The 115,343-nt window shown below is 35.4% G+C and carries 112 protein-coding genes, 2 tRNA genes, 3 rRNA genes and 1 other RNA gene (2 of these 118 cut by a window edge); 69 read left to right on the forward strand and 49 right to left on the reverse strand.

Features of this window, described 5'->3' with window-relative positions; all coding sequences use genetic code 11:
• The 4 genes in view from AC5P2S_RS01930 to AC5P2S_RS01945 are tightly spaced (at most 23 nt apart) and all read right to left on the reverse strand, a layout consistent with a single transcriptional unit that may run on beyond the window.
• A protein-coding gene (locus AC5P2S_RS01930) for a response regulator transcription factor (RefSeq protein ID WP_494556040.1) crosses the window boundary here: on the reverse strand, positions 1-464 show its 5' portion. 217 nt of this gene lie to the left of the window's left edge; only the first 464 of its 681 coding nucleotides appear in the window; its start codon is at positions 462-464; its stop codon lies off the left edge, out of view.
• Between the two features lie 7 nt (positions 465-471).
• A complete protein-coding gene (locus AC5P2S_RS01935; RefSeq protein WP_494556041.1) occupies positions 472-1,194 on the reverse strand; it encodes a sensor histidine kinase in 723 nt (240 codons plus the stop codon).
• Positions 1,195-1,217: 23 nt separating this feature from the next.
• On the reverse strand, positions 1,218-1,844 hold the full coding sequence (locus AC5P2S_RS01940) for a hypothetical protein (RefSeq protein WP_494556042.1): 627 nt from the start codon (positions 1,842-1,844) through the stop codon (positions 1,218-1,220).
• Between the two features lie 3 nt (positions 1,845-1,847).
• Positions 1,848-2,606, reverse strand: a complete 759-nt coding sequence (locus AC5P2S_RS01945; RefSeq protein WP_494556043.1) for a hypothetical protein — start codon at positions 2,604-2,606, stop codon at positions 1,848-1,850.
• 261 nt (positions 2,607-2,867) lie between these two features.
• Between AC5P2S_RS01945 and AC5P2S_RS01950 the strand changes: the two genes are divergently transcribed.
• The 10 genes from AC5P2S_RS01950 to rrf all read left to right on the forward strand — a co-directional run bounded on the left by AC5P2S_RS01950 (position 2,868) and on the right by rrf (position 13,288).
• Positions 2,868-3,119, forward strand: coding sequence for a type B 50S ribosomal protein L31 (locus tag AC5P2S_RS01950; protein WP_283415536.1), 252 nt, complete (start codon positions 2,868-2,870; stop codon positions 3,117-3,119).
• A gap of 117 nt (positions 3,120-3,236) precedes the next feature.
• Positions 3,237-4,397 carry a GlmU family protein gene (locus AC5P2S_RS01955; RefSeq protein ID WP_494556044.1) on the forward strand — a complete coding sequence of 387 codons (1,161 nt, stop codon included), beginning with the start codon at positions 3,237-3,239 and terminating at the stop codon, positions 4,395-4,397.
• Between the two features lie 139 nt (positions 4,398-4,536).
• Positions 4,537-6,189, forward strand: coding sequence for an Ig-like domain-containing domain (locus AC5P2S_RS01960; RefSeq protein WP_494556045.1), 1,653 nt, complete (start codon positions 4,537-4,539; stop codon positions 6,187-6,189).
• Positions 6,186-6,626, forward strand: a complete 441-nt coding sequence (locus tag AC5P2S_RS01965) for a heme-binding domain-containing protein (RefSeq protein ID WP_494556046.1) — start codon at positions 6,186-6,188, stop codon at positions 6,624-6,626. Before AC5P2S_RS01960 ends, AC5P2S_RS01965 begins: the two co-directional genes overlap by 4 nt.
• A gap of 61 nt (positions 6,627-6,687) precedes the next feature.
• Positions 6,688-7,434, forward strand: a complete 747-nt coding sequence (locus AC5P2S_RS01970; RefSeq protein WP_494556047.1) for a DUF3575 domain-containing protein — start codon at positions 6,688-6,690, stop codon at positions 7,432-7,434.
• 710 nt (positions 7,435-8,144) lie between these two features.
• A 16S ribosomal RNA gene (locus AC5P2S_RS01975) occupies positions 8,145-9,661 on the forward strand.
• A gap of 196 nt (positions 9,662-9,857) precedes the next feature.
• Positions 9,858-9,931, forward strand: a tRNA-Ile gene (locus AC5P2S_RS01980).
• Between the two features lie 99 nt (positions 9,932-10,030).
• Positions 10,031-10,104, forward strand: a tRNA-Ala gene (locus tag AC5P2S_RS01985).
• A 156-nt stretch (positions 10,105-10,260) separates the two neighbouring features.
• Positions 10,261-13,013 (forward strand): 23S ribosomal RNA (locus tag AC5P2S_RS01990).
• A gap of 166 nt (positions 13,014-13,179) precedes the next feature.
• A 5S ribosomal RNA gene (gene rrf / locus AC5P2S_RS01995) occupies positions 13,180-13,288 on the forward strand.
• The 16S, 23S and 5S rRNA genes sit together here with 2 tRNA genes alongside, the layout of an rRNA operon.
• Positions 13,289-13,612: 324 nt before the next feature.
• Here rrf and rnpB read toward each other — a convergent pair.
• The 3 genes from rnpB to AC5P2S_RS02010 form a co-directional block, all read right to left on the reverse strand.
• Positions 13,613-13,909, reverse strand: an RNA gene (rnpB, locus tag AC5P2S_RS02000) — RNase P RNA component class A.
• A gap of 24 nt (positions 13,910-13,933) precedes the next feature.
• On the reverse strand, positions 13,934-15,295 hold the full coding sequence (locus AC5P2S_RS02005) for a T9SS type A sorting domain-containing protein (protein ID WP_494556048.1): 1,362 nt from the start codon (positions 15,293-15,295) through the stop codon (positions 13,934-13,936).
• A gap of 2 nt (positions 15,296-15,297) precedes the next feature.
• On the reverse strand, positions 15,298-15,789 hold the full coding sequence (locus tag AC5P2S_RS02010) for a hypothetical protein (RefSeq protein ID WP_494556049.1): 492 nt from the start codon (positions 15,787-15,789) through the stop codon (positions 15,298-15,300).
• Positions 15,790-15,899: 110 nt separating this feature from the next.
• Between AC5P2S_RS02010 and AC5P2S_RS02015 the strand changes: the two genes are divergently transcribed.
• The 5 genes from AC5P2S_RS02015 (at position 15,900) to yajC (ending at position 18,995) form a co-directional block, all read left to right on the forward strand.
• The gene (locus AC5P2S_RS02015; RefSeq protein WP_120213278.1) at positions 15,900-16,394 is read left to right on the forward strand and encodes an RNA polymerase sigma factor; all 495 of its coding nucleotides are present in this window, start codon (positions 15,900-15,902) and stop codon (positions 16,392-16,394) included.
• Positions 16,387-17,070 carry a DUF8845 family protein gene (locus AC5P2S_RS02020; protein ID WP_494556050.1) on the forward strand — a complete coding sequence of 228 codons (684 nt, stop codon included), beginning with the start codon at positions 16,387-16,389 and terminating at the stop codon, positions 17,068-17,070. The genes AC5P2S_RS02015 and AC5P2S_RS02020 overlap by 8 nt, the downstream gene beginning before the upstream one ends.
• Before the next feature lie 125 nt (positions 17,071-17,195).
• On the forward strand, positions 17,196-18,101 hold the full coding sequence (locus AC5P2S_RS02025) for a transcription antitermination protein NusB (RefSeq protein WP_283416074.1): 906 nt from the start codon (positions 17,196-17,198) through the stop codon (positions 18,099-18,101).
• A gap of 59 nt (positions 18,102-18,160) precedes the next feature.
• The gene (locus AC5P2S_RS02030) at positions 18,161-18,661 is read left to right on the forward strand and encodes a DUF1573 domain-containing protein (protein WP_283416075.1); all 501 of its coding nucleotides are present in this window, start codon (positions 18,161-18,163) and stop codon (positions 18,659-18,661) included.
• A gap of 4 nt (positions 18,662-18,665) precedes the next feature.
• Positions 18,666-18,995: a preprotein translocase subunit YajC gene (yajC, locus tag AC5P2S_RS02035; protein ID WP_283416076.1), complete on the forward strand. Its 330-nt coding sequence runs from the start codon at positions 18,666-18,668 to the stop codon at positions 18,993-18,995.
• Between the two features lie 96 nt (positions 18,996-19,091).
• On the opposite strand, the gene AC5P2S_RS02040 is transcribed toward yajC, so the two are convergent.
• From AC5P2S_RS02040 to aroC, 3 genes are read right to left on the reverse strand one after another with little or no spacing between them, the layout of a single operon-like run.
• Positions 19,092-19,649 (reverse strand): TlpA family protein disulfide reductase, encoded by a 558-nt coding sequence (locus AC5P2S_RS02040; RefSeq protein WP_283416077.1) that lies wholly within the window; start codon positions 19,647-19,649, stop codon positions 19,092-19,094.
• 11 nt (positions 19,650-19,660) lie between these two features.
• Positions 19,661-20,227, reverse strand: coding sequence for a thioredoxin family protein (locus AC5P2S_RS02045; RefSeq protein WP_283416078.1), 567 nt, complete (start codon positions 20,225-20,227; stop codon positions 19,661-19,663).
• Positions 20,227-21,288, reverse strand: coding sequence for a chorismate synthase (gene aroC, locus AC5P2S_RS02050; protein WP_283416079.1), 1,062 nt, complete (start codon positions 21,286-21,288; stop codon positions 20,227-20,229). The genes AC5P2S_RS02045 and aroC overlap by 1 nt, the downstream gene beginning before the upstream one ends.
• 144 nt (positions 21,289-21,432) lie before the next feature.
• Here aroC and AC5P2S_RS02055 point away from each other — a divergent pair, with 144 nt between their 5' ends.
• From AC5P2S_RS02055 to AC5P2S_RS02065, 3 genes are all read left to right on the forward strand, one after another.
• On the forward strand, positions 21,433-22,161 hold the full coding sequence (locus AC5P2S_RS02055) for an SDR family NAD(P)-dependent oxidoreductase (RefSeq protein WP_494556051.1): 729 nt from the start codon (positions 21,433-21,435) through the stop codon (positions 22,159-22,161).
• 78 nt (positions 22,162-22,239) lie between these two features.
• Positions 22,240-22,530, forward strand: a complete 291-nt coding sequence (locus AC5P2S_RS02060; RefSeq protein WP_494556052.1) for a hypothetical protein — start codon at positions 22,240-22,242, stop codon at positions 22,528-22,530.
• A complete protein-coding gene (locus AC5P2S_RS02065; protein WP_494556053.1) occupies positions 22,481-23,140 on the forward strand; it encodes a cupin-like domain-containing protein in 660 nt (219 codons plus the stop codon). The genes AC5P2S_RS02060 and AC5P2S_RS02065 overlap by 50 nt, the downstream gene beginning before the upstream one ends.
• 37 nt (positions 23,141-23,177) lie before the next feature.
• On the opposite strand, the gene aspS is transcribed toward AC5P2S_RS02065, so the two are convergent.
• Positions 23,178-24,932 carry an aspartate--tRNA ligase gene (gene aspS, locus AC5P2S_RS02070; RefSeq protein ID WP_494556054.1) on the reverse strand — a complete coding sequence of 585 codons (1,755 nt, stop codon included), beginning with the start codon at positions 24,930-24,932 and terminating at the stop codon, positions 23,178-23,180.
• A 310-nt stretch (positions 24,933-25,242) separates the two neighbouring features.
• Here aspS and AC5P2S_RS02075 point away from each other — a divergent pair, with 310 nt between their 5' ends.
• Entirely contained in the window at positions 25,243-25,461 is a 219-nt protein-coding gene (locus AC5P2S_RS02075) for a 30S ribosomal protein THX (RefSeq protein ID WP_346772092.1), read from the forward strand.
• Positions 25,462-25,489: 28 nt separating this feature from the next.
• Here AC5P2S_RS02075 and AC5P2S_RS02080 read toward each other — a convergent pair whose 3' ends face one another.
• The 3 genes from AC5P2S_RS02080 to AC5P2S_RS02090 form a co-directional block, all read right to left on the reverse strand.
• Positions 25,490-26,140, reverse strand: coding sequence for a DUF937 domain-containing protein (locus AC5P2S_RS02080; protein ID WP_283416085.1), 651 nt, complete (start codon positions 26,138-26,140; stop codon positions 25,490-25,492).
• 73 nt (positions 26,141-26,213) lie between these two features.
• Positions 26,214-27,473: a protein O-mannosyl-transferase family gene (locus AC5P2S_RS02085; protein WP_494556055.1), complete on the reverse strand. Its 1,260-nt coding sequence runs from the start codon at positions 27,471-27,473 to the stop codon at positions 26,214-26,216.
• 6 nt (positions 27,474-27,479) lie between these two features.
• The gene (locus tag AC5P2S_RS02090) at positions 27,480-27,980 is read right to left on the reverse strand and encodes a DUF2480 family protein (protein WP_283416087.1); all 501 of its coding nucleotides are present in this window, start codon (positions 27,978-27,980) and stop codon (positions 27,480-27,482) included.
• Between the two features lie 255 nt (positions 27,981-28,235).
• Here AC5P2S_RS02090 and lpxB point away from each other — a divergent pair, with 255 nt between their 5' ends.
• From lpxB to AC5P2S_RS02120, 6 genes are all read left to right on the forward strand, one after another.
• Positions 28,236-29,342 carry a lipid-A-disaccharide synthase gene (gene lpxB / locus AC5P2S_RS02095; RefSeq protein WP_494556056.1) on the forward strand — a complete coding sequence of 369 codons (1,107 nt, stop codon included), beginning with the start codon at positions 28,236-28,238 and terminating at the stop codon, positions 29,340-29,342.
• Complete coding sequence (locus AC5P2S_RS02100) at positions 29,342-29,815, forward strand: DUF1569 domain-containing protein (protein WP_494556057.1); 474 nt, start codon at positions 29,342-29,344, stop codon at positions 29,813-29,815. Before lpxB ends, AC5P2S_RS02100 begins: the two co-directional genes overlap by 1 nt.
• A gap of 339 nt (positions 29,816-30,154) precedes the next feature.
• Entirely contained in the window at positions 30,155-31,879 is a 1,725-nt protein-coding gene (locus AC5P2S_RS02105; RefSeq protein ID WP_494556993.1) for a ComEC/Rec2 family competence protein, read from the forward strand.
• Between the two features lie 69 nt (positions 31,880-31,948).
• Positions 31,949-32,515, forward strand: a complete 567-nt coding sequence (locus AC5P2S_RS02110) for an NfeD family protein (RefSeq protein WP_494556058.1) — start codon at positions 31,949-31,951, stop codon at positions 32,513-32,515.
• 12 nt (positions 32,516-32,527) lie between these two features.
• Complete coding sequence (locus tag AC5P2S_RS02115) at positions 32,528-34,075, forward strand: flotillin family protein (RefSeq protein ID WP_283416153.1); 1,548 nt, start codon at positions 32,528-32,530, stop codon at positions 34,073-34,075.
• A gap of 15 nt (positions 34,076-34,090) precedes the next feature.
• Complete coding sequence (locus tag AC5P2S_RS02120) at positions 34,091-34,399, forward strand: hypothetical protein (protein WP_494556059.1); 309 nt, start codon at positions 34,091-34,093, stop codon at positions 34,397-34,399.
• 396 nt (positions 34,400-34,795) lie between these two features.
• Here the strand turns inward: AC5P2S_RS02120 and AC5P2S_RS02125 are convergent, their stop codons facing one another.
• From AC5P2S_RS02125 to ppk1, 4 genes are all read right to left on the reverse strand, one after another.
• Positions 34,796-35,815 carry an LLM class flavin-dependent oxidoreductase gene (locus AC5P2S_RS02125; RefSeq protein WP_283416155.1) on the reverse strand — a complete coding sequence of 340 codons (1,020 nt, stop codon included), beginning with the start codon at positions 35,813-35,815 and terminating at the stop codon, positions 34,796-34,798.
• Positions 35,816-35,895: 80 nt separating this feature from the next.
• Entirely contained in the window at positions 35,896-36,972 is a 1,077-nt protein-coding gene (locus AC5P2S_RS02130) for an acyltransferase family protein (protein ID WP_494556060.1), read from the reverse strand.
• A complete protein-coding gene (locus AC5P2S_RS02135) occupies positions 36,969-37,856 on the reverse strand; it encodes a Ppx/GppA phosphatase family protein (protein WP_494556061.1) in 888 nt (295 codons plus the stop codon). The genes AC5P2S_RS02130 and AC5P2S_RS02135 overlap by 4 nt, the downstream gene beginning before the upstream one ends.
• A 40-nt stretch (positions 37,857-37,896) precedes the next feature.
• Positions 37,897-39,966, reverse strand: coding sequence for a polyphosphate kinase 1 (gene ppk1 / locus AC5P2S_RS02140; protein ID WP_494556994.1), 2,070 nt, complete (start codon positions 39,964-39,966; stop codon positions 37,897-37,899).
• Positions 39,967-40,202: 236 nt separating this feature from the next.
• On the opposite strand from ppk1, the gene AC5P2S_RS02145 reads away from it, so the two are divergent.
• The 17 genes from AC5P2S_RS02145 to AC5P2S_RS02225 all read left to right on the forward strand — a co-directional run bounded on the left by AC5P2S_RS02145 (position 40,203) and on the right by AC5P2S_RS02225 (position 59,772).
• Positions 40,203-41,453: a T9SS type A sorting domain-containing protein gene (locus AC5P2S_RS02145; RefSeq protein ID WP_494556062.1), complete on the forward strand. Its 1,251-nt coding sequence runs from the start codon at positions 40,203-40,205 to the stop codon at positions 41,451-41,453.
• A 142-nt stretch (positions 41,454-41,595) separates the two neighbouring features.
• On the forward strand, positions 41,596-43,488 hold the full coding sequence (gene dnaK / locus AC5P2S_RS02150; protein ID WP_494556063.1) for a molecular chaperone DnaK: 1,893 nt from the start codon (positions 41,596-41,598) through the stop codon (positions 43,486-43,488).
• A 227-nt stretch (positions 43,489-43,715) separates the two neighbouring features.
• Positions 43,716-44,282, forward strand: a complete 567-nt coding sequence (locus AC5P2S_RS02155; RefSeq protein WP_076783604.1) for a helix-turn-helix domain-containing protein — start codon at positions 43,716-43,718, stop codon at positions 44,280-44,282.
• Positions 44,279-45,535, forward strand: coding sequence for a tyrosine-type recombinase/integrase (locus AC5P2S_RS02160; protein ID WP_494556064.1), 1,257 nt, complete (start codon positions 44,279-44,281; stop codon positions 45,533-45,535). The genes AC5P2S_RS02155 and AC5P2S_RS02160 overlap by 4 nt, the downstream gene beginning before the upstream one ends.
• Positions 45,532-46,359: a hypothetical protein gene (locus tag AC5P2S_RS02165; protein WP_078704778.1), complete on the forward strand. Its 828-nt coding sequence runs from the start codon at positions 45,532-45,534 to the stop codon at positions 46,357-46,359. Before AC5P2S_RS02160 ends, AC5P2S_RS02165 begins: the two co-directional genes overlap by 4 nt.
• A gap of 130 nt (positions 46,360-46,489) precedes the next feature.
• A complete protein-coding gene (locus AC5P2S_RS02170) occupies positions 46,490-46,828 on the forward strand; it encodes a helix-turn-helix domain-containing protein (protein ID WP_078704777.1) in 339 nt (112 codons plus the stop codon).
• A 5-nt stretch (positions 46,829-46,833) separates the two neighbouring features.
• A complete protein-coding gene (locus AC5P2S_RS02175) occupies positions 46,834-48,003 on the forward strand; it encodes a VapE domain-containing protein (protein ID WP_494556065.1) in 1,170 nt (389 codons plus the stop codon).
• A gap of 249 nt (positions 48,004-48,252) precedes the next feature.
• The gene (locus AC5P2S_RS02180) at positions 48,253-49,140 is read left to right on the forward strand and encodes a DUF8464 domain-containing protein (RefSeq protein WP_494556066.1); all 888 of its coding nucleotides are present in this window, start codon (positions 48,253-48,255) and stop codon (positions 49,138-49,140) included.
• Between the two features lie 122 nt (positions 49,141-49,262).
• Positions 49,263-49,709, forward strand: coding sequence for a plasmid mobilization protein (locus AC5P2S_RS02185; protein ID WP_078704774.1), 447 nt, complete (start codon positions 49,263-49,265; stop codon positions 49,707-49,709).
• Entirely contained in the window at positions 49,706-50,623 is a 918-nt protein-coding gene (locus tag AC5P2S_RS02190) for a relaxase/mobilization nuclease domain-containing protein (protein WP_078704773.1), read from the forward strand. The genes AC5P2S_RS02185 and AC5P2S_RS02190 overlap by 4 nt, the downstream gene beginning before the upstream one ends.
• A gap of 5 nt (positions 50,624-50,628) precedes the next feature.
• Positions 50,629-51,225: a hypothetical protein gene (locus AC5P2S_RS02195; RefSeq protein ID WP_078704772.1), complete on the forward strand. Its 597-nt coding sequence runs from the start codon at positions 50,629-50,631 to the stop codon at positions 51,223-51,225.
• 260 nt (positions 51,226-51,485) lie between these two features.
• On the forward strand, positions 51,486-54,458 hold the full coding sequence (locus AC5P2S_RS02200) for a type I restriction endonuclease subunit R (protein ID WP_260258220.1): 2,973 nt from the start codon (positions 51,486-51,488) through the stop codon (positions 54,456-54,458).
• A 28-nt stretch (positions 54,459-54,486) separates the two neighbouring features.
• On the forward strand, positions 54,487-55,575 hold the full coding sequence (locus tag AC5P2S_RS02205) for an AAA family ATPase (RefSeq protein WP_494556067.1): 1,089 nt from the start codon (positions 54,487-54,489) through the stop codon (positions 55,573-55,575).
• A gap of 2 nt (positions 55,576-55,577) precedes the next feature.
• The gene (locus AC5P2S_RS02210; protein WP_076783594.1) at positions 55,578-57,203 is read left to right on the forward strand and encodes a type I restriction-modification system subunit M; all 1,626 of its coding nucleotides are present in this window, start codon (positions 55,578-55,580) and stop codon (positions 57,201-57,203) included.
• 12 nt (positions 57,204-57,215) lie between these two features.
• Positions 57,216-57,962, forward strand: a complete 747-nt coding sequence (locus AC5P2S_RS02215; protein ID WP_076783593.1) for a DUF3800 domain-containing protein — start codon at positions 57,216-57,218, stop codon at positions 57,960-57,962.
• Complete coding sequence (locus tag AC5P2S_RS02220; RefSeq protein WP_076783592.1) at positions 57,959-58,444, forward strand: hypothetical protein; 486 nt, start codon at positions 57,959-57,961, stop codon at positions 58,442-58,444. The genes AC5P2S_RS02215 and AC5P2S_RS02220 overlap by 4 nt, the downstream gene beginning before the upstream one ends.
• Before the next feature lie 137 nt (positions 58,445-58,581).
• Complete coding sequence (locus AC5P2S_RS02225; RefSeq protein WP_494556068.1) at positions 58,582-59,772, forward strand: restriction endonuclease subunit S; 1,191 nt, start codon at positions 58,582-58,584, stop codon at positions 59,770-59,772.
• Here the strand turns inward: AC5P2S_RS02225 and AC5P2S_RS02230 are convergent.
• Complete coding sequence (locus AC5P2S_RS02230) at positions 59,765-60,382, reverse strand: restriction endonuclease subunit S (protein ID WP_494556995.1); 618 nt, start codon at positions 60,380-60,382, stop codon at positions 59,765-59,767. The two genes, AC5P2S_RS02225 and AC5P2S_RS02230, sit on opposite strands and share 8 nt — an antisense overlap.
• A gap of 7 nt (positions 60,383-60,389) precedes the next feature.
• On the opposite strand from AC5P2S_RS02230, the gene AC5P2S_RS02235 reads away from it, so the two are divergent.
• Positions 60,390-60,944 (forward strand): restriction endonuclease subunit S, encoded by a 555-nt coding sequence (locus AC5P2S_RS02235; protein WP_076783590.1) that lies wholly within the window; start codon positions 60,390-60,392, stop codon positions 60,942-60,944.
• On the opposite strand, the gene AC5P2S_RS02240 is transcribed toward AC5P2S_RS02235, so the two are convergent.
• Positions 60,937-61,986, reverse strand: coding sequence for a restriction endonuclease subunit S (locus AC5P2S_RS02240; RefSeq protein ID WP_494556069.1), 1,050 nt, complete (start codon positions 61,984-61,986; stop codon positions 60,937-60,939). The genes AC5P2S_RS02235 and AC5P2S_RS02240 overlap by 8 nt on opposite strands.
• 209 nt (positions 61,987-62,195) lie before the next feature.
• Between AC5P2S_RS02240 and AC5P2S_RS02245 the strand changes: the two genes are divergently transcribed.
• The 3 genes from AC5P2S_RS02245 (at position 62,196) to AC5P2S_RS02255 (ending at position 64,802) form a co-directional block, all read left to right on the forward strand.
• Positions 62,196-63,119, forward strand: coding sequence for a tyrosine-type recombinase/integrase (locus tag AC5P2S_RS02245; protein WP_076783587.1), 924 nt, complete (start codon positions 62,196-62,198; stop codon positions 63,117-63,119).
• A gap of 146 nt (positions 63,120-63,265) precedes the next feature.
• Positions 63,266-63,547 carry a helix-turn-helix domain-containing protein gene (locus AC5P2S_RS02250; protein WP_076783586.1) on the forward strand — a complete coding sequence of 94 codons (282 nt, stop codon included), beginning with the start codon at positions 63,266-63,268 and terminating at the stop codon, positions 63,545-63,547.
• Between the two features lies 1 nt (position 63,548).
• Positions 63,549-64,802 (forward strand): type II toxin-antitoxin system HipA family toxin, encoded by a 1,254-nt coding sequence (locus tag AC5P2S_RS02255; protein ID WP_076783585.1) that lies wholly within the window; start codon positions 63,549-63,551, stop codon positions 64,800-64,802.
• Positions 64,803-65,180: 378 nt separating this feature from the next.
• Here the strand turns inward: AC5P2S_RS02255 and AC5P2S_RS02260 are convergent, their stop codons facing one another.
• The gene (locus tag AC5P2S_RS02260) at positions 65,181-65,492 is read right to left on the reverse strand and encodes a hypothetical protein (protein WP_283416159.1); all 312 of its coding nucleotides are present in this window, start codon (positions 65,490-65,492) and stop codon (positions 65,181-65,183) included.
• A 508-nt stretch (positions 65,493-66,000) separates the two neighbouring features.
• Here AC5P2S_RS02260 and AC5P2S_RS02265 point away from each other — a divergent pair.
• From AC5P2S_RS02265 to AC5P2S_RS02305, 9 genes are all read left to right on the forward strand, one after another.
• On the forward strand, positions 66,001-66,681 hold the full coding sequence (locus AC5P2S_RS02265) for a hypothetical protein (protein ID WP_494556070.1): 681 nt from the start codon (positions 66,001-66,003) through the stop codon (positions 66,679-66,681).
• 379 nt (positions 66,682-67,060) lie between these two features.
• Positions 67,061-67,321, forward strand: a complete 261-nt coding sequence (locus tag AC5P2S_RS02270) for a hypothetical protein (protein WP_494556071.1) — start codon at positions 67,061-67,063, stop codon at positions 67,319-67,321.
• Positions 67,322-67,344: 23 nt separating this feature from the next.
• Entirely contained in the window at positions 67,345-67,629 is a 285-nt protein-coding gene (locus AC5P2S_RS02275) for a helix-turn-helix domain-containing protein (RefSeq protein ID WP_494556072.1), read from the forward strand.
• The gene (locus tag AC5P2S_RS02280; protein WP_494556073.1) at positions 67,626-68,444 is read left to right on the forward strand and encodes a reverse transcriptase family protein; all 819 of its coding nucleotides are present in this window, start codon (positions 67,626-67,628) and stop codon (positions 68,442-68,444) included. The genes AC5P2S_RS02275 and AC5P2S_RS02280 overlap by 4 nt, the downstream gene beginning before the upstream one ends.
• 52 nt (positions 68,445-68,496) lie before the next feature.
• Positions 68,497-69,525: a nucleoid-associated protein gene (locus AC5P2S_RS02285; protein WP_283416161.1), complete on the forward strand. Its 1,029-nt coding sequence runs from the start codon at positions 68,497-68,499 to the stop codon at positions 69,523-69,525.
• A gap of 180 nt (positions 69,526-69,705) precedes the next feature.
• On the forward strand, positions 69,706-70,065 hold the full coding sequence (locus AC5P2S_RS02290) for a hypothetical protein (protein WP_494556074.1): 360 nt from the start codon (positions 69,706-69,708) through the stop codon (positions 70,063-70,065).
• Positions 70,066-70,370: 305 nt separating this feature from the next.
• The gene (locus AC5P2S_RS02295; RefSeq protein WP_494556075.1) at positions 70,371-72,755 is read left to right on the forward strand and encodes a TonB-dependent receptor; all 2,385 of its coding nucleotides are present in this window, start codon (positions 70,371-70,373) and stop codon (positions 72,753-72,755) included.
• A 43-nt stretch (positions 72,756-72,798) separates the two neighbouring features.
• Positions 72,799-73,365 carry a hypothetical protein gene (locus AC5P2S_RS02300; RefSeq protein ID WP_494556076.1) on the forward strand — a complete coding sequence of 189 codons (567 nt, stop codon included), beginning with the start codon at positions 72,799-72,801 and terminating at the stop codon, positions 73,363-73,365.
• 148 nt (positions 73,366-73,513) lie between these two features.
• Positions 73,514-74,848 (forward strand): trigger factor, encoded by a 1,335-nt coding sequence (locus AC5P2S_RS02305; RefSeq protein ID WP_283416165.1) that lies wholly within the window; start codon positions 73,514-73,516, stop codon positions 74,846-74,848.
• 100 nt (positions 74,849-74,948) lie between these two features.
• On the opposite strand, the gene AC5P2S_RS02310 is transcribed toward AC5P2S_RS02305, so the two are convergent.
• Positions 74,949-75,830 (reverse strand): M23 family metallopeptidase, encoded by an 882-nt coding sequence (locus AC5P2S_RS02310; protein ID WP_283416166.1) that lies wholly within the window; start codon positions 75,828-75,830, stop codon positions 74,949-74,951.
• 183 nt (positions 75,831-76,013) lie between these two features.
• Here AC5P2S_RS02310 and AC5P2S_RS02315 point away from each other — a divergent pair, with 183 nt between their 5' ends.
• Positions 76,014-77,030 (forward strand): NAD(P)H-dependent glycerol-3-phosphate dehydrogenase, encoded by a 1,017-nt coding sequence (locus AC5P2S_RS02315; RefSeq protein ID WP_283416167.1) that lies wholly within the window; start codon positions 76,014-76,016, stop codon positions 77,028-77,030.
• Positions 77,031-77,108: 78 nt separating this feature from the next.
• Entirely contained in the window at positions 77,109-77,462 is a 354-nt protein-coding gene (locus tag AC5P2S_RS02320) for a YkvA family protein (protein WP_494556077.1), read from the forward strand.
• Between the two features lie 50 nt (positions 77,463-77,512).
• On the opposite strand, the gene AC5P2S_RS02325 is transcribed toward AC5P2S_RS02320, so the two are convergent.
• The 4 genes from AC5P2S_RS02325 to AC5P2S_RS02340 all read right to left on the reverse strand — a co-directional run bounded on the left by AC5P2S_RS02325 (position 77,513) and on the right by AC5P2S_RS02340 (position 82,189).
• Positions 77,513-77,764, reverse strand: coding sequence for a NifU family protein (locus AC5P2S_RS02325; RefSeq protein ID WP_283416169.1), 252 nt, complete (start codon positions 77,762-77,764; stop codon positions 77,513-77,515).
• A 4-nt stretch (positions 77,765-77,768) separates the two neighbouring features.
• Entirely contained in the window at positions 77,769-78,878 is a 1,110-nt protein-coding gene (locus tag AC5P2S_RS02330; protein WP_283416170.1) for an Mrp/NBP35 family ATP-binding protein, read from the reverse strand.
• A gap of 479 nt (positions 78,879-79,357) precedes the next feature.
• Positions 79,358-80,806: a serine hydrolase gene (locus AC5P2S_RS02335; protein ID WP_494556078.1), complete on the reverse strand. Its 1,449-nt coding sequence runs from the start codon at positions 80,804-80,806 to the stop codon at positions 79,358-79,360.
• Between the two features lie 147 nt (positions 80,807-80,953).
• Positions 80,954-82,189 (reverse strand): dicarboxylate/amino acid:cation symporter, encoded by a 1,236-nt coding sequence (locus AC5P2S_RS02340; protein ID WP_283416172.1) that lies wholly within the window; start codon positions 82,187-82,189, stop codon positions 80,954-80,956.
• Positions 82,190-82,560: 371 nt separating this feature from the next.
• Here AC5P2S_RS02340 and AC5P2S_RS02345 point away from each other — a divergent pair, with 371 nt between their 5' ends.
• Entirely contained in the window at positions 82,561-83,385 is an 825-nt protein-coding gene (locus AC5P2S_RS02345) for a UDP-2,3-diacylglucosamine diphosphatase (protein WP_494556079.1), read from the forward strand.
• Between the two features lie 152 nt (positions 83,386-83,537).
• On the forward strand, positions 83,538-84,506 hold the full coding sequence (locus AC5P2S_RS02350) for a glycosyltransferase family protein (RefSeq protein ID WP_283416174.1): 969 nt from the start codon (positions 83,538-83,540) through the stop codon (positions 84,504-84,506).
• Positions 84,507-84,549: 43 nt separating this feature from the next.
• Here the strand turns inward: AC5P2S_RS02350 and AC5P2S_RS02355 are convergent, their stop codons facing one another.
• From AC5P2S_RS02355 to pncB, 4 genes are all read right to left on the reverse strand, one after another.
• A complete protein-coding gene (locus tag AC5P2S_RS02355; RefSeq protein WP_494556080.1) occupies positions 84,550-87,204 on the reverse strand; it encodes an outer membrane beta-barrel protein in 2,655 nt (884 codons plus the stop codon).
• Positions 87,205-87,283: 79 nt separating this feature from the next.
• Positions 87,284-87,700 (reverse strand): SH3 domain-containing protein, encoded by a 417-nt coding sequence (locus tag AC5P2S_RS02360; RefSeq protein ID WP_283416176.1) that lies wholly within the window; start codon positions 87,698-87,700, stop codon positions 87,284-87,286.
• Positions 87,701-87,706: 6 nt separating this feature from the next.
• Positions 87,707-88,186: a BON domain-containing protein gene (locus AC5P2S_RS02365; RefSeq protein WP_283416177.1), complete on the reverse strand. Its 480-nt coding sequence runs from the start codon at positions 88,184-88,186 to the stop codon at positions 87,707-87,709.
• Between the two features lie 189 nt (positions 88,187-88,375).
• Positions 88,376-89,551, reverse strand: coding sequence for a nicotinate phosphoribosyltransferase (gene pncB / locus AC5P2S_RS02370; RefSeq protein WP_283416178.1), 1,176 nt, complete (start codon positions 89,549-89,551; stop codon positions 88,376-88,378).
• Between the two features lie 257 nt (positions 89,552-89,808).
• Between pncB and AC5P2S_RS02375 the strand changes: the two genes are divergently transcribed.
• Positions 89,809-90,141, forward strand: coding sequence for a hypothetical protein (locus AC5P2S_RS02375; protein WP_494556081.1), 333 nt, complete (start codon positions 89,809-89,811; stop codon positions 90,139-90,141).
• A gap of 54 nt (positions 90,142-90,195) precedes the next feature.
• On the opposite strand, the gene AC5P2S_RS02380 is transcribed toward AC5P2S_RS02375, so the two are convergent.
• A complete protein-coding gene (locus AC5P2S_RS02380; protein WP_494556082.1) occupies positions 90,196-91,293 on the reverse strand; it encodes a DUF3667 domain-containing protein in 1,098 nt (365 codons plus the stop codon).
• A 217-nt stretch (positions 91,294-91,510) separates the two neighbouring features.
• On the opposite strand from AC5P2S_RS02380, the gene rplM reads away from it, so the two are divergent.
• From rplM to rpsB, 3 genes are all read left to right on the forward strand, one after another.
• Complete coding sequence (rplM, locus tag AC5P2S_RS02385; protein ID WP_089768885.1) at positions 91,511-91,966, forward strand: 50S ribosomal protein L13; 456 nt, start codon at positions 91,511-91,513, stop codon at positions 91,964-91,966.
• A gap of 6 nt (positions 91,967-91,972) precedes the next feature.
• Positions 91,973-92,359 (forward strand): 30S ribosomal protein S9, encoded by a 387-nt coding sequence (gene rpsI, locus AC5P2S_RS02390; RefSeq protein WP_283416181.1) that lies wholly within the window; start codon positions 91,973-91,975, stop codon positions 92,357-92,359.
• 182 nt (positions 92,360-92,541) lie between these two features.
• On the forward strand, positions 92,542-93,303 hold the full coding sequence (gene rpsB, locus AC5P2S_RS02395; RefSeq protein WP_283416182.1) for a 30S ribosomal protein S2: 762 nt from the start codon (positions 92,542-92,544) through the stop codon (positions 93,301-93,303).
• 281 nt (positions 93,304-93,584) lie between these two features.
• On the opposite strand, the gene AC5P2S_RS02400 is transcribed toward rpsB, so the two are convergent.
• Positions 93,585-94,541: an acetyl-CoA carboxylase carboxyltransferase subunit alpha gene (locus AC5P2S_RS02400; protein ID WP_494556083.1), complete on the reverse strand. Its 957-nt coding sequence runs from the start codon at positions 94,539-94,541 to the stop codon at positions 93,585-93,587.
• Between the two features lie 66 nt (positions 94,542-94,607).
• Complete coding sequence (gene gltX / locus AC5P2S_RS02405) at positions 94,608-96,116, reverse strand: glutamate--tRNA ligase (RefSeq protein WP_494556084.1); 1,509 nt, start codon at positions 96,114-96,116, stop codon at positions 94,608-94,610.
• Between the two features lie 140 nt (positions 96,117-96,256).
• On the opposite strand from gltX, the gene AC5P2S_RS02410 reads away from it, so the two are divergent.
• Positions 96,257-96,601 (forward strand): phosphomannose isomerase type II C-terminal cupin domain, encoded by a 345-nt coding sequence (locus AC5P2S_RS02410; RefSeq protein WP_494556085.1) that lies wholly within the window; start codon positions 96,257-96,259, stop codon positions 96,599-96,601.
• A gap of 24 nt (positions 96,602-96,625) precedes the next feature.
• Here AC5P2S_RS02410 and AC5P2S_RS02415 read toward each other — a convergent pair whose 3' ends face one another.
• From AC5P2S_RS02415 to pdxA, 13 genes are all read right to left on the reverse strand, one after another.
• Positions 96,626-97,420 carry a DUF4422 domain-containing protein gene (locus AC5P2S_RS02415; protein WP_494556086.1) on the reverse strand — a complete coding sequence of 265 codons (795 nt, stop codon included), beginning with the start codon at positions 97,418-97,420 and terminating at the stop codon, positions 96,626-96,628.
• Positions 97,410-98,516 (reverse strand): UDP-galactopyranose mutase, encoded by a 1,107-nt coding sequence (glf, locus tag AC5P2S_RS02420; protein ID WP_494556087.1) that lies wholly within the window; start codon positions 98,514-98,516, stop codon positions 97,410-97,412. The genes AC5P2S_RS02415 and glf overlap by 11 nt, the downstream gene beginning before the upstream one ends.
• Positions 98,513-99,532, reverse strand: coding sequence for a hypothetical protein (locus AC5P2S_RS02425; RefSeq protein WP_494556088.1), 1,020 nt, complete (start codon positions 99,530-99,532; stop codon positions 98,513-98,515). The genes glf and AC5P2S_RS02425 overlap by 4 nt, the downstream gene beginning before the upstream one ends.
• A gap of 9 nt (positions 99,533-99,541) precedes the next feature.
• Positions 99,542-100,585, reverse strand: coding sequence for a glycosyltransferase family 4 protein (locus AC5P2S_RS02430; protein WP_494556089.1), 1,044 nt, complete (start codon positions 100,583-100,585; stop codon positions 99,542-99,544).
• A complete protein-coding gene (locus AC5P2S_RS02435; protein WP_494556090.1) occupies positions 100,578-101,552 on the reverse strand; it encodes a WaaS/CpsH family glycosyltransferase in 975 nt (324 codons plus the stop codon). Before AC5P2S_RS02435 ends, AC5P2S_RS02430 begins: the two co-directional genes overlap by 8 nt.
• Positions 101,553-101,555: 3 nt before the next feature.
• On the reverse strand, positions 101,556-102,530 hold the full coding sequence (locus AC5P2S_RS02440) for a WaaS/CpsH family glycosyltransferase (protein WP_494556091.1): 975 nt from the start codon (positions 102,528-102,530) through the stop codon (positions 101,556-101,558).
• 4 nt (positions 102,531-102,534) lie between these two features.
• Entirely contained in the window at positions 102,535-103,296 is a 762-nt protein-coding gene (locus tag AC5P2S_RS02445; protein WP_494556092.1) for a glycosyltransferase family 2 protein, read from the reverse strand.
• Between the two features lie 2 nt (positions 103,297-103,298).
• On the reverse strand, positions 103,299-104,549 hold the full coding sequence (rocD, locus tag AC5P2S_RS02450; RefSeq protein ID WP_494556093.1) for an ornithine--oxo-acid transaminase: 1,251 nt from the start codon (positions 104,547-104,549) through the stop codon (positions 103,299-103,301).
• A 213-nt stretch (positions 104,550-104,762) separates the two neighbouring features.
• Positions 104,763-106,118, reverse strand: coding sequence for an acetyl-CoA carboxylase biotin carboxylase subunit (gene accC, locus AC5P2S_RS02455; RefSeq protein ID WP_283416192.1), 1,356 nt, complete (start codon positions 106,116-106,118; stop codon positions 104,763-104,765).
• Between the two features lie 96 nt (positions 106,119-106,214).
• Complete coding sequence (gene accB, locus AC5P2S_RS02460; RefSeq protein ID WP_283416193.1) at positions 106,215-106,688, reverse strand: acetyl-CoA carboxylase biotin carboxyl carrier protein; 474 nt, start codon at positions 106,686-106,688, stop codon at positions 106,215-106,217.
• A gap of 106 nt (positions 106,689-106,794) precedes the next feature.
• Entirely contained in the window at positions 106,795-106,998 is a 204-nt protein-coding gene (gene rpmF / locus AC5P2S_RS02465) for a 50S ribosomal protein L32 (protein WP_076781964.1), read from the reverse strand.
• Positions 106,999-107,038: 40 nt separating this feature from the next.
• Positions 107,039-107,569 (reverse strand): YceD family protein, encoded by a 531-nt coding sequence (locus AC5P2S_RS02470; RefSeq protein WP_283416194.1) that lies wholly within the window; start codon positions 107,567-107,569, stop codon positions 107,039-107,041.
• A 95-nt stretch (positions 107,570-107,664) separates the two neighbouring features.
• Complete coding sequence (gene pdxA / locus AC5P2S_RS02475) at positions 107,665-108,753, reverse strand: 4-hydroxythreonine-4-phosphate dehydrogenase PdxA (protein ID WP_283416195.1); 1,089 nt, start codon at positions 108,751-108,753, stop codon at positions 107,665-107,667.
• Positions 108,754-108,959: 206 nt separating this feature from the next.
• Between pdxA and AC5P2S_RS02480 the strand changes: the two genes are divergently transcribed.
• Genes AC5P2S_RS02480 through AC5P2S_RS02490 form a run of 3 tightly spaced genes read left to right on the forward strand, consistent with a single transcriptional unit; the run spans position 108,960 to position 111,705 of the window.
• Positions 108,960-109,559, forward strand: a complete 600-nt coding sequence (locus AC5P2S_RS02480; protein ID WP_283416471.1) for a riboflavin synthase — start codon at positions 108,960-108,962, stop codon at positions 109,557-109,559.
• A complete protein-coding gene (locus AC5P2S_RS02485) occupies positions 109,546-111,000 on the forward strand; it encodes a sensor histidine kinase (protein WP_494556094.1) in 1,455 nt (484 codons plus the stop codon). The genes AC5P2S_RS02480 and AC5P2S_RS02485 overlap by 14 nt, the downstream gene beginning before the upstream one ends.
• Positions 111,001-111,705, forward strand: coding sequence for a tRNA1(Val) (adenine(37)-N6)-methyltransferase (locus AC5P2S_RS02490; protein WP_494556095.1), 705 nt, complete (start codon positions 111,001-111,003; stop codon positions 111,703-111,705).
• Positions 111,706-111,746: 41 nt separating this feature from the next.
• Here the strand turns inward: AC5P2S_RS02490 and AC5P2S_RS02495 are convergent, their stop codons facing one another.
• Positions 111,747-112,457: a cell division ATP-binding protein FtsE gene (locus tag AC5P2S_RS02495; protein WP_120213870.1), complete on the reverse strand. Its 711-nt coding sequence runs from the start codon at positions 112,455-112,457 to the stop codon at positions 111,747-111,749.
• A gap of 136 nt (positions 112,458-112,593) precedes the next feature.
• Complete coding sequence (gene rpmH / locus AC5P2S_RS02500; RefSeq protein ID WP_007843334.1) at positions 112,594-112,752, reverse strand: 50S ribosomal protein L34; 159 nt, start codon at positions 112,750-112,752, stop codon at positions 112,594-112,596.
• A 374-nt stretch (positions 112,753-113,126) separates the two neighbouring features.
• On the opposite strand from rpmH, the gene AC5P2S_RS02505 reads away from it, so the two are divergent.
• Entirely contained in the window at positions 113,127-113,471 is a 345-nt protein-coding gene (locus AC5P2S_RS02505; protein WP_494556096.1) for a cupin domain-containing protein, read from the forward strand.
• Between the two features lie 3 nt (positions 113,472-113,474).
• Positions 113,475-114,746 carry a 3-deoxy-D-manno-octulosonic acid transferase gene (locus tag AC5P2S_RS02510; protein WP_494556097.1) on the forward strand — a complete coding sequence of 424 codons (1,272 nt, stop codon included), beginning with the start codon at positions 113,475-113,477 and terminating at the stop codon, positions 114,744-114,746.
• 97 nt (positions 114,747-114,843) lie between these two features.
• On the opposite strand, the gene AC5P2S_RS02515 is transcribed toward AC5P2S_RS02510, so the two are convergent.
• Positions 114,844-115,343, reverse strand: the 3' portion of a protein-coding gene (locus AC5P2S_RS02515; RefSeq protein WP_494556098.1) for a deoxyuridine 5'-triphosphate nucleotidohydrolase. The gene runs 127 nt beyond the window's last position; the window shows 500 of its 627 coding nt (coding positions 128-627); its start codon lies off the right edge, out of view; its stop codon occupies positions 114,844-114,846.

Genomic DNA, 115,343 nt, shown 5'->3' on the forward strand with positions numbered 1-115,343 from the left:
TCGAAAAGCGATTTCTTTCTTGCCGGGGAATTCAGATAAGTACTTAGCATCTGATGATCCTCTTTTGTAAAATACATTCCGTTTTTGTAAACAGCTTCAATAGCCTCTATGAATATAGCTTTGCTGGAGTTTTTTGGTAGAAAGGCAGAGACGCCTAACTTTACCATATAACCAAGAACACTGCTTTTGTAATGAGATGAAAGAATAATAATCTTAAGCTCTGGATAACGTTTTTTCAGGATCTCTACCAATTCGAAACCGTCCATTGGCTGCATTTGTACATCAATCATGGCAATATCCGGAAAATTATCGGATGTGGTATTTTCCAGATGAGACAATATTTCTGCACCTCCGGTTGCCATAAAATCTACCGAGATATTATCTTTTGCTGAGAGCAGCATTTTAATTCCTTCCAAAATCAGTTGCTCATCATCAACCAAAATAATTTTAATTTTTTCACTCATCATTTATTTAATTAGGAATATTAATAATTAAACGGCTTCCAAAACCTATCCTGTTTTTCCATTTGTAGAAGCCTTTCACAGAAACAATTCTGGATTCGATGTTTTTAAGACCCATTCCTTTGCTGGCTTTTTGATAATCGAATCCTTGTCCGTTATCAGAAAGGATTATTGTAAGGTTTTTTTTGTGCTTTCTTATATAAACAATCACTTCATTAGCATTAGAATGTTTGAGCACATTGGTTGTAAACTCCTGAATCACTCTATAGATCTGTACCTCTGTAAAAATGTCCTTTTTCTCATATTTCGAATCTATATTAAGGATAAGATTGAGGTTATTGGAAAGACTGGTCACCAATTCCTGCAAATATAGGATTAATCCCAGTTTTTCAAGATTAACGGGATAAAGAGAATGTGAAATATTTCTGGTTGAATCTATCAGTTCTGTAATTTGTGAGGTAATCACTTTTTTAGAAGCTTCCTGGTTTTCTGGTTCAAGATTATTCAGCCAAAGCGAAAGAATGTTCAGCCGGTTTCCGATATCATCGTGGACAGAAATGGCGATTCTTTTTCTTTCGTCTTCCTGTCCTTTTATATTTTCCAAAGTTAATTCTTTCTGATGTTCGATCTCTGCCTGAAACTGTAGATCCTTTTCCTGGATAATCCTTTGTATGAAACTTTTGTAAGCGAGTAATATAAAGGATATGATGATGATTAAAACAATAATCAACACAACCAGAAAAATGATATTAAGTTTTACTTCTTTAATTGTAGAAATGTTTTAATTAATAAAGCATAAACGATACAGACCAGTAAGTTATTGATCACCCAAACTGTTGCGAATTGATCTTTTGACAAAAAAATAAGCTGGTTCTGGATCAGAAACATAAATATGCTCACTGTAAAATATAAAAAGAACATTTTATCGTTCAGTTGGAACGGACTTTTTGTTTTCACATTCTTAATATCTTGGATCAAAGAATAGCTAATCAAACTAATCATTATTATATTGGAAATGGCTTTGGAATAATCATTATTATATTGATGCTGAGCCAGGATCCTGTCCGCTGTCAGAAAAAATAAACTTAACAGCCCGGTTACTATAAAAGATTTTTTACTGAGATTTAATTTTGTAATAAATATTCCTGTGACGGTGAAAAATTCCCCTGCAATATAGACTGGATATAGGAAAATATTGCTTTTAATCCCAAACAAAGGAATGAAAATATACGAATTGGACTCAATAAAAGCAATGAAAATGATATAATAGATATACCATTTTTCATTCTTTGTAAAGACTCCGAATTTAACAATCCCAATGATAAGTGCTATAAATAATAGGACAACTGACAGCTGTCCTAAAATATCATACAATGTTCCCATAAATTATCCACCTGGTGAAGTAGTGTACGGAGGATATGGTTTTGTCCAGTCGTAAGTGTTCGACGGGTCTGGTTGTACAGCATAAACACCTCCGGGAGCATTGATTCTTGGGTCATTTTCATTGGCAACAAAAATTAAAGTCGCTAATAATCTCTGATAAACTAAAGAATATTTGAAACCAAAAACACATACAATGTCGTGTATACTTTCTTTGTTGTGTATAAGATCAGCTTTAGGAATATAGAAACTTTGGAAGAGTCTTTGTCCTTTGAACTCCAAAGATTCTCTTTGCAGATAATCCATTGCATTTTCTTTCCAGGACTCTATTTCTTCCACAGCTTTTAACTGCCCTGTAATTGGTTTATCCATAATTGGAAAATCAATATCAGAATCTTCTTTGCCTTTGCTCAGGTCTTTTGTCAGGGTATAAGTGCTCGTTAAAGTGTAAGTTTTGGTTTGCTTTAACGTAAGGTCACTTTCCAGATATTGCAAAGGAGAAAACTCATAATTGTCTAATTTTATCACATCGCCGGCGCTTGTCCTTGGTGTTAAAATCAGAACCAGTTGATTTTCCCAGACACCAATATCTGCACGGAAATAAGTTTCTTCTTGATTTTCTTTATCAAACCACTCTATCTGTTCGCGGGATAAGATAAAGACCTGTTCAGGTGAGATTACTTTTTGTATTTCGGAATAGTTCGACTTAACTTCTGCCCATCTTTGAACAGCAGTTGTGTAATCCTCAAGAGTTAAGATTGCCATAAGTTATTATATAATTTTAGTTTGGGGATAAAAATATACAAACAATTTTAAAGAGGCAATATCAATAAGTGATTATTAATAAATATGAGATATGAATTATGTCAATTGTTCAATGAATTTTAAAATCAGAGTAAATTCTTATTTTATTAAACTAAAAATTTGCATAATGAAAAATAATTCCTATTTTTGCATCCTCAAAACCAGAGTTAGGATCCATTACATCCGATGCTCATATTATAACAAATTTTAAAACTTCTGAAAATGAAACAAGGCATACACCCAGAAAATTATAGATTGGTAGTTTTCAAAGATATGAGCAACGACGAAATGTTCCTTTGCAAATCTACTGCTGAAACTAAAGATACTATCGAGTTCGAAGGTCAGGAATATCCTTTGATCAAAATGGAAATCTCTTCTACTTCTCACCCTTTCTACACAGGTAAAACTAAATTGGTTGACACTGCAGGTAGAGTTGATAAGTTTATGAACAAATACAAAAAATTCGCTAAGTAATCTTAGTTAATTTGTACAAATATCAAAGCCTTTCGGAGTTCCGAGAGGCTTTTTTTATTATTTTTGTACCAAGTTAGGTAAAACCAACAACTATCAACTAACAACGATAAACCAAAGATGCAACTCGTATTTTCAGACGCACAATATTGGGAAGATTTTCTTCCGCTTACTTTCACAAGACCAGTTGCAGAAATGCGAATGGGAATCCTGACTTTCTCAGAAAGATGGAAAAAACTGCTTGAGATTGATGATGTTTTCTACATCACAGAAAATTACCTTCAGAACAAATATAAAAAACCGGAGCCTAAACAAAGCTTGTTCATTGTTCCGAATTTCTTTCCTTCAGATGAGGTTTTGAAACAGATTAAAGAACTTCAGCCCGGCGAAGCTTTGGTTTATGAGAACGAAGTGTTGGTGGCCAATATCAATATGGACAATTTCTCTTTGAATCAAATCTCCAAAATGACCGACATCCACGAGAAATTATTTTTCATTGAGAAGCCTACCGATATTTTTTCTTATAATGACAAAGCGATTGACTTCGATTTTAAATTGTTGACGGAAGGAAGAAAATCTCAGGAATTATCTTCTACCAACGGATTCATTGGAGAAAAAGAAAACCTTTTCATAGAAGAAGGAGCAACGGTAGAATTCTCAACGTTGAATTGCAAAACCGGGAAAATCTACATCGGGAAAAATGCCGAGATTATGGAAGGCTCCAATATCCGTGGATCATTAGCACTTTGTGAGGATTCTAAGATCAATCTCGGAACCAAACTTTATGGCGGAACGACAATTGGACCGCATTCCAAAGTGGGCGGCGAAGTCAATAATATTGTAATTTTTGGTTATTCTAATAAAGGTCATGACGGTTTTGTAGGGAATTCGGTGATTGGTGAATGGTGTAATCTTGGCGCAGATACCAATTCATCCAACCTTAAAAACAATTATGCATCGGTAAAACTTTGGAATTACAGGAAGAAAAGATTTCTGGACACAGGTTTGCAATTTTGTGGACTGATAATGGGTGACCATTCTAAAACAGCAATCAACACGCAGTTGAATACAGGAACTGTTGTCGGAGTTGCAGCTAATATTTTTAAATCAGGATTTCCACCAAACTTAATTGATAACTTCTCCTGGGGCGGAATGAAAGGCGATGAAAAATTCAAACTGGAAAAATCTTACGAAGTCGCAGAAAAAGCAATGGAACGCAGAAAAATTGCTATTACCGAGACCGATAAAGAGATTTTGAAGCATATCTATAATGAGTTTTAGTTTAAAACTCATTTTTTGTTTTCAATTTAACTTACTTTATAATCGGTAAAACAGTTTTATCTCAAAGTTTCCTTATTTTTGCGGTTAAGTAAAATTGATTTTATTCTTAATGACTAAAATCTAAAATCTAAATCTTATAATGAAGCAGTTTCTTCTTTGGCTTTTTGCAGCATTGTTTTTGGTGAGTTGTGCCAGAGTTGGTTCCCCTGTGGGAGGAAATAAGGATACGATTCCGCCAAAAATGATTGGATCGAATATTGACTCGGCAAGAATCAATGTGCCAAGAGATATCAAAAAGCTCAGAATTGATTTCGATGAATATATTACGTTGAAGGATATCAGCAAAAACCTGATTGTTTCTCCACCAATTAAATATACCAAGATTATCCCTTCATCTACAGGTAACAAATACCTGCAGATCGAATGGAAAGATTCCCTTCAGGCTAATACAACTTATAATTTTAATTTTGGAAATTCGGTTGTTGACCTTAATGAGAGTAATGCTCTGCCTTATTTTAATTTTGCCTTTTCGACGGGTGAAAAGATCGACGATTTGTACATCAGCGGAACTATTTCGGACGCTTTAGGAGATAACAAAAATTCCGAGGGCAAAGAAAAAAATCTTGTGATTGGCCTTTATCAGGTAAAAGACACAATGAACTACCGTCAGAAGCCGTATTACATTACCAAAGCTGACCCTGACGGCTATTTTGAATTGAATTATCTGACTCCGGGAAAGTACAGAATTATTGGTTTTGATGACGAGAATAACAACTCGATTTACGATTCAGGAAAAGAAGGTATAGCCTTTCAAAAAGAAGAAATTAATCTTGAAAATAGTATCTCGGGTCTCAAGCTTAAAACTTTTCCTTCTCAAAAAACGGTTAAGTATAAAGAGATGTCGGTTTCTACTGGTGGGGTTTTGATGACCTTCGAAGGCAATCCGGAAAAAGTAGTGGTGAAAACCGTTGGTGACAAACCTGCTGATTACAAAGTGACGCACAAAGCCAAATCGGATTCTGTAAGAATTTGGTTTGATGCGGCGAAAGAAAATATCGGCGCGACAGTCAGTGAAAATCTGAAATTCTCTTACGATGCAGGTTCCAAACAAGATACAATGTCTGTATTTTATAAAAAACCGGCAAAAGAAGATATGACGATTGCCAATCCTTTTTCTAATAAATTGGCTCCAGAAACGGATTTCAGATTCTCATCCAATTATATCATTAATAAAATTCAGCCTGAAAACTGGAAATTAGAAGCTGACAGCACCGCTCAGGATTTTACTGCAAGAATTTCAGAATTGGATTCTACACAAGTTATTATTAAATCTAATTTTGTTTCAGGGAAAAAATACAAATTAACGGTTCCGAAAAATACAGTCATATCTTTTTATAATAGACTCAGTGAAAGTGTCCGGTTTGATTTCGAAGCTGCGAAGCCGGAAGAATTTGGAAGTTTTACCGCCAATGTCATCAATCCACCGACTCAGAAATTTTGGATTCAGTTGCTTAATGAAAAGAACGAACCAGCTTACCAGCAATACACCAACCAGTCTGTTGTGAAATTCATTAATTTAAAACCGGGCTCATACAGACTCAGGATGTTGGTTGATAATAATAATAACGGCTATTGGAATAGTGCAGATTTTGCAACAGGTACTTTGCCGGAAGATGCCTACTTATTTAAAAAAGCAGGAGATAAAGAGGTAATGAGTAAGATTAATGTCCGCCCAATGTGGGAGATTAATGAGAATTGGGATATTACTAAAGAAGAGCAACCTGTCAATTGAAAAAAATAATATTTTGGATCGCCGTAGTTTTTGTGGCAATACAGTTCATTCCTGTTGATAGGGAAAACAAATCTATCGATAGTAAAAATAACTTTGTTGACATCTACAAAACGCCGCAACATATCAAAGTCATTCTTAAGAATGCTTGCTATGATTGCCACTCAAACGAAACGATATATCCTAATTACGCTTACGTTGCTCCAATTTCCTGGACGATAAAAGATCATATTAATGAAGGTCGTGAGCATCTCAACTTTTCTGAATGGGGGATTTATAATAAAGAACTTAAGGAAAACGCTATCGAAAAAACGGTAAGTTCAGTCCGTGATCTTCAAATGCCATTACCTTCTTATATTGGTTATCATCCTTCAGCAAATCTTACCTCAAAACAAAGAATGGTTTTGGAAAATTATTTTTCCAGTTTAAAATCAAAGTAGTCTTAATGTGATTTTTATTAATAAAGCAAATATTTTATATATTTGGCAAAAAATAGAAGTTATGGATAAGCTATTAATTGCAATGGCTCTAATTTGTTCATTTGTCGCAAAATCTCAACAGCATGATGTTGATAATCAGGATGAGAAGAGAAATCTTATAAAAGTAAATCTTACTTCCATTGCTTTTCGTAATTTCCAGTTTGCTTATGAGCGAACTATTACCAAAAGATTTGGTGTACAGGTTTCTTATGGATTTATTCCAACTGGGCAGGTTCCGTTAGTCGACGAATATATCAAAGATGAGAATATCAACAATATAAAAATGAGTAGTAGTAATTTTACCTTAGAACCAAGGATTTATCTTGGTCGGGGCTACGGACACGGTTTTTATTTAGCACCTTATTATAGATACTCCCATTTTAATATAGATAATCTAACCTATAATTACAGATCGGAAGACCCTGAACATTTGGGTGAAAAGATTCCGATTGCATTTACCGGAAAAACCAATTCGAATAATGTTGGTTTAATGATTGGAGCGCAGTGGTTATTAGGAAGAAAAGATAACTGGGTTTTAGATGTTTGGTTTATCGGCGGTCATTATGGAGGTGCTACGGGTACTATCACAGGTAGATCCGGAAGGCCTTTAAGTCTATATGAGCAGAATCAGTTAAGGAAGGACATTGAAGATTTGGATGTCAGTTTGTTTGATTATAAAGTGACTACAAATTCGAGTGGTGCGGTAATAGATTTGGATTCTAAATGGCTTGGGGTTAGGTCTGGAATTTCTTTCGGCTATAGGTTTTAAAATAATGGATATAAAATAAAAATGGCAATTCTTAAAGTGTTGCCATTTTTTTATTTCCCATGTAATCTATAACAACAAGGAATTGTCTGAAAAAAATCTATTTGGGACTTTAATATTTCTACAAATCTGAATCTTTATCAATTGTTGATAATAAAGATAAAATTGGTGTTAATAATAATAACTCAAATTAAATTCGCCATTAATTAAAAAATAATTAGGTTGATAGTCAGTGTAGTTATCAAATACCTGTTTAATTTTTGCGGATATAATTTGCGGATTAAATAAATAGCTCTACTTTTGCAACCGCAAATCAGAAGTGATGAGCAGCGCAGGAGAGCAGTAATATAGTGGTGGTTTGGTTAAAATGTTTTTAGGAGCAGGTTAAAAAAAACATTTCAAAAAATTTGCTGTAATAAAAAGTTTGTCTATCTTTGCAGTCCCGAATCGAGAGATGTTGGGAGCGCAGGAGATGATAAGAAAAACATAACGGAAACGGATTCGAGGTTACGAAAAAAACTTCAAAAAAGTTTTGGTAGTTTGGAAAAAACTTTTTACTTTTGCACTCGCAAATCAGGAACAAGATGACAGATTAAGATTCCTGAGGAAGCGAAAAGAACAAAGTTCATTGACATAAGATATAACAACCAAGTAAGGAAAAAAACCAAAGCGTCAATTTTAAATTGAGTTTGAGTATAAGGACAAACAAACATACAATGGAGAGTTTGATCCTGGCTCAGGATGAACGCTAGCGGGAGGCCTAACACATGCAAGCCGAGCGGTAGATTGCTTTCGGGCAATTGAGAGCGGCGCACGGGTGCGGAACACGTGTGCAACCTGCCTTTATCTGGGGGATAGCCTTTCGAAAGGAAGATTAATACCCCATAATATATTAAGTGGCATCACTTGATATTGAAAGCTCCGGCGGATAGAGATGGGCACGCGCAAGATTAGATAGTTGGTGAGGTAACGGCTCACCAAGTCAATGATCTTTAGGGGGCCTGAGAGGGTGATCCCCCACACTGGTACTGAGACACGGACCAGACTCCTACGGGAGGCAGCAGTGAGGAATATTGGACAATGGGTGAGAGCCTGATCCAGCCATCCCGCGTGAAGGACGACGGCCCTATGGGTTGTAAACTTCTTTTGTACAGGGATAAACCTTTCCACGTGTGGAAAGCTGAAGGTACTGTACGAATAAGCACCGGCTAACTCCGTGCCAGCAGCCGCGGTAATACGGAGGGTGCAAGCGTTATCCGGATTTATTGGGTTTAAAGGGTCCGTAGGCGGATCTGTAAGTCAGTGGTGAAATCTCACAGCTTAACTGTGAAACTGCCATTGATACTGCAGGTCTTGAGTAAATTTGAAGTGGCTGGAATAAGTAGTGTAGCGGTGAAATGCATAGATATTACTTAGAACACCAATTGCGAAGGCAGGTCACTAAGATTTAACTGACGCTGAGGGACGAAAGCGTGGGGAGCGAACAGGATTAGATACCCTGGTAGTCCACGCCGTAAACGATGCTAACTCGTTTTTGGGTTTTCGGATTCAGAGACTAAGCGAAAGTGATAAGTTAGCCACCTGGGGAGTACGTTCGCAAGAATGAAACTCAAAGGAATTGACGGGGGCCCGCACAAGCGGTGGATTATGTGGTTTAATTCGATGATACGCGAGGAACCTTACCAAGACTTAAATGGGAATTGACAGATTTAGAAATAGATCCTCCTTCGGGCAATTTTCAAGGTGCTGCATGGTTGTCGTCAGCTCGTGCCGTGAGGTGTTAGGTTAAGTCCTGCAACGAGCGCAACCCCTGTCACTAGTTGCTACCATTCAGTTGAGGACTCTAGTGAGACTGCCTACGCAAGTAGAGAGGAAGGTGGGGATGACGTCAAATCATCACGGCCCTTACGTCTTGGGCCACACACGTAATACAATGGCCGGTACAGAGGGCAGCTACACAGCGATGTGATGCAAATCTCGAAAGCCGGTCTCAGTTCGGATTGGAGTCTGCAACTCGACTCTATGAAGCTGGAATCGCTAGTAATCGCGCATCAGCCATGGCGCGGTGAATACGTTCCCGGGCCTTGTACACACCGCCCGTCAAGCCATGGAAGTCTGGGGTACCTGAAGTCGGTGACCGTAAAAGGAGCTGCCTAGGGTAAAACAGGTAACTAGGGCTAAGTCGTAACAAGGTAGCCGTACCGGAAGGTGCGGCTGGAACATCTCATTTTAGAGACTATACGTCAAAAAATATTAAAAGAGCCTTATACAAAGAATAAAGCTTTGGTTTTTTACTCGGTTGATTATATAAAAAAATAAACCCACTAGAAATTAGTAAAGGGATAGAGAGATTTTAGATTATAAATTATAGATTTTAGATTTAAAAGTATTTAAAATTTTCGATTTAACATTTAAAATTATAATGAAGTCTCGTAGCTCAGCTGGTTAGAGCGCTACACTGATAATGTAGAGGTCGGCAGTTCGAGCCTGCCCGAGACTACTAATTGAAGGGAATTATAGATTAAAAATTATAGATTTTAGATTATAACATATGTTTCATTTAAAATTTATAATCTAGAATTTAAAATTTCTACTAGAGGGGGAATTAGCTCAGCTGGCTAGAGCGCCTGCCTTGCACGCAGGAGGTCAAGGGTTCGACTCCCTTATTCTCCACTGTTTTATGAGTCTGGTTTAAAAGTTACGGATAGAGCCAAAAACAATATTCGTTCATCAGACAAATAGAAAGAAATAAGATCATTGACATTAACGGTAAAGACATCACAAAGAGAAAACCGAGCGCAATAAGCGCTTGAGTAACCTAAAAATAGGAAAGAAATCGTTAAGGGCGTATGGCGGATGCCTAGGCTTTCAGAGGCGACGAAGGACGTGGTAAGCTGCGAAAAGCTGCGGGGATCGGCACACACGAATTGATCCGCAGATGTCCGAATGGGGCAACCCAATACATTGAAGATGTATTACCTCGTAAGAGGAGCAAACCCGGAGAACTGAAACATCTAAGTACCCGGAGGAAAAGAAATCGAAGAGATTCCGTAAGTAGTGGCGAGCGAAAGCGGATTAGCCCAAAAGTCTTTATATGTTTAGAAGAATGTTCTGGAAAGAACAGCCATAGACGGTGATAGCCCGGTATTCGAAAGGCATACATAGATGATAAATGAGTAGGGCGGGACACGTGAAATCCTGTCTGAATATGGGGGGACCATCCTCCAAGGCTAAATACTCCTGAAAGACCGATAGTGAACAAGTACTGTGAAGGAAAGGTGAAAAGCACTTCGAATAGAAGGGTGAAATAGAACCTGAAACCGTACGCCTACAAGCGGTCGGAGCACCTATATGGTGTGACGGCGTGCCTTTTGCATAATGAGCCTACGAGTTAATTTTACTAGCGAGGTTAAGGACTTCAGGTCCGGAGCCGGAGCGAAAGCGAGTCTGAATAGGGCGATGAGTTAGTAGGATTAGACGCGAAACCTTGTGATCTACCCATGGGCAGGTTGAAGCTTTGGTAACACAAAGTGGAGGACCGAACCGGTTGACGTTGAAAAGTCTTCGGATGACCTGTGGGTAGGGGTGAAAGGCCAATCAAACTGGGAGATAGCTCGTACTCCCCGAAATGCATTTAGGTGCAGCGTCGTGATAAGTTTATTAGAGGTAGAGCTACTGATTGGATGCGGGGGAGTCAAATCCTACCAATTCCTGACAAACTCCGAATGCTAATAAATGTTCCACGGCAGTGAGGGCATGGGTGCTAAGGTCCATGTCCGAGAGGGAAAGAACCCAGACCAACAGCTAAGGTCCCTAAATATATGCTAAGTTGAAACAACGCGGTTGGACTGCATTGACAGCTAGGATGTTGGCTTGGAAGCAGCCATTCATTTAAAGAGTGCGTAACAGCTCACTAGTCGAGCGGTCCGGCATGGATAATAATCGGGCATAAGCATATTACCGAAGCTATGGATTTATAATTTATTATATCTGGTAGGGGAGCATTCTATTTGCGCCGAAGCAGTATCGCGAGGTATTGTGGAGCGGATAGAAAAGAAAATGTAGGCATAAGTAACGATAAAGGGGGCGAGAAACCCCCTCACCGAAAGACTAAGGTTTCCTCAGCCATGCTAATCAGCTGAGGGTTAGTCGGGACCTAACGCGAACCCGAAAGGGGTAGTGGATGGACAATGGGTTAATATTCCCATACTTGCTCACACTAAAAAGGGGACGGAGTGACGTAGCTGCTGAAGACTGACGGAATAGTCAAGGCCTAGCCTTCGGGCGAAGCTGCTGTAGTGAACTCGCTTCCAAGAAAAGCCGAAGTGAAGCAACCCGTACCAAAACCGACACAGGTAGTCGAGGAGAGAATCCTAAGGTGCTCGAGTGAGTCGTGGCTAAGGAACTAGGCAAAATAGTCTCGTAACTTCGGAAGAAGAGACGCCAACAGCAATGTTGGCCGCAGTGAAGAGGCCCAGGCGACTGTTTATCAAAAACACAGGACTCTGCTAAATCGAAAGATGCTGTATAGGGTCTGACACCTGCCCGGTGCTGGAAGGTTAAGGAAGGGCGTTAGCGTAAGCGAAGCGTTTGACTGAAGCCCCAGTAAACGGCGGCCGTAACTATAACGGTCCTAAGGTAGCGAAATTCCTTGTCGGGTAAGTTCCGACCTGCACGAATGGTGTAACGATCTGGGCACTGTCTCAGCCACGAGCTCGGTGAAATTGTAGTATCGGTGAAGATGCCGATTACCCGCAATGGGACGAAAAGACCCTGTGAACCTTTACTATAACTTCGTATTGACTTTGAGTAAACAATGTGTAGGATAGGTGGGAGGCTGTGAAGCTGGCACGCTAGTGTTGGTGGAGCCAACGTTGAAATACCACCCTTTGTTTACTTGGAGCCTAACTTCGAAAGAAGGACATTGCGTGGTGGGTAGTTTGACTGGGGTGGTCGCCTCCAAAAGAGTAACGGAGGCTTTCAAAGGTACCCTCAGCACGCTTGGTAACCGTGCGTAGAGTGTAATGGCATAAGGGTGCTTGACTGTGAGACCAACAAGTCGATCAGGTGCGAAAGCAGGACATAGTGATCCGGTGGTTCCGTATGGAAGGGCCATCGCTCATAGGATAAAAGGTACTCCGGGGATAACAGGCTAGTCTCCCCCAAGAGCTCACATCGACGGGGAGGTTCGGCACCTCGATGTCGGCTCGTCACATCCTGGGGCTGGAGAAGGTCCCAAGGGTTGGGCTGTTCGCCCATTAAAGTGGCACGCGAGCTGGGTTCAGAACGTCGTGAGACAGTTCGGTCTCTATCTATTGCGGGCGTTAGATGTTTGAGAGGACTTGATTCTAGTACGAGAGGACCGAATTGAACAAACCTCTGGTGTATCAGTTGTACCGCCAGGTGCACCGCTGAGTAGCTATGTTTGGAAGAGATAAGCACTGAAAGCATATAAGTGCGAAACTCGCCTCAAGATGAGACATCTTTTAAGGGTCGTTGGAGATGACGACGTTGATAGGCTACAGGTGTAAAGACAGTAATGTCATAGCCGAGTAGTACTAATTACCCGTAGATTTATAGCCTATTGGTTACATTAAACCAAGCGGTTATTGCGCAACCAAGGTTTGCTCTTTGTGAAAGTTTTTATCGATTAAAACAGGTATCAGATGATAGATACAAGGTAGCAGGTAGCAGTGAAGCTATTACCTGAGACCTATAATCTGCAACCTGAACCTTATATACAACCTTTAGGGTGGTTTTAGCAGAGGGGCTCACCTGTTCCCATTCCGAACACAGAAGTTAAGCCCTCTAGCGCCGATGGTACTGCGATAAGCGGGAGAGTAGGTCGCCGCCAGTTTTTTTTTAACCTTCATTCTTTTTTGAGTGAAGGTTTTTTTTATGCCTTATATATAGCCAAAACTGTATCTTTATACCAATAACTGATAACATTTTATTATCCTATTCGATTATATTTGGAAGCCTAAAACAATCTTATTCATTGCTTACAATCTTTGCATTTTAGTTAAATCTAACTTATCATTATAAACTTTAATCAATTTTATAAATGATAAAGTAATTAGAACTAATGATTTTAAATTCTAGTTTTATTAATAGAAAAACATTTAGAAGTAATGGAAAATAGTTTTAAAAATTAATTCTGATGGTAGTGAATTAAATCAAAGAAAAGAGAAGCGCTATAAGCCGGATTCTGTTAAAGCTTGTTATTTATCTACGTTTTACATTACTACAAAACTTGAGCTGCTTACCCCTCATCAACGGACGGGCCGCCCTTGGCTGATGATATACTTAGCATTGCACCGCATAGAGTTTACCTGGTTTCACTACAGCCGAACTGTACATACTTTCTGTTGCACTTGTCCTATTCTCTCAAATGACGGATGTTATCCGCTATGCTGCCCTACGGTGTCCGGACTTTCCTACCCAAATTGAAATTTGAATCAACAAGCCACGCTTCTCACTTGCAAAAATAATTAATAACTTTTTAATTCTTGATCATTTTTCTGGATAATATCATTTCACCTTTATTATATACATTAATGAAATAAATTTGAGAAGTTAATTTTGAAACATCTATTTTTTCTCGTTTATTCAGATCGATAGTTTGTTTTTTGATAAGTTTACCAGAGTTGTCAGTTATTCTCACTTCTGTTTTCTCTGTAAAGCCTGATTTACTTTCTATAATTATGAAATCTTCCGCCGGATTTGGATATAAAGTAAAATCATATTGTTTTGACCTTAAATCTGAAATACCTAACTCAGTTTTATTAATAGTCCAGGAAATTGTAGAAAGATGCATTGTACTATGATTGTTGGTTCTTACCATTGTCGTATTATCATAAACGCTGAAGAGAACCGTATTATTTCCAATATTCAATTGACTTGGCAGAATTGTAATATTGTTGACATCATTTTGAAAAGTAGTTCCATTGATTTTCCATTCAGATTTTAAAGTATTAGGAACTGGTAAAATTAAGTTTACTGATAAATCAACATTTGAGTTCGTATTAATTGTAGCAGAATTAGAAGGTGTGAAACTATCGATAGGATTTTTTACAGTATGTATTTTTTCGATTAATGTTTCTCTGCAGACATTACAAAATTGTCTATTCAGGTAGCGCATTTCACAATTTTGATGTGGACGATACCAAGCTGTATTCTCTGTAAATTGATAGATCCCGATATTTCCTGTATTGAGCCAGTTTTTCCAACGAACCGTTTCCGGGTCTGATGTTTTTGTTTTATTCGGAGACTCGCCGGAGCCGGAGAACCAATATTCATCCGCTAATTTGCCGAATGAATGCCCTAACTCGTGATATGCCACATCAGGAGCTTGATCATTTCTGGAAAGAAAAGCATAAGTCCCACCACAACCACCATATTCGGTATCATTTCCTAAAATTAGAGCAATGTCAAATTCAGGAATGTTTGCGGCCAAAGTTTGAGTCACTTTAGTCGTGTTTCCGTAGATGCAGCGATGTGTTCCGGAAGTATCATAAGAAGTATTAAAATAATTGGTTGGGTTTGAGACGGGAATAACAGGTTCTGTAACGTCAGAAGCAGTTCCAGGATGTTTTACACCACTTTCTTGAGAAATCACTTTCAGGGCGTAGACATTGAAATAATTTTTATAGTTGGAATAAGGCGGTTTATTCATTAAATAATTCGAAACAAAAGTTGCATCTTGCATAAAGGCAGCCTGCCTACTGGCTGTATAGCCATCTCCTAAGATTACCAGATTGATTCTTTTGTCCTTTGTGCCGTTTTCTAATAAAGGAACCAAATCAAATATCTGGCTGTATGATAAATTGAAGATCAGAAAGCATAATAAGTAGAAATTTTTCATAATTATAGTTTTAGAGTGAAAAGTAGGGTAGAGCGATCATTTTCTGTTTTATGGATTTCCAGTTTTGAGATATTGCCATAGTCATTGTAACGGTAAAAAAACTCAGCTTTATTAAGTTGTCCAATTTGTTTTTCCATAGATTCTTGTCCATAAGATTCAAAGACCGGTGAGAAAGGATTATCAATATTAGCGGTTTTATATACCTGATTATTCCTGTCGAAAAGGACTATTTTATAAAATGTATTGGTGATGTCTTTTGCTGTTCCAAATTCTTCATTTTTAAAAAAGCCATCAGATACTTTTTTATCAATTAGTGTTATGATTTCTTTCCCGTCAGCCGTTTTTTCTCCTTCAAAGAAAAGGTAAACCATTTTGGATTGTGGCTTTTCATTCTTTTTATCCATTTCCGGATCTGACCGTACAATTGATTGATTGGTACAACTCATAATCAGAATGAAAAGAAAAAAGAAATTGGCAACTTTATTGTTAATCATAAGTCAAATATAATCAATAATATATAATGAAATTAACATTTGTTTAACAAAATAATTTAAATCTCAATAAATATCTCCCAAACGAATAAATTCTTATCTTCGTTTCCGGAATGGAAAACAAACAGAAAGAATTTTCTAAGTTAATTAAAGATAATCAGGGACTTATCATAAAAGTCTCGCGTCTTTATACCCATTCTTTGGAAGATCAGGAGGATCTTTTTCAGGAGATTGTGTTACAACTCTGGAAATCTTACGACTCATTCCAGGGCAATTCGAAGATATCCACTTGGATGTATCGTGTGGCGCTGAATACTGCTATCACTTTGTTCAGAAAAAAAACAAAACAACCACAGACAGATGAATTGCAGGATTTTCACAGCAAAAACTATTTAGAAGATTCGGACGAAAAGCAACAGCAAATCTCTTTGTTATATAAAGTGATCAAAATGCTGCCAGATGTTGAGCGGGCTATTGTAATGATGTATCTGGATGATGAACCTTATAAAGAAATTGCGGAAACGCTTGGTATCACAGAAGTGAATGCAAGGGTGAAAATGAACCGATTAAAAAAAACATTAAAAGAACTAATGATAAAGCATGCCTAATCAAGACTTTGATATAGATTCTCTGAAAAAATCTTGGCAAGACCAGGTGATTTCTGATGATTATAATCAGGAGGAAATCGAAGTGATGCTGAATAAAAAATCCAGAAATTATGTAAAATACATTCTGTGGATCAGTGTTACAGAATTTGTAATTTTCGGAATCATCAATTTTATAGCCTTGTTCTCGAATAGCTTCCATACAGATTTTACCAATATTCTTAATAAACTGCAAATCAGAAATCAAAATGAGGTGGAGTTTTCTTTGGACAAAATTTATAATGTAATGAAGATTGCCAGTCTTGTGATAACAGGTGTCTTTGTTGTTATTTTTTATTCTAATTATAAAAAAATCAATGTAGAATCGAATCTCAAAAAATTCATTATTCACATTATCAAATTTAAAAAAACAGTTAATTTGTTTATTTTCAGTAATATATTGTTGCTGTTTTTATTTATTGGAAGCTTTACAGCTTTTATTATCTTCACCATTAAAAAGCAAAATATTCAGATTGATAATCCAACATTCTGGGGATTAATAACAGGTGTGATATTCAGTCTTTTGGTGTGTATTGTTCTCATCTTGCTTTATTACAAAATTGCCTACGGAATTATATTGAAGCGACTTTCTAAGAATTTGAAGCAGTTAGAAACCATAGATTCTCAAAAAGACTATTAATTAAAATACCTCGATGTATGGCTCGCGCAGTTTGATCTATCAGATTGTTTCAAGTATAATTAGTTTTCAATTATGACGTTGCGACATTTTTCCCTATCTTTGCACCCATTAAAAGTTCTTTGAAAATGCTGGGAAGAAGACAAATCCGCGAAAAAGTTGTAGAAACGCTCTATTCTTATTATCAAAACCCCATCAAGTATGATGTTCTGGAGAAAAATATGTTCTCAGAAATCAACAAAATCTATCATCTTTACATTTACGAACTTAATTTTCTGGTAGGTCTGAAGCGTTTAGCAGAAGATCAGATCGAAATCGGGAAAAACAAATTCCTCAAAACGAATGAAGATGAAAATCCTAATCAAAAATTTGTTCGAAATCAAATCTTAATTCAGTTAGAAGATAACGAAGAAAGAAGAAGTTTCTCCGAGAAACACAAAGAACTGATCTGGGATCCGAATGATGAAATTTTGGTAAAAACTTTTCAAAGAATCAAAGCTGGAAAACGTTATCAGGATTATATGGCTGATAGCGAAATTTCTTTCGAAGATGACCAAAAATTCATTGGTAAGTTGTTCCTGAGATATGTTGCGGAAAATACAGATCTGCATGACAGATTTGAAGAGAAAGAGATGTCTTGGGCGGATGATTTCCATATTGCCAATTCAATGATTCAGAAAACGATTGGTTTTATGAAGGAATCAGAAGCTTCTCACACATTAATCAAAATGCTGAAAGATGATGAAGATGAAGATTTTGCAAGAAAACTAGTGAGACAGGCGCTTAATAACTGGGACGAAACCGAAAAAAAATTGGAGTCGAAACTATTAAACTGGGATCTGGAAAGGATTTCTTTAATTGACAGAATTATTCTGGTTGCGGCAATTACGGAATTGGACAGTTTCCCATTGACAGCTTCAAGAATTATCATTAATGAGTATATTGATGTTTCCAAAGTGTACGGAACAGACAAGTCCAATGTTTTTATCAATGGGATTCTAGACAAATACACAAAAGATATTAATCGGATATAGCCCAATATATTAGAAATCACAAAAGCGATAATATAAGATAACTAAAAATATTATTACATATGAAATCAATCAAAATATTAGCAGTAGCTGCACTTTGCACATTGGCTTTTTCTTGTAACAAAAAAGAAGAAACAGCTTCTTCTGCAGAAAACTTAGATTCTGCCCAGGCAAAAACTGTGGTTGACGCACTTTCCCAACATGAAACGCCGGAAGAATCTGAGATGTTGAAAGAAGCCCAAAGCAAGCCATTGACAACGATCGCTTTCAGCGAAACTGACCACAACTTTGGCGACATCAAAAAAGGCGAAAAAGTAGAGCATGTTTACGAAGTAACCAACACAGGAACTAATCCGTTGATTATCTCTAATGTTAAACCAGGTTGCGGATGCACAGTTCCAGATTATACAAAAGAGCCGATCTTACCAGGGAAAAAAGGTAAAATCACTTTACACTTCGATTCTACAAACTTCGACGGATCAGTTAATAAAATAGCTGATGTTTTCCTGAATGTAGAAAAAGCACCGGTTCGTTTAACATTCTCAGCTAACATTTTACCATAAGATTATGCTAACAATATTTTTACAGGCAGCCCCGGCGCAGTCTATGACACCAACACTTTTGATGATCGGATTGATGTTCGTCGGATTTTATTTTCTGATGATCCGCCCGCAGATGAGAAAACAGAAACAGGAGAAATCTTTCCAGGAAGCATTGAAGCCGGGCGCAAAAGTAGTTACTACTTCCGGAATGCATGGAACGATCTTTTCGGTTAATGAAGACGGTGTGGTTTTAGAAACTTTAAGCGGAAAACTAAAATTCGAAAAAGCGGCAATCTCCAGAGATTTTACAATGGCCAGATTCCCGGAAACTTTTGGAGTAGATAAAAAGAAATAATATATAATTATTATCTAAATATTAATTGCCCGAAATCGAAGATTTCGGGCGATTATTTTATCATCAAATCAACGGTTTTCAAAAATTAACAAATCATCATTTCGTCACTTGATCAATAAACTCCAATACCGAATCCTTGCTCCAATCCATAGAACTATCTTCTTTTTTCAGGATTCTCCCATCTTTTCCAATCAGATAAGTTGTAGGAAAAGCAACAGGTAAAATCTTCGGATCCAAAGGACTTTCCGCTATGTAAACAGGCACTGTATAATTATTTTCTTTTAAAAATTTTTTCACATCTTCCTCTTGATCTTGCATGGCAATCAGGGCAAATTCAAGCTTATCTTTTTTCAATTGATAGAGCTTCTCAATCGTCGGCCATTCCGTTCTGCAAGGCGGACACCAGGTTCCCCAAAAATTCAGGAAAAGCACCTTTCCTCTTAAGCTTTTCAGATTGGTACTGCTTGTGTTAATTCCTTTCAGATCAATATTCAAAACATCTTCAGAAAGCATCGTTTCATTATTGATTTTCGCTACAGTTGGGCTCATCGCGATCTGTTCCGACACAAAATCACGAAGCGGTTTTATCAAGGCAAATGCTGACAAAATAAAGATGATGATTATATAAATCAGATTTTTCTTCAGAAATTTCATCCGGATTAAATTTAAAGTAATTCCAAAAGTTCCTCAATCGTATCGAAGCCTCTGTTTTTAGCATAATAAGTCTGCAATTCCACATAGAACTGGTCTTTCGTGAATTCTTCCGGATTCGCTTTATGTTTGTTCAAAAGCTCAGTCCCGTGTTTTGGTCTCGGTCCCCAATGGGCGATTTCATTAAAATCTTCATCCAGGAAAATAACAATCGGAATCGATTTGCCACCATTGGTCAAGTAATTATCAATCAAACTTGGTTCCTGGTCACGGTAAGTTATCCTGACTTCGAATTGCTCAAAAAACTTTACCACAACAGGAATCACCTGGCTTGCATCACCACACCAGGATTCAGAAATAATCAGGATTTTTCCCCGAAAGTTTTTTTGTGCAAACTTTTCAACCTGTTCAGAATTCGGAAGGTATTTCTCCCACATTCTGTTCATTCTTTGGATACCTAATCTGTAATATTCTGCATAATCAGCTTCTTGTGTGTCTTTTGGATTGCCTAATCTCTCTCCGGCATCACGAAGATATTCTGTGTAAGAAACAGCATTGTCCCAATATTGTTTGATGTTCATTATATTTTTCTGGTTTTATTAATTAAATACATATCTGCTAAAACAAAAGCGGCTAAACTTTCTACAATAGGAACAGCTCTTGGAACTACACAAGGGTCGTGTCTTCCTTTGCCTTCAATGGTTACGGTTTCGCCATCTTTATTGATGCTTTCCTGCGGGCGGAGAATCGTTGCCACCGGTTTGAATGCTGCGCGGAAATAAATGTCCATTCCGTTAGAGATTCCACCTTGGATTCCTCCGGAAAGATTGGATTGAGTTGTTCCGTCTTGGTTGAAAAGGTCATTGTGTTCCTTTCCTGTCATTTTTGCACCACAAAAACCGCTTCCGTATTCAAAACCTTTGCAGGCATTGATGTTCAGCATTGCTTTTCCCAATTCGGCGTGTAGTTTGTTGAAAATTGGTTCACCCAAACCAGTCGGAGCATTTTTGATAACACAAGTTACCGTTCCGCCAATCGTGTTGCCTTCTTTTTTGATTTCCTTGATTTTTTCAATCATCTTTTCAGCGGTTTCCTCATCCGGACAACGAACAATATTACTTTCGGTTTTAGAAAAATCCAAAGCCTGATAGGGTTTCTCACAGAAGATCTCACCGACCGAAGAAACATACGCATTAATTTCAATTTCCGGGAGAAGTTGTTTGGCTAAAGCTCCGGCAACGACCCAATTCAAAGTTTCACGGGCAGACGATTTTCCGCCGCCGCGATAATCCCGGATTCCGAATTTTTGGTCGTAAGTATAATCGGCGTGACTAGGGCGATAAGCCTGTGCGATGTGATCGTAATCTTTGGAACGCTGGTTTTCATTCTCAACAATGAAGCCGATTGGCGTTCCGGTCGTTTTTCCATCAAAAATCCCTGACAGAAAACGAACTTTATCGCCCTCTTTTCTTTGTGTAACAATAGCAGATTGTCCTGGTTTTCTGCGATCCAGTTCTTGTTGAACTTTCTCAATATCGATTTCCAGACCAGCGGGAAAATTGGTAATAATTCCGCCATAAGCTTCTCCGTGACTTTCGCCAAAGGAAGAAAGCGTCAAAAAGTTTCCTAAAACATTAAACATAAACAGAAGTTAGATAATAGACGAATAGATGATAGATTTTAATCTGCGTCTAACGTTACAAATTTACTGATTAAAAACTTATTTTTAAATAAATTGACAGTCTATTATCCATCAGTCTATTATCTGAAAATCTATCTTTGCAAAATGAATTCTAGTAAAACTGTTCTGATTCTCGGCGCTAATTCGGATGTTGCAAAACAAGCCATCAAACTTTACATCAATAAAGGCTATTCTGTAGTTGCCGCTTCCAGAAATCTAAAATCTCTGGAAAAATTTGCTGATGAACATCATCTGGATAAATCTAAAATCGAAATTAAATACTTCGATGCCACAGATTTTTCTTCGCATCAGGATTTCTATGATGGATTATCTGTAAAACCCAATATCGTTGTTTACGCCGCAGGATTCCTAGTGGAAAATCAGGAAGCTTTAAAAAATTTCGTAGGCACTTTCGAAATGATGAAAACTAATTACATCGGCGCAGTTTCTATTCTTAATATCATTGCGATGGATAATTCGAACAAAAATCTGGAAAGGATTATCGGGTTGTCATCGTTGTCAGGCGTTCGTGGGCGAAAAAGTAATTTCGTTTATGGAAGTACAAAATCTGCTTTTACACAATATTTGGCCGGACTTCGACAAGAATTAGCTTCAAGAGAAATTGTTGTAAATGTTTTGGTTATCGGTTATATCAATACCAAAATCAATGCTGGATTAGAGCTTAGCAAAAAACTAATAATGGAACCTGATTATGTTGCTAAATTTATTATTAATGCCGGAAACTCATTTGAAATTGTTCCCAACTGGAAATGGAAAATCATCTATTGGATTCTAAAATTATCTCCGGAGTTTCTGGTGGCGAAATTGCCTTAAGATATGAAAATTTAATTCATACTTTTTTAGTATGAATTAAAAATTATTTTATAGTTTTGTCCTATAAAATAATTTTTGATGGAACTGAAATCATTAGATAAAGTCAGTAATCTTACTCCGGACCAGTTTGTTTCTCAATATATGAAACAGAATATTCCGATTATTTTAGAAGATTTTGTTGATTCAGAGAGTGTTGCATTCCAAAAATGGAATTATGATTATTTCAAGGAAATTGCCGGGGAAAAAGAAGTGGATGTTTATGGTGGAGAAATCCATTCTCTCAACAGAGCAGCCAGCAAACCGATTGCAAAAATGACTTTTGCAGAATATCTCGATCTCATCACCAGAATATCGATTGTTTCTTTTTAATCTGCTCACCATAAAACCTGAACTTAAAAAGGATATTCAGTATAAAGATATCACGAAAGGTAAAGTTCTTCATTGGCTTCCATTTATGTTTTTCGGAGGCGAAGGTTCCAATACCAGAAATCACGTTGATATCGATATGTCACACGTTTTTCTGACACAATATCAGGGAATTAAAAGAGTTTGGTTATTTCCACTCAACCAATCTGATTTACTTTACAAGTTGCCTTACAATTTTCATAGCATTGCCAATCTTAAAACTTCAACCCAAGAAGAATTTCCAGGATTGAAATATCTTAAAGGCTATGAAGCAGTTCTAAAACCGGGACAAACGCTTTACATGCCTTCTGGCTGGTGGCATTTTATCCAATATGAAACGGAAGGTTATTCTATTTCAGTAAGAGCTTTGCCATCAAAATTGATTGAAAAGTGGCGAGGATTTAGAAATCTGGTATTTACGAGACATTTCGATAACCTGATGAGAGAGCTATTCAAGGAAAAATGGTTCGATTATAAAGTTTCTGTCGCAAAAAAAAGAGCTCAAAAAGCAATCGATAAAATCGAAGGAAAACACATTTTGGATGATATTCCGGATATCCCGGTACATTTTTGATAATAAAAAAGCGAGAAAAATTTTCCTCGCTTCTAATTTATGATTTTAAATCCAATTTAAGCTCCAACTCGGTAAGTTGTTCCTGATGAATTGGTGCTGGCGCATCAATCATTACATCTCTTCCTGAATTGTTTTTCGGGAAAGCAATGTAGTCTCTGATGACTTCGTTTCCGTCTAAAATAGCTACCAAACGGTCAAATCCGAAAGCTAAACCTCCGTGAGGCGGCGCTCCATATTTGAAAGCATTCATCAAGAATCCGAATTGTGCTTCTGCTTCTTCTTTTGAGAATCCTAACAAATCAAACATTCTTGACTGTAAATCTTTATCAAAAATTCTGATAGAACCACCACCGATTTCGTTTCCGTTTAAAACTAAATCATATGCGTTGGCTCTGGCTTTTCCTGGGTCAGTTTCCAATAAACCAAAGTCTTCGGTTTTCGGAGAGGTGAATGGGTGATGCATTGCGTGGTATCTTCCGCTTTCTTCATCAAATTCCAGTAATGGGAAATCTACAACCCAAAGTGGTGCAAATTCGTTCCCTTTTCTGAGTCCAAGACGATTTCCTAATTCCATTCTCAAAGCTGAAAGTTGAGTTCTTACTTTATCAGCATTTCCACTCATTAAGAACATCAAATCTCCGGCTTTTGCTCCAAATTTCTCAGCGATTTTCTTTAAGTCTTCTTCAGAATAGAATTTGTTAACGGATGAAGTTATAACACCGTCGTTCTGGAATTTGATCCAAACCATTCCGGTTGCTCCGATTTGCGGGCGTTTTACCCAATCAATCAATTCATCGATTTGTTTTCTGGTGTAATCCGCAATGCCTTCAACATTAATCCCAACAATCAATTCCGAATCATCGAATATTTTGAAATCTTTTCCTTTTACCAACTCATTCAGTTCCACGAATTCCAATCCGAAACGGATGTCCGGTTTGTCGTTACCATATTTCTGCATCGCATCAGCAAATGTCATTCTTGGGAAATTGTCGAAATCTTTTCCTGTGATGTCTTTCAATAAAGTTTTGGTCATGCCTTCGAAAACATTCATAATGTCTTCTTGCTCTACGAACGCCATTTCGCAATCGATTTGAGTGAATTCCGGCTGTCTGTCGGCACGCAAATCCTCGTCACGGAAACATTTCACGATTTGGAAATATCTGTCCATTCCGCCAACCATCAACAATTGTTTGAAAGTTTGTGGTGATTGAGGAAGCGCATAAAACTGTCCGGGATTCATTCTACTTGGAACTACGAAATCTCTCGCACCTTCTGGAGTTGACTTAATCAAAACAGGTGTTTCAACTTCGATGAAGCCGTTATCAGAAAGATAATTTCTCACTTTCTGCGCCATTTTGTGACGGAAAATCAGTTTGTCTTTCACAGGATTTCTTCTGATATCCAGATATCTGTATTTCATTCTCAACTCTTCTCCACCATCAGTTTCGTCTTCGATAGTGAATGGCGGAAGTTCAGAAGCATTTAATATTTTTAAATCGGAAACCAAAATTTCGATATCGCCGGTTGGGATTTTCGGATTTTTTGAAGCACGTTCTATAACAGTTCCTTCTACTTGGATCACAAATTCGCGGCCTAATTTCTTAGCCGATTCCAACAATTCTTTTGAGCTTCTTTCCTCGTCTAAAACCAATTGTGTAATGCCGTAACGATCCCGCAAATCGACCCAAATCATAAAACCTTTGTCACGGATGGTTTGTACCCAACCGGAAAGTGTTACTTTTTCATTCAGATTTGCCAGCGTCAGTTCGCCGTTTGTGTGTGTACGGAACATTTTTTTTAGATGTTAGTTGTTAGACTTTAGATATTAGACTTTTAGTAGGCTAATTTCCGAGTGCAAAGATAAGGTTTTGCGAGAAATAATTTTGATTGATGTTTAAAGGTTTTTTGATGTCAGAGGTTGAATCTTGGCACAGCGCGTAAGGGATAGTAGTGGATATCCTTTTTCTGTTCTCTGAACAGGAAAAGATAGGAACGGATAGCCCGACCCGGGCTGAGGGACATGCGCTGGCGAGGGATACGCCTAAGTATTGGTTAATTAAAAATTAATTCATAAATTCGTAATAATCAAATACTTAATTATTATGGGAAAAGGTGACCAAAAATCCACCAAAGGAAAAAGAGTACGCGGAAGTTATGGAAAAACGAGACCGAAAAAATCTTCCAAATCTGTAGTAGTTGCTGAAAAACCAGCAAAAGTAAAGGCCGAACCAAAACCAAAAGCAGTAAAACCGAAAGCAGAAAAAGCTGAAGAAACTGAAGAAAAACCAAAAGCAAAACGAACAAAAAAAGCCGAAGAATAATCTTCGGCTTCATTTTTTTATAAGGAATTTATTTTCCAAAAATGCTTCCCAACAATCCGCCAAGTCCACCTTGTTGAGATTGTTGTTGATTTCCGCCACCAAGAACACTTCCCAAAATATCGCCCAAACCACCACTAGAAGATTGTTGAGCGCCACCAAGAACGCTTCCGAGGATGTTACTTAAAGGATTGTCCGATGCCTGCGCTTGCTGGGAAGAACTTCCAAGTATTCCGCCTAGCAAATCTCCTAAGCCTCCACCGGAAGTTACATTGTTTGCCTGCTTTTGCTGACCGATATAACCCATAATTACAGGAGCTAAAGTTGCCAAAACCGGCCCGATTTTGTCCATAGAAATCCCTGTATTTTGTGATAATTGATTTTCTACGTTGGCTTTTTCTCCTCCAAAGATATGACTTAAAATAGAATCGCCTTCTTGTTCTCTGTCAAGTGCCTGAGCAGGATTGTTGAGGATACTTCCGTCATGGTCTCTGTCGAGAGCAGCATTCAGTTTGTCTGCTTCTTCTGCATTTTCCGATTTTTTCTTAAGGTAACTGATCACCAAAGGTGCAGCTACAACCAATAAGGCAATGATTTGATTTTTGCTGATCCCGAATTTGTTTTCAGCCTGTTCAGCGACTTGATTACCGGCGCTTCCAGTGATAAGGTCTAATAGACTCATAATTTATGTTTTTAAAATGTGTAAATCCAAAGATGATAAATTTATCTCAATAAAAAAACAAAAATTGTATTTTTTATAGATCGCGGATTTCCTCTATGGTCTGATACTTTTTTCTGAGCTCTATAAACTCTTTGGATGCCAGCTTCAAAGCAATGACATTATCTCTTGTCTGCCCGTTGTTCAACGTAAACTCGATGCAGCCAATGTTGTTATTAAGCCAAGGAAGCATATAATAGCAGAGCCCGTCTTTATATAATTTTTCTTGATGAAATTTTTTCCCCTGTGGTGTTAATGAGACTATATAAAGACTGAAAATATAAAATAAAGGAATCAGTAATGGAGTAAGCATTAGTCTTTTCAAAGCATATTTGGAACTAAGTTTCTTGATTCCTAAAGCAATAAATGCCGTAAAAATTATATAAAAAGGAATAAAAAAAACATAATTGTCAGAAACCGCATAGAAAGTTGCAAAACCCAGCGTGAAAAGACAAGCTGTAAAAAGAAAGAAAGATTCGGTTTTGAAGTTTTTATACAGATAAATAATTCCCGCAAAGCTGAACAAAATGAACACGTTAAAATTATAAATTAAAAAAGCAAAAGCTTTTGCAATGTCTTTTAACAGATCTTTAATACCTTGATTAAATGTATCTTCTACCCAAGGTCCTTTTTTGGAGAAGAAAGCATATTTTATGTCAATTCCCTGCAGATAGTTGACCCAAAACATAAAGAAAAGAGGAACAAGAAAAACAATGAAAGAGATTATTACTTTTTTGTGATCAGACTTTAACAAATAAAGCAAAACCATGTAGGCAGGGATCAACATAATATTCTGAATATGAACCCAAAGACTTAAGCCCAATACAAAGCCGGCTATAATAAGATAGTTTTTAGATCGGTTCTTCAATGACTTGACAGAATATATTAAAAAAAGAATGATCCAAAAGGCATTAAACGTATAAACTTCTATAGTTTCCGCACTTCGCCAAAAAGTAAAACAAAACCCAAAAACGGATGTTGACATCAGGGCTATCCAGTTTTCTTCAACAAATTCCTTAATCAAAACAAAAACCAGGCTTACGGTTATTGCAGCGGGAACAACAGACATCAAACGCATTACCAGCACACTGTCCATTGCCAGGTATTTTGAAAAAAAGATTGCCGTGTTCATATAAAGAAAATGAGTAAGCGGCATAAAATCAAGCAAAAATTCCCTTTTTTCTACATCCAGAACAAAACCGATGCAATCCCCAAAAGAAATTTTGGAAAAACTACCGGCATAATAGATAACTAAAAAGACAAGAAAAATGAGAAAGGTTATCGTTTTTTTATTCATTAAGGATTAGTTTTTAAAAATCGGAACATTGCTGCATGCTTCCCCAAACATCAGAGATTTAACAAGTGGTTTGAGCTGTTCCACCAATTCCACATAAGCGTTGTTCGGAATCAGTTCATCGCTACAGCCTTTCACCAGGACACGCTTGTCTTTCAGTTCAGAAAAATCATAGGTCTGGATGGCGTTGTGCATTAGCAAAACTTCCAAATCTTCCCGGTTTCCGAAAACAATTTTCTTCGCAGCATCCGTAATTTTTGAAGTAATGAGAAAATATGCCCAAAGTGGAATGATCACATCTTCAGAACAATAGATGTAAACATAAGCGTCTCTATAGATTTCTTCATCAATGTTTTTGATTTTTTCACGGAAATCTTTTTCTCTCAAAATCTGTCCCTCCCAAAGAAAATCCTTGATGTCAATTCCCAAACGTTTCCCTTTCGGAACCAGGTCGGAAATATCAAAATTCACCAATCCGCTTCCTGCAACTTTATTTACGATTTCTTCCATTTTGTAATTTTATATTCTTTAGGAGCTTAATCCCGCTATCCGCTATATCTTTTTCTTTTTTAGCAAAAAAGAAAAAGGATGCCGCTACTATCGGGGCTAGGGATTGGTGTGTAAAACAAATTTCCCCATATCAGAACTTTCACAATCCTAATCGCTCAAAAAACTTTAATTTTGCTCAAAGTTAATTATTTTGAACGGAAAACTTCTTTAGATTTATCTATCGGGCAGACTATCAAAATCTAAAATCCATAAACCTTGAGATATTATATAATAGCAGGTGAAGCTTCCGGCGATTTGCACGCTTCCAACCTAATGAAAGCCATCAGACAGAAAGACCAAAATGCCGAATTCCGGTTTTGGGGCGGCGACTTGATGCAGAAACAAGGAGGAACTTTGGTCAAACACTATCGCGATCTGGCTTTTATGGGTTTCCTGGAAGTGGTTCAGAATCTGAGAACCATTCTCAACAATATCAAATTCTGTAAAAAAGATATCCTGGAAAATAAACCTGATGTTTTGATTTTAGTGGATTATCCGGGATTTAATTTGAGGATTGCGAAATTTGCTAAAGAATTGGGAATTAAAGTTGTATATTATATTTCTCCTCAGCTTTGGGCTTGGAAAGAAGGTAGAGTTGAAACCATCAAAAAATATGTCGATGAGATGCTGGTGATTCTTCCGTTCGAAAAGGATTTTTATAAAAAACATCAGGTTGAAGCGCATTTTGTCGGACATCCATTATTGGATGCAATAGAAGGTTTGCCACCCATTGACATTCAGGAATTCAAAAAAGAAAACCGGCTTAACGATAAAGATATCATTGCATTGTTGCCCGGCTCCAGAAAACAAGAAGTTTCAAAAATGCTGCAAACCATGTTGTCTGTGAGAAATGATTTCCCGGATTACCAGTTTGTGATTGCCGGTGCACCAAGTCTTGACAAAGATTTTTATGAACAATTTGTAGATGACGATGTCCATTTCGTTTCCAACAGAACTTACGATTTGCTGAGATGTTCCAAAGCTGCTTTGGTAACTTCCGGAACAGCAACTCTGGAAACCGCTTTGCTCAATATCCCGGAAGTTGTTTGCTACAAAGGAAGCCGAATTTCCTACGAAATCGGGAAAAGACTGGTGAAAAATATTAAGTATATTTCTTTGGTCAACTTGATTATGGACAAAGAAGTAGTGACCGAACTCATTCAAAACGAACTGAATACTAAAAACCTCGTTGATGAACTTAATAAAATCCTCAATACTAATAAAAGAGACGAAGTTCTGAATAATTACGAAGTTTTGAGAACAAAATTAGGAGGAAGTGGCGCCAGTCAGAACGCAGCAGAACTTATTGTAAATCTGAAATAATGACATTAGAAAAATTATTACAAAAAATAGAATCATTGCTTCCTGAAATTAATAAGGAAAACCCATCAGTTTCCAAAGCCTCTGTCGGCTGGCATTTGGAACATTCCCTTTTAATCATCAATGGAAGTCTGAAAGGATTGACAATGACCAATCCGGAAAATTATAATCCGAAATTCAGCATCAAAAAGTTTGTGTTTCTCAATTTTGGGTTGATTCCGAGAGGGAAAATCAAGTCTCCAAAACAATTTGTTCCACTGGAAACACCAACTAAAGAAAGTATCGAAAAGCTTTTGAATCTGGCGAAAGAAAGACTGGAAGCCGTAAAAAATCTACCTGAGAAAGCATTCATCACGCATCCTTTTCTCGGTGACCTCGATAAAAAAACAACACTCAAATTTTTAGGTCTTCATACGAAGCATCATCTTAAAATTATTGATGATATTTTTGAAGGCATAGAAATGATAAAGGTATAGATACTCCGAAGCTCATTCAAAAGGCTTTGTAGCATTTTTGTCATTCCGGAGGAATCTAAACATTTTATCGATTCTTACAGAGATTCCTCCGGAATGACAAACTTTCTTTTTTATTTATTATCTTTATCATCAGATACTTCTGACTACGCTCAGTGTGACAGCTCTAATAATAACCGCTGTTATATTGAACTTGTAGAATGTCAAAATGTCAGGCTGATCGGAGTCAAAGCCTTTCATAAAACAAATTAAAAACACAAATGAACTTCAATGAAAAAACAGCCATTACTTATATTGCTGCTATGTTTCATTTTCGGGATTCTATTTCAAGAACACCTGATTATGTGCCAGGTGATCGTCTTTTCATTTCTAATAATCTCGGCAGTTTCACTAATTTCCTTATTAATCAAAAATCATTTTTTTCAACGCATCAAATATTATTGTTTAGGATTTTTCTTTTTCTCGATTGGGATATTTGTTCATTTTCAGAATTCTCAACAACCCAAGTTTCCAACTTTAAAAGAAAAAGAAACTATTGTTTTTCAAGTGGATAAGAAGCTCAATTCCAATGAAAAGAACAGGAAATATTATGTTGATATTCTTGACGTTTCGGATTTAAAACAAAAAGAGAGTTTCCCTTTCAAAACAGTTATCAGCATTCCGAAAGATGTTGAAGCGTTAGATTTTGAACATTATTATAAAGCTGAAGTTTACATCCACACACCGGAAGAGGTCAGGAACGATTTTCAGTTTGATTATAAAAAATATCTAGCAAGACAAGGTGTTTATTTCCAGGCTTATCTTCCAAATGACATTGTGAAAACCAAAAAACACTCGATTGATTTTGAAGATAAAATCAAACAAAAGCGATTGGATATTCTGAATCAAATCAATCATTCGTCTCTATCTCCGAAGATCCAGGAGTTTTTGAAAGGCATTATTCTCGCGGACCGAACGGAAATGGATGCTGAGACCGTTAAGGATTTTAATCAAACCGGTTTGGTGCATCTCTTGGCGATTTCAGGTTCGCACATGGTGATTATCTTCTGGCTCACACTTTTGTTTTTTAATCAAATTCTCCCAGTAAAATTTAGAAAAGTTTCAATCGTTCTGAGTATTCTCCTGATTTGGAAATTCGCCATTTTTATCGATTACGGGAGCTCTGTGATGCGGAGCTGTCTGATGATTACGTGTTATTATATTATGGTTTTGTTACAGAGAAAATCCGACTTGCTGCATTCTTTGGCGTTATCGGCTTTTATTCTTTTGATTATCGATTCAAATCAATTATTTGATGTCGGATTTCAATTGAGTTATGGAGCGGTTTTGGGCATTTGGTGGTTGACGAATCCCATTAAAAAACTGTTCAGAAAACCAAGATTCAAAGCGGAAAAATTCTTTTACGAAATCTCAGCAATGACTTTTGCGGCGCAGATTGCAACCTTACCCTTAGCAATTTATTATTTTCATCAGTTTTCTTTTATATCAATTGTTGCGAATCTTTTGATTATTCCCTTGTCCGAGATTATCATTGTTTCTTCTTTATTGATGGTGATTTTGATTGCTTTTGGATTCAATAATATTCCGTATTTGTATTCTATTTTTGATGGTTTCGTTGACTATGTTCTAAAACTCATTCATTGGTTTTCCGATTTTGAATCATTGATGAGCCGTAATATCTCAGTTAATTTGATAGAATTAAGCATTTTACTTTTAATAATTTACTTTTTAAAATTCGTAATAAAAGATTGTTTCAATCCGAAGAATCTGTTGAGGTTTGGGTTTTGTCTAATGCTATTTTTCGCACTTAGAATTGCATTTAATTTTCATCAATACAATAAAGAAGAAATGCTGGTTCACAGCTTTTACAAAGAAAAAATCGTGAGCGTCAAAGACAAAGACCAAGTTACATTTTGGATGAAATCAAATAAAAACGAAGACAAGATTTTAGATTTTGTTATCAAGCCTTATATGACTTCAAGACGAATTAAGGATTTTAAAATCAATTATATTCCTGCGGATTCGGGAGCTTTCGTTTATCAGGGAAAACAATATGATTTTAAGTAATTATAGTTTTTATAAATAAAGTCTTGTCTTTTTCATAAGAAATATGTATTTTTAGGAAAAACAAAAACTATGATGGATTTCTTTATCGGGATGAGTACTTTAGAGCAGGCCTTTTGGTGGGTAGCTATTATTGCCAGTCTCATTTTCCTTATTCAATTGATTTTTACGATTGTTGGTACCGATTTTACCGACGGTTTGCACGCTGACTTTAATGGTGATTTTGATGCCGTTCATGGGCCATTCCAACTATTCTCGTTCCGGAATTTGATCAATTTTCTGATGGGATTTGGATGGACAGGTGTGGCTTTTTATAACAGTTTTCAAAACCAAACATTTCTAATTATTCTCGCTGCAATTGTCGGTTGTCTGTTTGTGATTATCTTTTTTATTGTTATCAAACAGATTTTGAAATTGACAGAAGACAATACCTTCAATATCGATAAACTGATTGGCAAAACAGCGGAAGTTTACTTAAGAATTCCTGCAAACAAATCAGGTAAAGGCAAAGTCCAGGTGTCACTGAATGGTACCAATCACGAACTATTGGCGATAACCGAAACTGAAGAAATCCCTTCCGGAAACATGGTTAAGATTGTCCGCATCGAAGAAAAAATACTAATTGTTGAAAAAATTTAAAAATTCATAACTATGATTAATGGAACTTTTATTCTGATTTTGGTCGGAGTATTCGTATTATTTGTAACATTCTTGGCGCTGATTTCGCGCTACAAGCGTTGTCCGTCCGACAAGATTTTGGTCATCTACGGAAAGACCGGCGGCAGCTCTGCCAAGTGTATCCACGGTGGTGGTGCGTTTGTCTGGCCGGTGATTCAGGATTTTGCTTATCTGGATTTGAAACCGATTTCAATTGAAGCTAATTTAACTAATGCCTTATCCAGACAGAATATCCGTGTGGATGTGCCTTGCCGATTCACGATTGCGATTTCTACCGAGCCGGACTCTATGGGCAACGCTGCAGAAAGGTTATTGGGATTATCTCCGGAGCAGATTCAGGAGTTGTCAAAAGATATTTTGTTTGGTCAGTTACGTTTAGTCATTGCAACGATGACGATTGAGGAAATCAACTCAGACAGAGATAAATTCCTAGACAATATTTCTAAAAACGTTGATACGGAATTAAAGAAAATTGGTCTTAAATTAATCAACGTCAACGTTACCGATATCAGAGACGAGTCCGGTTACATCGAGGCTCTTGGAAAAGAAGCAGCAGCTAAAGCAATTAACGAAGCGATTATTTCCGTAGCAGAACAAACTAAAATCGGGGAAACAGGAAAAGCAATTGCCGACCGGGAAAAAGATACGCAGATCGCCGAAACGCAAAGAGACAGAGACGTTAAGATTGCGATTACTCAAAAAGATAGGGAGATCAGCATTGCATCAGCCGGGAAAGATGAATCCATTGGTAAAGCCGAAGCTGAAAGGGATGCGCGTATCGCTACGTCTCAAGCCAATTCACTGGCGGTAAAAGGGGAGAACGAAGCAAAAATTACAATAGCCAATTCCGATGCGGAAAGAAGAGAGAAAGAAGCAGAAGCTTTGAGAATTGCAACAGCCGCCGAGAAAGTGCAGGCAGCGAAAGCTTTGGAAGAATCCTATGTGGCTGAACAAAAAGCGGAAACTGCCAGAGCTGAAAGAGAACGTTCCACTCAACAGGCTAACATTGTAGTTCCTGCGGAAATTGCAAAACAAAAAGCAATCATCGATGCGCAAGCCGAAGCTGAAAAAATCAGATTGCAGGCAAAGGGTGAAGCTGATGCGATCTTTGCTAAAATGGAAGCTGAAGCAAAAGGTTTATTCGAAATCCTGACGAAACAAGCAGAAGGTTACGACAAAGTGGTTCAGGCTGCAGGTGGCGATACCAACAGCGCCTTCCAGTTATTGTTGATTGAGAAATTGCCGGAGTTAGTTAAAACTCAGGTTGAAGCGGTGAAGAATATCAAGATTGATAAAGTAACCGTTTGGGACAGCGGCAACAATCCGGATGGCAATACCTCAACTGCCAACTTCGTTTCGGGAATGATGAAAACTGTTCCGCCACTCAATGATCTGTTCAATATGGCTGGATTAGAGCTACCAGCTTACCTTAAAGGTAAAGATGGAAAGCAAGTCGTTGAGGTGAAAGAATTGAAAACTGAAACACCTCCGAAAGCGGAAGATGGCGCAGGGCATTCTTAATTTTTATATTAAAAAATGAAAGGCTATTTATATATTGATGAAAAGCAAATAGGAGAAGTTTTCTTTACTATTATAGATGAAAGTATGGGAGTGATTGGAGGAGATTTGATTAAAAATGATAATTATCAAAAGTACCAGACAGTTATCCAAAAGCATTATGAAGAAAAAGGAGTTTCTAATATGGAAGACTTTAATGTTAGAATTTTTCTTGATAATAATGTAGAATTGAAACCGCAAGGTGGAATTGGTATATTGGATTCGGTAGATTTTGATGAAATTTATGTAGAGTCTGCAGGAAACAATTTATTAAATCTTACTGATTGAAAGTAATTATTAATATAAAACTTCATCAATTATAACAAACGTCCGTATCCTTCTCTGAAAAGGTACGGACGTTTTAGTAAAAACACACGTGTGTTTTAATGAAAAGACACGTGTGTTTTTGACTACCTTTACAAATGTCTGCCCATCGGACTTACAGAGAGAGTAATTTTCGTCCTTATGAATATCAAAAAGTCAAGACGTTTTAACGAAAACATCAAGACCTTTTTACCAAAACATCAAGTTGTTTTAGTGAAAACATCAAGACGTTTTTGACCACCTCTTCAAACGTCCTGTTCATCGGACTAATCAAAGTCAAAAAATCATTTAAAAAAAGAATAAAAAACCCTTTTAGAGTTTCAAACTCTGAAAGGGTTGAATTGAAAAAATCTTATTGACTTATCTTACTATTGGCGCTACTTTTTCCCCGAATAATTCGATAGAATTCATCATCACGTCGTGTGCCGGATCCCCAACATCCATATGCCCGATAAATCTTGTCAATCCAAACAGTTCTTTCACCTCATTGATTTTTTCTGCCACTTCATCTGCACTTCCAATGAATAATGCACCGTCTTTGCTTCTTCCGCCATCATACTGCTCTTTGGTGTAAGGTGCCCATCCTCGGGTTCTGCCAATTCTGTCCATCTGGGATTTGTAATTGAAAAAGTATTGATCAATATCTTTCTGATCATCACTTACGAAGGTATGCGAGTGGATGGCAATCTGCATTTTGCTCTCGTCGTGTCCTGCTCTCAGATATTCCTGCTTGTAAAACTCGATGAGGTTTTTGAACTGTCTCGGCATTCCGCCAATGATTGCGACAATTAATGGTAATCCTAATTTAGCAGCTCTCAAAACAGATTCCGGAGTTCCGCCAACAGCAATCCAAATTGGTAGCACGCCGTTGTTGAAAGCTCTTGGGTAAACCGTTTGGTTTTCCATCGGTCTTCTCAGGATGCCGCTCCAGCTGACATTTTCTTCATTATTGATCTTCAGTAAAAGATCTAATTTCTCTTCAAATAACTGATTGTAATCCGACAGATCATAACCATATAATGGAAAAGACTCAATAAAGCTTCCTCTTCCCACAAAAATCTCTGCTCTACCTTTTGAAATCAGATCAATCATTGAGAAATCCTCATAGACTTTTACAGGTTCCGATGAGCTTAGAACTGTTACGCCACTTGCTAGTTTTATATTATTCGTGATGCTTGCAGCGGCAGCCAGAAGAATCTCGGGAGAAGAAACTGCATAATCTGCACGGTGATGCTCGCCCATCGCAAAAACGTCCAGACCAACCTGGTCCATCAATTTTACCTGTTCAAGGATCTCGTTAAGTTTTACGCTGGCATCTCTATATTTTCCGGTTTTGTTGTCCAAAGAAACATCTCCGAACATCCCTATTCCTAATTCCATAATAATCTCATTTTTATAGATACAAATTTAGACTTTTGGATTTTGCCCGGCATTGATGTAGGGTAATTTGAACCGCTAAACTATATCGTTTTTTTAAGTTTTAGAAATTGTTTTTCAAAAATGTGATACGATAAGTATGACAAGATTACACTGGATCCGAAGGACAAAAGAATAATAATAATCCAGTTCAGATTAAGGCTGATTCCTATTTTATTGAAAAAATGGATGCATATGATGTGTATGAGATATAGTCCATAAGTATATTTCCCTAGCCAGGCGAGAATACTCTGATCTGAAATCTTGAAAACATTTTTCTCACCCAGTGTTGATAAGATTAAAACAGAAAATAATAACCCCAAAATAATAGGAATAAACTTTTTATCCTGAATAAGATTAGTATTGCTTATCAGTGCGATAAAAGCAAGAACAGCGATAGCAAAAATGTATTTATAAACCGCAGGGATTTTTTCGATGCTTCTGATTATTTCTTTATGAAAGGTAAAAATATATGCAGGTATAGCTCCAAAAGCAAAATAATGTATATTGGTCAGTATATCCGCACAAGCTATACCGTAACTGTTATATATTGTTCTAAAAACAAAGGAAATTATAATGCAGGTAATAATTAATTTAGGAATATTTTTGAGTGATATGAAATAAAAGATCAGCCCCCAGATAACGTAAAAATGTTCTTCTACACAAAGTGACCACATCACACTTATAGGCGACACATTAGGAAGCATATTTTTATACATCATGACGTAATTCTCCATAAAGGTAAGGGTGAAAAACCAATTCGGATAATAACCTTCATCTGAATAAGGAAGCTTCAGCATAGAAATTATAAAAGGCGTACAAAATGCAAATAGTACCATCAAATAATATAGCGGCCAGATGCGTAATATTCTTCGTATAAAAAATTTCTTTAAGGGAACCTTGTTCTGATGGTTAATTTTTTCTAGGATCAATATGTAAGTAATCAGGAAGCCACTCAAAACAAAAAAGAACGATACTCCGATTCCGCCAGCCTTCGAAAAATAGTGTAGAAAATTATTTTCAGGAATTGCAGAATGGTATAGGAATACCAATAAAAATGATAAGAATCTTAATGAGTCGAATGTATGAAAGTGTATCCTGCTTACTTTTGGGAAACTCATTTATTTTTTTTCTTCAGATTGTAATAGATGCTTTTCACCAACCCGTCTGCCACAGAAATCTTCGGAACATAGATGTGTTTGATTTCTGCCCAGGTCATCACATTGTTAAAGATTTGTAATGCTGGTACAATAACATCGGCACGGTCTTCGCGAAATTGATAGCAATGCATTCTTTCTTCCACCGAAAGATTTTGCATCTCTTTGAGGTATTTTTTGATGACGGAAACAGGCATTGGTTTGCCATCTTTGGTTTTGCTCAGAGAGAAAATCTTATTGATGTTTCCCCCGGAACCAATAGCTACGACAGGCTTTTTGCTCTTGATTTTGTCTTTGATCTCATTCTTCATCTCTTCCCACATCTCTTGGGAAACTAATCCGTTGAGCAATCTGATGGTTCCGATGTTAAAAGAGTGCTCATACTTCATTTTGTTGTTCTCATAGAACGTGAGCTCTGTAGAACCGCCTCCTACGTCAACATACAGGTAAGCAAAATCTTTATCTAATCCTTCTGCTACGTGGTTCTCATAAATCAAAGTTGCTTCTTCATCACCAGAAATGATTTCTATATTGATATCGGCCTCTTGTTTTACAATGTCGATGATTTCCTGTCCGTTTTTGGCGTCGCGCATTGCGCTGGTAGCACAGGCGCGGTAATGGTCCACTTTGTACATAGTCATCAGTTGGCTAAAGATCTTCATCGTGTTGATGACCATTTGCTTTCGTTCGGCGCCGATTTCACCGTTGCTGAACACGTCAAAACCTAGTCTCAAAGGGATTCTCAGGAGATTCAGCTTAGTGAATTCTGCTTTTCCGTTGGATGGCTTTACTTCATTGATCAGCAGTCTGGCGGCATTACTTCCGATATCTATAGCAGCAATTATCATTTCTTGAGGGGAATTTAAAGCATAAATTTAAAGTAAATTCTTAATATTTCTGGCTTTTGAGATAATTATAGGTTTCTATCTGCGACCTGATTTTTTGTTTCTTGTCAGATTCTACATACTCATTTCTCATATTTTTATCAAGAATTCTGGCTTTCACATTATCCTGTAGCTGGATTTCGAGGAGTTCCTTCAGTTCCTTTTTCAGGTTTTTCTGCAAAATGGGTGTTGCTGCTTCGATACGGTAATCCAGGTTTCTTGTCATCCAGTCGGCTGAAGAGATGTACATATTTTCTGCACCTTTGTTGTAAAAATACATCACTCTGGCGTGCTCCAGATACTCGTCCACAATACTGATGGCGTAGATTTTTTTCTTGAAATATTTCTGATTAACGGCGCAGTAGATTCCACGGACAATCATTTTGGTGTCAACACCAGCTTCAGCAGCTTCATAAAGTTTCAAAATCAAAGTTTTATCACTCAGGGAATTAACTTTGATAATCATTTCTGCTTTGCGTCCGGCTTTGGCTTCTTCAATTTCTTTATCAATGTGAGCAATGATTTTTTCTCTCATAAACTGTGGGCAGACTAACAGGCTTTTGCAGGTTTTGAGAGCCGGAGTTGGGTCGGCTTTCGGTTTGCTGAGAACATTGAACACTTTATTGATGTCTGCCATTATTACCCTGTTGGAAGTCATCAGCAAATGATCTCCATAGATTTTGGCTGTTTTTTCATTAAAGTTGCCGGTACTCACAAAGCCATATTGAATGGTCCTGTTGTTTACTCTTTTCTTGATGACACATAGTTTGGCGTGTACTTTTTTATTAGGAATCCCGAGAAGTACTTTGACGCCTTCCAGTTCCAGTCTCTCTTTCCATTCAAGATTATTTTCTTCATCAAATCTTGCCCGCAGTTCCAGCATTACTGTCACTTCTTTGCCATTTCGGACCGCATTAATCAGTGCATTCACGATTTTCGAACTTGAGGCTAATCTATAAGCTGTGATTTGGATCGATTTTACATCCGGATCCATTGCGGATTCTCTCAACAGATCGATAACCGAATCATATGAATGGTAAGGGAAAGTCAGCAAAACATCTTTCTTGATGATAACGTCTGTCACTCTCTGTTTGTTGGCAAACTCCGGATGGATGAAAGAAGATCTTTCAACAGGTTTTTGGTAAGCTTTGAATACATCCGGAAAATCCATAAAATGCCTGAAGTTGTGAATCTTCTGCCCCGGAATGATACTGTCCCTTTTGGTGAGATTTAATTTCTTGATAAGAAATTCCAAGAGCGCTTTATCCATTTCTTTGTCGAAAACAAAACGTGTAGGTTTTCCTTTTCGCCGGCTTTTGACACCTTTTTCGATTTTGTCTGCCAAGGTTGTTTTGATGTCATTGTCGAGGTCAAATTCTGCATCCTTGGTCACTTTAAAACAATGTGCTGTGAATTCATCATATCCGAAATAGGAAAAAATGTGCGGAAGATTGTAAATAATCACATCTTCCAGAAGCATTACATCTTTCTGCTCTTTGTCATCTGTTGGCAGCAGGACAAATCTTCCGTTGGCCGTTACCGGAACTTCTATGATGGCATATTGGCTTTCGTACTGCCATTCTTTTCTTCGCATGGCGACACCTATAAAAAGACTTTTTTCCCTCAGATAAGGCATCGGCTTATTGTCATGAAGCAATATCGGAATCACATTAGATTCTACTTCTTCATCGAAGTATTTTATGACAAATTCCTTCTGGTTAGTAGTCAGATGCTTATAATCTTTAATGAAAACTTTCTCCTTAGCCATTTCGCGCTGAACATCTTTCCATGTCCTGTCAAAATCTTCCTGCTGATTAATTACAAGTTTATTGATTTTTTGAAGGATTTTTGAAGGCGCATCATAAAAAGATTCTGCAAGAACCTTTTGTTTGAAGTCCATTGCACGTTTCAATCCGGCAACTCTAACACGGAAAAACTCATCCAGGTTGTTGGAGAAAATTCCAAGAAAACGAATTCTGAGATGTATCGGAACGCTTTTATCCATTGCTTCCTGAAGAACTCTGGCATTGAAGCCCAGCCAGGTGACATCGCGCGGATTGAATTGTTGTGGCATTGATGAGGTTTTGATGATCTCAAAATTAATAAAATCCATTGGAATAATTTGTGGGACGCAAACTACAATGTTTTGACAATTTTGTATGTTTCTTAAATGTCAATTAATTTTTAAATAGACTGTAAATGCTTCGGAATCAATAAAAATGGAAATTGTTTTAAGTTTTAATTAAAATTCTATTGCGGTTTTAAAAAAAATAATACATTTGCTTCCCTTTTATTGGAAATTTAAAAATTATGAAGAAAATTCTATTAACATTGGTAAGTGCTCTTTTTCTAAACGCTTATGGACAGAGAACTTGCGGGACAGATAAAAAAATGGCAGAATTTTTTGCTGCCAATCCGGAAGCTGCGGCTAACAGATCATCTTTAAAATATTTTTTAGTCAACAATAAATCTCAGGTCAACAGAAAGGCTGGGGTTATTACCATTCCTGTTGTAGTACACGTAATTTATAAAAACTCTACTCAAAACGTTTCTGATGCTCAGATTGCCTCTCAGTTAAAAGTATTGAATGATGATTTTAGAAAAATGAATGCAGATTTCGGTACGGTGGTGCCATCTTATTTCCAAGGTAATGCAGCCGATATGGAATTGGTGTTCTGTATGGCAACTAAAGACCCTAATGGAAATGCTACAACCGGAATAGAGAGAAAATCTGTTGCTTCGGGTTTTGACTTTGATACTAAGTATTATACAACATCAGGGTTAAAAGCCTGGGATACTACAAAATATCTTAATATATGGGTAGGTCCTTTCACTGATACTGATTTATTAGGCTGGGCTTATTTGCCAGACGCTGCTGGACAAGCATATGATGGACTGTGTATTGGATACTACTGTTTCGGAACAAACGGTACAGCTGCTTCTCCTTATAATAAAGGAAGAACTGCAACTCACGAGATTGGACATTATTTTGGATTAGAACATCCTTGGGGATCTGTTGAAGATTACGGAACAACTCCAAATAAAAATAATTGTGGAAAAACAGGCTGGGATGACTTCTGTGCTGATACACCAGCAACGTATTATCCTCATTTTGATAAGCCTAGTAATGTTAATAAATATACTTGCGTAAGTACATCTAATGGAGCAATGTTTATGAATTATATGGATTATGTTCAGGATAGTCAGATGGCGTTTTTTACCAATGGTCAAAAAACAATTGCCCAAAACACAATGGCGGGTCCAAGAGCTAGCCTACTGAATTCTAATGCTTGCTCTCTTTTGGCCGTTGGTGAAGTAGAAAAATCAAACTCAATCAATATTTTCCCAAATCCTGCGGTCAATTATATATCCATTGCCTCACCATTGGTTAAGATTTCAGAAGTTGAGATTTTTGGCAATGATGGAAAACTAGTAAAAAAAGCTTTTGTTAAAAATGAAACAGATAAAATTGATGTGAAAAATCTTCCTGCAGGAACTTATTTTGTAAGAACTTATGATAATGGAGCTTTCATAAAATCAATGAAATTTATCAAAAATTAGTTACAGTAAAACCAACTCCTATTATAACAACTCCGCTATTGCGGAGTTTTTTTATTGATGACAATTTGTCACAATTACTGCCGTGGTATAAATGTTGAGATTTCGTGATTATAAATTTTAATAACAAAAAATAACATATAAAATGAGTAAAATAATTGGAATCGACTTAGGAACAACCAACTCTTGTGTTGCTGTAATGGAGGGTAAAGACCCTGTTGTAATTCCTAACGCAGAAGGTAAAAGAACAACACCGTCTATTGTAGCATTTACAGAAGATGGCGAAAGAAAAGTGGGAGATCCTGCAAAAAGACAGGCGGTAACGAACCCTACAAAAACTGTTTATTCTATCAAAAGATTTATCGGAACACACTTTAAAGATGATGCTTCTGAGATCTCAAGAGTGCCTTATAAAGTAGTATCAGGACCAAACGATACGGTAAAAGTAAAAATCGACGACAGAGAATACACTCCACAGGAAATTTCTGCAATGATCCTTCAGAAAATGAAGAAAACTGCTGAAGATTATCTTGGTCAGGAAGTAACAAGAGCGGTAATCACTGTTCCTGCATACTTCAACGATGCACAGAGACAGGCTACTAAAGAAGCGGGTGAAATTGCTGGTCTTAAAGTAGAAAGAATTATCAACGAACCTACTGCTGCAGCATTAGCTTACGGTCTTGATAAAAATCATAAAGATCAGAAAATCGCTGTGTATGACCTTGGTGGTGGTACTTTCGATATTTCTATCCTTGATCTAGGAGATGGTGTATTCGAAGTATTGTCTACAAACGGAGATACTCACTTAGGAGGGGATGACTTTGATGATGTGATCATCAACTGGATGGCTGACGAATTCAAAGCTGAAGAAGGAGTAGATTTAAAAGCTGATGCGATTGCTCTTCAAAGATTGAAAGAAGCTGCTGAAAAAGCTAAGATTGAATTGTCTTCTTCTCCACAAACGGAAATCAACCTTCCATACATCACAGCTACAGCTACAGGTCCTAAACACTTGGTGAAGACTTTAACTAAAGCTAAATTCGAGCAATTATCTGCAGATTTGGTAAGAAGATCTATGGAGCCGGTTGCTAAAGCTTTGAAAGATGCAGGTTTATCAACTTCAGATATCGACGAAGTAATCTTGGTAGGTGGTTCTACAAGAATCCCGATCATCCAGGAAGAAGTAGAAAAATTCTTCGGTAAAAAACCTTCAAAAGGAGTTAACCCGGATGAGGTTGTAGCAATTGGTGCAGCTATCCAAGGAGGAGTTTTAACAGGTGATGTAAAAGATGTATTGCTTCTTGACGTTACTCCGCTTTCTTTAGGTATCGAAACGATGGGTTCTGTTTTCACGAAATTAATTGAAGCGAACACTACGATTCCAACTAAAAAATCTGAAGTATTCTCTACAGCTTCTGACAACCAGCCGGCTGTAAGCATCAGAGTAGGACAGGGTGAAAGACCAATGTTCAACGATAACAAAGAGATTGGTAGATTTGATCTTACAGATATTCCACCAGCGCCAAGAGGAGTTCCTCAAATCGAAGTAACGTTCGATATTGATGCGAATGGTATCCTAAGTGTATCTGCTAAAGATAAAGGAACCGGTAAAGAGCAGTCTATCAAAATCCAGGCTTCTTCAGGTCTTTCTGATGAAGAAATCGAAAGAATGAAAAAAGAAGCTCAGGAAAACTCTGCAGCAGATGCTAAGAGAAAAGAAGAAGTTGAGATTTTCAACAAAGCTGACGGATTGATCTTCCAGACTGAAAAACAATTGAAAGAGTTTGGTGAGAAATTATCTGCGGACAAAAAAGCAGCTATCGAAGCAGCTCACGGAGAATTGAAAACCGCTTTCGAAGCTAAAAATGCAGACGACGTAAAAGCTAAAACAGAAGCTTTAGATGCAGCTTGGATGGCAGCTTCAGAAGAGTTGTATGCAGCGGGACAAGGTGCTCAAGGTGCAGATGCAGGAGCTCAGAATGCTGGAAATGCAGGAGGTGAAGATGTACAGGATGCAGACTTCGAAGAAGTCAAGTAATGATTGATTAACATTAATTATTTATAATCACTAAACCGCTGTAAACGTAATGTTTGCAGCGGTTTTTGTTTTTTGATCATTTTTTATTTTGCTTGTTTTTGATTGATTTTTATCCTATTTTTGTATCATATTTGTACCGAGCGTTATTTGGATGTAATGTGCGTCTTATGCGTCTTATTTTATTTCAGAACTCAAAAAACTGACAATGTTCAGGATGTTATTTCAGAATGGGATTTAGTAAATTAAAAATACCGAGAGTATGTGAGCATTGCTCAAAATCATTTGAAGCAAAGACAGTTACAACTCGTTTTTGTAGTGTTTCTTGTGCTAATAAAGCAGGAAAAGAACGCAAAAAATTGGAAAAAAAACAAAAAGAGAAGGAAACTCTTCTTAAAAAATACTCAAATAAAATTGCTGAAGTTCAAACAAGGGAATTTATTTCCGTAGCTGAAGCAACAATAATGTTTGGAATTTCAAAAGATACTTTGCATAGATTAATAAAAAGAGGAATGATAACGAGTGTCAATTTAGGTGTAAGGTTGACTAGAATTAGAAGGTCAGATTTGGAAGCTTTATTTACTTCGGTAGAACTTCCACCGAAAAAAGAAGAGAAATCAAAACCTAATTTTGAAGTTGGGAATTGCTACACGATTACGGAAATCAGTGAGAAATTTCATGCTGATCCTGGAACTGTAAACAATGTAATTAGGAGAAACAAAATTCCGACAAAAAAAGTGGGCAGTTTTGTTTACGTTCCAAAAGATGAAATCGATAAAATATTCGCAAACAGATGAAAGAATTAACCAAAACAAAGGTCACAGTTCGCCTTCGAAAAGCAGAAGATAGAAAGGAATGGTATATTTACTTGGAAAGTTATCCGGTTCAGGTTATCGGAAAGAAGTCGCCTCAGCGAATTAGAGAATATCTCAACAGAAGCGTAACAACCGTTGATTTTGATAAAAAAAGAGTAGCAAGAACTACAGAAACTTCTGTTTCTTACAAACCAAAAAGAAATGATAATGGAATCATTATTTGTAAGAGTGATCATGATATTGAAACGATGTTGTATGCCGATGCAATAAGGAAATTACGGCAAAAAGAATACGACAACGCTGAACTTTATAGTGAATTAGATACTATTCAAGCGGAACAGAAAGAAAAGTCTCAGGAAAATTTTATCAAGTATTTTGAAGCTGTAGTAAAGAAGCGACATAAAAACAGTTCAACTTCAATTATTATAAATTGGGAAAGATCAATCGAATTTTTGAAAGATTTTGCTGGAGAAACGATAGTGTTTTCTCAAATTGACTTTAAATTTTGTGAGGATTTTAAATCGTTTCTATTGACCGCTAAAAGAGGAGGAAACAAAGATGGAATACTTTCGCAAAATACAGCCTCCACGTATTTTTCTGTTTTCAAAGCCGCATTAAAACAAGCTTTTATTGATGGCTATTTTACCACAGATATTTCTGCAAAAATCAAAAGCATTCCTTCTCAGGAAACAAGAAGAGAATATTTAACTATCGAAGAACTAAATTCTTTAGTGGAAACACCTTGCGAAAATGATGTTTTGAAACGTGCCGCTCTTTTTTCTGCATTGACAGGTTTACGTCATTCCGATATTCAGAAATTGAAGTGGAATGAAATAAGTTTTGAAGGTAATCAGCCACGAATCAACTTCACGCAAAAAAAGACAAAAGGAGTAGAATATATGCCGATTTCTCAGCAAGCTTTAGAGATTTGTGGAGAACCGAAATCTCCCAATGATCTAGTTTTTGAGAATTTAACGAATCCGTCTTGGATTAATCGTCCATTGAAAAATTGGGTAGCAAAGGCAGGAATCAATAAAAATATTACGTTCCATTGTTTTCGTCACACGTTTGCCACTTTGCAATTATCCAATGGAACGGACATATATACCGTTAGTAAAATGCTTGGTCACACGAATGTTAAAACGACTCAAGTTTATGCAAAAGTGATAGATGAAAAGAAAAACAAAGCAGCTGAAGCTATTCAATTAAAAACACTCTCAAAAAATAGAAAATGAAACAGGATTATCGAGATATTTTAATTCAAAATCTTGCTATTATTATTGGTGGAGTAATTACAGGTTTAGGAGTAAGGTTGATAGTGCTTGAAAAAGGAGCTGATGAATTTACTGCAAATAGTATTTTTTGGGTTATCAATTTCGTATTTATTTTATTGTATTTGGCTTTTGTTACTTTTGGGATTTCTCTTATAGAAATATTCAAACAAATAAAAAAGAAATTTTATAATAAGAATAATGTTGAAAAACAAGAAGCTGTTCCAAATGATGTTAGTATAGATAATTTTGAGAAATTAGAATTGAATGAAGAACCTTTACAAAATCTCCCAACTATTATTGAAGAAGAAAAACTAACTTCTGAAGTTGAAAATGAAATTTCAAATACATTATTGGAAGCTGAAAAGCCAGTTGAACTTTCTGATATTGAAAAAATAAGAATTCAAGCGAAATCTGACAACGAAAAGATCCTTCAGGGAAAGTTAGATTTTATTGTCCAATACACAAAACAAAAATTTGCACCGTACGCTTCTGATGAAGAAATTCTTAGATTTTGCACGTATCTTGTAAATTTCCTTAAGGATGGTAAAATTGAGAATGTAAATCCAATTAAGGTAGAAGTTCTTGGTACTATTGATTTAAAGCATTTCGGATGGAATGTCTGGAATCATTACAAGGGAAAAAATGAAAGAAAAGATGTTGCGAAGTTTTTAAAGACAGTATTCCCCTATACTTTTAATGATACGGTGCTGCCAACAATAGAAAAACAACTTACTTCAAGAAAAAATGAAGGATTAATAAAAATTGAAGATAACCTGCTTCAATAAAGGAAAATACAATTAATATTGATTAATAAACCTCCTATGATATCAGTATGATTTAAACATTCTTTATCATACAAAAAACATACACAGAACATAAATTATCATTGCACCATAACAATCATAAACGATACTTATGGATGCGCACGAAATCAACTTTGAAAACCTGCCAAGAGCAGTCGCACATTTGGCAAATGAAATTGCCGAAATCAAATCAATTGTAGAGCAAAAACAAGTTTCTACAGTTCCTACCAAAAAAATTCCTATTGACATTTCCGAAGCTTGTAAAATAATAGGTAAAGCAAAACCGACTATTTATACGCTTGTTCGGGAAAGAAAAATCCCTTGTTACAAAAACGGAAAGAAACTCTATTTTTTTGAAGAGGAACTTTTAGATTGGATTTCTAAAGGTAAAAAGAAAACCATTCAAGAGATAGAAGCCGAAGCGAGAGCGAATTATAAGAATCTAAAATAATTCTGATGCATTCGCCACAAAAACGGTATCAAACCGAAACAGGTTCTGTTACGGTATTTGATAAAGTGATTAAATATCTGAATCACAAATATCAAGTCCGATACAACGAAATTGCTTTGGAATTTGAAATCCGAACGGAAAACGAAGATTGGGACGAATTGAATATCAATTCCCTGTTTATTGAATTGATTCAATCCGGGATTAATATTACGTTGAATAAGTTGGAAATTTTACTGAAAAGTCATTGGATAGAGAAATACAATCCGATTCAAAATTACTTTGAAAATCTACCAAAATGGAACGGCGAAAATCACATTCAAAAATTAGCGAATCACATAACAACGACTGACGATGAATCATTTCAAAAGCATTTTGAAAAATGGCTGACAAGAGCAGTTTTATGCTCATTGAAGAAAGGCTACGTCAACAAACAATGCTTGGTTTTGTTCAATACCAAACAAAATTCTGGAAAAACCAGCTTTTTGAGATTCCTGATTCCAACCGAACTAGAAAAATATTACACCGAAGATATTGGAATTGATAAAGACGGATTGATTTCGCTTTGTAAATCACTAATAATTAACATAGATGAACTATCCGTCATGTCAAAAATAGATGTGAATACGCTGAAATCTTTCATTTCCAAAAATACCATTAATGCAAGACTACCTTATGACAGAAAATCGTCATTAATGCACAGAACCGCTTCGTTTTGTGGTTCAACCAACCGTTCTGATTTTCTGACGGATGAAACAGGAAGCGTTCGCTGGCAAATTTTTGAAGTGTTGGAAATCAATTTCAATTACTCAAAGGAAATCAATATCAATCAAGTTTGGGCTCAAGCATATTTCAATGCTTTTGAAAGGAAAAATTACAATCCGGAACTCACTGCCGAAGATATTTTGGAAAACGAGAAACGGAATGAAAAATACAAGCAGGTCGGTTTAGAGCAGGAAATTATTATCACCCATTTCGAAAAATCGGAAAATAAAAATGATTTCCTAACCGCTACAGATATTATGTTGGCGATGAACAACGCTTTGGGAGTTCGATTAAACATTATAAAAATAGGAAAAGCTTTGACGATATTAAATTACGAACGGATAAAACATTCCAAAAGACAAGTCTATGGCTACTTAATCAAACGAAAAATCGAAGAATCAAAAAACGAATAGTAAAAACACGACTTACCTCAATTACCAACTTACCTAAAATCTTTGAAAACTACTATCAATAAAGGTTTTTCAATAAGGTAATGTTAAAAATACAACTTACCTAAGTTACCTAAATAATTAACCATTAAAAGGTAATAAGGTAAAGAAAGGTAATTGCTAAAATTCAGCCGAAACTGCTTTTAACAAAGACTTTGGTAAACAGGTAAGAAGATTCTGAAAAAAATTACAAAACTTTAAAACAATAAAAAAATGAACTGTAAAACCGCAAACGAAAATATCAACATTCGGGAAATTTTGGATAATTTTTCTCTTTTCCCAAGCAAAGAAAATTTGAAATCAGCATTTTATTTTGCTTTTGACCGAAAAGAACGGACACCAAGTGTAATCGTCAATTTTGGAAAAAATACCGCTTTCGATTTTGGAACTGGGAAGCAATACGATAATGTTTCTTTGGTCCAAGAAATCAAAAAATGCAGTGTTTCCGAAGCATTGGAGTATCTAAAGCAATTTAAATTTTCAAGTTTTGAAAAGAATCAAAATAAGAAAAATGAACAAAATTCTGATAAAAAATCAAAACCCAATTATGAGATTTTGGAAATAAAAAATGTAGAAAATTCTCCACTTTTAAGCTATTTAAAATCCCGAAATCTGGAAAGTCAAATATCAGAACTCAAGGAAATTCATTATTTACTGAATGACAAAAAATATTTTGGACTGGCTTTTCAAAATGATTCTGAAGGATATGAAATTAGAAATCCATTCATTAAAATTTGTCTTGGAAAAAAAGATATTTCCACGATTAAAAACGGAAGTGAAACCCTGAGGATTTTTGAAGGATTCACCGATTACTTATCATTCAAAATTTTGGAAAAATTGCTCGAAAAAGAACCTACGGATTATCTGATTTTAAACTCCGTTTCTATGCTTTTCAAAGCCAAAACTGAACTCGAAAACTATCCAAAAATTGAACTCTATTTTGATAATGATAAAGCAGGAAATTTGGCAACAGAACAATTAATGAGTTTTCATAAAAACATCACAGACGAACGTTTGCTCTACAAAAATCACAAGGATTTGAATGCATTTTTGATGAACAATGAAATTAAAGAAGAACATCGTCCAAAATTCGGCAGATAGTGAGTGCAAAAAGTACCCAAAGTTTACAATAAGCGTATCCGCTGATTGAAACCTTTCGGCTTTTTGGTTTTTTCCTATCGTCAAAAACAGATTTTAAAACCAATAATTAAAGACAAAAAAAAATGGAAAATGGTTTTTTGAAAACGTTTGTTCAGCAGGTTTCCAAAGTGGAAGAACAAAAAAATGCTGAACAAAAAAAGCGAAAATACTTCCAAGAATTGGGCAGAAAAGGGGGACTAAAAAAGAAAACTTCGGAACAATTTTCTAAGGTGATTTCGGTACGGTTTACAGAGAAAGAATTTGAAGAAATTAGAAAAGAATCGGAAAAATATAAGCTCACTTTTTCAAAATACTTGAGGTTGATTTTTACAGAAAAAGAGTTAAAAATTAATGAATTTCAAACGGACGAAATTTTGCTAAAATATGGCGACAATTTTATAAAAATCCGAAATCTTTTGAGAAATGCAGAATGGACTGCTTTTGAAAATAAAAAAGAAATCTTGACCGAAATAGAATTGGTTTTGAGGTTAATCAAAAACTATCTCTATCAAAAAAACATTCAAAAATGAATAATTCTGCAACCACAAGAAGAATCTCAAAAATCGCTTTGGAATATAATGGAAACGACAAAGGAAAAGCAGAAATGGTTTTCAGTCAAAATCTGCTCAATGAAAATCCTGAAAAACAATTTTTGGAAATGAAAACGATTGCTGACAGAAATTCTAATGTGAAGAAATGGGCGTTCACAGGATATATTTCGCCCGAAAAATCAATTGGAGATCAATTGTCAAATGAAGAATTGGTGAAGTTAACTTTAAAAGCATTGAAAAAAGTTGGTGTAACCCAACAAAACCAAATTCGACTGGATATTCATTCTTCTACGAAGCAAAAACACATTCATTTTGTAGTAAACAGAATTGATATTCACGGAAACAATACTATAAAAGCCCATAAAATAGGCGAAAATTTCGGTAAAGCTGTCCGTGAAGTTTGCAAAGAAATGAACCTGAAAACAGATGTTGAAATTGGCATTGAAAAGAAAAAACAAATGCTAAGCGATTTGAAATTCTGCCTCAAATCAGCAAAGAATTTTGATGAACTCACCGTAAAAATGGATGAATTGGGTTACAGAATTACACTTTCAGAGAATGTAAAGGTTGGAGTTTCAGGAATGCGAATTGTTTGTCATGAAGACATCAATCTCGATACACCTCGCCAATACTTCCCCGGTTATAAATTATCTGAAATCACGAATAAGTTGAAAATTGCGGATATTAAAAATATTCTCAATACTAATCAGGAAAAGGAAATTTCAAAAAGCGAGTTATCTCAAAATTCGGATTCGCAATCGTTTGAAAATGATACAAAAAGTAATGCAACATCATTTTTGAATGAAATCGGAAATCTTTCAAAAGAATTTTTAAAACCCACTTTCACAACACCAGACGAAGAATTATTTAGAAAAAAGAAACGTAAACTTTAAACAAAATGGAAAACAAAGAAAACAATCAGGACAACGGTTTGGAATTACTAAATAAAGTAATTGAAACTAACGAAAGAAACATTGAACAAGGAATAAAAATAGAGTTTCTCTACGAAGATTTATTGTTTATAAAAGGAGAAACAGAATCTACGATGCGAGGCTTGAACACAACAAATCTGAAATTAGTAGGATTGCTAGAAAAGGAAACTCAAGAAAGAGAGAAGTTTTTAGAAAGAATACCAAAAGCTATTGAAGCCGAGCTTTCTGAAGATTCATTAAATTTTTTGAAAGATTTTCAAAAGAAATCCAAAGGAGTAAAATATTTAATTTTTGGTAGCCTTGGTATTTTGTTGCTTTCAATTATTGTAATTTTCTCAATTGGAAAACTCGCTAAGAACTGGTATTCCGAAAGCATAAAAACCAAAACCGAAATTAGGGAAGAACTCTTTACCGAAATCAAAAACCAAGGAAAAAATGTCTACAAAACTGCCGATTTTGAACTACTCAAACACAACACGATTATAATGAATAAATGGATACAGAAAAACCCAAAAGATTCCGAGAATTTTCTTAGGTTCAAAGAGGGGTTTGAAAGTAGATGATTATTTGTAATTTGTCGTTGATTTTCATATTTCTACTTTTTTCGAGCTGTTGTAATTTAAATGTCTTTGTATGTTATGAAGGAGTTTTTCTCTATGAAAGAGAGAACGAAAACAAGAAGGATAAAGATTACCAAGAATTCAAACAAATAGAAGAACTAATTCAAAGGCAGATAGAAAAATCATTGAGTATCCAAACTCTTTTATACATAAATATTGGTATCTTTGATAACTATTGTAAAAACTAATTTTCGCTAAGAAATATGATGACCAAAGAAGCACAAATTGAGGATCTCTTTATAAAAAAATTAGAAGATCTTAAATATACATATCGGAAAGACATACACGATAAAAATACCTTAGAGAAAAATTTTCGGGAAAAATTTGAAACTCTTAACAGAGTGAAATTAACAGATAGTGAATTTGAACGTTTGAAAAGTGATATTATAAATCCTGATGTTTTCAATGCTTCCAAATTGCTACGTGCAAGAAACTATTTTCAACGTGAAGACGGAACTCCTTTGCATTACACTTTGGTAAATATTAAAGATTGGTGTAAAAATGAATATGAGGTCATCAACCAGTTGAGGATAAATACGCAAAACAGTAATCACCGATATGATGTAATTGTTCTCATTAATGGGATACCCATAGTTCAGGTTGAATTGAAAACATTGGAAATTTCGCCACGTAAAGCCATGCAACAGATCGTAGATTATAAAAATGATTCAGGTAATGGATACACTAATTCTCTGCTTTGTTTTGTGCAATTATTCATTGTAAGTAATAAAACAAATACCTATTATTTTGCAAATAATAGAAATCAACATTTTAGTTTTAATGCTGATGAGCAATTTTTGCCTGTCTATCAGTATGCAGATGAACAAAATAAGAAAATTACCCACATAGATTCTTTTGCTGAAAAGTTCCTTCCTAAATGTACCCTGGGAGAATTAATCAGCAAGTATATGGTTCTTGTAGAGAGTGAGCAGAAAATGCTAATTATGCGTCCATATCAAATTTATGCAGTAAAAGCCATTGTTGACTGTATTCAGCAAAATCGTGGAAACGGGTATATTTGGCATACAACAGGAAGTGGAAAAACATTGACATCTTTCAAGGCTTCCACATTATTGAAAGACAATCCTGATATTGAAAAATGTTTATTTGTAGTCGATCGTAAAGATTTGGACAGACAAACTAGAGAAGAATTTAATAAATTTCAAGAAGGAAGTGTTGAAGAAAATACCAATACCGAAACTCTTGTGAATAGATTGCTTTCTACCGATTATGCGGATAAAGTAATTGTTACCACTATACAGAAATTAGGTTTGGCATTAGACGATAGTAATCGTAAAAATTATAAAGAACGTTTGCTGCCTTTGAGTAAAAAACGTGTGGTTTTCATTTTTGATGAATGTCACCGATCACAATTTGGAGAGAATCATAAGGCTATAAAAGAGTTTTTCCCAAATGCACAGCTCTTCGGATTTACCGGAACGCCTATTTTTCCTGATAATTCCAGTTATACCATTCGAGAAGGAGATCAGGCTTTCAATAAAACAACCGATGATATTTTTGAAAAACAACTACACGCATATACAATTACTCACGCTATTGATGATAGAAATGTACTGCGTTTTCATATCGATTATTTTAAAGGACAAGGAAATGTACAGCTTAAACCTGGCGAAACCTTAGCCCAACAAGCCGTGGCAGAGGCTATTATAGAAAAACACGATGTAGCAACAAATAACAGGAGATTCAATGCGGTTCTTGCAACTGCATCTATCAATAATGCTATAGAATATTATCGCCTTTTCAAAGAAATACAGCAAAAGAAGAAAGCAGAGAATGAGGATTATGAACCGCTTAATATTACTTGTGTATTTTCTCCGCCGGCAGAAGGAAATAAGGATATTCAGCAAATTCAGGAAGATTTAGAACAGGAAAAAGAAGATAATAAACAAAATCCTGACGAAAAGAAAGCGGCATTGAAAATAATCATTGACGACTACAATCTTCAATATGGTACAAATCACAATATCAACGAATTTGATTCATATTATCAAAATGTACAAACACGCATAAAGGATCATAAGTATAGCAACAAGGACTATCCACACAAAAATAAGATTGACATTACCATTGTGGTAGATATGTTACTTACAGGATTTGATTCAAAATACCTTAACACTTTGTACGTGGATAAGAATCTGAAATATCACGGATTGATTCAGGCATTTTCCCGAACCAATCGTGTGCTTAATGACACTAAACCCTATGGGAATATTTTGGATTTTCGTCATCAGCAAGATGCTGTAAATGCTGCTATAACATTGTTTTCTGGTGAGAAATCTGACGAAGAAGCCAAAGAAATCTGGTTAGTTGAGCCAGCTCCTGTGGTGATTGAAAAATATAAAGAGGCAGTTGCACAATTAGGTGATTTTATGGCGAAAAACAATTTGGTTTGTGAACCCCAAGAAGTATATAATTTGAGAGGAGATGCTGCTAAAATTGCCTTTGTGAAAAATTTTAAAGAAGTACAAAGGTTAAAAACTCAGCTCGACCAATATACAGATTTAGACATTGAGCAGAAAGAAATCATTGAAACCATTTTGCCTGAAGATACTTTGCGTTCCTTCAAAAGTTCATATATAGAAACAGCTAAACAGTTCAAAAAAATACAGCAAGACGAAGGTAGTAATGCTCCCGATGATATACAGCAACTTGATTTTGAATTTGTTCTTTTTGCTTCAACATTGATTGATTATGACTACATAATGTCATTGATTGCTGATAATATGCAGAAAAAACCAACTAAGCAAAAAATGACAAAATTACAAGTCATCAACCTGCTTACTTCAAGCTCTAATATGATGGAAGAACAAGAGGATTTGACTGAATATATTAATGGCTTGGACTGGAATAGCGGACAAGACGAACAAACACTGAAAAATGGTTATGAGATTTTTAAAATAGAAAAAAACAACAAAGAATTATTATCCATTGCAGATAAGCATAGTGTCCCTGTAACAACATTAAAGGATTTTATAGACCAAGTACTGAATCGGATGATTTTTGATGGAGAGAAATTGACCGACCTTTTAGCTCCGTTGGAATTAAGTTGGAAAGAACGTAGAACAAAAGAGCTTTCATTGATGGAAGATTTGGTTCCTCTTCTAAAGAAACAAGCACAAGGTCTCGAAATATCCGGATTAGCAGCTTATGAGTAATAAACCGAAAATATATAAATACAAAACAATGTCAGGTCTGGTAACAAGATTACGAGATGATTTAAACAATGTAGACTTTGTATTGCTATATGCTTATAATGGTACGGGAAAAACTCGCATTTCGATGGAATTTAAGGATAAAGGAAAGCTAAAAGGAACTGCTGATACACTTTATTTTAATGCTTTTACCGAGGATCTTTTTTATTGGGATAATGACTTGGATAATGATAAAGAGCGAACTCTTAAAATAAATTCGAAGTCAAATTTTTTTAATGGATTCAGAGAATTGGCTTTAGAAGAAAAAATTTTCGTCTATTTAGAACGGTATGTTGATTTTGATTTTAAAATTGATTATGAAAAATGGCAAGTAGTATTCAGTAAAAACATTAAAAATCCAAAATATAAAACAAACACAGAAGAACCAGAATATATTATTCAGGATAATATTAAAATATCTCGTGGAGAGGAAAATATTTTCATTTGGTGTATTTTCCTGGTAATTTGTGAATTGACTATAGATGGTGACGAAGCTTACAATTGGGTTAAATATATTTATATTGATGACCCCATTTCTTCTTTAGATGATAATAATACAATTGCTGTAGCAAGTGATTTAGTTAAGATATTGAAAAAAGGAGTTGGTAAAGTTAAAATGATTCTGTCTTCTCATCATAATCTTTTTTTTAATGTGATGTGTAATGAATTGAAAAAGAATAATCATAAACGATATTTTCTACACAAAAATGGAACAGAAGGACATACGTTGAGAGCAACTGATGACACTCCATTTTTTCACCATGTAGCTCTTTTGAGTGAGTTGAAGCGTGTTGCAGAATCAAATAAAATCAGCACTTATCATTTTAATATGTTAAGGAGTACTTTGGAAAAGACAGCAACTTTTTTTGGGTTTGACGATTTTTCTAAGTGTATACATGGTATAAATGATGAAGTATTATATGCACGTGCCCTCAATCTTTTGAGCCATGGCAAATATTCTATTTATGAACCAGTAGAGATGGGTGTTGATAATAAAGAACTTTTCAAAAATATATTAAACGAGTTTCTTGTAAAATATGAATTTTATTTACCGGAAGTACTCGATGAAGAAATAAAATAATCATGACATTAAAGCAACAACAGCAATTGGGTAAAACCCTTTGGGAAATAGCCGATCAACTACGCGGAGCAATGAACGCAGATGATTTCCGAGATTATATGCTTTCGTTTTTATTCCTTCGTTATCTGTCTGATAATTATGAAGAAGCGGCAAAGAAAGAATTAGGGAAAGATTATCCCCAATTAAAAGAAGGAGATAAGTCTACTGCCTTAAAAATTTGGTATAAAGCAAACGAAGCAGATGTACTTGATTTCGAAAAGCAGATGCGTCGGAAAATCCATTATGTCATCAAACCAGAACATCTGTGGAGTAACATTTCTGAACTTGCCCGAACACAAAACGGTGATTTACTAGTAACACTGGAAGCAGGATTCCGCTATATCGAAAATGAATCGTTTGAAAGTGCGTTTCAGGGATTATTTTCGGAAATCAATCTCAATTCCGAAAAATTGGGTAAAACAGCTCCTGAAAGAAACAAAAAGCTTTGTACTATCATTCAGAAAATTGCAGAAGGAATTGCTGTTTTTTCTACTGATACAGATATTTTAGGAGATGCTTACGAATATCTTATCGGACAGTTTGCAGCTGGTTCTGGAAAAAAGGCAGGCGAATTTTATACTCCGCAACAGATGTCTACCATTTTATCTAAAATTGTAATTTTAGATAGTCAGAACCCCGCATTGGGAGAAAAGAAAAAATTAGATAAAGTATTTGATTTCGCTTGTGGTTCAGGTTCTTTACTATTAAATGTACGTAGACAATTAAAAGAAAGCGGAGGGCATATTGGAAAAATATACGGACAGGAAAAAAATATCACTACCTATAACCTTGCCCGTATGAATATGCTCTTACATGGGGTAAAAGACACAGAATTTGAGATTCACCATGGTGATACCCTTTCCAATGATTGGGATATGTTGAACGAAATGAATCCTGCGAAAAAAATTGAATTTGACGGAATTGTAGCCAATCCTCCTTTTAGCTTAAAGTGGGAACCAAACGACAGTTTAGCTGACGATTTTCGTTTCAAAAGCTATGGTTTAGCCCCTAAATCCGCTGCTGATTTTGCCTTTTTAATTCACGGTTTCCATTATCTTTCTAACGAAGGAACAATGGCAATTATTCTTCCACACGGTGTATTGTTCCGAAGTGGTGCCGAGGAACGTATCCGAACCAAATTATTAAGAGATAACCATATAGATACCGTAATCGGATTGCCTTCAAATTTATTTTTCTCAACGGGTATTCCTGTTTGTATTTTGATTTTGAAAAAATGCAAAAGATTTGATGATGTACTATTCATCAATGCCAGCGAATGTTATAAAAAAGACAAACGACAAAATCGTTTACGTGAAGGTGAAAATGGCGAGCCAAATGATATAGACAAAATTGTAGAAACCTATCAGTTTAGAAACGAAGAAGAACGCTATTCTCGTAGAGTTCCAATAAGTGAAATAGAAGAAAATGGATATAATCTTAATATTTCCCGATATGTAAGCACGCAGGTTGAAGAAGAGCCTGTTGATATTCACACTGTAATGCAAGAAATCAAATCTTTAGAAGCGAAACGTGCAGAATTGGATATTGAAATTCAAAAATATTTTAAAGAATTGGGGCTTGTTTTTTAATTTTTTTTAGTGATGAAACCAACAATCAATATATATTGCGACGAAAGTTGTCATTTGCTGAATGACAAAGAACCTATAATGGTTTTAGGTGCTGTTTATTGCCCAATTGAAAAGAAAGAAGAAATTTTTGAAAGATTATATAGTTTTAAAATCAAGCATAATCTTATTCCTAAAAATAAAAAGAATGATAAGGATAATCGTACTTACTATGAGTTGAAATGGAACAAGGTTTCAAAATCAAAAATTGAATATTATAAAGATGTCATCAATTATTTTTTTGATGATGATGATTTACAGTTTCGAACTCTTGTAGTATCAGATAAATCCGCTATTAATTACGAAAAATTTAATCATACACACGATACATTTTACTACAAAATGTATTTTGGAATGTTAAAAGCCATTCTAAATCCTGAAAATTCACATCATATCTATATTGATATTAAGGATACCAGAAGTAAGGAAAAAGTTCATAAGCTTGAGCAGGTTCTGAGGAATGATAAATATGATTATTCCAAAGAAATAATCAAAAAAGTACAACAAGTGCGGTCGCACGAAGTAGAGATATTACAACTCGCCGATTTATTAATTGGTGCTACGGCTTATGTAAACAGAGGATTAAACAATAATAAGGCGAAGAATGAATTAATCAATCTTATTAAACATCGCTCTAAATATTCGCTTACAAAATCCACATTATTAAAAGAACGGAAGTTCAATGTTTTTATTTGGGAACCTCAAAAACCATATTTTGTATGAGTTTAGTTTTTCCCCAATTAATACCGTTTAGTGATTTTGGCGGTGATTTTACATCATATTTTGAAGCCATTTATTTGGTTTTTCATAATGATTTTATTAAAACACAGCCAATTTACGAAGGCATGAAAGTGTCAGCACAAAAGCATCCGGAAGTAGATGGACTACATCGTACTTTTTATCATATCACACATGAGGGTGAGGATGAACAAAACCGTACACCTGATATGAGAAGAATGGAACGAATACGTTTTCCTAAATTCATTATATCAAATTGTCCACATAAAGAACTATTAATTTGGGAGAAAGTACTTGGAAGAGATACTCGGATTCATATATTGAATGAATCTGAAAGATATTTGGTAGTATTAACCAAAAGAAATGGCTATTTATTGTTTTGGACTGCTTTTTATATAGCCGACAACCATACTTTAAAAAAGAAATTAAAAGAGTATGAAACTTATATAAAAGCCAAAACCGCTTAGTGGAACTAAACGGCTTCTAAACTCCTTTAACACTTACATTCAATAAAGAAATGGTCACTGAGCTGTTGCAAAGATACAAAATAAAAATATAAAAGCAAATAGATTAAATCCTTAATGCTGAATAAGAAGATAATACTATGACCGAGATACAAAAAGATAATAAAAATATCGCTAATGTTCCCCATTTACGATTTCCGGGGTTTACTGGTGAGTGGGAAGTGAAGAAGTTGGGGGAGATAATGGATTTTAAAATTACTAACTCTTTTTCAAGAGAAAATTTGAATTATGAAAATGGAACAGTAAAAAACATTCATTATGGAGATATTCATACTAAATTTCAGGCATTATTTGATATTAGAAATGAAGTTGTTCCTTTTATCAATGAAGATATAAATATTCGTAGGATTTCAGAGGAAAATTTTTGTAAAGAGGGAGATATAATTTTTGCAGATGCGTCTGAAGATTTAGAAGATGTTGGTAAAAGCATTGAAGTTATAAATCTAAATGATGTAAGATTGCTATCTGGATTACACACACTATTAGCAAGACCTAAGGAAAATGTTTTCCATTTAGGATTTAATGCTTACTTATTTAAATCCAATCGTGTTAGAACGCAAATCCAAAGAGAATCACAAGGAACAAAAGTTCTTAGTATTAATGTTGGACGGATTTCAAAAATTGAGTTGTCATTTCCTGCTGTAAAAGAACAACAAAAAATTGCCTCATTTCTGTCCCTAATCGATGAGCGAATCCAAACTCAAATTAAAATAATTGAACAATTAGAAACCTTAATTAAAGGACTTCATCAAAAGTTAATTCTTACACAAACTCCAAATGTAAAATTGAAAGATTGTGTTTCTTGCCATTCATCATCATTGACTGAAGCGGAAATATTAAATGAAAGAGGAGTTTTTCCAATTTTTGGTGCAACAGGTATTATTTCTTATTCAGAAAATTATCTAATTGATGAAGATGCAATTATGATAATCAAAGATGGTTCTGGAGTTGGAAAAGTCCAGTATGGAACAGGAAAATTTTCAGTTATTGGAACATTGAACTACCTGACAATAAAATCTTATGTTAATTTGAAATATATTTTCTTCTGTTTGAAATTCTTTAACTTTAACACGTATAAAGTTGGTTCTGGTATTCCTCATATTTATTTCAAAGATTATGGAGAGGCTCTTATCTATTGCCCTTGTTTGGATGAACAAAATAAAATAGAAAAATTACTTTCGTCTATCGATGAAAAAATAAATCTTGAAAATACTTTGTTAAAAAAATTAAAAGATCAGAAAAAACACCTACTGCAAAATCTGTTTATATAAATAGGTTTTGCAATAGATATTGTTTTTGAGATTGATACTTCTCCAAAATATTTTTTTCTGTTTGAATTTTTGTATCAATAGCAGAAAGAAAGTTGGCAATGATAGTTTGTTCTTCAAGAGGTGGAATGGGTAATTCTATCTGCTTCACAATGTCTGCAGATAAATTTCCTTGACCACCTTGTAAGTACTTATTTATAATGTGTTCTTTTTTATGAAAGAGATAAGAGTAAATGAAATAATGATTTTGTTGAGATTTTATACAAAGCACTGCTTGGTTTATTGCTCCATTAATCTTACTAATTGCTACTTCACCACTTGTTGCGCCATATAAGGCATATAAAATATCACCAACTTCAACCATTTTAGCAGATGAATTTTTTAAACCTAATTCATTAATAAATTGCTCTGTTACATTAGAATTTATTTCACCTGATCGGATAAAAGGTATATTTCCATCAAAATACTCTTTTTTAGATGTCAGCGGAGTTCCACCTGAATAAAAAGTTGCTAATTTACCAAGTTTTTTTTCTGTCCATTTTTCTGTGAATCCTTTGAATCTGATTTCTTGTGAAAACAGTTTTTCACTTAGTCCTTTAATTGAAGATTTAATATCCTGTTTGAATACGCTTCGCTATCAACTATATGAACAAATTCTTAATCAAGAAAATGAAATAGTACAGATTAAGGAGGTTTTAAACTACGAACAACCAACTAAATATTTAGCATCAAATACAGATTACTCTTCAGATAATTCTTTGATTCCTGTTTTGACGGCAAATAAAGCGTTTGTACTAGGATATACAGCTGAAGATTTCGGGATTTATGATAAAGGTGAGTGTATCATTTTTGATGATTTTACAATGGATACCAAATTTGTAAATTTTCCTTTTAAAGTAAAATCATCAGCGATTAAAATATTAACTGCCAAATCTAATGTAAATCTGAAATTTATGTTTGAGTATTTGTCTTTTTTAGGATTATCATCTGCTGAACACAAACGACATTATATTTCTGAAATTGAGCCAATAGAAATTTCATTACCTAATCATCATAAACAAAATCAGATTGCAAATATATTGTTAGGAATTGATAAAAAGGTAAAAATGGAATTCGATATCTATACGTTACTGACTAAGCAAAAGCTCTATTTATTACAAAACCTGTTTATATAAATAGGTTTTGTAATAAATATTTTTTCTGTTCTTCTAATTTTTCTAAGAGTTCTGTTTCGATATCAATTTTTGTGTCGATTGATGAAAGAAAATTAGCTATTTTCATTTGTTCTTCAAGAGGTGGAAATTTAATCGGCATAGACTGAAACATTGGTAATCTCAAAGATTTTACAGTTGAACCTACAGCTTGAGATTGTAAATACTTCTCATCAATATCTATATGATAGTATAAATATTTTCCACTTAATTCAATGAAATCAAAAATTGCATACGTTCGTTGATGTAAGTCAAATTTTCCCATAAAATATTTAGGTGTAAATTTCTGTCCTTCTCCTGGTACTATTACTGCTTCTTTGTTGAATAAATATCGTTTACTTGTTCTAACATCTTGAGATCTATCAAAAAACGTATATTCTCCATCTAAAATTGAATCTTCTCTATTAGAAGAGCCTGTTGTTATTGTAGCTAGTTCACCGAGTTTTTTATGTTGCCATTCTGGAAAATCATTCCCATTGTCATCTTTAAACGTCAATTGACGAGAGAATATTTTCTTGCTAAGCGTATTCTTTAACAATTTAAGTTCCTCAATTATTTTAATTTGGGTTTGGATTTTTTCGTCTATCAGAGACAGGAATGAAGATATTTTTTGTTGTTCATTAGGATTCTTTGGAATAAGAAAGGGGAAATTTTTGATTTGTTTTTGCGAAAGCATTGGAATTGCCCCTAAAGCTTTATTTTTTTGAACCTCATTTTGGATATTCTCCCCAATTAAAATATAGTACAGAAATTTCGGATTACAAGTTATATCTTTCAACAAGACCATACTTGGGTTAATTGTTGCAAAACCAATTTCCTTTTCGATTATTGCACAATCTCCCAATGTGCCTCGTTGAGAAAAAATGATGTCACCAACTTTAACCATAATTTCAGGTGATTCATAATATTTATCCCAACTCAAAAAAGTGGGTTCAGACAAATCAATCGTTTGATTTTTTATATGCTTGCCTCCCAATACAAATGCTCCTTTGCCTTCTTCAACCAAATCTCCAGTAGTGTATCCTCTATATCCTATTCTTCCTTTTAGTAAGCAATTTTCATCTACTGAAGTAAGTTCCCACTCATCAGTAAACCCCGGAAATCGTAAATGGGGAACATTTAGATTAAAGATTCTTGAAGCTCAATGCAAAAGATTTAAAATCCTCAATCCTTTATTTTCTTCCTTTGTTCTTTTTAATCTTTAATTCAAATAAAATGAACAAAAAGCAATTGTCAGAAGTAATCGATCTATGGAAAATAGACAAAAAGCAGTATGTAAAAAAGTCAAGTTTTTCGGCTTATACGCTCCTTATTGAAAATCATCTACTACCAGCATTTGGTGATAAATATGAACTTGAAGAAATTGATGTACAAAATTTTGTTTTCCAAAAATTAGAATCCGGCTTAAGTCATAAAACAATCAAGGATATTTTAATCGTACTGAAAATGATCCTCAAATTTGGAGCAAAGCACAAATGGCTAAATTATACTCCTTTTGACATACAGTTTCCCACAGAACGTGAAAAACATAGCATCGAAGTTCTTAGTAAAACCGATCAAAAGAAAATTATGAATTATATACAAGAACACTTTACATTTCGGAACTTAGGTGTATATATCTGCTTGAGTGCAGGTATGCGTATCGGCGAAATATGTGCATTGACTTGGGAAGATGTGGATACAGACAACGGAATAATTAGTGTTAACAGAACGATTCAGAGGATATATGTTATTGAAGATGGAAATAGAAAAACTGAACTTATTTTAGACACACCCAAAACAAAAAATTCTATTCGGGAAATTCCAATAAGCAAAGATTTATTGAAAATACTTAAGCCTTTTAAAAAAATTGTAAACCCTTCATTTTTTGTTATAACCAATGATGCAAAACCAACAGAACCCCGAACTTATCGCAGTTATTATAAAAATTTGATGAAGGAATTGAATATGCCTAAATTAAAATTCCACGGACTGAGACATAGCTTTGCAACAAGATGTATTGAAAGTAATTGTGATTACAAAACGGTAAGTGTCTTATTGGGACATTCTAACATTAGTACAACGCTTAATCTCTACGTACACCCAAATATGGAACAAAAGAAAAAAGCCATAGAACAGATGTTTAAAGCGTTGAGGTGAATATCAGTCTTAATTTAATATTATATTTTGTCACAAATAGTTACTGTTTTTGTGACAGAATGTAATGATTAAAAAACATCACCAATTTAAATGATTGTTATTTCAATCGTTTTATTTATTTTTGTATGAAATAGCAATCATTTAAAATGAAAAAGCAAATCCTTTTACCCAAATACGCTGCTCTTTTAGAGCAAATGGGTGAGAACATAAAATTAGCTCGGAAGCGTAGAAAGCTTACGGCAATACAAGTTGCCGAGCGTGCAGGTATTGCTCGTTCTACCTTATATTTAGTAGAAAAAGGAGATAGTAGTGTGGCAATGGGTGCTTATTTTAATGTGTTGCGTGTATTGGGCTTGCAAAACGATTTCTTAAAGTTGGCAGCTGATGATGAAATGGGCAGAAAACTACAAGATTTAGATCTCTTATAAAATGGCAACAAATAAAACCGACATCTATGTTTATGCACATTGGCTTGGATTAGCCGAACCAGTGTTGTTGGGTATTTTGTCTGCACATCAAGCCAAAGGACGAAAGGCTTTTAGTTTTGAATATGACAAAAATTGGTTGAAATCCAATGCTCAACGGTTGATAGATCCGGATATTCAATTTTATTCCGGGCAACAATTTCCAAATAATAAAGAGAATTTCGGAATTTTCTTAGACAGTATGCCCGATACTTGGGGACGAACATTAATGAAACGTCGTGAAATTCAGTTAGCCAAAACGAAAGGCGAAAATCCTAAAACATTGTATGATATTGATTATTTATTGGGCGTTTTTGATGAAACAAGAATGGGTGCTTTTCGATTTAAATTGGATCCTAACGGTGATTTTTTAGATAATGATTCCGAAAAATCTACACCGCCTTGGTCAACGGTTCGGGAATTGCAGCAAGCCGTTGTTCATTATGAAAATGATACGGATAACGAAGCCATAAACAAATGGTTGAAAGTGCTAATTGTGCCAGGATCTTCCTTGGGAGGTGCAAGACCCAAAGCCAATGTTTTAGACGAAAAAAATCAACTTTGGATTGCGAAATTCCCTTCCAAATATGATACAATTGATAAAGCCGCTTGGGAATATTTAACCTACCAATTAGCGATAAAAGCAGGAATCGAAATGGCAGAATGTAAAATGGAGAAAGTAAGTGGAACTTATCACACCTTTTTCACCAAACGCTTTGATCGAATGGGTAAGGAAAGAATTCATTTTTCATCGGCAATGACGATGACTGGAAACAATGAAGACACGATTAAAAATCAACCTGCGAGTTATTTGGATATAGTGGAATTTATTCAGAATTATGGTTGTAAGGTTAATGAAAATCTACACCAGTTATGGCGAAGAATTGTTTTTAATATTGCTGTTTCCAATACGGACGACCATCTTCGCAATCATGGATTTATTTTGACTGACGAAGGTTGGGTGTTATCTCCGGCTTATGATTTAAATCCTTCCATTGATAAAGATGGTTTGGCTTTAAATATTGATATGGATAATAATGCTTTAGATTTTGAATTGGCTAAAAGCGTAGGCGATTTTTTTCGATTAAATCATTCTGAAATGGACAACATATTGAACGAAGTTTTCAATTCAGTAAACCAGTGGAAAGAAATTGCTCATCAAATTGGTATTTCACGATCAGAACAAGAATTAATGCAGGCAGCTTTCAGATTTAATTAAGTACATTGAACAGATTTAGATTGCTGCTCAACACTTGATCGTATAAAAAAAACGCCATTTCTGTATCGCATTTGTACCATAAAACTATAACTAATTGATTTTCATATATGGTTATTTTTGAAGAAGTAAAATAGGCAGTCAGAGACTGATTAAATATAAATCCCCGAGCGTAAGCGAGGGGATTTTTTTATATTGAAATATTCAAAGCAGAAAATACAAAATCATTAATCGATTTTTTTAACATAAAATAACATTTTTTATAAGATTTTTAAAATTTGATGGCTTACTTATTGCTTCTAGTTGAAGCGATTCTCATGTTTAATTTGAGTTTTCATGGTTATTAGTTTTTACCCAGCCTCGGCTGGGTTTTTTTGTTTCTTAATTTGTCTTTGGCAAACAATTCTCTGAAACAGATTTGTAAATTATTCTGGCTTTTTCGACAAAAGCATTCATATTTCTCATGTATTTTTTTGCTTCTTTTTCCGTTTTGGATTTCAAAACAACATCTAGACTTTGTCCAATACAATTGTTGATTTCTTCTTTGGATACGATATTGGATTCCTTTAGTTTCAAATCAATGCATTCGCAGGACTTTTTCGCTACTTCCTCCTCTATGGTTTGGGCTTTTGACAGAGAGAATGTTATTAATAAAACTAAGAACAGGCTATATTTTTGTAAGGTTGAGGTCATTTTGATCAAGGTTTGTATCAAAGATAAAATATTCTGGGTATCTGTGATTATTTGTTTTAATAATGGCTTATCGATTTTTAGAATTCAATCATAATTTTATAGGTGAAGGGTTTTTGTTAATTGTAATGGTTTTTAATTGTTTAAAAAATAAATTAAATAGGATTTTTATATGAAAATTATTTTAAATAATGTCTGTTTGTGAATGAAAATATAAATATATTTGAGTGTCTTAGTTGTTGTGTTGATAATCATAAGAATAAAGTAGATTGTCAGAAGAATTGAGAAAGTAATCAGAGAAGTTGAGTAGACGGTCAGAAGAGTTAAGTAGACAATCAGAGAAGTTAAGTTGACAGTCAGATGACTTGAATAGACAATCAGATGGCTTGAGAAAACTATCAGAAGAGTTAAGAAGACAATCAGAGGAGTTGAGTAGACAATCAGAAGAGTCGAGTAGATAATCAGAAGAGTAAATCAAACCATAAATAAAATTAATTCAAAAACATAAAAAATGGGAAATAACAATTTAAACTATGAGGAGTATCCGGCGATTGGCGATGCGCTGATTGCGAGTTTTAACAGAGACCAAGCGGAACTGGCGGGACATTACAAGATGATGGATTCGGATTTTGTGACCGAATTTCAGAATGCTATTGATGCAGTTCGAGGAACGGCATCTGTTCTGGCGAAAACGGAGGAACTGAAAAGTGTTACAAAACAGTTGTATGGACTGGCTGATGAAGCGAATAAAAAATTGCTTTTTCTGCTGGATTATGTCAAAGACGCGGGACTGGAATCAGCCTCTATATCCGGCATCCGTAGCAAGCTGACCACAAGAAATATCGAAGGTGCTGTGTACGACCTGAGAGAAGTGCTGCCTTATCTGGAAAGTCATAAAGCTGAGCTGGATGCTGGTAATATGCCAAAGGAATTTTTGGACTATTTTCCGCCCATACTTCCTCAGATGGAAGCTTGGAATGCGGAGCAAATCGCCATCGTGAGTAACAGAAAATCTCTTGTAGAGGCTAATAAGCTTTTGTTCGAAAATGCCTACAGCTATATCTCCAAAGTGAGCAACAATGGTAAAAAGGTTTTCAAGAATACTGTGAAAAAGGATGATTATACGATTTCGAAATTGCTGACCAAGGTGAGGGCGGAGAAGAAAGGGCAAGAGGAGAATCCTAATCCTTAAGCTTTGAAATTATATGATGGATCCCTGAGTGTGAGCTTGGGGATTTTTATTTACTAGTTATAAATTAATATTAAAATTTGTTATTTTTTATTTGTAGGTAATAATTATTTTTATACATTTGCAATAGAAATAGTTCTTTAAGGTTTTGGCCATAAAAAATATAAGATTAGGAGCGTATGATTAAATAGTGGTTTTTACCACGGTTTTTCCATCAACCATTTTGCCGCTACAACCATTTAACAATGAGAAGTAGTAAATCAACGGAAACGAAATATGGAATCAAGGATTCCAGATTTGTTTCCTCCTAATTAAAAAGCGGAGCGAATTGTGTCTCACACGTTCGTTCCTAATCTTATTGTTTAATTTAATTTAATTTTTTATGAGAAACAAAAACCAGCTCGAAGGTCTTATATTTGATTTAAAGACCTTACAAGAAAAGAACCACAGTTCTTTGTCAATTGAGGATTTAGAAATTTTAGAGAGAATTTTATTCTTTCTAGAAAATTTAGAAACTGATAATGAAGCTATCGATGGAAAGGCTGAATTTGCAAAAATTCTTCCAGATTTAATGAGATTTATTTTAAATCCTGAGACTTGGAAATTTTTTAGTGAAATGCTTGATAGTTTTAAAAATTTGTAATTGACCCGCTTTTAATTTTTTGTATGAATTTAGGAAACGCTATAAAAAATCAAAGAAAGATAATTGGGATGAGTCAAGGAGAGTTGGCTAAGCAGATTCAAAAGACTCAATCTTATCTTTCTCTAATCGAAAAAAATAAAAAGGAGCCAAATCTTTCAGTTCTGAAAGAAATAAGTGAAGTCTTACAAATCCCACTACCTATTTTATTTTTTAAGTCTATTGAAGAGACTGATATCAAAGAAGATAAAAAGTTTATTTTTAATTCTTTGGACACAATCATTAACTCGGTATTTCTTGATGAAAAATGATATTAAAGTCCTTAAACTCCTTCTACCGAATTGTTGATAGTAACGAAACTGAAATAAATGAAATAATTTCAGAAATTACAAAGTACTATTATGAATATTCCAAAATTAAATCTGATGGGATTTCGAAAAGATATTTTAATCCGAGTATTAATAAATTGAAAGATATTCAAAATAAAATTCAAGGTAGAATTTTGAGTAAGCTTGTTTTGGTAGATAATGTTTTAGGAGGAGTGAAGGGCTGGAGTAATATTGATAATGCAAAATTACATTATAAAAACAAATATTTTTTTCAAACGGATTTGAAGAAATTTTTCCCTTCTGTTTCCCAAGCTATGATTATTAATTCCTTAGTTGCAAAAGGATTTTCTAAAGCTGTTGCGGAAAAAATCGCTAATCTTTGTGTTCTGTCGACTAAAGATGGTCATAGAGATTTTACATTACCACAAGGCGCTCCAACAAGCCCAATGTTAGCAAACTTAGTTTTTGAAAAAATCGATATTGAAATTCTAAAATTAATCAAGAATCGAAATATTATTTACTCTAGATGGATAGACGATTTGACTTTTTCATCTAAAGAAGATATGAAGTATCTCAATCTTGATATTATTAGAATTATTACAGATAGAGGCGTAAAAATTAGTAGAAAAAAAACAACTTATAGGATAGGTAGCTGTATAATTACTGGTGTTTTAATTAAAAAAGGTAGGATGACAGTTACAAAAGAATTTGATATGCAAGATGAATCAAAGATGAATATGTTAAGAATTAAAGGGAGGGAAAATTACAGAAAGCAGGTTCATAAAAAGAATAGATAATTCATTGATTTTATAATATAAATTTATCTTTGCAATCCTAAAACAAAAACAAATGTTTTCAAAAATTACAGTTCACAGAGTCGGGAATAAAATCAATGGAGAATCTTTAACGCTTTCCCAGGAAGAGCTACAGCTGGAAGATGAGATGAAGGAGTTGCTCGGAAATTATTTTATGAGTGCTTTCAAATCCGAAGAACAGTTCCAGTTCTACAGCGACTCTTATCTGGTGAATAACCCTGTTTACAGTTCTGTGTCCGAAATTTTTGAAGACAAGGCCAAGTTCCAATGGGAATCTGAGAATATTGCCAAACATCTTTATGATGCGGCAGAAAATCCGCGCGTTCAGGCCGGGGAGTTGTTCGTCGTTTATTTTGAAGGCGATGTTATCGAGTCTGCTGACAACAGTGACAAAAAAATAGATTCTATCGGGCTGTTCAAAACTGAAAAGAGGGAAGGTTTCCTTAAAATCAATCCTCAGGATGAATCTTTTGAAATCGAAAGAGATTTTGGGATCAGCTTGTCAAAAATCGACAAAGCGGCTTTGATCTATAACAATGACAAAGAAACCGGCTATATCCTGTCTGTGGTTGATAACAACAAAAACGGCGATATGTATTATTGGTTCGAGGACTTCCTGAAAGTAAAACAACGCGACGACGAATACTTCCACACCCAGGAAACATTGACAGTTTATAAGGATTTTATCACACAAAAGTTACCGGAAGAGTTTGAAGTTTCCAAAGCTGACCAGGCGGATTTTCTCAACAAGTCTATCAATTTCTTCAAAGAAAAAGAAGAGTTCAAATATGATGATTTTGTCAATGAAGTTTTGCAGGACGAAAGTGTTATCGAGAGTTTTTCCAACTTCAAATCTGATTATGAGCAGGATATGCAGATCTCGATTTCTGAAGATTTCCCGATTAACACACAAGCGGTTAAAAAGCAACAGAGACATTTTAAATCGATTATTAAACTCGATAAAAATTTCCATATCTACATCCATGGCGACCGCAAAATGATAGAAACGGGACAGGACGAGAAGGGGAAATACTACCGTTTATATTTTGAACAAGAGAAATAAAAGTTTGTAATTCTTTAAAAAATATCTCTCGCAGATTTGGCAAATTAAGCAGATTTTTGAATTATCTGTATCAACTGTTAAATCTGCGAGAATTTTTTTTGCATTCATTTTAAACTCTTAATATTTTTAGAATTTAACATAATCTTGATTCTATTATAAAAAATCTCTACATTTGCAACTATGTTGATCAGAAAAAACAGGGTTATTAAGAATTTCATCTCGGTATTTTTTGCCGTGATGTATCTTTTTGTGGCTTTGTTTTCTTCACAATTGCATCATCACAACGGCGAATCTTTCTATACAGATTCAGGTTTTAAAAAAACGGAGAAAAGCATTTCTAAAGCGGTCTCAAAAAATCAGTCCGGGGATTGTCTGGCATGTCATTTTCTGGCGACAGGCAACACTTTGGTTCCGGAAGAATTTGCTTTTCAGTTTGAAAACCATACCAACGAAGCTCAGCAAACTTTTTCTGTACAGGAAAAAATATGGTCTCAGACCAAATTTACCTTTCAACTCCGCGGTCCACCCGCTATTTCGTAATTTGTGTTCTTCCGGAGCGACTGTCTTGCGGAAGCAACATTATTTTGTTCTCGGGATTTGTAAGAATACCTGAGCGTATTTGAAATATTAATTACTTAGTGATTTGACTTCTTCGACACTGAAGACTTTAGACCGTTTTATCCGCTCCGCCTCTGGCGAGATGAGCTCCACTCAGGTCGGGCTGCATTGGCGATTCAAATCTGATTTTCTAGAAATCTAGTTTTGAAATGTTGTTAAAAATCATTGCTTAATTATTTCAATTACAACTTTTTATATTGTACAAAGTACATTTTAGAAAAACAATTATGAAATATATTATTAGTCTGATGTTAGTCTTTTTTGGACTTGCATTAGGATCTGCGCAAAACTATTCTGTAGAAGGAACTGTCCAGGATTTTCATGACAAGACACCACTGGAAAATGTCTTGGTTTCTTTTGGGAAATATTCTGCAAAAACAGATCAAAAAGGAGCGTTCAAAATCAAGAATGTTTCAGCAGGAACATACACTTTATCAGCTTCTCATCCCGATTGTAATGATTATTCAGAATCTTTGTCTGTGGATAAGAATCTGCATTTGACGATCCAATTGGAACATCATGTGAACGAGATAGAATCTGTGACTGTTCATGGCAATCACAAGAATAGCGGTTCTATGGTTGTGAAAACGATTGATCATTCGGAAATCGAAAGGAATTCTACAGAAAATCTTGGAAATCTTCTTAAAAATATCTCGGGAGTCAGTGGTTTGAAAACCGGGAATAATATTGTAAAACCTGTGATCCATGGGCTTTACGGCAGCCGAATTTCGATTGTCAACAATGGTGTGAGAATGGCTGAACAGGAATGGGGAGTGGAACATGCACCTAATATTGATGTCAATAATTTTCAGCACATCGATGTTATCAAAGGCGCATCGGCTCTACGATATGGCAGTGATGCGATTGGTGGTGTCGTGGTTTTGGAACCAGAAATTTTTCCTAAAAAAGATACTTTGAAAGGAAGTGTCGGTTTGTCGGGAATTTCTAACGGAAGAGGTTTAGGTGTTGATGTCAATCTGGTTAAAGTATGGAAAAATGGATGGGCTGTGAAATCGGGAGGTAACATTCAGAAACTGGGAGATCAAAGTGCTCCACACTATAATCTGAAAAATACAGGCTCGGATTTCTCTTCGTTCAATTTTACGTTGCAGAAGAATACATTCAAAAATGGGATTTCTTTTGATTATTATTTGACCAATCAGAATCTTGGAATCTTGCGCGATTCGCATGTGTCTATACCAAAGGAATATGAAGCGGCGATGAATACGCCTGTGCCTTTTTACTCCGGAAATTTCAGTTATGATATTGATAATCCGAGACAGCTGGTTGAACATCATCTGATGAAAGTTTCTGCTTTCAACAGATTTGAGAATATCGGGAAAGTGTCGGCAACTTATAGTTTTCAGTATAATCATCGGCAGGAGTTTGATTTAAGAAGAGGCAGTTTAAGTGCCATTCCTTCTTTGGATTTGGCTTTGATGACACACCAGTTCAATATCAATGATTTGCTGGAAAGAGAAAAATGGTCTTTGGAAACAGGAATTGATGCCAGCTTTCAAAACAATTATTCCGATCCTGCAACACAGGCCAGAAGATTGATTCCAAATTATGATAAATATTCTGCAGGAATCTACTCGGTTTTCAAATATAAAATCACTCCTGAATTGAATACAGAAGCCGGAATCCGTTATGATTATAATTATTATGATGTAACGAAGTGGTATAACAAAAGTGATTGGGAAGATTATTACGCAGCCACTTATCCGCAGTTCTATGTGATGACAGATGCAAACAGAGTTTTGACACGCCCGAAATTAGAATATCAGAATTTGTCTTATAATGCAGGTTTAGAATATCATCCTTCAGGAAACTTTAATCTGAAATTCAATTATGCAAAAGTTGGTAGAACGCCTAACATTGCTGAATTGTTTTCGGACGGGTTGCATCATTCCGCAGCGATTATTGAGAAAGGAAATATGGCTATCAAAAATGAGGAAGGTCATCAATTCAATTTGATTGCAGATGTTAAGTTTGACGTTCTGAACGGATTGGAGATTTCTGCAAATCCCTATTTCTTTATCACGAAAAATTTCATCAACCAGATTCCAAATGGCACTTTGCAATACACACAGGCAGGCACTTTTCCGGTTTGGGTCTATCAGCAAATCGATGCCAAAATGTATGGATTAGATGTGGATGTTAATTTCAATCTCACAGAAAATTTGACTTACAAAGGAAGAGGTGCTTATGTTTATGGTCAGGATGAAACCAATAAGGAACCGTTGATTCTAATGATGCCTGTCAATTTTTCGAATGCATTACAATTCAGTAAAAACGAATGGAATGGTTTCTATCTTAATGTTGAGAATCAGACTTTCTTATATCAGAATCGTTTCCCAATACATAATTTGGAATATACAGACTATGTTGATGAAGAGGAAGTTATAAAGGTTGTGGACATCAGTACACCTCCAAAACAATATTCTCTGTGGAATGTACAGACAGGGATCAATCTGGCAAAAAACTTTTCTGCAGGTTTGACCGTTAATAATATATTTAATATTTCTTACAGAGATTATCTGAATAGAATGCGGTTTTTCGCCTATGACATGGGACGAAATTTCATTCTTAATTTCAGATATAAATTCTAACATTTAATTAAAAAATCAATCAATTATTAAAAAATTTAAAACAATGAAAAATAAATTCAATCTTAACAAATTAATAAGTCTTTTAGCAGTATTATTTTTAATCTTCAATGTGATCTCTTGTCAGAGGGACGAAGATGTTGCAGCGGATGATCTTCCTCAGGAGGAATTGACAAAAATTACGCTTAATGTAAAAGATATTGCCACCGGAGCAAGTGCCAATTATAGTTATATCATCGGATCAGCTGCACCTGTAATTCCTTTAACTGATGGAAAGTCCTACGAAGTTACAACCACTTTCTGGAACGGAAGTGAAGATGTAACAAAGGAAATCAAGGATGCTAAAGATGAACATTTTCTAATCTTCGATTTTCCGAGATCTACCATCAATCTCACCAGGTTGGATGATGAAAGTTCTACAGGAAAGCTTGGTAAAGTAGGATTGAAAACGAAATGGGAGATTGAAAAAGTCGTGAAATCGTCATCTCCGCTTTTACAGCTGACATTGATTCATGAGCCTGCGACTGCCAATGAAGCACAAAACGGAACAGCCTGGGGTAGTGTAACCGGTGGTGAAACCGACGCTCAGGCTACATTTGGTTTGAGTAACTGATTTTTCAAAACAGTTAAAAAAAAGATGCTTTATTTATAAAGCATCTTTTTTGTTATAAAATTTATGATTTTTTATAAAAATCAGGAGTAGATTAAATTTTGCATTTCCTCAAATTTTCTCTATTTTTGCAACCTAAAAATTTCAATTAATGAACGTTACAGCGACAAACCATGATGAAGTAAGTGCATTGCTTACAGTAACATTGGAAAAATCAGACTATAAAGAAAAAGTAGAAAAGCAATTGATCAACTATGCGAAAAATGCACAGGTTCCTGGATTCAGAAAAGGAAAAGTACCATTGAGCATGGTTAGAAAACAATATGAAGCAGGTATTGCTTACGAGGAAATCAATAAGCAAATTTCTGATGCGTTGAATAACTACGTTAATGAAAATAAACTAAGATTAGTCGGGCAGCCGGTTCCTCAGCCGGTAAACGATTTTAACCATAATGCAGATTCTTTATCCGTAGCTTTCGAAGTTGGATATGAGCCGGAATTCACTGTAGATTTGACTAAATATGAAGCACCTCACTACAAAGTTGAAGCTTCTGACAAAGAAATCTCTACAAGTGTAGAAAATATGCAAAAGCGTTTTGCCGAAAGAGTTCCTGAGGAAAAAATCGGTAAAGATTCTTATGTGGCATTGGAAGTTTCTCAAGTTGTAGAAGCTGAGGCTGAAGGTGATCACCACCACGCACCAAAAAACGTAACTGTTTCCAAAGAACAGAAAGAAGCTTATGATCTGGTTAAAAAACTGAAGAAAGACGATTCTGTAAAAGTGTCTAAAGAAGATCTTCAGGCTAAGGAAGAGTTGGCAAAACAATTAGGATTCAGCAAAGAAGAAGCAGAACACCTTCACCACAACGAAGTGGAAGTAACTGTAAAAGATATCTACGGTTTGAACTTAGCAGAGCTTAATCAAGAGCTTTTCGATAAAGTTTATGGTAAAGATGTTATCAAAACTGAAGAAGAATTGAAAGCGAGAGTGAAATCTGAATTGGATGAGTATTTCCAACAAAATGCTGATGTACATTTCGTAAATAAAATCCTTCAACAAATTAACGAAAAAGAAGAAATCAAACTACCGGAAGCTTTTCTTATTAAGTGGTTATTGTTCTCCAACCAGAATATCACTTCTGAAGAGCAGGCAAAAGAAATCCTTGAAAACGAGAAAAATATTATCAAAGGTCAGATCCTAGAAGGAAAACTGATGAATGATAACGATATCCAATTGGATTATGCAGAGGTTCTTGGACAAGCTGAGCAATTGGTAAGAAACCAGTTAGCAATCTACGGAATCCACCATCTAGGTGATGATGAGGTTCAGAAATATGCGGCAGAAATGCTGAAAGATGAGAATCAGGTGAGACAAATTTCTTCCGAAGTTGCTATGGCTAAGTTGAAAGATGTTATCCTTGAAAAATCTAAAAAGAAAGAAACCAAAATCTCTCACGATGAGTTTCTTGAAGAATTGAAAAAATAATTGATATTCTTATATAATAAAACGCTCCAGGTTTCTGGAGCGTTTTTTATTTTTCCACAATTTATCAAACTAATATATATGTTTTCGAAAATCCAAATCATCAGAAATTCAAAAATAATCTTGGATTGATGGGTTGGTTATTTTTATGAACTTCATAATGAAGATGGGGACCTGTAGAACGTCCGGTATTTCCTGATTTTGCGATGATCTGACCAACTTTTACACGATCATTAGTTTCTACCAAAACTTCGGAAAGATGGCCATAAAGAGTTGCCAATCCATTACTGTGCTCTATAATCACACAATTGCCGTATCCTCCTTTCACACCGGCAAAAATCACTTTTCCGGATGCTGCACATTTTACAGGACTTCCGTAAGCTACAGCGATGTCCAATCCTTTATGGAATTGCATTTGGTCTTTCTCGGCCGGAGCATTACTGGATGCATTTTTATCTTCCTTTACAATAGCCTGTCTTTTCACGACATTTCCAAGGCTGTCCTTTTCTTCGGCAACATTAGAATTATTTGTAATTTCCGTAGATTTTGGAGGAATTGGATTTTTTCTGATCCCGAAATTCGAAGAAATATAGCCATCCGTAGGAATACCTAGCGGAACCTGCTGTAACCGTTGTTCCAGATCGACCAGGTATTGGCTGTAGCGGTTACTGACTTTGGCAAGATAAACTTCATTCTCCAGGCTGTCTTTTGCTAATCTTTCTATTCTAAGGTCAGAAACATTTTTTGATTTTAGGAATCCGTCGATACTCCGTATACTTTGGTCAACAATCGCAAGGTCGGTTTTCAGCTGGAGATGATCGATGCTGTCTTTTTCATTATTGATTTTAACAAGATTCACTTCATAGACTTTATCGTCTTTTCCAGTATAGAGTTTTGCAATAATCATAGCCTGAACAAAGCAAGCGACTAGAAGAAGTATAAGAACAATATTGGTTTTCTTCTTTGATTTTAGAAATTGGACCATTAATTGATTTTTAAAATGGACTGCAAAAGTAAGAATTTTTTACATTTTTCAATTTTAATCAACGTTGAGCGAATTTTTATTTAACAAAAGTTAATAATTCTTAATTAATTGTTAAAGAAAATTTACATTGAGGTAAATTCATAAATAACCTTAGATTTGTAGCAATGAAAAAGACGACAAATAATGGCTAAGAAATTGACTAAATCATCTAAGAATGTACGGGTTGGCGTTTTGGGAAGCGGAAGTTTTGCGACAGCAATCGTGAAAATGCTTCTTGAAAACTGCAAAACGGTCAACTGGTGTGTTCGGAATGAGTTTGTAAAGGGTGCAATTGAGCAGCGCGGACATAATCCGACTTACCTCACCACCGTTAGTTTCAACCTAAAAAAACTTAAAATCACTACAGATATCAATGAGTTGGTTTCCAATTCGGATGTTGTTATCCTGGCAGTTCCTTCCATTTATCTTGCAGAATCTATGGAAAAACTGACATGCGAGTATCAGGACAAATTGTTCTGTTCAGCGATTAAGGGAATTGTCCCAAAACATAATGATATTGTGGCACATTATCTTCGCGACGAATTCAAAATCGGATTCAAAAATCAGGCAGTTATTGCCGGTCCTTGTCATGCGGAAGAAGTGGCAATGGAGCGTTTATCGTATCTTACAGTGGCTGTGGCAGAGCAGGAAGATGCGGAAATTTTGCAGGAGATCCTGTCATCTTGTTATATCAAAGTGAATACAAGCAGCGATATTCTCGGAAACGAATATTCTGCCATTCTTAAAAATATATATGCCATCGGTGCCGGAATTGCGAGCGGTTTGGGTTATGGAGATAACTTTATTGCAGTGTACGTTTCTAACGCAATTCGTGAAATGGAAACTTTCCTGGAAGCGATTTATCCGGAACCGAGAGATGTAAACGACAGTGCTTATCTGGGAGATTTGATTGTAACAGCTTATTCTTTGTTCTCCAGAAACAGAAACCTTGGAAACTTAATTGGAAAAGGTTATACGGTAAAGTCTGCAATCCAGTCCATGAGTATGGTTGCCGAAGGTTATTATGCAACTAACGGAATCTATGCTATTTGTAAAGAAAAGAAACTGAAACTTCCTATTATCAATGCTGTTTATGATATTTTGTATGAAGGAAAAAATGCAGAGAAACAATTTGCAAAACTGACTGATAAACTAACTTAATCGTATTTTCCTTAAAGAAAGTTAATTAACAATTATAAAAATACAATGGAATAGAATTTGCAAATTTTGCAGTCTAAAATGAAAAAAATCAAACACAAAATGAAACATTCAAAATTCAAAATAGCTCAGGAAGCTATAAAACACAAAGGATTTCTCCAAAAGATTCCTGCGGCTGTTAGAATGATTAAACTCTGGCGGAAAGGAGAATATAAAATGAAGTTTACCGACATTTTGATTCCGGCATTAGCGATGCTTTACGTAATTTCTCCAATTGATATTATTCCAGATTTTGTTTTGGGAATTGGTGCTTTGGATGATCTGGCAATCTTAGCTTTTGCCATCCCGATGCTGATGAAAGAAGTGGACAAGTTTCTGCTTTGGGAAAGCCAGAAGGATAATCCTAAAATTATTGATGCAGAAATTGTAGAATAATAATTTGAAACAAATAAAAATCCCGACTCAAATCTGAATCGGGATTTTTTTTATTCTATATTAATAACAGTTTCTATTTCCGGAGCAAACTGCTTGATGGTGTTTTCCACACCCAGTTTCATGGTAGAGCTACTGATCCCACAACTTGAGCAATGTCCCAGTAGTCTTACAATCACAGTAGTTCCCTGTACATCTACAAGCTCGATATCGCCACCATCTTTGTTTAGAAATGGACGAATACTATCCAAAGCTTCCATTACTTTGGTTGCCAGTTCTTCCTGAATTTGATTTATATTACTCATAAAGTTATTTTTTCTTAGGTGAGCAACCAGCCATAGTTGTGATTTTCACAGCCTCAGTTGGCGGCAGATTGGTGTTTCTTTCCACAAGGCTTTCAACCATATTCTGAGCAGTTTTGGTATAGATTTCAGAGATTTTGGAATTCTCCTGCAAAGCTGCTGGCCTTCCTACATCTCCTGCTTCTCTGATACTTTGAATCAAAGGAATCTCTCCCAAAACCGGGATTCCCAAATCCTCTGCCATAAATTGGGCGCCTTGTTTTCCAAAGATATAATATTTATTCTCAGGTAACTCTTCCGGTGTGAAATAAGCCATATTTTCTATCAGTCCCAAAACCGGAATGTTGATACTTTCCATATTGAACATAGCAATTCCCTTTCTTACATCAGCCAAAGCAACGTGCTGAGGTGTACTCACAATCACAGCACCCGTTACTGGAACTTCCTGAATAATAGAAAGATGAATATCGCCAGTTCCCGGAGGTAGGTCTATCAAAAGGAAATCTAATTCTCCCCAATCCGCATCACGAATCATCTGATTCAAGGCTTTGGAAGCCATTGGTCCTCTCCAGACTACAGCTTGGTTAGCCCCGGAAAAATATCCGATAGACAACATTTTTACGCCGTAATTTTCGATGGGCTTCATCAGATTTCTACCGTTCACTTCTACAGAAATTGGTTTTTGTCCTTCTGTGTCAAGCATCGTCGGAACAGACGGTCCGTAGATATCTGCATCCAAAAGTCCGACTTTGAACCCCATTTTTGCTAACGTTACCGCAAGATTTGCTGCAACAGTAGATTTTCCAACGCCACCTTTTCCGGAAGCGATAGCAATGATGTTTTGAATACCCGGAATCTGTTTTCCTTTGATTTCATTAGTTGGAGGTGTTGCAGGCAATTCGGGAGAAACGATTTTCAATTTTAAGTTGATGTGTTCACCGAATTCCGAAGCAAAAGCTTGTTTCATAGCAACTTCCAGCTTTTTCTTTTCGTGCATCGCAGGTGAATGTGCGGTCATATCGATATAGACATCGTCACCCATCACCTGGAAATTACTTACGAGGTCATCTACTTCTATCTCTTTCAGAAAATCCTGAACTTTTGATTTCGTCAGCATAAAATTTTATTAATCTTTGAGACAACAAATTTACGGATTTAAAAATTAATTTAGAATCAATAGGATTTGTGATTTTGTCTATGCTAATGATTTTTTGACATGGATTTAGTTAAAGCGTTTTTTGAGTTGGGAAGTTTTGATGTAAACATAAAACAAAAAGAGCTTTACAGCTTTCCGAGCTCTCCAACTCATTTAGGAGCCGGGAACCTGCTTTCGTTGCAATCTTTTTTGCATCACGTTTTGTCAGACTGAGGTCTCGAAGCTAACGCAAAAAAGGATTTCCACTACAATCAGGGCTACAATTTGAATTTTGTCAATAAAAATAAATTTTTGTCATTCCGAAGGAATCTGAATCTACACTTTTAATGGATTTTTAGTATTTAAAGTCTTCGAGAGCCTCAGACTGACAATGCCGGAAAAGTGAATCTTACTAGAGCTGTCATACTGAGCGGAGTCGAAGTGCTTTCAAAGATTAAATTTTAATCAACCTTAAAAGTCAGATTATTATCATCAGGTTTTCCATTTGTGTTGAGTGCGCTGTAAGGTGTCGTGAACCAACCATTTTTGTTCATCACAAACCGAAATTCATAAGTTTTTCCTTTTTCAAACTGAGATTTAGACAAAACCAATTCAAAAGTGTCTCGGTCTTTTCTAATCATTTGATACATTGTATTAGCAGGATTCCAATCGTTGAATGAACCAGCAACAGCTATTTTCGTTATCGCTTCAGCATTTAAATTTTTAGGAACATTGTAAGCAAAAATCACTTTATCATTCTCAATCCTATAACCATAAATTTCCTTTTTAATATTAGGTTTATTAATAATTTCAGAAGCAACTGATTCTTCTCTTGACCAATACGGATTTGCTAATTGTTTATCAATCAATCCTGCAATATGATTGACTATAAAATAAATTGGGGGAAAAGAATTGTATTTGTAGCCGTTCGACATAAAAATGATTGACAAATCATTGTCAGGAAAAATACTGTAAGCATTGATGTTTCCGCCGGAAAAACCATAAGACGTTACATTTCCAGTTTTGGTAATTTCCCAACCGTGCGCAAAAATATCTTGTTTATTGGTATAATCAAAAGGGTTCCACATCAACTTTTTTGTTTGGTCTGTAAGGAATTTGTTGGTGTCAAGATTAATGCTCCATTGTAAAAAATCAGGAAGCGAAATGGCTAAACCATTAGCAGGATGAGCTCTCAAACCACCAACGTGTGTAGATTTTTTAAACTGTTTCAGAGAATCATTATATCTGTAAAGTTGGATTCGATTGGGGATTTCTTCAAGAGAATTGGAATTGATTATGATTTTGTTCTTTGCATCAGAAAATTGATTTTTCAGAACAAAATCTTCAAATTTTTGTCCACTTATCCTTTCAATAATCATTGCTAACATCATATAATTAGTCTGATTATAACTATACTGATTTCCCGTCTCAAACTCCATTTTTTCTTTGGAAAGTCGTTCAAAAACTTCAGAGTTGGAAATGTTTGTAGGCAAATTATGACGCTCAAAATCCGGAATGCCTGATGAATGTGACAACAGATTTTTTACTTTGACATTTTGCCATTCTTTGGGAAGATTATCGAGATATTTTGAAATGTTATCTTCCAAAGACAGTTGTCCTTTCTCAATCAATTGGAAAACGGCAACATTGGTAATTAGTTTTGTAGTAGAATAAACTCTGAAAAGAGAATTAGCATCTACTTTCTTCTCAGACTCTAAGTTTTCTCTACCGTAATATTTTTGGAAAATAATTTTATCATTCTTTACAACTCCAACCGCCATTCCAGGAATGCCGTAAGTTTTAATTACTTTGGTCAGATAGTTATCGATTGCTTTTGTTTGTTCAGTTTTTTGACAAAATCCTAAAAATGAAAAATTTAAAAAGAATAAGATTAAGAAGGCTTGTTTCATTAGTTATAGGTTTACGACATAAGGACAACTATGAGCTTTGATTTATTACATCATTAAAAAGAAATTTTGTCATTCTGAAAGAATCTCAGCAGTTTAGATTCCTCCGGAATGACAAAATTGTATTTATATATAATGTAAAATAAATATCTAACTCTCCAACTGCCCTTCCCACTTACTCACGGCAGACGTCGCAAGCGCATTACCCAAAACATTCGTCATACTTCTTCCCATATCGCAGAAATGGTCAATCGGTAAAATCAAAGCAATTCCCTCAACAGGAATATCAAACATTCCACACGCAGCAACAATGATGACAAGACTCGCTCTTGGAACGCCGGCAATACCTTTACTCGTTAACATCAAGACCAAAAGCATTATGATTTGTTGCCCGAGAGGCATATCAATACCGTAAATCTGAGCAATGAAAATCGAAGCAAATGTCATATACATCATACTTCCGTCCAGATTGAAAGAATAACCTAATGGCAAAATAAAAGAAACAATTCTATTATTACATCCAAATCTTTCCAGTTCTTCTACCAATTTTGGGAAAACAGCTTCTGAGCTTGTGGTGGAAAATGCAATCAACAAAGGTTCTTTGATTCTTCTCAATAATTCGAAAAGGCGATTGCCAAGAATCATATAACCAACTAATAAAAGAACCAGCCAAAGAACAGCCAAAGCAAAGAAAAAATCTCTGAGATAAATGGCATAAACTTTAAAAATCTCAAAACCATTGGTAGCAACAACTGCCGCAATTGCTCCGAAAACTCCAAGCGGCGCAACCCACATGATGTAACCGACCATTTTTAAAATAGCGTGAGCAATGATATCTAGCCCTTTGATGACAGGTTTTGCATATTCTTCACCCATTGCTGACAACGCAATCCCAAACATTACCGAAAATACAACGATCTGAAGAACTTCATTGCTTGCAAAAGCTTCGAATAAACTTTTCGGAATCACGTGTTTTACAAAGTCTTCCATAGAAAATCCTTTGCTGTTACTCACGATTTCGGAAGCTGAAGAAGCATCTTGAATTGGTAACTTGGTAACGTGGCCAGGCTCTAACCAATTCACTAAAACCAAGCCAATCAATAAGGAAACCAAGGAAGCCGTAATGAACCAAAGCATTGCTTTTGTGCCTACACGACCAACCATTTTGATGTCGCCCATTTTAGCAATCCCAACCACCAAAGTCGAGAAAACCAAAGGCGCAATAATCATCTGAATCAGTCGGATAAAAACTGTTCCCAACAGTTTGATATTCTTAGAAAAATTTTCGGAAGAGTCGGGATAATTGGTGTGGACAATTCCTCCTAAAACAACACCTAAGATTAGTGCAATAATGATTGCGAAAAACAGTTTATTCTGACCTTTCATAACTAATTTATTTTTTGAACACAAAGTGCACAAAGTTTTTTAATCTATTTATTATTAATGTTTTAAAGTTCACAAAGGCGTTTCGCTGAAATAAGAAGTTCAAATCTTTCTAAGCGAAGTAGCTTTGTGAGCTTTAAGCAGTTTCAACATTCAAAAAAAATCTTTGTCAGCTTTGTATTTAATCTAAGCTTTATAAGTCCTGATATAAATTGAAACTGAACAAAACTAATATTTTTGAGAGAATAACCACTAATATTTTAAATTAATATTAAGAACTCCAATAAAAACTGCCGATTCTGATCAACAAAAATAAAATAACATTCACGCACAGTTCAAATTAGAATTATTTCTTTGTACAAATCTGATAGTTAATGAAAAGAGATGTGGAAATTGTTATTATTTCGGATGTGCATCTTGGAACTTATGGTTGCAAGGCAAAAGAGCTGTTGAGATATCTGAATTCTATCCGCCCCAAAATTTTGATTTTAAATGGCGATATCATCGACATCTGGCAGTTCAAGAAATCGTACTTTCCGAAGTCCCATCTCAAGGTGATCAAGAAATTAATTTCATTCGCTACGAAAGAATCAGAGGTTTTTTATATCACTGGCAATCATGATGAGGCATTCAGAAATTTCACAGATTTCGAATTGGGAAAACTGAAATTGTGCAACAAACACGTTCTAAAGATGGACGAAAAAAAAGCATGGATTTTTCATGGAGATGTTTTTGACGCATCGGTTCAGCATTCTAAGTGGATTGCAAAGTTGGGTGGAAAAGGTTATGATTTACTAATTGCAATTAACAATCTGGTCAATTGGTTTCTTGAGAAAATCGGTCGGGAGAAATATTCGTTCTCCAAAAAGATTAAGAATAATGTCAAAAAAGCTGTGAAGTATATCGGTGATTTTGAATTGACTGCTTCGGAACTGGCGATTGAAAATGATTTCGATTATGTGATTTGCGGACATATTCATCAGCCTCAAATCCGGGAAGTAGTTGGTAAAAAAGGAAAATGTATGTATCTGAATTCCGGTGACTGGGTGGAAAATCTTTCGGCTTTGGAATATCATAATGGCGACTGGAAACTTTTTGTTTATGAGGATGAGAAATATAATTTAATCGATGAAGAACCAGAAGAAATGAAAGAAATTGACAGTGCAGAGCTGATGAAAATCGTGACGCAGATTGTTTAATTTTTTACGACAGCAAAGGCGGAAAATGAAATAAACTAATTTTTAAATCGCAAATTTTTCAGTCATACTTTGCGAATTATAGTAAAAATTTAAAAAATAATTGCGCCTTTGCGATTAAAATAAAAAACACAAATATTTAATTTTTAATCCATATGAAAATATTATATGCCTTCCAAGGCACAGGAAACGGACATCTTGCAAGAGCTCAGGAAATCATCCCGATTTTGAAGAAACACGCATTGGTAGACACTTTAATCAGCGGACATCAGACCCAGTTGAAGTCTGATTTTGATATCGATTTTCGATTCAAAGGGATTTCTTTGCTTTATAATAAAACAGGTGGATTGTCTTACAAAAAAACCTTTCTTGAGAATAATTTCTGCAAAGCGGCAAAAGTCATCAAAGATTTGGATTTAAGTGCGTATGATTTAATCATCAACGATTTTGAACCGTTGACTGGTTGGGCTGCGAAACTAAAAAACCTACCGATTGTAGAATTAAGTCATCAGGCATCTTTAACTTTTAAGGAAACACCGAAACCGGATAAAAAAGATTGGTTTGGAGATTTTATCCTGAAACATTATGTGCCTTGTGAGAAGAAAATCGGATTCCATTTTGAAAATTATAACTCCCATATCAAAAAGCCGGTTATCCGACAAAAAATCAGAAAGCTGAATCCTGAAAACAAAGGCCATTATTTGGTTTATCTACCAAGTTTTTCTGATGAAGTCATCACAAATTTTCTGACAAGAATCGATGTTCAATGGAAAGTTTTTTCTAAATATGCCAAGCAACATCAGAAATTCAGCAACGTAGAAATCTTCCCGATTGATGAGAGAAAATACCTGGAACTGTTCGAATCTTGTGAAGGAATTCTTTGTAATGCCGGCTTCGAAACGCCTGCTGAAGCATTGTTTATGCACAAAAAACTATTCGTTATCCCAATAGAAAATCAATATGAACAAGAGTGTAATGCTTTTGCGCTGGACAGATTGGGTGTTGCGAATTCGGATAAATTGGATCCAATTAAAATTCGTGAATGGATTAATTCTGACCAGATGATAGAAGTGGATTATCCTGATAATATCGAAAGTATTTTGACGAAAGAGGTTTTGTATTGATTAAGCCACATAGTCACAATAGGTTTTATTTACAAAAATAAAATCAGTTTTTCTTGCCTCCGAACTTATTTAGATTCATCATCAGTGATAGCATAAAATAACGTTTCAGGACAAGTTCTTCTCTGTCTTCGATGTAATTGTCGCCGATATTTCTGATAGCATTTTGACGTTGATTCAGAACATCATTCATGTTGAATCGCAGTGTCATTTGTTTTTTGTAGAATTTATAATTCACGCTGGAATTCCAGAAATAGGAAGTCCTGTTGAAACCTGCCGAAATGTTATTATTCTTGGTCACATTGATGTCGTTTGTGAAATAAAGATTGGATTTCAAAAAGTAATTCACCATTCCGATAGTGTAATTCTGTTGAGCTGTACGCGTTCTATCAATCCTATAATTGGTGTAATTGGAGAAATTATAATTGAGATTGGCAGAGCCAGTCAGGTCCAAAATATCTCTCAAGTTAAGCCTCACAGTCATCTTCGGCGCAATATTGTAAATCGTGTTGGTGTATTGGACATCATCCACAAAACCTTTTCTGTGGGTGAAACTTGTCAGAAATGATGGCGAAATCCGGAATTCATTTTTATCCCATTTGTAGGTTTTTGAAAAACGGCTATCCCAACTTAGGGTTTTGTTTCCACTAATGTTGGCAAAAGTTCTGAACTGCCTTCCCGCATCGTCATAGTAAGAAAAATCGGAAACGTTATTATCCGTATAACTGAATTTCAGTGAAGTTGAGTAAGTAATATGTTTCGGAAGATTCTTATTCACAAAATAAATGGAGCTCGTATTTTTCCAGGTGCTTTTCAAATCAGGATTCCCCTGTGTGGTAAGCAACGGATTGGAAAGGTCTATATAAGGATTGACCGCCGTCATCTGAGGAGCTGTGAAATCGCTTTGGTTGGATAGTTCCAAGGATTTGCTACTGGAAAATTTGTAAACGAATCTTGTGTTATAATTCGGGAAAATAAAGTTTTTTCTGAAATCGATATTGTCATTATTAAAGAAAGAATGAAAATCGTTGTTGTTGATTTCCAGATTAGCATTGAAGAAAAACCGGAATTTGGTTTTGTTCAAATCATAACCCATCACAGCATAAAGTGAATTGATGTTCTGATTAATTGTATTAGACAACAAAGAATTGAATGTAGAAAATTCTCCCGTCACTGTATCAAAATCGTGAACTTTTCTATCATTTTTGAATGACAGAGATTTGTAAGTAATTTCTGTGGAAACGATAGCCGAGTCGGAAATTGGTTCATCGTATCTTACATTGAAGGCAAAATCTGTGTTTTGACTTTTGGTTATTGAGCGCTGATTTCGATAATCATTTTCTTCGGGAGACTGATGAAAAATGGTCGTTGTCAGATTATAATCGGTGCCGTTGTTATCCATCACATTGCTGCTAACCGTCGCTGAAAAAGTTCGTCTTTCTTTCAGGAATCTTCTTGTAATCCCTAACGATTGTGAAAAACCATTATTGACAGATTTTTGTTTCACAGAACCCGAGCTTGAATTGAGCAGGACATCATCCCGCAAGGTCAAAGACTGATTATCAGAAGTGCTTTCGGTGGTATTGTTATTAAAATTGGAATTGAAAATAATATTTGTGAACTTATCCAATTTCAAAATCGAATTGGCGCTGAATCCCAATCTTCGCAAATCCCTGTCGCCAGTACGTTCTGTGTTTCTGTCTAATTTGTAGTCGGGCAGAAAGGTGGTTCGGGCAGATTTGGAGAAAGTTTCGGAATTTCTTTCATAATAATTGGCATTCAACCTCTCCAAATCGAAGTTATCAAACGTGTTAGAGTAGGTTGCATTCACAATTGTTGTACTGAAAATTCCTGCTCCGGAACCCGTTTTTCCGGATAATCCTGCATTGATATTATTGGAACCCGCCGCTAATGAAAGGCGGGAATCCTGTTTTATTTTTGTAAAGAAAATAGCACCGTCATAACGCTCATCCGAACCGTAGCCCAATCTGATGTTGCTTGTAACCCCAACTTTATTTTTAGGATCCATTTCAAAATTCACTGTGAGGCTGTCTGTGATTGGTGCTCTTCCTGTGAGTTCTTCTTCCTTGGTTTTGGAAGTGGTAACCTGAATTTTTTTGATGATGTTGGCAGGAATCGTTTCCAACTCTATTTTTCCATTTTTATCAAACAATGGTTTCCCGTTGATATGGATTTTGCTCACAGATTTTCCGTTAACCGTAATTTTTCCATCCGCATCGATTTCGACTCCAGGAATTTCTTTCACCAAGTCGTCAATTTTGGAATCAGGTTTTACTTTCAGAGAAGAAGCGTTGTACTCAACTGTATCTTTTTTAATTTTAATAGGTGAAACCGTGACTTTGACTTCTTCTATATTCGTTACAAGTTCTTTGCTGAGTTTGATTGTTCCGATATTTTCATTTTGATGAATAGATTCAATTTTTCGAGAGAACGCTTTGAATTTGTCTTCGGAAATCTGTAGAAATGAGGCTTCGTTTTGTAGAGGAACTTTGATGCTGAAGTTTCCGCTTTTACTTGTTCCAATGTAATTGATAATCGCCGAATCTTTTTGTTTCATCAAAGAAACAGTGATGTTTTCCAACGGATTATTATTTTCGTCCGTCACTTTTCCGGTTAGGCTGTAAGTCTGAGCATTCAGTTTTAGAAAAGCGAGAATGAAAATAAGCCAGAATTTTTTCATCAAATGTTATAGTTTTCGGCACCAAAAATAGAAAAAACCCCTGAAACATCAGAGGTTTTAATTTTTATTAAGTTTGAAATTAAGCTTTCAAATATCTTGCATAAGCATAACCTTCTTCGCCGTCAGCCGTTTTGATTTTCCACCAGTCGTCAGAAGATTGCTCAACCAAAGTTACCACTTCACCTTTAGCTGCTTTTCCTACAACTGCAGCTTCCGTAGAAGGTTCCTGTCTGATATTAAGATTAGACTCATCAGTTGCAACAGTCAAAGAAGCGCCAGCTGCCAATCCGGAAACCTGAACATCGATATTAATATCGGTTGCTGTATAAGAAGAATCAATAGCGCCCAAAGCATTCCAAACTGAATCTTTTGCTGCGCTGCTAGACGCTTTTCCTGTGATATATAAAACACCGTCCTGTTCCTGAACAGAAAGGTCGGAAAGTCCTGCCGACTGAGCAGCAGAAACTACACTTGCATATTTGTCTTGTAAACTCATTTGTGATTATTTTACAGTGATTTTGTTATCGTATTTACCAATTTTAAGCGCATCTACAGATTCTTTTACTTTTCTTGCATTAGCAGCAGTTGTAGTTCCTGTCAATGTTAATGTCCCTGCAACATCTTCCGCTTTTACGCCCGGGATATCTTTAAGCGCATCATTCACTTTCTGTAAAACAGCGGCGTCAACAGTATTCACTTCCACAGGCGCGGCTGCTGGGGCTACGGTTGCCATATCGTGAACATCTTTGATACCCTGAACTTTTTTAAGAGCGTCGATAGCAGCTTGTTTATCAGCTTCGGTTGCAAAAACTCCGCTTAGGTGAGCTTGTCCCTCTTTCACTTCAACAGATGTTCCTGGATAAGCCGTGATTGCTGTGGTTGCCTGGGAAGTCAGTTCCGCATCAGAAACTTTCTTTTTGCAGGAAACGGCTGTCATTGATACCATCAATGCAAGAGCCGCAATTTTAAATGTTTTTTTCATAGGATAAAAATTAATTTATTTAGGTTGTGTTTTATAACTATTAAAATTGATGCCAAACAAAGCGGGCACCAATCGCATTTTAATTTCAACTTTCGTCTTTAGTAAAATTAAAAACTTTTTTGATGCGACAATGGCTATTAAAAATATTTAACAGAATTTTATAAGTCGGTTAAAAAGATAAAATTCAATTTAGCTGATTCTTAGAAATTCCTTCGCTAACTCAATCATTTTTGGGTCTCCGGTATATTTTCCTTTTTCATCAGAGAGTTTTACTGTTGGGATCCACTCGTTATTGATGCCTTTTACGCTGATGAGCTTCATGACGATATTCATTGGTTTGAGTCCGACATCATTGGTAAGATTAGTTCCGATCCCAAAAGAAATCCCGATTTTTCCTCTGCAGTAATTGGTGATTTCCTCTACTTTTTCGAGATTAAGACCGTCAGAAAAAATAATGTATTTGAATAATGGGTTGATGCCGTTCTTCAGATAATGTGCAATGGTTTTATCAGCAAATTCAAAAGGATCACCACTATCGTGACGAACACCGTCAAACAGCTTCGCAAATTTCTTATCAAACTGTTGGAAGAAAACATCAGTTGTATAAGTGTCAGACAGTGCAACGCCTAAATCTCCACGGTAAACATTAACCCAGTTTTCTAACGCAATGGAATTAGCCATCTTGAACCCAAATTCAGCTGCGTGAAACATAAACCACTCGTGTGCGTGTGTTCCGATTGGTTTTACCTTGTAAAGCATCGCCAAATGGACATTGGAAGTACCCGTAAAAGTTGATTTTTTATCCTGAATCAAGGCGTCCATCACCAATCTGTGAACCTTATAAGAATGCCTTCTTCTTGTTCCGAATTCCGCAAACGGAACGCCGAGTTCTGTAAGATGTGCGGCTTTTTCCAGCGTCTTGCCAATAACTTCTTCATTGGTCTGTCGCTCCATGTGATTCATTTCGTAATGAAGTTCACTGATAAGCGACAGGAGCGGAACTTCCCAGAGAATTGTTCTATACCAGAGGCCTTCAACCGAAACTTTTAGCTCATTTCCGTTTTGTTCGATCTTCACTTCCGAAGGGTCGTAATGAAAACCTTCCAAAAAATCGAGGTAGGGTAGAGCAAGATAAGGACAAGTGACTTTCAGATATTTTTTTTCGTCTTTGGTCAGCTTCAATTCAGCCATTGCATTGACGGATTTTCTCAGTTCCTCCGCAAAACCTTCTGGGAAGCTGTGTTTTCCTCTGTTAATGAATTCATATTTTACAATCTCGTTGGTAAAAAGCTTTACTACTGCGTTTTGCATTGTGATTTTGTAGAAGTCATTGTCCAGAATCGAATTGAGTCTTACCTCGCGCATAAAAATATCATTTAAACAAATCTAAGGAATTTTGTTGAGGCAGATTTTAATGAGGAAAAAAATAACACAAAGGCATGAAGGATTTTTACTTGCTTAATGTTTTAAAGGCACAAAGGTTTAACTTCGTTAATTTAAAGATCTTTGATTTTTTGCCTTAAAATAAAATAGTTAGAGGAAAATATTTCTTCGAGTCTTTAAGTGTTGCATCAAATATATTATAAAAATTACATTTCTTACTTTTGTCAAAATTCTTTGAAATGATAAAAGCGCTGATGTATTTCGTAGTTGGAACTCTGATTAGTTTTTTCTTAAGACGTTTAACAGGGGAACCTGCTGAATTTTGGGTTGAACTTTACGTCGCTTCGGCTTTTGGAATTGGCTGGGGATTGGCTTATTTTGTGGACCACCCGGAATGGTCACTTCCAAAGAAAATGGGAATTTCCTTTATTGGAATTGTTTTTTTGGTTGCTGTCGGATTGTTATGTTTCAATTTTGAAACTGCAGTTCCTTCGATTATCAAGTTCTCTACGGTTTTCGTAGCGTATTATATGATTGCCAGCTTCCGGGAAAGCAAATCGTTGAGGTATTAATTTTTAGGTTATATGATTTAAAAGCCGGACTTCGAAAAGTCCGGCTTTTTGTTTTTAATGAATCATCAGAAAGCTGATGACGCCTAAGCCTATTACCAAAAGCATAAATGCAAAGAAATTGAACATAAACAAAATGCAGCCGATGATAAAACTGATAACACCGTGTGTATGGTAAACCTTATAATGGGCTATGAAAAAATATACGATGCTGTAGAAGAATATCACATTCATCAATAAATAAATGATGACACTGATTGAAGAATGCGTTACGTCTGCCAATTTATATAAAAAGGAAAATAACAAAATGGTCAATAATAAAAAACTGAAATAATGTAACGTGAAAATCCCGTGGTCAAAATACCACCATTTTTTCTTGTTATGGAAAATCCACAGGAAGAATGCAAAAATCGGAAGATAAATGAACAAAGCTTTTGGCAGATTATGAAAAGAGGTCTCACCCAATTTTTTTACAATTTCTCCTTTTGTAATACCTTTTTCCTTCAGTTCGAAAAACTTATGGGCAACAGGCACATTGATGAAATCGAAGAACGAAGGATTTTTTGCTTTTGCAGAATCAAATGATTTTTGATTTGTATAACCATTATATTCAAAATTATCATCCAGCTTCTTGCTCATGTCAAAGCTGTCTTCGATATCACTTAATCTTGCGGAATCTTTCAGCAAAGTGTTTACTTTACTAATAGTTACAGAATCTGTTCCTTTTATTTTTTCTTCCGTTCTGATGCTATCGAGCTTTTTGGAAGTTTCAGCCAGTCTGTTCAAAGAGATTGTCTTTTCTTTTCCATGTTCTTTTTTACCTTCAAAATTAATCTTGAATGGCGGAAATACGGCAAACAGGAAAAATGTGATGAAACTGATGAAAATATAAAGCTTAACCGGCGGAACAAATTTTTGTCTTTTACCTTCCAGATAAGTATTGGTTAATTTGCCGGGTTTGACAAGAAGATTTTTAAGAGTTCCCCAGAACTGACCGTCATAATGGGTGAAGTCTTCTACGAAATGAGTGAAAAGGTAATGGAAAGGCTGCCTGGTCTCGATGTTCTGTTGTCCACAATGCGGACAATAATGTTCCTCAACATGGTGTCCGCAATTAAGGCAATCTTTTTCTTCTCTCAGTTTTCCGTGGCTCATTTTATAGAATTTTCCTCAAAAATATAAAAATCCCAAATTATAAATAAAGCTTATTTTGACAAATTTCAGAAAGTTTTCAGGTAATTAATGATTCGTTAACGTATTAGTTTTTAGAAAATTAAAATATTTTTCTGAGGAAAATTTTTCATCCGGAAAAAAATTCTTACCTTTGCACACCCTTTAGGGGAAAATTATGTTTAATCGTAAACGATAAATTGTGAATACATTAAGTTACAAAACAGTATCGGCAAACAAAGCTACCGCTAATAAAGAATGGGTTGTGGTAGACGCTGCTGAGCAACCGTTGGGAAGACTAGCTTCTACTGTTGCAAAGATTTTGAGAGGTAAGCACAAAACGAATTACACACCGCACGTAGATTGTGGAGATAACGTAATCGTTTTGAACGCTGGGAAAGTTACACTTTCCGGAAACAAGTGGGCAGACAAAACTTACATTTGGCACACTGGATATCCAGGTGGTCAGAAGTCTATGACTGCTGAAGAGCTTAGAAAAAAAGATGCTCTTAAAGTATTGGAAAAATCTGTAAAAGGCATGTTGCCAAAAAACAGATTAGGTTCGGCTTTATTCAAAAACCTTTATCTATATGAAGGAACTGAGCACAAACACGAAGCTCAACAGCCAAAAGTAATCAATGTTAACGAATTCAAATAATTGAGTATGTCTATAGTACACAAAATCGGAAGAAGAAAAACTTCTGTTGCAAGAGTTTATGTGAAGCCAGGAACTGGTAACATTACTATAAACGGAAAAGATGCTAAAACATATTTTTGTACAGATGTTTTAGTTTACAAAGTTAATCAGCCATTTTTATTGACAGAAACTTTAGGTCAGTATGACTTGACTGTTAATGTTTTTGGTGGAGGAATCACTGGTCAGGCAGAAGCTATCAGACTAGGTGTTTCAAGAGCATTGTGCGAGATCAACGAAGAATTCAGATTGGTTCTTAAACCACAAGGATTGTTGACCAGAGATGCAAGAATGGTAGAGAGAAAGAAACCAGGTCAGAAAAAAGCGAGAAAGAGATTCCAATTCTCAAAACGTTAATTATCAGACTTCGGATTCTGGGTTTCAGATTTCAGAACTATTTTTGGTTCGTTATCTATTACTTAAAATCTATTAATCTAACAAAAAATTGCCCGTTACGTTTAGCATCCAAATTTTACTCCCATCTAAAGTAAAATTGATTGCCGAAAAGCGGAAAGTAAACTAACAAAAAACAAGAAAACATGGCAAAAGCAAATGTAAAAGACCTTTTAGAGGCTGGTGTACACTTCGGTCACATGACCAGAAAGTGGAATCCAAATATGGCTCCATACATTTTCATGGAGAAAAACGGTATTCACATCGTAGATTTACATAAAACAGCAGTAAAATTGGACGAAGCTTGTAGCGCTTTAGAAAAAATTACTTCTTCAGGTAAAAAAGTTCTTTTCGTAGCGACTAAGAAGCAAGCGAAAGAAGTGGTTGCAAAACATGCTGCAGAACTTAACATGCCTTACATCACTGAAAGATGGCCAGGAGGAATGCTGACGAACTTCGTAACTATCAGAAAGGCGGTTAAAAAAATGAACGCTATCGATAAAATGAAGAAAGACGGAACATTCGAAACTTTATCTAAAAAAGAAAGATTACAAGTAGATCGTCAAAGAGCTAATCTTGAGAAAAACTTAGGATCTATTGCAGATATGGTGAGATTGCCTTCAGCTATTTTCGTAGTTGATATTATGAGAGAACACATCGCGGTTACAGAAGCTAAGAAATTGGGTATCCCAGTTTTCGGTATTGTAGATACTAACTCAGATCCAAGAAAAGTGGATTTCGTAATCCCAGGAAATGATGATGCTTCAAAATCTATCGATATGATCCTTTCTGTTGTAGCAGACGCTGTAAAAGAAGGTCAGTCTCAAAGAAAAGCAGAAAAAGAAAAGTCTAAAGAAGAAGGAGAAAAAGTTTCTGCTGATGCAGACGCTGACTTCGATGCGGAATAATCAGAGGATTTTTTCTTAAATATAAAAAGCGGTTCAAGTTATTGAATCGCTTTTTTTAATGGCAGTTTTTCCGCCTTCCGCTCCCAAACCTAGTGAAGTGGTTCGATGAAGTCAATCTTTTTACTCCATCTTGTTGCGTAAAAGGGATTTCCGCTCAAGTCGGACTGCGATCGATGTTGAAGATATAATAACATTTATACAAACAAAACAACGAAAAAACCCTTTCAGAGTTTTTAACTCTGAAAGGGCTTATTTTATAATTATCAAAAGAATAATTAATCTTACCCTTTGAATTCTCCCATCGCAATAAACTTATCCTGTCGCTCTGCAACCAGTTTCTCAACCGGCATTTTGGACAATGTTTTGATGTCTTTCAGAAGGACTTTCTTCACGTTGTCAAAAGTTGCTTCAGGATTATAATGTGCACCGCCCAATGGTTCAGGAATGATATCGTCAATCAGCTTTTGTTTCAGCATGTCTTCACCAGTAAGCTTCATTGTGTTTGCGGCTGTTTCTTTGTATTCCCAGCTTCTCCATAGGATTGCGGAACAATTCTCCGGAGATATTACCGAATACCATGTGTTTTCAAGCATATAAACCTTGTTTCCAACACCGATTCCTAATGCACCACCACTTGCACCTTCACCAATAATTACGGTAATGATCGGTGTTTTCAGTTGGCACATCTCATAGATGTTTCTGGCGATTGCTTCACCCTGTCCACGCTCTTCCGCTTCCAGACCAGGATAAGCTCCAGGTGTATCCACAAAAGTTACTACAGGAATATTGAATTTTTCCGCCAATTTCATCAATCTAAGAGCTTTTCTATAACCTTCCGGGTTAGACATCCCAAAACGTCTGTGCTGACGTTCTTTGGTTGTTCTACCTTTCTGAGTTCCGATCAGCATCACTGTATTACCGCTGATGCTGGCAATGCCGCCAACCATAGCAGGATCATCACCGAAGTTTCTGTCACCGTGCAATTCTACAAAGCTTCCTTCATCTGCCAGACCATTGATATAATCCAACGTATATGGTCTGTCCGGGTGTCTGGAAAGCTGAACCCTTTGCCAAGGTGTAAGGTTTCCGTATATTTTTTTCTTGGTATCTTCTATTTTATCCTTGATCTTTTTGCAGGATTCATCTACATCAATGCCACTCTCAGTACCTAGTTGTACACATTTTTCGTATTGCTCGATCAGTTCTTTTACAGGTTGCTCAAATTCTAAATATTCCATATTCTGTTTGGATTAAACCAAATTCAAAAATAATCTTTTTTTTACAAATGGTTTTGAATTATATAATTAATTTGAATTAATTGTTTTTTCGATTCTTGCCAGCGTTTCCTCTTTGCCAATGATATTCATAATATCCGGAACATCAGGACCTTTCAGCTCTCCAACAAGAGCCAAACGAAGCGGCATCATGACTTTTCCCATTCCCAAAGAATGTTCCTCCGCAAAATGATGTATCGTTTCTTTTAGAACTTCTGGGTGAAATTCTGTTATTTCTAGTTTTGTAGAAAGATCTTTTAAAACTGCTGAGGTTGTATCATTCCAGGCTTTTTTCAAGGCCTTTTCGTCATAGGAATTTGGTGCTGCGAAGAAGAATTTTCCATCGTTATAGATATCCACTACAAAAGTTGCTCTGTCTTTCATCAATGAAACAATTTTCAATAATTTTTCATCAGAAATGTTCAATGATTTTACTTCGTCAACTTCTTTTAATAAAACTAAAACCTCTTCATCAGATTTCAGTTTAAGATATTCCTGATTGAACCACTTAGCTTTCTGCGGATCAAATCTTGCGCCGGCTTTATGAACTTTATGAAGATCAAATTCGGCAATCATTTCGTCCAAAGAAACAATTTCTTTATCATTCGAAGGTGTCCAACCTAAAAGTGCTGTCATATTAATGAAAGCCTCTGGAAAATAGCCTGACTCTTTATAACCTTTCCATACTTCATCACTTTCCGGATCTTTAAAATCCATAGGAAAAACCGGAAATCCGAATTTTGCACCGTCTCTTTTACTTAGTTTTCCTTTGCCTTCCGGTTTTAATATCAAAGAAAGATGAGCAAACTCGGGAGCATCCCAACCCATTGCTTCGTATAATAAAACGTGCAATGGCATTGACGGCAGCCACTCCTCACCACGAATGACGTGGGAGATTTTCATTTCGAAATCATCTACAACATTTGCAAAATGATAGGTTGGCATTCCATCGTTTTTAATTAGAACTTTATCATCTAAAGTATTAGTATTAACTGAGAAATTTCCTCTGATAATATCCTGAAGATTAAGAACTCTGTCAATCGGCATTTTGAAACGCACAACATAAGGAACATTATCCTCCAACAATTTCTGAACTTCTTCAGAAGAAAGCGAAATGCTGTTTCTCAACTGCTGTCTTGTCTGATAATTGTAAGAGAAAACGTCACCTCTTGCTTCGAATTCTTTTCTGATAGCATCCAATTCTTCAGGCGTGTCAAAAGCGATATAAGCATAATCTGTTGCCAGAATCTGCTCTTTATATCTGTCATAAATGTCCCTTCTTTCAGACTGGCGATAAGGTGCATATGGACCGCCTACTTTTGGACTTTCATCGGGAACGATTCCACACCATTCCAGGGAATTCATAATATAATCTTCCGCGCCTTCTACATATCTTGCCGTATCGGTATCTTCGATTCTAAGAACGAATTCGCCACCTTTATTTTTTGCGAACAGATAATCATATAAAGCCGTTCTGACTCCTCCTAAGTGTAAAGCTCCTGTCGGACTTGGTGCAAATCGCACTCTTACTTTTTTCATAAATAGACGTTTATTTTTTTTCAGGAATCATTGTTTACTGAAAATTGTGGCGCAAAATTAAGAAATTTTAATGGTTTTTACTTTTTTGAATTTGGTTAATCTTATCTGAAATAGTATTTTTGAAGATTAAAATAATAGCTATGTTAGAAATTGGCGAAAGACCTTGGGGTAAATATTATGTTTTGGCGGATGAACCTAACTATAAATTGAAACGAATAGAAGTCAATCCCGGCCAAAAATTATCTTATCAGTATCATCATAAAAGACAGGAGCAATGGACAATCGTTGAGGGCAACGCAACAATTGTTTTAGATGACAAAGAAATCTCTTTGGGTTATGGGGAAAGCGTTTTTATCCCATTGGGTGCGAAACACAGAATTATGAATCTTACGGATAAACCTGTTGTTTTTATAGAAGTCCAGACCGGGACTTACTTTGGAGAAGAAGATATCGTAAGGTTGGAGGATGAATATGATAGAAACTAAAAAAAGAACTAATAAGTTCTTTTTTTAGTTTTCAATGAGAAGGATAGGTAATTCCTTTATCTTGAATTTATTGTGAAGAATATAAAGCGTGAATAACCTTTCCGATAAAAAACCGAAAACTCTTCTTTGATAGGCATCCTCGGATACCGTTATTCTTTTTTCTACTTCAAATAAAATATCAAAAAGCCAAGTGCAATATTGATTAAACCAATTCTTTCCCGAGATAAACATATTGCACAGATAGAAAATATTTCCATTATCAAAATTTTTTTCTATACTTGATTTATACTCAGGATATTTTTCAATAATGACCTCCACACAGGCTTGCCAATCCGATTCTATATGGAAACGCTTGTATTGGTCTGTTAATGACTCAAAATCACCATTATCAAACGTGCAAAAAGTTTTTTGTGGTAGAAGAATATCATATGTCTTTAGTAATTGTATGATCTTTCTTTTTGATGACGCTTCATTCCTAAGATTAATCAGCCGTTGGTCATTTTCCTGAATGTTTCTGACAACATGGGATTTATCCTTTTTTAAAAAGGACTTTTTATAGTTTATATCTAAATATCTCCTATAATGAGCAAGACCGATAATGTCGAAATCTAAATTTTTCCAAGCCCAATATAAAGCGCTTAGTTCGTTAAAAGAGCTATTTTTTTCTGAAATATTATCTCCATCATTATCTCTAAAGTAAGAGTCTTTTATAATGTATGGATTGATAGAAGCACCTACCTGAATGGGGTGGAAAATGTTGTTTTCAACCATAGCACGGTCCTTGTGGGTTGCGACTATAATTTTTACGTTATGATTCATTGAATTCGGTTTTTATAGACTTCAAAGAGGATGCAATGATCTGATGCATGTCGTAATATCGGTATTCTGCAAGTCTGCCACCAAATATTACATGACCTGTTTTTTCTGCTCTTTGTTTGTATAGATTATATTTGTCCTGATTTTCTTTGTCGTTAACAGGATAGAATGCTTCATTGTTTTTAGTCCAGGTTTGCGGAAATTCTTTGGTTATAACAGTTTTTTTCTGTTTTCCGAATTCGAAATGCTTGTGCTCAATAATTCTGGTATAAGGATATTCTTTATCATTATAATTGACGACAGCATTTCCCTGATGGTTTTCTTTATCGAGAACTTCTGTTTCAAATCTTAATGACCTGTATTCAAGCATACCATATTCATAATCAAAAAACTCATCTATTCTTCCTGTAAAAACTATTTTTTCTGCAAGCTTGTCAAAGTTTTCCCTATCGTTGAAATAGTCAGTGTTTTTACGGCATTCTATTCCTTCGAGTAATTTTTCGATTATTGTATTATACCCGCCAACCGGAATTCCCTGATAGCGATCATTAAAATAATTATTATCAAAAGTAAAACGGACAGGCAGCCTTTTAATAATAAAGTTTGGAAGTTCTGTAGCTTTTTTGCCCCATTGTTTTTCTGTGTATTCTTTGATCAGTATTTCGTAAATATCTTTACCTACTAATGAAATTGCCTGCTCTTCAAGATTGGAAGGTGTTTCTGTACCAAATTCTTTGATCTGTTTATCAATTTCCTTTTTAGCTTCTTCAGGGGTTTTTGTTCCCCAAAGCTGGTAAAACGTATTCATATTAAAAGGTAAGTTATACAGTTTACCTTTTGCTACGGCAACCGGAGAATTAACATAGTGATTGAACTCTCCAAACTGATTTACATAGTTCCAGATTCGCTCATCGTTGGTATGAAAAATATGAGCACCATATTTATGAACATTGATTCCTTCAATATTTTCACAATAAATATTACCACCCAAATGCTCCCTTTTGTCTATCACTAAACATTTTTTTCCTCTTTTGGTTGCTTCATAGGCAAAGACACTTCCAAACAAGCCCGATCCTACAATTAAATAATCATACATCATAAATTATGATTGGTATTAAAAACAAAATTTACGGATTCTTCAAATAACTTTTTTTCATTGGAAATCAATATTTTGTAATCTTCAAAATCCTTAATCTTTTCATCAAAATTATACATACAGTCTTCTATTTTAGAGATAATTAAAGGAATGTTCTCTTCTGTATCTCCAAAATGATATTCGTCCAATATCGGCATATCTTCTTTGTATTTTGCAGAACCCTGTTTTCCGGCAATCAGGCAACAGTTTAGCAAAACAGCTTCTCTTGGCATTTTTTCTCTTCCGGGATGAAAGCCGAAATCAATATATACTTTTGCCTTTTTCATCCAGCCGGCAATTTCCTGCAAAGTCATATTTTGTAAAGGCTGCCATTTCAGATGAGGGGCTTTTTCTATAATTTTCTGTAAGAATTCTCCGTTTTTTAAGGCGTTATAAATCACGATATCTTCTTTTTCTGCCTTCCAGTTGTCATCTATATGAAACATCTCGTCCATATATCCTGAAATTTGGCCAAGTGGTTTTATATTATTCTTTTTAAGGAAATCCAAAGAAAAATAAGAATGTGCAATATGTGATATGCCTGGTTCCTGTAATCTTTTGATTGTGGGAATTGGATAATTCTTAAAAAGCCTTTTTATGGAATAGAATTTCTTTTTTTCAAAACGTTCCCGTGTGTTTTCTAAAGTTTTTAAATAAAAAACGACACTCAACCACCATATTACTCTTTGTGTTTCAGAGAATTCTTTATCCCATAATTTATAGGAATAGGTTTCCGGAAAAATAACAATATGATTTTTGGTATTTTCTACTTCAAAACAGAAAGGAACATTGTATTTTTCATAATTATCATGAACGGGAGTTGTATGTTTTTCAGCATCATACTGATCATAGCACATGAATGCCTTTTTACCGATTGCGTTAAGCTGTGACCCTAACTGATGCAGTTCTTCCGGTCCTCCCGTTGACAGATTGGCAGGACAGAGTATGAAAATTTTAGTATTGTTATTAATTGAGATCATGTAGTTTTTTTAGTTCGAAATGATATCTTTCCAGATTGTAATGATATCATTTTTTTCGTTTTCTATGCTGTAATTATGTAATACAAAATCAGATGCTTTTTTACCCATTTCAGATAATTCTCTGTCAGAAAAATGATTGATTATATATTCTGTTTTTTTTACAAAATCGATAATGTTTCCTTCTTCAACTCTGAAAGAAAAATCATCTAAGAAATATTCTTTTCCCGCTCCGCCCTCGTAACCAACGACAACACAGCCGCAGGCCATTGCTTCTACTGGTGGTAAACCAAAACCTTCTCTGTGGTTGAAGCTCAGGAAAACAGTACTTTCTTTTAAAATTCTGGCAACTTCACTTTCGCTCATATTGTCAATTTCTACAAAAGACCAGCCTTTAATATTATTTCTTATTTTAAGAATGTTGATTACCTGTTCCACGTCATCCCTCAACTTGCGTGGCATAAAAGCAATCTGTGGCTTCTTGTTTTTTGAAAAATTAAAAATTTCAGCGTTAATTCCCAGCCGCATTCTGTATGTTCTAATGTCGGGAAATGTATAATTTATATAATTCTCTGCATCTTCAGAAGCAACAATTGTTGCCACTGTTTTTTTACTTTCATAAGGATTGATAACCTTATCTGTATTAATAGGATTTCCACGAAATGTATAATAACAGTTCTGGTTAAAAATGATTTTGTCTACCTCCGGCTCGATGCTGTTGATAGCAAAAGTGTAAATTTCCGGAACGATGATTACAGCATCTTTCTCTATTTGGGGTGAAGTTTTCTTATAGGCAAGAAGTTTAATTTTTGAAAAAGCATTAGGTTTTTTGCCTCGTAAGGTATTATTGAGAATTTTGAAAAAATAATTGCTGAATTCTACTTTTGTTGTATTGGTGAACCATTTTACTTTGTAGCTTTTTTTATTATGAAGTATTACAGCATTATATCCGTTCTGATTCAGTACATCTGCAAAACGGTAAAGTTGTTTTACTCCACCACTGGGTTTTTTGTTATCTGGGCAGACAATATAAATTTTTTTATAATTTTTACTCATAAGACTCTTCTATAATATGATCAACCCAACTTTCGATACTATATTTTTTATAAATATCTTCTGGCAAATCTTCATATGGAGTTTCAAAAAATCCTTTTGGAATATTAATAGTATCCGTGTCAATAACCAAAATATTATTTGGGTTGTAAAAATCATAATTGACAATATCCGGATTATTGGTGATCAGTTTTTTTCTTAATCCCATTGCTTCAAATGGTCTGAAAGATAATCCTTTCTGATGCCTATGTGCAAGATCTAATATTACTTTTGTATCCTGATTATATACATAAGCTTCATTGAACGGAACAATTGTGTTTGTCAATATAATATTTTCTTTTAAATCATCAGGGATCTCCTGTGTGTGATAAGAATATATCTGAGATTTTACCTTTAAATGTGAGAAGTTCTCTTTCAGATAATTCAATATTTTTACAAGGTCGGGAAATCTTTTATCGTAGGTCCCAATAAAGAAAATGTCCCATTTCTCGTGATCTTTTTTTTCTGTAACAAAATAGAAATTATTATTCTTTACCATATGATATCTCTTGCAGTCTGTCTCGTCAAAGCTGAATGCCTTATCAAAGAAATGCAGCGTATGTTCCTGTGGGATTTTGGCGAAACTGTCCCAATAGATTGCTGCAGATCTTTTTGCATTCCCGGTTACTATTTTCAGCTGTTCATCGGTAAGAATATCAGGTCTGTTTATTATTGCAAGATCAATGTCACTGCTAGACTGAAGAAGCGAAAGTAAGTTTTTCTGATTATTAATTGTTTTTAAATTTTTTTTCAGAAAAGTCTTCATAAAAAAATTGGTAATTTTTTCGCCGGCATTCTTATACTTATAAATTGGATTGGAAATGACCATGGTGACTTCATGTCCACTGTATTTTTTCAGAGCATCAAAAATAACATCATGAAATCCATAATAATCCGGAGCGACAAATAAAATTTTCTTCTTTATATCCATTCCTTATAATTTAAAAACCCGTTCCACCCAAGAATCAAGTGTATAATATTTATAAATATCATCCGGAACTTTTTCATAAGGTGATTCAAAAAAAGAAATATTGAGATTACTGCAATTATCATTTAAAATCAGAATATTCTTAGGATTGTAAAAATCATATTTTTTTATATTCTCATTATCAGTAATAATTTTTTTCTCCAATGCCATTGCTTCAAAAACCCTGAAGCTTAATCCACATTGATTTTCACGTGTCAGATCTAATAATGCTTTGGAATTTTTATAATATTGGGCAACATCTTTGTGATTAATTTTTTTAATACTGAAAATAAGAGATACATTTTTCGAACCTCTGAATATATTTTTTACCTGATGTTTCCAACCCTTTTTTCCAATAACCAGTATCTGAAATTTTAAATTCAGCTCAATTAATTTTTGGACCAATATCTTTATAATAGAAACTCTTTTAGCATCATAAGAAGTGATATAAAAAAGATCCATTTCTGGGTTCTGATGTTCATTGGAAAGGTAAGGGATATAAATATAATTGGTTAGTTTTTCGAACCCAAATTTTTGTACATCTGAAATATCAAAGGAAAAAATTTTATCAAAAAGCTTTAATTTATCTTTTTCTACTGGAAACCGATCCAAGCTATCATAAAGGTAAGTGATAAGTTTATTTGTGTGCTTTTTGATCTCTTTCAGGGTAGAAATATCAAATATATCAGGATTTAAAACCAGAATCTGATCCTGATTACCCAATTGATTAAGGGTGTCAAGAACATATTGCTTACGTTTCTCTGTCTTTAAATTTTTGTTGAATATAATTTTGCTCAAAGCATTGACAACTCTTTCCTGGAAGTTTGTATGGGTGATATTTCCAATCTTAATATGATGTGCATCAATACCTTTACTACATAATGTATCTACAATATGCTGATCATATCCCCAAAAATCAAAACTGATTACACAAATCTTCATTCAGTTAATTTTGCTCTTTTTTTAATGATTTATACGTTTCAAAAACGCTTAGAGACTGTAATAATGATAATTGATAGCCTTCTTTTCCATCCAAAATACCAAGTCGCATTATATAAGCTTTAAAAAATTTGAAACCTGTTTTAATATATTGAATTAAAAAGCTGTATCTTTTTCCTTTAGCAGCCAACTCCTTTCCTTTCAAAGCTCCATAATGAATCATTTTTTTTTTATATGAATCATAATCTGTAACAGAATAGTGGAGAAGCTTATTTTTTAGTTCTCCTATTGTTCCTTGTACCTGAAGTGTTTCATGAACTTTTTTTTCCGAAATATATCTGGCTTTCGATTTCCTGAAAAGCCTGAAGTTTTTATCGGTTTGTGTGCCGGAATAATGGATGGCTTTCCCGGCAAAAAAGAATTTTCTATAAAAGAAGTAAGCATCTTTTTTATCAGGCTTACTCAGCTCTTCTATAATTTCTTTTTTAAGCTGGGGAGTTATTCTCTCATCACCATCCAAAAACAATACCCAGTCATTTTTAGCATGAGTCAATGCAAAATTTCTTTGTTTTGTAAAATCTTCAAACTGATTCTGAAAAATATTAACTTGAGGAAAAGATTTTGCAATCTCTATTGTTTTATCGGTACTGAAAGAATCTACAACAACTATTTCCTCACAAAAATCAAAACATTCCAATACTTCCCGAATATTTCTCTCTTCGTTATATGTTATAATTAAACCACTAACTTTCTCCCTATTTTCCGGCATAGTTATTTTTTAAACTCAAAGATAGTCTTCTCGATTATTTTAATACAATCCAGCAACTGTTCTTCAGTAATGACCAAAGGTGGTGCCAATCTGATGATGTTGCCGTGCGTAGGTTTTGCAAGAAGTCCATTTTCTTTTAACTTTAAACAAAGATTCCAGGCTGTTTTGCTGTCAGGCGTATCATTGATTAGAATAGCATTCAATAATCCTTTTCCACGAACTTTTGTGATCAGATCTGTTTTCTGAATTAATTTTTCAATCTCAGAACGGAAAAGTTGACCCAATTCCTCAGCTCTTTCGGATAAATGTTCTTCTTCAACTACATCAAGAGCTGCAACAGCAACGGCACAGGCAATCGGATTCCCTCCGAAAGTAGAACCATGTTGCCCGGGCTTGATAACATTCATAATATCATCATTTGCAAGGACTGCGGAAACAGGATACATTCCTCCGGAAAGTGCTTTTCCAAGAATCAAAATGTCTGGCTGAACATTTTCATGATGACAAGCGATTAATTTTCCTGTTCTTGCAATCCCGGTCTGAACTTCGTCCGCAATGAAAAGAACATTATATTTTTTACATAATTCCGATGCGCCTTTTAAGAATCCATCATCAGGAACATAAACCCCGGCTTCACCTTGTATTGGTTCTGCTAAAAATGCCGCAATATTTTCAGAATCATTTTTCAGGATTTCTTCTAAAGCAGCAAGATTATTATAAGGTATTTTTATAAATCCGGGTGTGAAAGGACCATAATTTTGGTTAGCATCAGGATCATTAGAGAAAGAAACAATTGTCGTTGTTCTTCCATGGAAATTATTTTCACAAACAATAATTTTAGCAGCATTTTCAGAAATGCCTTTTATTTCGTAGCTCCATTTTCTGGCTAGTTTAACCGCTGTTTCTACAGCTTCGGCTCCGGAATTCATAGGAAGCACTTTGTCAAATCCAAATAAAGTAGTGATCTTTTTCTCGTATTCTCCTAATTTAGAATTATAGAAAGCTCTTGATGTCAAAGCTAATTTTTTGGCTTGTTCTACCAAAGCATCCACAATTTTTGGATGAGAATGTCCTTGATTAACAGCGGAATAAGCAGACAAAAAATCATAATACTTTTTACCTTCGACATCCCAAACATAGACGCCATCACCTTTGTCCAGTACCACAGGAAGCGGATGGTAATTGTGAGCGCCAAATTGATTTTCGAGATCGATAAAATATTGAGAATTCTTTGTGATTTCTGCTGTTGACATAAATTTTATTTTTTACAAATCTAAGAATATTATTCTTCAAAAGATCATATCTAATTGTGTATTTTATTCTTGATTTCAATAGTTGATTTTTAATATGAACCAATTGCACTTTTATTAATTTTTGCAGATATGAATTAATGAAAACTTATAATTACATAAATAAAAAAACTACTCCATTTCTAGAGTAGTTTTATTTTATTAATATGAAAACGATTAATGATTATCAAAACTTCTGTCCATTACAAAGTCTTCCATAAACTTCGTAGTATAATTTCCTGCTAAGAAATCTTCATTTTCCAATAATTGTCTGTGGAACGGGATGGTAGTTTTTACACCTTCGATATAAAACTCTTCCAAAGCACGTTTCATTTTTGCAATTGCTTCTTCTCTGGTTTGAGCTGTTACAATAAGCTTGGCAATCATAGAATCGTAGTTTGGTGGAATCGCATATCCCGAATAAACGTGTGTGTCAACTCTTACACCGTGCCCGCCAGGAATATTCAGTCCGGTGATTCTTCCCGGAGATGGACGAAAATCGGCATAAGGATCTTCTGCATTGATTCTGCATTCTATAGCATGCATCTTCGGATAGTAATTTTTTCCGCTGATTGGTGTTCCTGATGCTAGCAAAATCTGCTCACGGATCAAATCGTAGTCAACAACTTGTTCGGTAATCGGATGCTCAACCTGGATTCTGGTATTCATTTCCATGAAATAGAAATTTCTGTGTTTGTCTACCAGGAATTCGATGGTTCCAACACCTTCATAACCAATAAACTCAGCGGCTTTTACAGCGGCAGCTCCCATCTTTTCACGGAGCTCATCTGTCATAAAAGGAGAAGGTGTTTCTTCGATTAGTTTTTGGTTTCTTCTCTGTACAGAACAGTCTCTTTCAGAAAGATGGCAAGCTTTTCCATATTGGTCTCCGGCAATCTGAATCTCAATGTGTCTAGGCTCTTCAATCAATTTTTCCATATACATTCCGCCGTTTCCAAAAGCAGCAACTGCTTCCTGAATGGCAGAATCCCAATGGTCTTTTAGGTCTTCCTCTTTCCAAACGGCTCTCATACCTTTTCCACCACCACCAGCAGTAGCTTTGATCATGACGGGATAACCGATTTCTTTAGCTGTTTTCTTAGCATCTTCGTAAGAATCGATTAATCCGTCAGAACCTGGAACACAAGGGATTCCGGCAGCTTTCATTGTTGCCTTGGCCGTCGCTTTGTCGCCCATTTTCTCTATCTGTTCAGGAGTTGCTCCAATGAATTTGATGCCGTTTTTAGCACAGATTCTGGAGAAATTCGCATTCTCCGACAAGAATCCGTAACCTGGATGGATGGCGTCTGCATTGGTGATCTCTGCAGCAGCAATGATATTAGGGATTTTGAGATAAGAGTCCTTACTCATTGGTGGACCAATACAAACAGCTTCGTCTGCAAAACGCACGTGAAGACTGTCTTTATCAGCTGTCGAATAAACAGCAACCGTTTTGATCCCCATTTCTTTTGCCGTACGCAAGATCCGCATTGCGATCTCACCACGGTTTGCGATTAATATTTTTTTGAACATCTGTTCGAAATTTTAAATTATAAATTTTGAATTTTAAATTAATTTTAAACGAAAGAATTTCATCTAAAATTTATAATCTTTTTACCTTAAAATTCCTTAAGATGGATCAACTAAGAATAATGGCTGATCATACTCTACAGGTGAAGCGTCATCAACCAATATTTTCACGATTTTTCCGCTAACTTCTGATTCAATTTGGTTGAAAAGCTTCATTGCTTCGATCACGCAAACTACTTTTCCTTCTGTTACAGCATCACCAACATTTACAAAAACGTCTTTATCCGGAGATGGCTTTCTGTAGAAAGTACCAATCATTGGAGACTTGATTGTAATATATTTGCTGTCATCAGCAGAGCTTGTTGCTTCAGAAGCTGCAGGAGCAGATCCTGGATTTGCAACTGGTGCGGAAACAGGAGCCTGGTAAGCAACTTGAGGAGTTACATAACTTACAGGTTCTCCTCCAAGTGGAGTTTTGATATAGATTTCGAAGTCTTTGTTTTTATACTTTACTTCGGAAACACCTGCCTTTGCAACAAATCTTACAAGATTCTGAATGTCTTTTATATCCATAAAATTTTTAAATTGTTTTGAACGCCAAATATAATAAAAAACCACCCAAATTGATAAAATCCGAGTGGTTTTTTATGTTGTGTATAAGATTATCGGAAGATAAATCTTAGTTTTCTTCTGTTGTTTCTACAGTTTTCTCTAATACAACTTTTCCTTTGTAGTAAAGTTTTCCTTCATGCCAGTGAGCTCTGTGATAAAGATGCAATTCACCAGTAGTAGCGTCTTTTGCTAATTGAGGCGCTACAGCTTTGTAGTGAGTTCTTCTTTTATCTCTTCTTGTAGACGACTGTCTTCTCTTAGGATGTGCCATTGTTGATTATTTTAAAAATTCAAACGAATTATAGTTATACTTAATTATTGTCTCTTAACTTTTTCAAAGCTTCCCATCTTGGATCGGTGCTTTGTTCTTCCTCTTCTTCAATTTCTTTTGGACTGTATTGGTCAAGGAGTTTTTGATATTCATCATTGTCTCTTACGGATGGCGCCAGTTTTTTCATCGGGATCGATAAAACAACGGCTTCATATACAAGATTGGCTATGTTGAACTCACTATCTTTTTGAGGAATCGTGATAATATCTTCATTACTATCATCATATTCTTCACCAAATTTTACAAGAACCTTCAGATCATTCTCAATGTTTTCAGAAAATTCATCGTTGCTGATGTCGCAGATCAATTGAACTGTTCCTGAAACGTTGATATAGAATTCCAAAAATGTGGTGTGTTTGTCCAAGTGAACATTGACGTCGATTTTTGGGTTAAAAAACTCTTGTTCAGTCTCAAATAAATCAAAGAACTCCTGATTGATTTCGAATTTGAAATCGTGCTTTCCGGTTTTAAGACCAGAAAAAGCAATATCGTAGTTTCTAAATCTGTCCATAAAAAATGGTGTGCAAAAATAATTTAATTTTTTTAAATAACAAAATGTTTTTTGGAAATACTTGAAATGCAAAAAATTACTTCCAATATTTTTGTTTACTCAGCTTCGGTTGGAAGGTCTTCATCCACGCCGTTATTAATATGCATGGCTTTTGGACGAAGCTGGTTTTCCATCAGTTCCCGATATTCGGTTCTGTTCTTAAAAATCCTGATGGCTGTAAAAATAGCTTCCGAAAATGAAGTTTCATCAGCCAGGTTTTTCCCTGCGATGTCATAAGCAACACCGTGATCCGGCGAAGTTCTGATAAAAGGTAAGCCGGCAGTGTAATTGACGCCTTCTTCGTAAGCAATGGTTTTGAAAGGTGCTAATCCCTGGTCGTGATACATTGCCAAAACTGCATCAAAAGCCTTGTATTTTTCCGGCTGGAAAAAGCTGTCAGCAGGATACGGACCAAAAGCCAGAGCGCCAGTTTCAAAAAGTTCTTTAATGGCAGGTTCTATGATTTCAATTTCTTCTTTGCCAATGACGCCGCCGTCGCCAGCGTGTGGATTAAGTCCTAAAACTGCAATTTTCGGTTTTTGTACGCAGAAGTCTTCCTTCAAAGTTGTTATTAATTGTCTGATCTGCTTCTTGATTTTTTCTTTCGAAATGTTTTTTGCAATATCAGCAACTGGAATATGATGCGTGGAAACAGCAACTTTCAGATCGTCTGTTACCATAAACATTACCGCTTTTTTCTGCGCTTTCTCTTCAAAATAGCCTGTGTGTCCGGCGTGAGCAAAGCCGTACTTCATCATCTCATCCTTATTGATAGGAGCGGTTACCAAAACATCGATTTCATTTTTAAGAAGAGCTTCTGTTGCGGCTTCCAAAGAATCGATCGCCATTCTTGTGGATTCTTCTGTAGGAACACCAAATTCTATATTACTATTCTCTTTTGTAAGGTTTACCATATTGATTTTCCCACCCTGAGCTTCTTTTGCAGAATTGATATAATTAAAATTTGTCTGCAATTTGAAAACGTTTTTCTGATAAGTAAATAACTTACCCGATCCAAATATAACTGGCGTGAAAAAATCGGTGATGGTTTTGTCTTTCAGAGATTTCAGAATAATTTCGGGTCCGATTCCGTTGAAATCGCCGATTGAAATTCCTACTCTGATTTTATGATGTTTGGAGCTCATTTGTTTATCTTTGACATTTAAAAGAATTTTACAAATTTAGTTTTTTTTAGGTTGGTTGCATACTAGTTCTATAACTAAATGTTATATTGATGACAAATGCCATAGCCCCGATTGTAGTGGAAATCCTTTTTCTTTTCTTTGAAAAGGAAAAGATTGCAACGGAAAGCGGGATTAAGCTCCTAAAAAAATCAATAAAAAAGAAAAGAATGTTTACAGGAATAATTGAAGCAACGGGAAAAGTAGAGAAAATTGACAAGAACGAAAGTAATATCGATTTTGTACTGAGTTGTCCTTTCACACAGGAGTTGAAAATCGACCAAAGCCTGGCTCATAACGGCTGTTGCCTGACTGTTGTGGAAATCAACAGCGATTCTTACAAGGTAACGGCGATCAACGAAACACTGGAAAAAACCAATCTTAATTTTTGGAATGTGGGAACGGAAGTGAATTTGGAACGCTGTTTGAAATTCGAAGGAAGATTGGATGGTCATATCGTTCAGGGTCACGTTGACAAAACCGGAGTTGTAGAAAGTATCGAAGACCAGAATGGAAGTTACTTTATTACAATTTCTTACGAAGAAACTACAGAATATACAACGGTTCCGCAAGGTTCTGTTACTGTAAACGGAACGAGTCTGACGGTTGCCGAGAGCGATACAAATAGGTTTTCTGTTGCAATAATTCCCTACACGTGGGAGTTTACAAATATGAAGCATTTGAAAATAGGTGATGTGGTGAATCTGGAATTCGACATCATTGGGAAATATGTTGCGAAACTTTTGAAAAAGCAAAATGCCATTAAGTGATTATAAAGGTTACCGGTTAAGAAATAGGGTTTTTATTGGATTTTTAGCGATTTGCTTCCTAAGTGTTATCACTTCGGCTGCTTTGTCGTTTGTGATTTTGCGTGACAATGCCAAGATGCAAAGCAAAACGGATATGCAGAATAAATCCGAAGCGCTGATGTCTTCTCTGGATTATGCACTTAGTCATTCTCAGGTAGAAACTAATGACATTCCTAAAATTCTTGAAAACGAAATCTATGAGATTGCCGATATCAACAAACACGATATTATCATCTATGATCTGAAAGGGAATTACCTTTTATCCAACAAGGAACCGAATCTTGTCATCCAGAAAAAAATGCCTGCTGATGTCATCAAGGCGATCAGAAAAAACGGAAAACAATATGATGATAAATCCTATGATGATAGATTGAAAGCGACAATTGTCTCTTCTTATATGGTGCTGAAGAATAACATGCTGGAAGATATTGCCTATGTTTATTTCCCCTATTACCACAATGAGAGTGCTTATATGGAGGTTTTCAAACATTATTTTGCATACATCATCGGTGTTAATCTTTTGATTATTCTGTTCAGTATCTGGTTTAGCTGGATTATTTCAAATAACCTAACAGAGGCAATTACACGTTTCACATCTATGATTAGCAGGATTAATCTGTTTGATAAAAATCTCCAGCCGATTAAATACTATAAGAACGATGAGCTAAACGCATTGGTAAAAGCTTATAATAAAATGATCTCTGAAATTGCTGACCAAAGGGAACGTCTTAGCTATATCGAAAAACAATCCGCGTGGGAAGAGATGGCAAAACAAGTGGCACACGAAGTTAAAAATCCTCTGACGCCAATGAAACTGATGATGCAGAATTTTGAAAGAAAATTTGATCCCAATGATCCGAATAACGAAATGAAAGTCAAAAACCTGAGCGAGGTCATCATCGGGCAAATTGATGTTATCAGTAGAGTAGCAAGTGCTTTTTCGGAGTTTGCACAACTGCCTAAAAGAAATGATGAGGAAATCAATCTTAATAAAGAAATCAAAAATGTTCTGACGATTTTCAGTGATGAAAATATTTTTGTCCATGCCAACCATGACAACATAATGATGAAGATCGACAGGGATTATCTGACAAGAATCATTACCAACCTTGTAACCAATGCCAGTCAGGCCAAAGCGGATGGTAGAAAATCGGTCATTAATGTTGATCTGGAGAAAATTGAAAAACGAATCCGAATCACAGTGGAAGATAATGGCATAGGAATCTCGGCGGATCAACTCGACAAAATTTTCGACCCGAATTTCACGTCAAAAAACAGCGGAATGGGAATCGGACTAACAATGGTGAAGCGAATGGTTGAAGACTATAACGGAACGATTACAGTGGTTTCAACTATTGATAAAGGAGCGATTTTCACTATCTCAATGCCTTCCAATCTTTAGATGAAACCATTTCGATTTAAGCAATTCGACATCCTGCAGAGTTCTGATGTTTTCCGGGTTGGGACAGACGCCGTTTTGTTAGGTGTTTTATCTGATGTGATGGGAGCAAAACAAATTCTGGAAGTCGGAACCGGAACCGGAATTATTTCCCTGATGCTGGCTCAGAGAAATCCTGATGCCAATATCTTAGCCATTGATATAAATTCCGAAGCTGTTAATATCTCTCAAACTAATTTTTTGAATTCTCCTTTTTCAGATAGAATCAAAAGTCAACTTCAGGATTTTAAACAATTTGAAACCGGGGAAAAATTTGATTTAATTATTTCGAATCCGCCTTATTTTGAAATTAACAGCTCTGACAAAGATATCCTGGCAAGACAAAGATTGGAGTTGGATTTCTCTGATTTGATCCAGAAGGCTTCACAATTACTTTCTGATGAAGGTTTGTTTTCTGTTGTTATTCCTATTGATTCCGAAAAACAATTCACTCAGATTTGTCTTAATAATAATCTGTTTCTCAAAAGAAAGGTCATTATTAAAGGAATCGAAACGGCTGAACCGAAAAGAGTAGTTTTAGAATATTCATTCCAACAATCGGGAACTAAAAAAGAGAATTTTGTTATTGAAAAGTCACCAAGAGTTTATTCCGATGAATATCTTGAGCTGACAAAAGATTTCCATATATTCAACAAAAAAGCTCTCTGAATTTTCAAAGAGCTTTTTTTATCTATAACTAATAATTTTTCTTATTCGAATAATTCCGCTGTGTCCAAAACAGAAACCTGTCCGTTTTCGCACCGGATGGCTTCGCCGGGATAATTCTGAATCATATGATAATCGTGTGTCGCCATTACAACTGCACAATGGTTTTCTTCCGCTAGATTTTTAAGAAGCGTCATAATATCGTTTGACGTTTCCGGGTCAAGATTTCCTGTTGGCTCATCTGCAAGAATCAATTCTGGATGATTTAACAAAGCTCTTGCAATCGCGGCACGTTGCTGCTCACCACCGGAAAGCTGATGTGGCATCTTGTGTTTTTTTGTTTTCATCCCAACGCTGGACAGGACTTCATCAATTCTTGCTTCCATTTTATGTTTGTCTTTCCAGCCGGTTGCCTGGAGGACAAAAAGAAGATTTTTTTCAATATTTCTATCCGGCAAAAGCTGAAAATCCTGGAAAACAATTCCTAATTTTCTTCTTAGGTTTGGAACGTCAGATTGTTTCAGTTTCTTCAAATCAAAACCTGCGACTTGTCCGCTTCCGCCTTGCAAGGGAAGTTGCCCGTAAAGGACTTTCAGAAGAGAGCTTTTCCCGGAACCTGTTTTCCCGATCAGATAACAGAATTTTCCTTTTTTGATATGAAGATCAACATCATTCAGGACGGTAAAGTTTTTCTGTACAATCTTAGCATTGCTCAAATCTATAATATCGATACCCGGATCATTTCTGTGCGGCATAATTAGAAAATTGAAAGTTTGTGAAAGTCAAAAATAGCAAAAACTTATTTTTCCGCTTTTACTTTTGGGAAATTTTAACAACAAAAAATGCTTGAAAATTTTTCAAGCATTTTTTGTATATGATAATTAAAGAAAATTATCTCTTAGCGCGAGATGCACTAACAGTTAAGCTCTTTCTGCCTTTCGCTCTTCTAGCTGCCAACACTCTTCTTCCGTTTGGTGTAGACATTCTTTCACGGAAACCGTGCTTGTTTCTTCTTTTTCTTTCAGATGGTTGGAATGTTCTTTTACTCATCACTAATATATTTAGTTCGTAATTATCTTTTTATTTTCAGACTGCAAATATAGGGATTTTATTTTGAGTGGCAAATATTTAAAAACTTTTTTATGTTAATTTTTCACTTCCCGTTTATTTCAATAATTATGGCAGCTATTTCCGCCTTCCGCTCCCAAACCTAACGAAGTGGTTCGACGAAGTCAATCTTTTCACTCCACTGCATAAAAAGAATTTCCGCTCAAGTTGGGCTGCGGATTCAACATAAAAACAACAGTTTGCAAAAATCCAATATTGTCTTCCGGAGGAATCTAGACGGTTGAGATTCTTTCAGAATGACAAAATTACGGTTTATAATTTCTAATCTTTAAATTTGTCTTAATCAAAAACAAGCGATGATAAAATCAAAACAAAATACAGAACATTATATCTGGGGTGGAAACTGCGACAGTTGGATTTTGCTTAACTCAAATAATCTTTCCATTAAGCAGGAAACGATGCCTCCAAATTCAAAAGAGCAATTGCATTTCCATAAAAATGCCCAACAATTTTTCTTTATTTTAAAAGGAAAAGCAATGTTTACTGTTGATGGAGAAGTTTCCGAGGTTGCTGAAAATTCGGGATTTCATATCTCGCCAAATAAAAATCACCTGATAGAAAATCAATCAGATGTTAATTTGGAATTTCTCGTCATATCGAATCCTTCAACAAATAATGATAGATTTGCAGTAGAAAAATAAAGGATGAAATCTCTATACAATCTTTTCGTTCACTTAATGATTTTCGGGATGAAAGTTTTCTCACTCTTCGATTCCAAAACAAAAAAAGGAGTCAGGGGAAGAAAAGAATCTCTGAAAATCGTTCGGGACAACATCCAGGGACAAAAAGTGCTTTGGATGCACGCTGCAAGTCTTGGCGAATATGAGCAGGGACTTCCGGTTCTTGAAAAGCTGAAAGAACAATTCCCGGAACATAAGACTCTAGTGACGTTTTTTTCACCTTCCGGTTATGAGAATGTGAAGAAAAGAAAACAGATTGCTGATGCTGTCTGCTATTTGCCTTTTGACAGAAAAAAAGATGTGAAAGACTTTGTTTCCTCTTTTGAGACGGAGATTTTCTTCACGGTTAAATATGATTATTGGTACAATCTTCTGGAAGAGTTGAAGAATCGGGGTGTGAAAATCTATGTGATTTCGGCTTTGTTTTATGAGCATCAAGTTTTTTTTGAAAGTTATGGAAAATGGTTTGCAAAACAGCTTCGTCAAAACATCGACTGGTTTTTTCATCAGACTATCAAATCACAGGCTTTGGCAAAAAAAATAGGATTGACCAATTCTACGGTTTCTGGTGATACACGATTTGACCGGGTGAAGCAATTTTTAGACAGAGATAATCACCTGGAATTCATAGAAGAATTCAAAGCAGGTCAAAAGCTGATTGTCTTCGGAAGCAGTTGGCAGGCAGAGGAAGATATTGCTCAGGTTGTGGCAAAAAAACTTCCCAAAACGAAACTCATCATTGCTCCACACGATTTGCACAGAGTTCCGCATCTGCAGAAATTATTTCCGAATGCTATATTATACAGTTCCCTTACAAATTCTCATATCCCTGAACTCTCAAACTCTCAAACTCTCATCATAGACAGCATTGGGAAACTTTCCAAATTGTATTCTTATGCGGATCTTGCGGTTGTTGGAGGCGGATTTCATTCGGCGGGTTTGCATAACATTCTGGAAGCGGCGGTCTATGGTGTTCCGGTGATTTTTGGAAATCAGTACAAAAAGAACCCGGAGGCAGATACACTGATTGAGGCGAAAGGCGCCAAATGTTTTGACGACTTTGTTGCGGCTTCAGCTTTTATCACAGAATTGATTAATAAAGATTCGCAGACAGAGGATGAAGAGAAATCTTTCCTGAAACAGATGTCCGAAAATGCTTACAATTTTGTGAATTCTCAGCCTGATGCGACGGAGATTATTATAAAGAAAATTCTGAACAAAACATCGTCGACTTAAACACGATGCTCACAAGGCTTGTCGCAAAGTTCACAACGAATTGAGCTGTATTTTTTGTGTTCTTTGTGAAAACTTTGCGTCTTTGTGGTTAAAAATCCTATTTCAAAAATCCCTGACTTTTTATCTCCTTCACAATCAATTCAAAATGGTCTGGGATATTTTCACATTTCAGCCAGTTGAAATCTAAACCGTTATTGATGCAAAGCTTTTCAAAATAAAGATTATTATGGATTTTGGAATCGATATCTGATAGAATTTCGTCAAATTCCAACCAATAATCTTCATCCAATTTTTTAATTTGAATTAAGGCTTTGAAAATCTTGTTGATAAGGTAAATGTAAAGTTTATAAACCGCATCGAATCTCTGTTTTTGTAATTTATCGTTGTGTCCCAAAATTTCATTAATCAAAAATAAATTCAAATAAACATCTCCAAATTTATCCGTTGTCACTTTGACATGTTCTGTGATTTCAGCGCTTAATTTTCGTACTAAAACCAGGAAATATTTCGGATTGCTTATGTATTTTGATATTTCTAAGATTCTTTCCTTGATGTAAGCTTCCATTGTGTTGCGCTTGTCATCTGTTGTTTCCTCAT

Source organism: Epilithonimonas sp. 33E (assembly GCF_059372615.1).

What these genes read in the sequence shown, in the direction of transcription:
- AC5P2S_RS01940 (WP_494556042.1), bottom strand. Translation starts at nt 1,844, where the DNA reads ATGGGAACATTGTATGATATTTTAGGACAGCTGTCAGTTGTCCTATTA.
- AC5P2S_RS01945 (WP_494556043.1), bottom strand. Translation starts at nt 2,606, where the DNA reads ATGGCAATCTTAACTCTTGAGGATTACACAACTGCTGTTCAAAGATGG.
- AC5P2S_RS01950 (WP_283415536.1), top strand. Translation starts at nt 2,868, where the DNA reads ATGAAACAAGGCATACACCCAGAAAATTATAGATTGGTAGTTTTCAAA.
- AC5P2S_RS01955 (WP_494556044.1), top strand. Translation starts at nt 3,237, where the DNA reads ATGCAACTCGTATTTTCAGACGCACAATATTGGGAAGATTTTCTTCCG.
- AC5P2S_RS01960 (WP_494556045.1), top strand. Translation starts at nt 4,537, where the DNA reads ATGAAGCAGTTTCTTCTTTGGCTTTTTGCAGCATTGTTTTTGGTGAGT.
- AC5P2S_RS01970 (WP_494556047.1), top strand. Translation starts at nt 6,688, where the DNA reads ATGGATAAGCTATTAATTGCAATGGCTCTAATTTGTTCATTTGTCGCA.
- AC5P2S_RS02005 (WP_494556048.1), bottom strand. Translation starts at nt 15,295, where the DNA reads ATGAAAAATTTCTACTTATTATGCTTTCTGATCTTCAATTTATCATAC.
- AC5P2S_RS02010 (WP_494556049.1), bottom strand. Translation starts at nt 15,789, where the DNA reads ATGATTAACAATAAAGTTGCCAATTTCTTTTTTCTTTTCATTCTGATT.
- AC5P2S_RS02015 (WP_120213278.1), top strand. Translation starts at nt 15,900, where the DNA reads ATGGAAAACAAACAGAAAGAATTTTCTAAGTTAATTAAAGATAATCAG.
- AC5P2S_RS02020 (WP_494556050.1), top strand. Translation starts at nt 16,387, where the DNA reads ATGCCTAATCAAGACTTTGATATAGATTCTCTGAAAAAATCTTGGCAA.
- AC5P2S_RS02025 (WP_283416074.1), top strand. Translation starts at nt 17,196, where the DNA reads ATGCTGGGAAGAAGACAAATCCGCGAAAAAGTTGTAGAAACGCTCTAT.
- AC5P2S_RS02030 (WP_283416075.1), top strand. Translation starts at nt 18,161, where the DNA reads ATGAAATCAATCAAAATATTAGCAGTAGCTGCACTTTGCACATTGGCT.
- yajC (WP_283416076.1), top strand. Translation starts at nt 18,666, where the DNA reads ATGCTAACAATATTTTTACAGGCAGCCCCGGCGCAGTCTATGACACCA.
- AC5P2S_RS02040 (WP_283416077.1), bottom strand. Translation starts at nt 19,649, where the DNA reads ATGAAATTTCTGAAGAAAAATCTGATTTATATAATCATCATCTTTATT.
- AC5P2S_RS02045 (WP_283416078.1), bottom strand. Translation starts at nt 20,227, where the DNA reads ATGAACATCAAACAATATTGGGACAATGCTGTTTCTTACACAGAATAT.
- aroC (WP_283416079.1), bottom strand. Translation starts at nt 21,288, where the DNA reads ATGTTTAATGTTTTAGGAAACTTTTTGACGCTTTCTTCCTTTGGCGAA.
- AC5P2S_RS02055 (WP_494556051.1), top strand. Translation starts at nt 21,433, where the DNA reads ATGAATTCTAGTAAAACTGTTCTGATTCTCGGCGCTAATTCGGATGTT.
- AC5P2S_RS02060 (WP_494556052.1), top strand. Translation starts at nt 22,240, where the DNA reads ATGGAACTGAAATCATTAGATAAAGTCAGTAATCTTACTCCGGACCAG.
- aspS (WP_494556054.1), bottom strand. Translation starts at nt 24,932, where the DNA reads ATGTTCCGTACACACACAAACGGCGAACTGACGCTGGCAAATCTGAAT.
- AC5P2S_RS02075 (WP_346772092.1), top strand. Translation starts at nt 25,243, where the DNA reads ATGGGAAAAGGTGACCAAAAATCCACCAAAGGAAAAAGAGTACGCGGA.
- AC5P2S_RS02080 (WP_283416085.1), bottom strand. Translation starts at nt 26,140, where the DNA reads ATGAGTCTATTAGACCTTATCACTGGAAGCGCCGGTAATCAAGTCGCT.
- AC5P2S_RS02085 (WP_494556055.1), bottom strand. Translation starts at nt 27,473, where the DNA reads ATGAATAAAAAAACGATAACCTTTCTCATTTTTCTTGTCTTTTTAGTT.
- AC5P2S_RS02090 (WP_283416087.1), bottom strand. Translation starts at nt 27,980, where the DNA reads ATGGAAGAAATCGTAAATAAAGTTGCAGGAAGCGGATTGGTGAATTTT.
- AC5P2S_RS02100 (WP_494556057.1), top strand. Translation starts at nt 29,342, where the DNA reads ATGACATTAGAAAAATTATTACAAAAAATAGAATCATTGCTTCCTGAA.
- AC5P2S_RS02105 (WP_494556993.1), top strand. Translation starts at nt 30,155, where the DNA reads ATGTGCCAGGTGATCGTCTTTTCATTTCTAATAATCTCGGCAGTTTCA.
- AC5P2S_RS02110 (WP_494556058.1), top strand. Translation starts at nt 31,949, where the DNA reads ATGATGGATTTCTTTATCGGGATGAGTACTTTAGAGCAGGCCTTTTGG.
- AC5P2S_RS02115 (WP_283416153.1), top strand. Translation starts at nt 32,528, where the DNA reads ATGATTAATGGAACTTTTATTCTGATTTTGGTCGGAGTATTCGTATTA.
- AC5P2S_RS02120 (WP_494556059.1), top strand. Translation starts at nt 34,091, where the DNA reads ATGAAAGGCTATTTATATATTGATGAAAAGCAAATAGGAGAAGTTTTC.
- AC5P2S_RS02125 (WP_283416155.1), bottom strand. Translation starts at nt 35,815, where the DNA reads ATGGAATTAGGAATAGGGATGTTCGGAGATGTTTCTTTGGACAACAAA.
- AC5P2S_RS02130 (WP_494556060.1), bottom strand. Translation starts at nt 36,972, where the DNA reads ATGAGTTTCCCAAAAGTAAGCAGGATACACTTTCATACATTCGACTCA.
- AC5P2S_RS02135 (WP_494556061.1), bottom strand. Translation starts at nt 37,856, where the DNA reads ATGATAATTGCTGCTATAGATATCGGAAGTAATGCCGCCAGACTGCTG.
- ppk1 (WP_494556994.1), bottom strand. Translation starts at nt 39,966, where the DNA reads ATGCCACAACAATTCAATCCGCGCGATGTCACCTGGCTGGGCTTCAAT.
- AC5P2S_RS02145 (WP_494556062.1), top strand. Translation starts at nt 40,203, where the DNA reads ATGAAGAAAATTCTATTAACATTGGTAAGTGCTCTTTTTCTAAACGCT.
- dnaK (WP_494556063.1), top strand. Translation starts at nt 41,596, where the DNA reads ATGAGTAAAATAATTGGAATCGACTTAGGAACAACCAACTCTTGTGTT.
- AC5P2S_RS02155 (WP_076783604.1), top strand. Translation starts at nt 43,716, where the DNA reads ATGGGATTTAGTAAATTAAAAATACCGAGAGTATGTGAGCATTGCTCA.
- AC5P2S_RS02160 (WP_494556064.1), top strand. Translation starts at nt 44,279, where the DNA reads ATGAAAGAATTAACCAAAACAAAGGTCACAGTTCGCCTTCGAAAAGCA.
- AC5P2S_RS02165 (WP_078704778.1), top strand. Translation starts at nt 45,532, where the DNA reads ATGAAACAGGATTATCGAGATATTTTAATTCAAAATCTTGCTATTATT.
- AC5P2S_RS02170 (WP_078704777.1), top strand. Translation starts at nt 46,490, where the DNA reads ATGGATGCGCACGAAATCAACTTTGAAAACCTGCCAAGAGCAGTCGCA.
- AC5P2S_RS02175 (WP_494556065.1), top strand. Translation starts at nt 46,834, where the DNA reads ATGCATTCGCCACAAAAACGGTATCAAACCGAAACAGGTTCTGTTACG.
- AC5P2S_RS02180 (WP_494556066.1), top strand. Translation starts at nt 48,253, where the DNA reads ATGAACTGTAAAACCGCAAACGAAAATATCAACATTCGGGAAATTTTG.
- AC5P2S_RS02185 (WP_078704774.1), top strand. Translation starts at nt 49,263, where the DNA reads ATGGAAAATGGTTTTTTGAAAACGTTTGTTCAGCAGGTTTCCAAAGTG.
- AC5P2S_RS02190 (WP_078704773.1), top strand. Translation starts at nt 49,706, where the DNA reads ATGAATAATTCTGCAACCACAAGAAGAATCTCAAAAATCGCTTTGGAA.
- AC5P2S_RS02195 (WP_078704772.1), top strand. Translation starts at nt 50,629, where the DNA reads ATGGAAAACAAAGAAAACAATCAGGACAACGGTTTGGAATTACTAAAT.
- AC5P2S_RS02200 (WP_260258220.1), top strand. Translation starts at nt 51,486, where the DNA reads ATGATGACCAAAGAAGCACAAATTGAGGATCTCTTTATAAAAAAATTA.
- AC5P2S_RS02205 (WP_494556067.1), top strand. Translation starts at nt 54,487, where the DNA reads ATGTCAGGTCTGGTAACAAGATTACGAGATGATTTAAACAATGTAGAC.
- AC5P2S_RS02210 (WP_076783594.1), top strand. Translation starts at nt 55,578, where the DNA reads ATGACATTAAAGCAACAACAGCAATTGGGTAAAACCCTTTGGGAAATA.
- AC5P2S_RS02215 (WP_076783593.1), top strand. Translation starts at nt 57,216, where the DNA reads ATGAAACCAACAATCAATATATATTGCGACGAAAGTTGTCATTTGCTG.
- AC5P2S_RS02220 (WP_076783592.1), top strand. Translation starts at nt 57,959, where the DNA reads ATGAGTTTAGTTTTTCCCCAATTAATACCGTTTAGTGATTTTGGCGGT.
- AC5P2S_RS02225 (WP_494556068.1), top strand. Translation starts at nt 58,582, where the DNA reads ATGACCGAGATACAAAAAGATAATAAAAATATCGCTAATGTTCCCCAT.
- AC5P2S_RS02245 (WP_076783587.1), top strand. Translation starts at nt 62,196, where the DNA reads ATGAACAAAAAGCAATTGTCAGAAGTAATCGATCTATGGAAAATAGAC.
- AC5P2S_RS02250 (WP_076783586.1), top strand. Translation starts at nt 63,266, where the DNA reads ATGAAAAAGCAAATCCTTTTACCCAAATACGCTGCTCTTTTAGAGCAA.
- AC5P2S_RS02255 (WP_076783585.1), top strand. Translation starts at nt 63,549, where the DNA reads ATGGCAACAAATAAAACCGACATCTATGTTTATGCACATTGGCTTGGA.
- AC5P2S_RS02260 (WP_283416159.1), bottom strand. Translation starts at nt 65,492, where the DNA reads ATGACCTCAACCTTACAAAAATATAGCCTGTTCTTAGTTTTATTAATA.
- AC5P2S_RS02265 (WP_494556070.1), top strand. Translation starts at nt 66,001, where the DNA reads ATGGGAAATAACAATTTAAACTATGAGGAGTATCCGGCGATTGGCGAT.
- AC5P2S_RS02270 (WP_494556071.1), top strand. Translation starts at nt 67,061, where the DNA reads ATGAGAAACAAAAACCAGCTCGAAGGTCTTATATTTGATTTAAAGACC.
- AC5P2S_RS02275 (WP_494556072.1), top strand. Translation starts at nt 67,345, where the DNA reads ATGAATTTAGGAAACGCTATAAAAAATCAAAGAAAGATAATTGGGATG.
- AC5P2S_RS02280 (WP_494556073.1), top strand. Translation starts at nt 67,626, where the DNA reads ATGATATTAAAGTCCTTAAACTCCTTCTACCGAATTGTTGATAGTAAC.
- AC5P2S_RS02285 (WP_283416161.1), top strand. Translation starts at nt 68,497, where the DNA reads ATGTTTTCAAAAATTACAGTTCACAGAGTCGGGAATAAAATCAATGGA.
- AC5P2S_RS02290 (WP_494556074.1), top strand. Translation starts at nt 69,706, where the DNA reads ATGTTGATCAGAAAAAACAGGGTTATTAAGAATTTCATCTCGGTATTT.
- AC5P2S_RS02295 (WP_494556075.1), top strand. Translation starts at nt 70,371, where the DNA reads ATGAAATATATTATTAGTCTGATGTTAGTCTTTTTTGGACTTGCATTA.
- AC5P2S_RS02300 (WP_494556076.1), top strand. Translation starts at nt 72,799, where the DNA reads ATGAAAAATAAATTCAATCTTAACAAATTAATAAGTCTTTTAGCAGTA.
- AC5P2S_RS02305 (WP_283416165.1), top strand. Translation starts at nt 73,514, where the DNA reads ATGAACGTTACAGCGACAAACCATGATGAAGTAAGTGCATTGCTTACA.
- AC5P2S_RS02310 (WP_283416166.1), bottom strand. Translation starts at nt 75,830, where the DNA reads ATGGTCCAATTTCTAAAATCAAAGAAGAAAACCAATATTGTTCTTATA.
- AC5P2S_RS02315 (WP_283416167.1), top strand. Translation starts at nt 76,014, where the DNA reads ATGGCTAAGAAATTGACTAAATCATCTAAGAATGTACGGGTTGGCGTT.
- AC5P2S_RS02320 (WP_494556077.1), top strand. Translation starts at nt 77,109, where the DNA reads ATGAAAAAAATCAAACACAAAATGAAACATTCAAAATTCAAAATAGCT.
- AC5P2S_RS02325 (WP_283416169.1), bottom strand. Translation starts at nt 77,764, where the DNA reads ATGAGTAATATAAATCAAATTCAGGAAGAACTGGCAACCAAAGTAATG.
- AC5P2S_RS02330 (WP_283416170.1), bottom strand. Translation starts at nt 78,878, where the DNA reads ATGCTGACGAAATCAAAAGTTCAGGATTTTCTGAAAGAGATAGAAGTA.
- AC5P2S_RS02335 (WP_494556078.1), bottom strand. Translation starts at nt 80,806, where the DNA reads ATGAAACAAGCCTTCTTAATCTTATTCTTTTTAAATTTTTCATTTTTA.
- AC5P2S_RS02340 (WP_283416172.1), bottom strand. Translation starts at nt 82,189, where the DNA reads ATGAAAGGTCAGAATAAACTGTTTTTCGCAATCATTATTGCACTAATC.
- AC5P2S_RS02345 (WP_494556079.1), top strand. Translation starts at nt 82,561, where the DNA reads ATGAAAAGAGATGTGGAAATTGTTATTATTTCGGATGTGCATCTTGGA.
- AC5P2S_RS02350 (WP_283416174.1), top strand. Translation starts at nt 83,538, where the DNA reads ATGAAAATATTATATGCCTTCCAAGGCACAGGAAACGGACATCTTGCA.
- AC5P2S_RS02355 (WP_494556080.1), bottom strand. Translation starts at nt 87,204, where the DNA reads ATGAAAAAATTCTGGCTTATTTTCATTCTCGCTTTTCTAAAACTGAAT.
- AC5P2S_RS02360 (WP_283416176.1), bottom strand. Translation starts at nt 87,700, where the DNA reads ATGAGTTTACAAGACAAATATGCAAGTGTAGTTTCTGCTGCTCAGTCG.
- AC5P2S_RS02365 (WP_283416177.1), bottom strand. Translation starts at nt 88,186, where the DNA reads ATGAAAAAAACATTTAAAATTGCGGCTCTTGCATTGATGGTATCAATG.
- pncB (WP_283416178.1), bottom strand. Translation starts at nt 89,551, where the DNA reads ATGCGCGAGGTAAGACTCAATTCGATTCTGGACAATGACTTCTACAAA.
- AC5P2S_RS02375 (WP_494556081.1), top strand. Translation starts at nt 89,809, where the DNA reads ATGATAAAAGCGCTGATGTATTTCGTAGTTGGAACTCTGATTAGTTTT.
- AC5P2S_RS02380 (WP_494556082.1), bottom strand. Translation starts at nt 91,293, where the DNA reads ATGAGCCACGGAAAACTGAGAGAAGAAAAAGATTGCCTTAATTGCGGA.
- rpsI (WP_283416181.1), top strand. Translation starts at nt 91,973, where the DNA reads ATGTCTATAGTACACAAAATCGGAAGAAGAAAAACTTCTGTTGCAAGA.
- rpsB (WP_283416182.1), top strand. Translation starts at nt 92,542, where the DNA reads ATGGCAAAAGCAAATGTAAAAGACCTTTTAGAGGCTGGTGTACACTTC.
- AC5P2S_RS02400 (WP_494556083.1), bottom strand. Translation starts at nt 94,541, where the DNA reads ATGGAATATTTAGAATTTGAGCAACCTGTAAAAGAACTGATCGAGCAA.
- gltX (WP_494556084.1), bottom strand. Translation starts at nt 96,116, where the DNA reads ATGAAAAAAGTAAGAGTGCGATTTGCACCAAGTCCGACAGGAGCTTTA.
- AC5P2S_RS02410 (WP_494556085.1), top strand. Translation starts at nt 96,257, where the DNA reads ATGTTAGAAATTGGCGAAAGACCTTGGGGTAAATATTATGTTTTGGCG.
- AC5P2S_RS02415 (WP_494556086.1), bottom strand. Translation starts at nt 97,420, where the DNA reads ATGAATCATAACGTAAAAATTATAGTCGCAACCCACAAGGACCGTGCT.
- glf (WP_494556087.1), bottom strand. Translation starts at nt 98,516, where the DNA reads ATGATGTATGATTATTTAATTGTAGGATCGGGCTTGTTTGGAAGTGTC.
- AC5P2S_RS02425 (WP_494556088.1), bottom strand. Translation starts at nt 99,532, where the DNA reads ATGATCTCAATTAATAACAATACTAAAATTTTCATACTCTGTCCTGCC.
- AC5P2S_RS02430 (WP_494556089.1), bottom strand. Translation starts at nt 100,585, where the DNA reads ATGAGTAAAAATTATAAAAAAATTTATATTGTCTGCCCAGATAACAAA.
- AC5P2S_RS02435 (WP_494556090.1), bottom strand. Translation starts at nt 101,552, where the DNA reads ATGGATATAAAGAAGAAAATTTTATTTGTCGCTCCGGATTATTATGGA.
- AC5P2S_RS02440 (WP_494556091.1), bottom strand. Translation starts at nt 102,530, where the DNA reads ATGAAGATTTGTGTAATCAGTTTTGATTTTTGGGGATATGATCAGCAT.
- AC5P2S_RS02445 (WP_494556092.1), bottom strand. Translation starts at nt 103,296, where the DNA reads ATGCCGGAAAATAGGGAGAAAGTTAGTGGTTTAATTATAACATATAAC.
- rocD (WP_494556093.1), bottom strand. Translation starts at nt 104,549, where the DNA reads ATGTCAACAGCAGAAATCACAAAGAATTCTCAATATTTTATCGATCTC.
- accC (WP_283416192.1), bottom strand. Translation starts at nt 106,118, where the DNA reads ATGTTCAAAAAAATATTAATCGCAAACCGTGGTGAGATCGCAATGCGG.
- accB (WP_283416193.1), bottom strand. Translation starts at nt 106,688, where the DNA reads ATGGATATAAAAGACATTCAGAATCTTGTAAGATTTGTTGCAAAGGCA.
- rpmF (WP_076781964.1), bottom strand. Translation starts at nt 106,998, where the DNA reads ATGGCACATCCTAAGAGAAGACAGTCGTCTACAAGAAGAGATAAAAGA.
- AC5P2S_RS02470 (WP_283416194.1), bottom strand. Translation starts at nt 107,569, where the DNA reads ATGGACAGATTTAGAAACTACGATATTGCTTTTTCTGGTCTTAAAACC.
- pdxA (WP_283416195.1), bottom strand. Translation starts at nt 108,753, where the DNA reads ATGAGCTCCAAACATCATAAAATCAGAGTAGGAATTTCAATCGGCGAT.
- AC5P2S_RS02480 (WP_283416471.1), top strand. Translation starts at nt 108,960, where the DNA reads ATGTTTACAGGAATAATTGAAGCAACGGGAAAAGTAGAGAAAATTGAC.
- AC5P2S_RS02485 (WP_494556094.1), top strand. Translation starts at nt 109,546, where the DNA reads ATGCCATTAAGTGATTATAAAGGTTACCGGTTAAGAAATAGGGTTTTT.
- AC5P2S_RS02490 (WP_494556095.1), top strand. Translation starts at nt 111,001, where the DNA reads ATGAAACCATTTCGATTTAAGCAATTCGACATCCTGCAGAGTTCTGAT.
- AC5P2S_RS02495 (WP_120213870.1), bottom strand. Translation starts at nt 112,457, where the DNA reads ATGCCGCACAGAAATGATCCGGGTATCGATATTATAGATTTGAGCAAT.
- rpmH (WP_007843334.1), bottom strand. Translation starts at nt 112,752, where the DNA reads ATGAGTAAAAGAACATTCCAACCATCTGAAAGAAAAAGAAGAAACAAG.
- AC5P2S_RS02505 (WP_494556096.1), top strand. Translation starts at nt 113,127, where the DNA reads ATGATAAAATCAAAACAAAATACAGAACATTATATCTGGGGTGGAAAC.
- AC5P2S_RS02510 (WP_494556097.1), top strand. Translation starts at nt 113,475, where the DNA reads ATGAAATCTCTATACAATCTTTTCGTTCACTTAATGATTTTCGGGATG.